This window comes from Stenotrophomonas maltophilia group sp. Smal17 (assembly GCF_030237045.1).
GTDB lineage: Bacteria > Pseudomonadota > Gammaproteobacteria > Xanthomonadales > Xanthomonadaceae > Stenotrophomonas > Stenotrophomonas forensis.
Genome location: NZ_JASJSU010000002.1, coordinates 1 through 114,786, shown reverse-complemented (window position 1 = coordinate 114,786; position 114,786 = coordinate 1). Strand labels below are relative to the sequence as shown.

The following is a 114,786-nucleotide window of genomic DNA, read 5'->3' as shown; positions in this document are numbered from 1 at the left end:
TTCCGCCTGCCTGGATGCGCTGGATCTGTGGAAGCGCCTGGGTGCGGTGCAGGTGGGTGTCGAGACCTCGGCCGACAGCCTGTACATGGATGTGAGGCCGGACATGCTGCCCAGCGGGCTGGCCCGGATCTCGGTACCGATGAAGGTGTTCCGTGGGCGGGTGCGCGGTTCGAACGAGCCTCACGCACCGGATCGCCGTTATGGTGGCGACATGCGGTATACGCCGGCGCTGGAAGCGTGGGTACTTTCGCTGCAACAGAACAGCGGGCCCGGTCCAGTGGGCCCACCATAGGAGACCACCGCTTGAACACTCCAAGCCCTGATCCTGCAACCACGCCCTCCCAGGGCAGGGCGCTGCGTCGCTGGATGCTGACACTCGCCGCGTTGTTCGGCGTGGCCCTGCTGATCTACCTGGGCAGCGCCATCCTGCCACTGGCCAGGCCCGGTGGGATATATGGCGGAATGGGGGTGATGATGATGCTGCCGATCCTGCTGGCGTGCGCGGCATTGGCGGCACTGCTGGGCAGCTCGGTGGTTGCGGCGATTGCATGGTGGGCCGGGGTGCGCCGGATCGGGTTCGTTCTGGTGATGCTGCTTGCTGCGTGCCTCAGCGCAGTCAGCTTCATTGCGGGCTTTGACTCGCCACTGGCGAGGTGATCAGCGCAGGTCCGGCGGATTCATTGATGCGTCGCGCACATGGGCATCGCCGGGCTCAGGCTGCAATCGCGCTTCGATGTCCGGCGGGAACATGGGAATCCTGCTGGTCCGCATCACCGCCCAGCGCATCATCGCGTGCAGGTGGTTGAACGGCAGCATGGTCAACCACATCACCGCAGGCATCTGCGCGTCAGCGGCGAAGATGCGTTCCTTGCAGAATGCAAGGCTCTCGCGCTTGCCGTCCACCGGCATGCAGTACTGCACCGCATCCAGCACCGCCGCCGGCCCTTCCTCCATGTAGCGCTGCAGGAATTCCCAGTGCGCATGCGCATTCTTGATGCGGGAGGTGGCGATGCAGAAGGCGAATGCTTCCCTGACCGTCGCGCCGTCCGCGTCCAGGATCAGGCCGCGGACATCCCAGTTGCGCCAGCCGAAGGTTCCGGTTCCGCGGCCCAAGGTGAAATAGATCTGGTCCAATCCCGCGCTGAGGATCGTCCCGTCCAACCGGAACACATGAACCTGGCGATGCTTGCGGTCGAACACGATGGGGTAGTAGGTCCAGCGGAACAGTTCGCGGCACGCTACCCACGCACTTGCTGCAGTGAACACCGCAAGCATCGCGATGCTGATGAACACGGCTGCCCAGAGGCCATTCTCGTTGGGCAGCTTCTCCACGACCAGCAGCCACAGCAGCATCGACATGCCGCCAACTCCGAACGCCACGCCTATCGCACCCAGCAGGGCGACAAAGCCTCGGGGGCCGTACCACCGATCCACTGAGACCAGGCAGTTCGAGTTCATCTTCACGACGCAGCGCTGGGCCAGCAGAGGCACGTCGAGACGCGTCTTCTGCCGCAGCCGATGCTCTCGATCGAACGCGGCGAGGGGACGGTTGCTCGGAAACCTCGAGGTGAAGCCGGTGAAGTCCATGGTCGCTCCTTGCTGCGTGGATTCTAACCAGTTCATCAGCGCGGCCGGAAAGCGAAGCGCAGTCCTCTTCCAGCGGCTTGCGTTGAAGGGCGTATCCCGGGAGACTCAGTGCGTTGGCGTTCCCGAATCGATAACAAGGATGCTGTCATGGCGCTTCAGCAGGAACTTCGCGACCTGATCAACCTGTCTCATGCGTTGGCCTGGAAGGGCGCGGGAGACTCGCCCAGCGCATCCAACATTCCCGACGAACCCGGGCTGGTTTCGGCGTTTCTCGATGAATCCATACAGAATCAGCTCGAAGCCAGCCTTCAGGGCGCGCTCGGCAGCAGCGCAAGCGTACAGGTCAACAGCATTTTTACCCACAAGACCCCATTGGTGACGCCTGAAGGCCGCAGTGCGGTGGAGATCGGCGATCTGCTGCTGGTGCGGCAGCACTTCGTTACGACAACCGACTCCGTCGAGGGGCGGGCGCTGCTCCTGCAGGCCAAGAGGAACAAGCATCCGGACAGCGGCGACATCTCGGAAGGCAAGCCGCAGATCCAGTATCTCCTGTACAAGGACTGGCCGCGTTTTCACGGTGACGGTCGCCTCGGCCACTGTCCGGACCCGACGCCGACGGGGGGCGTGGAGCAACCCTGGGACTTCAGTCTTTCCAATCCACTGGGCAGGTTTGGCCAGTATGTGGCCATCTTTGATGGCCAGGCCCACCCGCATCCGGCGGTATTACCGCTTGCTGCGCCCACGGCAGCTTTTGATGCATCACGTTATCCGCCTGATGGCGGGAAGGGGACGCCGAGGACAACATGGGCATGCGGACAGGTCCAGCCGACCCCACCGGTCACGAACATTGCCTGCAACGAGGACTTTGCCGAGGTACTGGAGCATTTCTTCCTTGGCACCGTGGGTGAACACTTCACGCCCGGCACGGTGAGTGGCGACGACCATTGGTCGCGCTTTGTAACCACCATGCTGGGGGCGGCCACGCAATCCAGCTACACATTCCTGTCCTCCCGTACGAACGTGCTGAAACCCATTTCGCGCGGTGCGAAGATAAGTACGCTTCTGGGTATCCAGCCCCTGCTCAAACTGGCGATCATGAAGGAGATTGATCGCCACTTTCGCAGTGCGGCGTTCACTGCATCGTTTGACTACGACCACGAGCCGCACTTCTTCCACCGGGCGATTGAGCGTTCGGCATTCGTCAATCATCTCGCCCAGATCCAGCAGAGGCTGCGCCGGGAGCTCGATATCGAGTATGGCGGGTGGTTGCCGCCGGACGATATGCCCGGGCCGGACAAGAGTGGGGGAGGTCATGTTCCGATCCTCTCGATCGCCAGCAGTGGACCGAAACCGCTTCTGCCTGAGCCAAGAGAGCCCCGCTTCCGGGGCGAATAGCATCGGTGCCAGTGCGCTGGCGGGGCACACTCTGGCCCCGCCCGGTCAGGGTCGCCCCGGATCATGCATCCCGCGCAGCTTTTTTTTGTTGATCTTGCCCACGCTGGTACGCTCGATGGACTGCACGAAGCTGACGCGTTCCGGAATCGCATAGCGCGAGATGTCGCCCGAGCGGCTGCGCGCGGCGACGAGGTCAATGATCTCCGCTTCCGTGACGTCGCTGCCGACCTTCCTGACCACCAGCGGCAGCGGCCGCTCGCCCCATTTGGTGTCTGCGATCCCGATCACGGCCACTTCGCTGACCGCGGGGTGCAGGGCGATGATGTCCTCCAGGGCAAGCGACGAGATCCACTCGCCGCCGGTCTTGATCACGTCCTTGATGCGGTCGGTCACGCGCAGGTAGCCGCCTCCGTCGATGTTGCCGATGTCCCCGGTATGCAGGTAGCCGCCCGCCCACAGCGCCTCGGACGCCGCCGGATCGTGCAGGTAGCCTTCGGTAAGCCAGGGGGCGCGTACCACCACCTCGCCGGTGGCGATGCCATCGTGGGCAACGTCGTTCATGTCCGGGTCGACGATGCGCAGCTCGACCAGCGGCACCGGTATGCCGGCCTTGGTGCGCAGCGAGAGAACCTCATCCGCGTCGGTCACGGCCTCGGCATCGATCTGGGCGATGGTCAGCAGCGGACAGGTCTCCGACATGCCATAGCCACCGAAGATGTCGATGCCGCGTGCCAGTGCCCGTTGCGCCAGTGCACGCGGCAGTGCGGCCCCACCGATGATCACCTTCCAGTGGGCCAGATCGGTGTCCGCCGCAGCGGGATGCTCCAGCAGCATGTGGAGGATGGTCGGTACGCAGTGCGAGAAGGTCACCTTCTCGCGCGCGATCAGTGCCAGCAGGTTGGCAGGCAGGTAGCGCCCCGGGTACACCTGCTTGATGCCCAGCAGTGTGGCCACGTAGGGCAGGCCCCAGGCATGCACATGGAACATTGGAGTAATCGGCATGTAGACATCACCGCGATGCAGGCGCCCCTGGGTGGCTGCGCTGCCCAGCGCGGCCATGCCGGTCAGCGAATGCAGGACCAGTTGCCGGTGGCTGAAATGGACGCCCTTGGGCAGGCCGGTGGTCCCGGTGGTGTAGAACATCGTGGCACGGGTGTTCTCATCGAAGTCCGGGAACTGCGTGACTGCAGAGGCGGCGCGCAGGCCAGCCTCGTATTCGGTCACGAAACCCTCCGGCAATGGGCCGACGGCATCCTCCAGCAGGATGCGCGTGCGCAGATCCGGCAGCTGCTCGTCGATGCCGCCCAGTATCGGCAGGAATTCGCGATGGGCGAGCAGCACCCGCGCGCCACTGTGGTTGAGCGTGTAGGCAATCTGTTCGGGGGCCAGGCGCACGTTCACCATCATCAGCACCGCGCCGATCATCGGCACGGCGAAGTAGGCCTCCAGGTAGCGGTTGCTGTCCCAGTCCATCACCGCCACGGTATCGCCGTGCCTGACCCCGAGCGAAGTCAACAGCCCGGCCAGCTGGCCGATGCGCGCCTGCAGCGTCCGGTAGTCGAAGCGGACCGAATCGCCATAGACAATCTCCTGGCTTGGGTTCACCGCCAGCGGCGTGTGCAGCAGCTGCTTGATCAGCAGCGGACAGGTGGAGGCGCCGGCAGCAGCGGGGAATGACATGGGGTGTCCTCGTGGACGACGTATCGGTGGCCGCCCTTCATACCGCCACACTAGCCGCCCGCCCACGCGGCGCCAGCGTACCTAGGTACGCCTCCCCGAGGCGGGGCGATTTGCTACTCTCGCCTGCACATGCCAACCCTGCTCATCGCCGACGATCACCCCCTGTTCCGCGCGGCGCTGCATCGTGCGGCCGAAGAGGCGGTGGCCGACCTGCAGATCAGTGAAGCCGATTCACTGGACGGCGTGCTTGACGTGCTCGAGCGCCAGCCGATCGACCTGATGCTGCTGGACCTGCACATGCCGGGCAACCACGGCCTGGCCGGACTGGCCACGCTGCGCGCCTTGCAGCCGGGGCTGGCGATCATCATCGTTTCGGCCAATGAAGAGCCGAAGGTGATCCGCCGTGCCATCGACCTCGGCGCCGCCGGCTACCTGCCCAAGAGTTCAGGCCTGAACGAGCTGCAGTGCGCGCTGCAGTCCGTGCTGGAAGGCGAACGTTGGATACCTTCACTGCTGCGCGAACCGGTGGCCCGGGTCGCAGCGTTCAGCAAGGACGCCGACCTGGCCGCGCGCCTGGCCAGCCTGTCGGCGCATCAGTACCGGGTACTGAGCCTGGTGGCCGAAGGCCTGCTCAACAAGCAGATTGCCGACCGGCTCGGGGTGCAGCTGCGCACCGTCAAGGCGCACATGACACGGATCATGGAACGGTTGGGGGTCCGCAATCGGGCGCAGGCGATCCGCGTTCTGCATGAAATGGGGCTGGCCGATCCCTCCCGGCAGATTGAAGACGCAGCAGAGCGCTGACCGCTCAGGGCGCTGCCGCTGCGGCAGAGGCCAGCAGGTGGTTGATCGCCCAGCGCAGCGCCAGTGGCCTGAAGGGCTTGCTCAGCAGTGACAGCCCAGCGCCGCGCACTGCATCACGGGTCTCGGCGCCGGTGTCCGCACTGAGGATCACCGTGGGTCGTGGCGCCTGCGCCGCGGCCAGCCGCGCGAACAGTGCCACACCGGTATCGTCGTCATCGAGGTGGTAGTCGAACAGCCACAGTGCCGCGTCGTGCGCCGACGCATCGATGCCCTCGGCGCCGCGCAGGGCGACGACATCGCAGCCCCAGGACAGCAGCAGCTGCTGCATGGCCGCCAGTGCGTCGGCATCGTTGTCGACCACCAGCACACGGGTGCCCCTGAGGGTGCTGCCGGCGTTGGCAGGCGGTTCGATCCGCGGTGCCGCCGGTGCCGCACTGCGCGCCACGCTGACCGAGAACATCGAACCGCGATTGACCACGCTGCGCAACTGCAACGGTGCGTGCAGCAGGGCCGCGATGCGTTGCGCGATGGTCAGCCCCAACCCCAGGCCCTGGCCATTGCTGCGGTCCACCCGATGGAATTCCTCGAACACCACCGCCTGCTGCTCGGCGGCGATGCCGGGCCCGGTGTCGTGCACACCGATGGACAGGCATTGGCCTTGGCGACGCACGCCCAGCAGGACGCCGCCGTGCCGGGTGTAGCGGATGGCATTGGCCAGGAAGTTCTGCAGCACGCGGCGCAGCAGCAGCGGATCGCTATGCACCCAGGCGTGGGTGCGCAGGTAGCGGAACTGCAGGCCGCGCGCCGCCGCCAGTACCGCAAATTCCTGCGCCAGCGGGTCCAGTACGGTTGAAAGTGCGAACGGGCGCGGATCGGCCACCAGACCGCCGGCTTCCAGCCGGGAGATGTCCAGCAGGCCGGACAGCAGGTCATCGGTGGAATCCAGCGCACCGCGGATCTGGTGCAGGAAACTGTCAAGGAACCCGGATTCGATGTGCTGCGACATGGCATCGGTCAGCAGCTGTGCGGCGTGCAGGGGTTGCATCAGATCGTGGCCGACGGCCGTCAGGAAGCGGGTTTTGGCCGCGTTCGCGCGCTCGGCGTCCTGTACCGCCTGCTGCAGCCGGGCGGTACGGTCCTGCACGCGGCGCTCCAGTGTTTCGTTGCTGCGCCTAAGTGCATCCTCGGCGCGACGGAACGCGGTGACATCGGTGAAGGTGGCTACGTAGCCGCCACCGGGCATCGGGTTGCCGCGGATCTCGACGATGGTGTTGTCCGGGAAGACCCGCTCGGAGAGATGCGGGGTGCCGCGCTGCATGTGCGCGACGCGACGCTGCAGGGCCTGCTGCGGAGAGTCAGCGGGGCCCTCGCCGATCTTCAGCTGCGCCAGTGCCCAGGCGGTGAGGTTGACCACCGGCTGCCCGACCTGCAGCAGTTCCGGCGGAAACCGGAACAGCGCGGCGTAACGGCTGTTCCAGGCCACCAGCTGCAGCTGCGCGTCAACCACGCTGATGCCCTGGCTCATGTTCTCCAGCGCCGCTTCCAGCAGGCGCTGGTTGAAGCGCAGCACCTGGGTCGCTTCGCCGACGGCACGGGTCACCGCGTCCAGCGGCGCGGCGCCCCCGTCGCGTGCGGCCTCGACCAGCAGGCGCGCCATACCGGCGCCGACCACGGCGGTCAGCTCACGTTCGACGGCAGTGACCCGGTCGTCATCCAGCAACTGCCCCGCATCTCCTGCCAGCAACTGGCGCGCACGCTCCTGGCCGAGGAAGCGGCTGGCGGTCTTCCGCAGCGTGGCCGCCGCCACCGCGTCGCGCCGACGTGGCAGCGAAGGGCGCACGGCCCGCGATACCAGGGCGACGGTGAGCAGGTTGACCGCCAGGCTTGCGCCCATGCTGATGGCGATGTGGCCGGGCTGCATCCGCAGCGAGACCACCGTCAGCCATCGCAGCCCCTCCGGGCTGGCGGCCGGTGCAGGGAGCACCATCGGCAGCAGTACCAGCCACAACCAGGCCAGTGAACCCAGCACGATGCCGGCGACGATGGCCGGCGAGGGCGTGCGTGGGCGGTACACCGCCAGCAGCACCGCCGGCGCCAGCTGCGAGAGCGCGGTGAAGGACATCAGGCCGAAATCGCTGAGCGCCTCGGTATCGCTCATCGCGCGGCTGTACAGCCACGACATCAGGAACACGGCGAGGATGCCGGCACGGCGGAACGCCAGCACGCGCGGACGCAGGTCGGCATGCGCCACGCCGCCCTCGAAGCCACTGATCAGGCGCGAACCGAAGCCGTGGTTGCCGAGCATGATCGACAGGGTCAGCCCGGACAGGATCATCATGCCGGTTGCCGCGCTCAGGCTTCCCAGGTAGGCCAGCAGCGCCAACAGGTGGTGGCCACCGGCCTGCGGCAAGGCCAGCACGTACAGGTCGGGCGTCACCGACGCCGGCAGCTGCGCGGCTCCGGACAGTGCCATCGGCACCGAGGGCAGGCCGATCAGCAGCAGGTAGACCGGAAACATCCAGCGTGCGGTTTTCAGGTCCGAGCTCTGGCGCAGTTCCACCACCCCGACATGGAACTGGTGGGGCAGGGTGAAGGCGGAGATCGCGCCCAACGCGACCATGGTGAGGTAGTCCGGGACGATGGCCGGTGGCGGCAGCTGCGCCATCCTGTCCAGCAGCGGTATGCCGGACCGGTGCACCGACAGTGCCGCATACAGGCCAATGGCCAGCAGCGCGGCCAGCTTCAACAGTGATTCCAGGCCCAGTGCAACCACGATGCCACGGTTCGGTTCGGTGGCCGACGCCTTGCGCGCGCCGAACAGCAGGGTGAAGGCCGCCATCGTCAACGCGAACCAGAACGACATGTCCAGGTGCGCGCCGGCCGGTGCGAAGCGATCGCCAAGCAATGCCCCCAGTCCCTGGCTGACGGCTTTCAGCTGCAGTGCGATGTAGGGAATGATGCCGAACAGTGCAACCAGGGTGATGGTGAAGCCGAGGCCGCGATCTGCGCGCAGCCGGGCCACCACCAGGTCGGCGATGGTGGCACTGTTGTGCTGCTTGGCCAGGCGCCCCAGCCGCATCAGGAAGGGCAGGCCGAAGGCGAAGATCAGCGCCATCCCGGCCAGGGTCGGTGGAATCGGAAAGCCCCATTGCAGGCCCTGCGAAGCGGCGCCGTAGTAGGTCCATGCGGTGCAGTGCACCGCCAGCGACAGCGCATAGATGGCCGGCCACGCGCGCGCCAGCCGGTGCCCCTGGCGCTCGCCCCAGAGGGCCACGCCAAACAGCAGTACGGTCCACGCAATACAGGCGAACAGGACGACAGTAGGCGTCAACATCGCTCCAGTGTAGGCAGGGAGCCGGGCAGGCGGGTGCTACGGGGCAAGCACGATCAATGACAGCTGCTCAGCAACCAGTGCCAGCTCGCCATCGTCAACGCGTTCGACGGCCTTGCGCTGGGTGAGCAGCCACTGACCCGGCTGGCGTGCATCCAGCGACACCAGCTGCGAGCGCACGCGTACGTCGGTGCCGCTGGGTACCGGCGCCAGGAAGCGGACCTTGTTCAGGCCGTAATTGAGGACATGGGCAATACCGGGAAATCCGGCCAGGGCCGCCACGTCGTCCTGCACGGTGAGCGAGAGCAGCAGGAAGCCGTGTGCAATGGTGCATCCACCGGGCAACTGCGCCTGTGCGCGCCGCGGATCGACGTGGATCCAGTTGTGGTCGCCGGTGGCGTCGGCGAAGGCGTCGATCGTTGCCTGCGTGATGCGCATGCCGGCGCCCACGCGTTCCTCCGCGGCCCACCGATGCAGGGCCTGCAGCGCACTGGGCAGCGCGTCCGCCACAGGGCCGCTGCTCACCGCACACGCTCCAGCAGGGCCAGGATCGCATCGCGTGCTTCCGGCTCGGACAACATCGGTGCATGGCCGACGTCGGGCACTTCGACCAGGCGGGCACGCTCCGATGTCGCCGCCATCTGCCGGGCAACATCGGCCGGCAGGATATCGGACAACGCACCGCGCACCACCAGCACCGGCACCCGCGCGGTCAGCCCGCGCACCGCGCGCCACAGCACGGGGCGCAGCAGCCACAACAGCCAGGGACGCGTCGTGCGGATCACCGCCGGGTCGTAGTCCAGTTCCAGCCGCCCATCGCTGCGCGGGCGGAAGGTGCGCACCGCCATCGCCCGCCAGTCTTCGGTGCTGAAGCGCGGAAACGCGGCCTTGCCGATCGACGCCACATAGGCCGTGGCCTGCTCCAGATCCATCGGCGGCACCGGCTTGCCGGCGTACTTGCCAATCCGCGCCAGCGCTTCGCGCGGCACTTTCGGGCCGGCGTCGTTCAGCACCGCTGCGGAAATCAGCTGCGGTGCGCGCGAGGCGAGGGTGATGGTCACCAGGACGCCCAGCGAGGTGCCGATGAACACCGCCTTGTCGATGTTCTGCGCGCGCAGCAGCGCCACCATGTCATCTGCGTAGGTGCGCGGGTTGTAGCTGGACGGATCATGCGCACGTTCTGATCCGGCGCGGCCACGCAGGTCAACCGCGATCACGCGCCAGCCCACGGCAGTGAGGATGCCGGCGAGCGCATCGAAATCGGCGCCATTGCGGGTCAGGCCGGGGATGCAGACCACCGTGCCGCGGGCCGCCTGCCCGGTATCCGGTGCATGGTCACGCGCGTGCAGGCGCAGGCCATCGTCGCTGTTCCAGTACAGATCTACGTAAGACTGCGTCATGCACGGGGCTTCCTGGAAATCGTATCGGATGCTCTAGAAATCGTAACGGACGCTGAGGCTATATTGGCGTGGCGGGCCGTAGAAGCCAATCAGCGTGCCGACCGCCGGGATGTTGTAGCCGGTGGTGCGGTACTCCTTGTCGGTCAGGTTGGTGCCCTGCAGCGAGAAGGTCCAGGCATCATCCAGACGCCAGATCACGCCGGCATTGACCAGCCCGTAGCCGTCCTGGCGGATCACCGGGCTCAGGTCGGTGGTCGGCCACACTTCGCTCTGGTAGCTGTAGCTCACCCGTGCCGACAGGTTGCTGCCGTTGGCCAGCTCGGTGCGGTATTCCACGTTCAACGCACCGGAGAATTCCGGCGCATTGGTGAACTTCATCTGCCGGGCCACGTTGACGCCACGGTCCAGGTACTCGTCGTACTTGGTGTCCAGCCAGGCCAGGTTGCCGGAGATCAGCCAGTGCTGGGTGGGCAGGTACTGGTATTCGACCTCGAGGCCCTTGACGGTGCCGGCGCCGGCATTTGTGAAGTCGCCGAAGAAGGAATCATCGATGCCATCGCCATTGGTATCCAGGCCGGTGAACACCGACAGCTGGATGTCCTTGTACTTGTTGTAGAAGGCCGACAGGTTCAGGAACAGGCGCTGGTCGAGGAAGGCCATCTTGCTGCCGACCTCGTAGCTGTCCACGGTCTCGTCGTCGAACGGCTCGGCCGAGCGGGGCACCGCCACCGCGTTGGCGCGGATGTTGTAGCCACCGGACTTGAAGCCGCGCGTGGCCAGGCCGTAGACCATGATGTCCGGGGTGATCTGGTAGTCCAGCGAGACCTTGGGCGAGACGTTCGTGAAGTTGGTCTTCTTGTCGAAATCCGCGGTGACCGCCACCGGCCGGCTGAAGCCCGGGTCGGCATAGAGCCGGTTGAGCACGATCGCGCGCTTGTCCTCGTCGGTGTAGCGGGCGCCCACATCCAGCTTGAGCCTGCTGGTCAGGTCGAAGGTCCAGTCCGCATACAGCGCAATGCTGTCGGTCAGCACCTTGCCCTGGTTGTCGGCGAACTGCGCGCTGAAGTAGTTGTTCTGGATCTGGCCACCGGCCTCGCCGCTGAACTGGTACAGGCCGACCACGCCGCGCACGCGGCCGCCCGCATCGTAGTTCAGCTGCACTTCGTTGCTGACCTGGTTGTCGTTGTAGGTGCCGCTGACGTCGGCCAGCTTGACCGGCGTGGTGTCGAAGTCGATGTTGGCCTCGCTGTCCGATTCGCGCTTGGCCACCACGTACTTCACTGCGATGTCCTCGTTCGGCCGCCAGTTCACCGTGGCCGAAGCGCCCTTGGTCTCCACGTTGTTGAGGTTGCGCATTCCCGATCGGATGTCGTAGCGGCTGTCCATCGGCGGGTAGGGGCGCAGGAACGGGTTCGGCGCCAGCATCTTCGAGCCACGCATGCCGGACTGGTCGTCAATCCAGTCCAGTGCGAACTGCACATCGAAGTCGTCGCCCGCATAGGCGCCAAGATTCAGGCGTGCCGCGTTGACCTGCTTGTCGCTGACCGGTTGGCCATTGATGGTGTTTTCGCCAAAGCCATCGTGATTCATGCTGGCCACCGCCACGCGCGCGCGCAGGCCGCTGTCGGCGCCGCCGATCGGGCCGCCGATGGCCGCCTTGGCATCGAGCTGGCTGTAGTTGCCCACGGTGATCTGGGCGAAGCCCTCGGTCTGGGTGGGCAGGCCGCGCGAGATGTACTTGATCGCGCCGCCGATGGTGTTCTTGCCGTACAGCGTGCCCTGCGGGCCGCGCAGCACCTCGATGCGCGAGACATCGAATACGTCCAGCAGGGCGCCCTGCGGGCGCGCGATGTAGACGTCATCCAGATAGATGCCCACGCCCGGGTCGGCGCCCCAGGTCGGGTCGGACTGGCCGATGCCGCGGATATAGGCGGTGACCGTGCTGCTGGCGCCGCGCGCGGCGTAGATGGTGAGGTTGGGCACCTGCGCATCCAGGTCGCTGATGTCCTGGACATTCATCCTGTCCAGCGCTTCGGAAGTAAAGGCGGTGACCGCCACCGGCACTTCCTGCAGGGTTTCCTCGCGCTTGCGGGCGGTGACCTTGATGCTGTCCAGGTTGGTCGGCGAGGCGGACCGGCCGGCCGGCGGCGCTTCCTGTGCCAGTACCGGCCCTGCGGCCAGCCATGCGCCGATCATGAGACTCAAACCGTTCCGCTTCATCCACTCCTCCCCCAGGCATGTCCGTATTGATGGCCCCTTGCCATCCCTGCAGCCAAGGCTAGCGGTGTCATCCGCCGCCAGCGAGTGGACCTAGGTCCAGTCGGCAGTGGCCATGGGATGCGGATACTGGGGGCGCCCCCAGCCGGGAACGCTCCCCGGTACGCCTTCATCCACGACCCACGCAGGAGGATCTGGTCATGAACTCCACAATCGATTCGATCAAGCGGGTGCTGCTGATGCTGTGCCTCTGCCTGGCAGCGGGCAGCGCTTCCGCTGCAGGCCCGGCCGGACATTGGGACATCGGCCTGTACGGCAATCTGTTCGGCGCCCGCGAGTACCAGGTCTGGGTACCTGCCGGCTACGACGACGCCCAGCCGCTTCCGCTGCTGCTGGTGCTGCACGGCTGCGTGACCGGGCCGAACCTGATGGGCGAGGCCTCGGGCTTCAACGATGTGGCCGATACCGAGGGCTTCATCGTGGTGTACCCACGACAGAACGTCACCGCCAACCCGGCGCGTTGCTGGAACTGGCAGCTGCCGATCAACCAGGCGCGCGACAGCGGCGAAGCGGCGATCCTGGCCGGCATCGTGGACAAGGTGAAGGCGGGCTACAGCGTTGATCCGCACCGCGTCTACGTCACCGGCATTTCAGCCGGCGGTGCGATGACCTCGATCATGCTGGCCTGCTACTCGGACGTGTTTGCCGCCGGTGCCATCCATTCCGGTGGCATGTTCAAGGGCGCGACCACGATTTCCGGCAGCGCCTATGCACTGCTGGCAGGCAGCATCTACTCGCCCGACAGCAACGGCAGGCTGGCCTGGCAGTGCTCCGGATCGCCGTCGCCGCGACCGCTGCCGGTGCTGGTGTTCCATGGCAGCGCCGATCTCACCGTCAACCCGGTGAACGGCCAGCAGGCCGTGCGCCAGTTCCTGCAGACCAACGATCTGGCCGATGACGGCCAGGACAATGACTCGGTGAAGTATGTGCCGACCAGCACCCATCACGGCCAGGTACCGGGTGGCCGCGCCTATACGGTGGATACCTATGCCTACGGCGGCCGCACGCTGGTCCAGCATTATGTGGTGCAGGGCATGGGCCATGCGTGGAGCGGCAGCCAGTCGGGCCTGCCGTTCACCGACCCCAAGGGGCCGGATGCCACGCTGATCACCTGGTTGTTCCTGAAGGACTACCAGCGCTGAGACTGGTCTTCAGCGCCGGGCCCGCGCAGTCGGGTGCTCCGCTCCGCCAGGAAGCGCTTGGGCGGGGCACCCACGGTCTTGCGGAACATGGTCACGAATGCGCCGGCGCTGTCGTAGCCCAGCTCATCCGCAACGGCCTGGACGGTCTTGCCGCCGGCCAGCATCGGCAACGCGACCACCACGTGCATCTGCCGGCGCCAGCGCCTGACGCTCAGGCCGGTTTCACCGGAGAACAGCCGGGACATGTTGCGCTCGCTCATGCCGATCCGGCCGGCCCAGACGTCCAGCGTTGCCCGCTCGGCGGGCGCGGCCAACATCGCACTGGCCAACCGGCGCAGCCTCGGCTCGGATGGCATCGGCAGGTGGATCCACTCCGGTGGCGCGGCAATGAGTTCGTCCAGGAGCACCGCCATCAGCCGCGCCTGTGCGCTGCCGTGCTCGTACTGTTGGGGGTGATCTGCCACGCGTTCGAGCAGAGCGTGCATGAACGGAGTGATCGCCATCGTGCAGCACTGCGTAGGCAAACCCGTTACCGCTCCGGGTTCAACGAACACGACGAATCCATGCGGTTTTCCGCTGCTGCTGGCCCGATGGGTCAGCCCGCCCGGAATCCACACCGCACCCTGCGGTGGAACCACCCAGAGGCCGGCGTGGGTCTCCAGCGTGATCAACCCACGCGTAGCGACCATGACCTGTGCCTTCCGGTGTTCATGGAAAGGCATTTCCCAGGCATCGGGAATGGGTTCCAGTCCAAGCACCATCACCGGCAGGTCGATCCGATCGGGGTAGTCCGGACCGACCTCGTCCTGCCCTGCAAGCGATATCATCACTTCGTTACCCGCCCGGTGCGCGTCGGGCCGGCCCTGTAGTGGCGTTCAGGCCTCGTCACGTGCCTGCTCCGGTTCGCGCCTGTGCCAGACGCAGATGAAGCCCATCAGGACGTGGACGATCGGCGGGTCAGCACGTGGAGTGGCGACGGCCGCGGTGGTGTCGCTCATGAGGGCATCCTCTGTGGTGGAGGATGACAAGCGTATTCGGCGGCCGGAACGGGGTCATTCGACAGTTCCGCCAGGTGATTCATCAATCCGGCCAAAGCCGTGCAGGCGCCCGGCGGGTGCATGCGTGCGCGCCAATCCGCTATGTTGTGCGCTCTTTCCGCACCCCTGAAGCGCCAACGCATGGAAGCTCCCTTGAAGACGATGCGGTACAGGCCCCGGCTGCCGGTCTTGCTGATGTCCAGCGCGCTCCTGCTGGCCGGGTGCGGAGGGCAGAAGCCCTCGGCGGATCTTCAAGCAGATATCGATGAAGTGGCGCAGACCCTGGTCGAGCAGCCCTTGCTGCACTCGGCCTCCATCGCGGTGGTACACCGGGGCAGGAGTTTCATCGGTCATCGCGGCCAGATGGTGGCCGGCAGCCCAGGCGCACCGACCGATGCAACGATCTACGAGATCGGCTCGCTGAGCAAGACGCTGGCAGGCACGCTGATGGCCGATGCGGTGCTGGACGGCCGGCTCAGCCTGGATGACGACGTCCGCACGTTCCTGCAGGGCAACTACCCGAACCTGCAATACCAGGGGGAGCCCATCCGGGTCCGCCACCTGCTGTCGCACACCAGTGGGCTGCCGAACATGCTGCCCGAGCGCGCAAACACGGTGCTGGAAGACTTCACCGATCACCGCACGCCCGCCGAGCTCAATGCGCTGTACGCGCACTACGGAAAGCCGGATTTCCTCAGGGATCTGCACGCCGTACGGATCCCGCGCGCGCCCGGCAAGGAGTACGCATACTCCAGCGCCGGGACCGAACTGACCGCGCACATCCTGGAGGTGATCCACCAGCGTGACTACCAGTCACTGCTGCGTGGCTTCTTCAGCGACGCCGCCGCGATGACCGGCCTCAGGATCAGGCTGGACGATGCCGATGCTTCGCGGCTGGCGGTCGGCTACCACAGTGACAATCCGGTACCGACCACGCCGATGCCGCCGTTGCCGTGGGGTGCCTCGGGCGGTGTGAAGGCTACTGTCCCCGAGATGGTGAAGTACCTTCAGTTCCAGCTGGCCAATGGGCCGGTGGTAAAGGAATCACATCGCGCTTTGGCCCGGTTCGACGATGAGTTCAGCGTCGGCTACTTCTGGAACATCGTCGCTGGCGATCGCCAGAAGGGCGTCTACTACGCCCACCATGGCGGCGTCCCCCGATCGCAGTGCTACATCTACATCATGCCGAAGCATGACCTGGGTATCTTCGTCATCACCAACCAGAGCGGCGACCAGACCGCGCGTGCCATGGAAGCGGCGATCGATACGCTTGTCGGAAAAGTGGTCGCACGCGAAGCGTTACCGCCTCGGGCAGGGTGAGGCAGCGCACGGCTACAGCAGCAGCAGGGCACCGATCAGTGCCGGTGGCATCACCAGCGCGCCGACGCGCAGGAAGTCGAGTGCGCTGACATGCTCGCCTTCGCGGCGCAGCGCTACCAGCCACAGCATCGTGGCCAACGAGCCGGTCACCGACAGGTTGGGGCCCAGGTCCACGCCCACCAGCAGCGCGGCCCGGGTCTGTGCCGGCAGATCGGCCATCTGGCCCAGCGACCCGGCTGCCAGCCCCACCGGCAGATTGTTGGCCACGTTGCTCAGCAGCGCGGCGGCGCCCCCGGCCAGCCAGCTGGCCTGCCCGGGCGATGCCTGTGCCAGGGCCTGCAATGCGCGGGCCGTGCTCTGGATGGCACCGGTCTGTGCCACGGCTTCCACCAGCACGAACAGGCCAGCCACCAGCGGCAGCACGCCCCACGAAACGTGGCGCAGCATCGGCAGCGGGCTGCGGCGCTGCCGGATCGCCACCACGGCGACGCTGAGCCCGCCGGCACAGAACGTGGCCAGGCCCAGCGGGCCGTTCAGCGCCGAGGTCACCAGCAGCACGCTGCCGGTGAACAGGACGCCCATCGCGCTGAGCCGGCCGCCGTTGGTCAATGGCCGATGCTCTGGTGCCGCCACCAGCGGCTGGGCGATCTCGCGCCGATGGACCCAGCGCAGCACCAGGTAGGTGGCGCCGATCGCGGCCAGCGAGGGCAGTGCGAACTGCGCCAGCCACTGCAGCAGCGGTGGCATGTGCTGGCCGTACACCACCAGATTGGCCGGATTGGAAATGGGCAGCACGAAGCTGGCCGCATTGGCGATGAACGCGCAGACGAACAGGTAGGGCAGGGGGTTGGCACGCGCCGCCCGGCAGGCGGCGTAGACCGCGGGCGTCAGCACCACGGCCGTGGCATCGTTGGACAGAAACACCGTCACCAGCGTGCCGACCAGGAACACCAGATCGAACAGGCGCCGCCCCGAGCCGCCGGCATGACGAACGGCATAGAGCGCCAGCCAGTCGAACAGGCCTTCGCGACGGGCAAGCTCGGCCAGCACCATCATCCCGACCAGGAACAGATAGACATCACGGCCCTCGGCCACCGCACCCCAGGTCATGTCCAGCGATACCGCACCCAGCAGCGGCAGCAATGCGGCAGCCCCCAGCGCCCACACGTATTCCGGAATGCGGAACGGACGGAACAGCAGGCCGACCGTGGCCACGGCCACAGCCGCCCAGATCAACAAAGGTGAGTAGGAAGCGGGCATCGGGCGGGGGATCTCGGCTGCGCCGGCACGCTACCAACAGCAGCACGCCCGCTGCACACACAGCAGTTCGGAGGGAGGCGGCATCATACCCTGCGAACGGTGTTGCAGCGGGCAACCACGCCCGGGCCGGGGTCAGGCCGAGAGTTCCTCGCGCACGATCCTCGCTCCTTCGCTGAGCGCGCGCAGCTTGCCTCGCGCGACATCACGGGCCAGCGGTGCCATGCCACAGTTGGTGCTCGGGTACAGCTTGTCGGCATCGACGAACTGCAGTGCCCTGCGCAGGGTGTTGGCCACTTCCTCGGCGGTTTCCACCGTGCTGGAGGCCACATCGATGGCGCCGACCATCACCTTCTTGCCGCGCACCAGTTCGATCAGGTCGATCGGCACGTGCGAGTTGTGGCATTCCAGCGAGATGATGTCCAGGCTGGACGTCTGCAGCTTCGGGAACGATTCCTCGTACTGGCGCCACTCCGAGCCCAGCGTCTGCTTCCAGTCGGTGTTGGCCTTGATGCCGTAGCCGTAGCAGATGTGCACGGCGGTTTCGCACTTCAGTCCTTCAACCGCCCGTTCCAGCGCGGCCACGCCCCAGTCGTTCACTTCGTCGAAGAACACATTGAAGGCCGGCTCGTCGAACTGGATGATGTCCACGCCGGCAGCCTCCAGCTCCCTCGCTTCCTCATTGAGGAGCTTCGCGAACTCCCACGCCAGCTTCTCGCGGCTCTTGTAGTGCGCGTCGTACAGCGTGTCGATCATGGTCATCGGGCCGGGCAGGGCCCACTTGATCGGCTGCGAGGTCTGCCGCCGCAGGAACTTCGCATCCTCCACGAACACCGGCTTCGGGCGGCTGACCGCGCCGACCACGGTGGGCACGCTGGCATCGTAGCGGTTGCGGATGCGCACGGTCTCGCGCTTCTCGAAATCGACGCCGCTGAGGTGCTCGATGAACGTGGTCACGAAGTGCTGCCGGGTCTGCTCACCGTCGCTGACGATATCGATGCCGGCATGCTGCTGTTCCTGCAGGGACAGGCGCAGCGCGTCCTGCTTGCCTTCGGTCAGGGCGTCGTCCTGCAGCTTCCAGGGCGACCAGAGCTTCTCGGGCTCTGCCAGCCAGGAGGGCTTGGGCAGGCTGCCGGCGGTGGAGGTGGGGAGCAGTTTCTTCGTCGACATTGCGTGTTGTTTCCTGGGGGCGAGTGGAAATCGATGGATCAGCGGGCAGCCCACTGCTCAAGCACGGCGCGGTACGGCTTGATGAAGTGCTCTTCGGTGAACCGGCCCTGCTTGACCGCCAGCTGGCTGCGCTCTTCGCGGTCGTAGACGATGCGGGTGGAGGAATAGTCCTGGTGCTTCAGGCTGGGCTGGTAGACCTTGCCGGCCACCGAGTTGGCGTTGTAGATCTCCGGGCGGTAGATCTTCTGGAACGCTTCCATGGTGCTGATGGTGCCGATCAGCTCCAGGTTCGAGTAGTCGCCCAGCAGGTCGCCGCGGAAGTAGAACGCCAGCGGCGCGACGCTGCCCGGCGGCATGAAGTAGCGCACCTGCAGCCCCATCTTGTCGAAGTACTGGTCGGTGGGGGAGAACTCGCCCTGCCGGTACTCCACGCCCAGGATCGGGTGGTGGTTCTCGGTGCGGTGATAGGTCTTGCTGCTGGACACGCTGATGCAGATCACCGGCGCCTTGCTGAAGTTGGCACGGTAGGCGTCCGACGCCAGGAAGTGCCTGAACAGCTTGCCGTGCAGGTCGCCGAAGCCGTCCGGAATGCCGAAGGTGGCCTTGCCCTCGTTGCTGGCCGGCAGCACCACGCTGAAGTCGTAATCGCGCACGTAGGACGAGAAGTTGTTGCCGACGATGCCTTCGATGCGCGTGCCGGTCTGCGCGTCAACGATGGTCGGCCGCAGCACTTCGATCAGCGGGAACGGATCACTGCCATCGCCGCCGTCGATGTGCATCTCCACCGAGATGATGTCCAATTCGACCGCGTAACGGTCGGCATTGGGGTTGTCCCAGTGGGCCAGGTCGTTGAAGCGGTTGTTGATCATGCTGATCGTGTTGCGAAGGTTCTCCTGCCGCGACGCGCCACGGGCCAGGTTGGCGAAATTGGTGGTGATGCGCGTGCCGTCAGCGGGCTGGTAGTCTTCGTTGAAGGGGATGCGCGTGATGCTGAAGGTAAAGCTGTCGGTCGTCATGGGTGGCGTTCCGGGTTGCGGGGTCACATCCGAATGCAGGATTGCGGCATTCGGCATTCAAAGGGCTGCTGCGATCTCGGCGGTGGCCGGTGCGGCGCGGTGGGACAGGGCAAGCAGGGGCATCGCCCGCTGCACCGCCAGCCGCGCCCGCTGGATCAGCGCATCGTTGTGCACGCGGCCGTCGGCGAAATCGCGGTCGGTGGCATAGACACCCAGTGGCAGCGTGCGGGCCTGGAAGAAGCTGAAGAGCGGCCGCAGCTGGTGGTCGATCACCAGCGCGTGGCGTTCGCTGCCGCCAGTGGCGGCCAGCAGGATGGGGGTATCGACCAGCGCGTCCTGGTGGATGAAGTCGAAAAAGTGCTTGAACAGCCCCGTGTAGGAGCCGCGGTAGACCGGCGTGGCCACCACCAGCACGTCGGCCTGCTCGACCGCGGCCAGCTGCCGCTCCACCGCCTCGGGCAGCTGCGATCGCCACAGCGCGCCAGCCAGCTGCGGCGCCAGCTCGCCCAGCTCGATCAGGTGCGGTTCGCAGGCAACGTCTTCGCCGATCAGGTCCAGCAGGTGCTCGGCCAGGGTTGCAGCCCGCGAGGGGCGCTGCAGTCCGCCGGAGACGGCGACGATACGGAGGGGGCGGGTCATCGGTTTGCTTTCAGCTGGGGAGGGGCTGCTTCGGGCGGTCTGCGCGGACGCAGTCCTGCGGGCCGGCGGGGTGACCGGGCGTACAGGCAACCGAAGGCATGAGCCGATGCTAGCCATGCCCTTCCATGACGTAAAATGGTATTACTTCACCAATCCATGAGCGGGATTCATCATCATGCTGGAGCGTATCCACCTCAGCATCGTGCAGCAGGTCGAGCAGCAGGGCTCGTTGACCGCCGCTGCCGGCGTCCTCAACCTGACCCAGTCGGCGCTCAGCCACAGCATGAAGAAGCTGGAGCAGCAGCTCGGTACCGATGTCTGGTTGCGCGAAGGCCGCAGCCTGCGCCTGACCCAGGCCGGGCAGTACCTGCTGGCAGTGGCCAATCGCGTGCTGCCGCAGCTGGACCTGGCCGAGGAGCGATTGGGCCAGTTCGCGCAGGGCGAGCGCGGCGCGCTGCGCATCGGCATGGAATGCCACCCCTGCTACCAGTGGCTGCTGAAGATCGTCTCGCCCTACCTGGCCGCGTGGCCGGACGTGGACGTGGACGTCAAGCAGAAGTTCCAGTTCGGCGGCATCGGCGCGCTGTTCGGCTACGAGATCGACCTGCTGGTCACGCCCGATCCGCTGCTCAAGCCCGGCCTGAAGTTCGTGCCCGTGTTCGACTACGAGCAGGTGCTGGTGGTGGCCAGCAGCCATGCCCTGGCCAGGGTCGACCACGTAAAGCCGCGCCAGCTCGGCCAGGAGGTGCTGATCAGCTACCCGGTGCCGTTCGAGCGGCTGGACATCTACAACCAGTTCCTGCTGCCGGCCGGCATCACGCCACGTCGCCACAAGACCATTGAAACCACCGACATCATGATGCAGATGGTGGCCAGCGGGCGCGGCGTCGCCGCCATGCCGCGCTGGCTGGTGGAAGAGTACGCCGCGCGCATGGACGTGGTGCCGGTGCGCCTGGGTGCGAAGGGCATACCCAAGCAGATCTACCTGGGGGCACGCGAGGCGGACACCACCATCGACTACCTGCAGGCCTTCGTCGAACTGGCCCGCAACAGCACGCCCATCGCCAGCAACGTGCGCGGGGGCGGGTGATGTCCGCACGTGCGCCTGCCCAGGCAGCGGCTTTCATCAACAGGTATTCGCTGGAGGTCAGCGCGAAGGCCCTGCCTGCGTTGCGCGCCGAAGCAGATCGCATCGCGCCGGGCACGATCATCTCCATTCCCTACCTGGCCAGCGAAGACGACAACACGCGACTGGCGGCGGCACGCGCCGTGCGTGAGCTGGGTTTAGAGCCGATGCCACATCTGTCGGCGCGCCGCATCGAGTCGCGGGCTGCGCTTGAGCGTTTCATGCAGCGTGCCGCCAGTGAGGCCGGGGTGGAGCGATGCCTGTTGATCGCCGGCGATCTGGCAGCGCCTGCCGGGCCGTTCGCCGACAGTGCCGCGATCATCGACACCGGCATTCTCGAAGGCTCCGGCATCAAGGTGGTCGCCATCGGCGGGCACCCGGAAGGCCATCCGGTGATGGGCAGTGGCGAGCGCTGGCAGGTGCTTGAACGCAAGTGCCAGGCCATCGAGGCACGGCGCATGGCGCCGCTGATCATCACCCAGTTCGCCTTTGATGCCGACATCGTTCTGGCCTGGCTGGATGACCTGCGCTCCCGCGACATCCGCGTTCCGGTGCTGGTCGGCGTGCCTGGGCCGGCCAGCATCACGCGGCTGGCGCGCTACGCCGCGATGTGTGGCGTGGGAGCCAGTGCCTCGATGCTGGCGCGCTACGGCATCTCGATCGGCCGGTTGTTGGGAACGGCCGGGCCGGAAGTGTTTGTCGACCGTCTCGTGCGGGGGCTGACCGACGCCCATGGCGCGGTCAGTCCGCACTTCTTCCCGTTTGGTGGCATCGCAGCATCGCTGGCGTGGATCGAGCGCTACCGGCGGCACGCACTGGCGTCCAGCCCTTCATAGGCCATCAGTCATGGTGGCCGGGCCGCGTTCGCGGCAGCCCGACACCGCTACACTGCGGCATCGACTCGCGAGGTAGGTAGATGCCCAGCGCCATCCTGCAGTTCTCCATGGAGTGGAAGCGGTCAGTGCTGAGGGTGGTTTCCGCAGCGGCGGGTTCGCTGGTGTTGCTGGCCGGCATCGCCGGGCAGGCGAGGGCGGCCGCTGGCCCGGCCGAGATCGCGCAGCTGGTGGACAGTTATGCAGCGAATCGTGATTTCAACGGCGTCGTGCTTGTCGCCCAGCACGGGCGCATCCTGTATCGGGGCGCCCATGGACTGGCCAACCGCGAATGGCAGGTGCCGAACGTCGAGGATGGTGTTTTCCGCATCGGCTCGCTGAGCAAGCCGATCACCGCCATCCTGGTGATGCAGCTGGTGCAGGAAAACACATTGCGGCTGGACGGCACGCTGGGCGAGTACCTGCCCGCGCTCTATGCCGGCACGCCTGCGGCTGCGGTCACGGTGGCGCAGCTGTTGAATCACACGTCCGGCATTGCCGACCTGCCACGCAGTTACGAAGACCCGTGGTGGCAGACGCAGGCCCGGCTCTCGCTGGCGCCCGATGACTTCGCCAAAGCGTGGATTCCCGGCACACTGCAGAGCGCGCCGGGGGCCGAGTGGCGCTACAACAACAATGGCTACTTCCTGCTCGGCCTGATCATCGAGAAGGCAACGGGCGCCAGCTACGAGGCCAACCTGCAGCGCCGGATCCTGGACAAGGCCGGCATGACCAACAGCGGGCTGTACCGCGCCAGCGCACTCATTCCGCGCCTGGCGACCGGCTACCAGACCCGGCCGGACTTCAGCCTGGCCCGCCCGATGCCCATCGATCCGAGCGTCTCGTTCTCGGCCGCCGGCCTGTACTCCACCGTTGACGATCTGCTGCGGCTGGACCAGGCCCTGCAGGATGACTCGCTGCTGAGCGCGCCTTCGCGGCAGGCCATGTGGACCAACCATCGCTCGGGCTATGGCTACGGCTGGGAAGTGGAGAACTGGCCCTTGCCTGCAGGTGGCAGCTACCCGGTGGAATCGCATACAGGCAGCGTTCCGGGCTACCAGACCTACTGGCTCCGCGCCGGGCAGGACCAGTCGGTGGTGATCGTGCTGGACAACTATTGGCAGGGCGAAACCGCAGCGAGCCTCGGCAAGCAACTGATGGGCGTACTGCACGGCATGCCGGTTACCCTGGCCCGGAAGAATCTGGGCACCCTGCTGGTGCCGGCCGCACTGTCAGCGGGTGTGCCGGGCATGACCCGCGCCTATGAGGCACTGGGGCCTGCGGCCAGCCAGTACGACACCTCCGAGCAGGCGCTGAACTCGCTGGGCTATCGCCTGCTGAGGATGAAGCGCGTGCCCGAGTCAGTGGCCGTGTTCCAGTGGAATGCCCGCGCGCACCCGCAATCGGCGAATGTGCATGACAGCCTGGGCGAAGCCTACCGGGCCAATGGCCAGCGCAAGCAGGCGATCAACAGCTACCGCACGGCGGCTGCGCTGGCGCCCAATGATGCGCGCCTGCGCGCCGTATTGAAGGAGCTGGAACAGGAGTAGGGCCTGGCCCTTCAGCCCGGCAGGTCGCACTTCATCCGGCCGTCCACATAGTAGGGTTTTGGCACGTTGGGGTTCTCGCTGGTCTTCTCGAACACCACTTCGAACGAGGCGGCATCGGGCGAGCCCTTGCGGTCGGTACACGCGTCCTGCAGCTTTTTCTTCACCGCCGTGATGCCGGCCTCGCGGTTGGCACCGTCGGCGCTGTTGGTCAGGTTCACGGTCTCGGCCGAGGCCAGCGGGCTCAGGGCGAGCAGGCCGCCGGTCAGCAGCAGGGTGTGCAGCTTGGTCATGGGTCGCGTCTCGTGGGTTTGCATGAAGCTCCAGCATAGGGCCGGGCCGTTAACGGCATGTGGCCGGAGCCTCTTCGAAGGCGGTTTTCACTGCGTTCGTCGTTGAACGTGGAGGTCCGGTCGCAGGCACTGACTTTGCGGGAAGTGTTCGGCTAGGCTGCTGCGACTGAACGCAACGACAAAGGTCCACATGATTCGCTGGCTGCTCCTCGCGTTCGCCGCCCTGCCATCCGTTGCCGGGGCCGTCGTGATCCGGCACGATGTGGACGATGCCCGATACCGGATCGATGGATCCGAATTTCCAGCCCTGGCCGACATGCCGGGCGAGGGGCAGGGCGTTCTGATCGCGCCGCGATGGGTGCTGACTGCAGCGCATGCCGCACCGATGGAAGGAATGGGGCAGGGGATCGCCATCAATGGAACCGACTACGGCGTGGAGCGGGTGATACTGCACCCCGGCTACAGGAAGATGCCCGATGCGCTGGGCAAGGAGGCGCTGGCGACGGGCAGCCCCGCGAAGATCCACGCGTTCCTGGCCGGATCGGATGACATTGCGTTGATCCGGCTCGCAGCGCCGGTGAACGATGTGCCACCCGTGGCGCTCTATCGCGGCAATGCCGAGGTCACGCAGGCCGCCACCCTGATAGGCAAGGGCGCCACAGGCAATGGTGCGGTTGGGCTGGTGCCGGGAGGATCGCATCGAACCGCCTTGCGGCGCGCATGCAACGCCATTACCGGCGGCAACGATCGCTATCTCTGGTATCGGTTCGATGCGCCGCCGCAGGGCCTGCCGCTCGAGGGGGTACTCGGCAACGGCGACAGCGGTGGACCGTTGCTGGTCGAGGATCATGGAACCTGGCAGTTGGTCGGCTTGGGCTCCTGGATCAGCGCCGTTCCCGAGCATGCCCTCGAGGCGGGCTTTTACGGCCAGGTGGTGCACAACGTTCGGGTGTCGCGGTATGTGGATTGGATCGAGAGCGTCCTCGTCTCATTCCGTTCCCCCAAGTAACCCTCGATGGCTGACAGCTGTCACTGGCCGCAACTGGGCTGGAAGCGAATAGTGAGCACCAAGGCGGAGACGCTCCGCCACCACTCAGCAGAGGGACGACCCATGAACATGCTCCAGCACCTTGCCTCGCAGACGCCGACCTGGGTCTGGCTGCTTCTGGCCTTCCTGGTCACGCGCGGCATTGCCGCCATGAAGCCGGGCGAAACGTCCTTGCAGAAGCTGGCCGTGGTGCCTGCGCTGTTCACCGTATGGGGTGCCTGGTCGATCAGCCACCGCTACGGGATGTCCCTGAGTACCTGGGCTGAGTGGCTGGCCGGCATCGGCTCGGGCGCGGCGCTGGGGTGGCTGCTGCTGGGCCACGTGAAGCTGACGTTCGACAGCGCCACCGGGAAGCTCTGGCGCAATGCGGACTACAGCGTGTTGCCGCTGCTGCTGGTCACGTTCCTGGTGAAGTACGGCTTCGAAGTCGCCTTTGCGATCTCGCCCGCATTGACCAACCATGCCGGCGCCAGCGCGGCGTACCTGCTGCTGTCGGGTGGATTCACCGGCCTGTTCATTGGCAAGTACTGCCGCTACCTGGCTTCGTTGCGGCTGGACGCGGCGGGCAAGGGGCTGGGGATCGCGGGCTGAGTTCCGCTCGAGCGTGACGCGTCACAGTAATAGCCCTCTGCCGACGCAACGCCGCATCTACACACCCGATGCCAGGGCGGCGCGCCGCCCTTTGCGCCCAAGCCAGGCCAGTGCCGCCGCCGCGGCCAGCAGCCACGGAATCAGCATCAGGTTCATGCGCTGCCAGCCAAGCGCATCCAACAGGCCTCCTGCACCAAACGAACAGCCCAGACCGACAACGAAGATGGTCATGTCGTTGATCGCCTGTGCCCGGGCGCGCTCGGCCTGCGTGTAGGTCGTGGTGAGCAGTGCCGTGCCTCCCACGTACATGAAGTTCCAGCCCACGCCGAGCATGACCAGTGCCGTCGCAAAGGAGCCGAATCCAGTGCCGGTGGTCGTCATCAGTACATGCCCGACGAAGATCACCGCACCGGCCAGCATGATGCGGACAGCGCCAAAACGAGCGATCAGCGATCCGGTAAGGAACGAGGGCAGGAACATGCCCAGCACATGGAGCTGGATCACCGTTGCGGCACTGCCAAGGGCGTGATGATGGTGAACCATGGCAATGGGCGTCGCCGTCATCGCCAGGATCATGATTCCATAGCCGGTCGCAGCGCCGAACAGCGCCACCAGGTACGCGGGCTGGAACACGATCTGCTGCCATGGGCGCCCAGCGGGCTCACCCGGGTCGGCTTTGGGGGTAGCCGGCATTCTCAATCCGGCCAGCACTCCGGTCGCCACCAGCGAGACCACGGCGAGGATGATGAAGGAGCCTTGATACTCCGCCTGCAGCAGCGGCCCACCCAGGCGGGCCAGCGATGGCCCGACCAGCGCCGCGATGATGCCACCGGCCATCACCAGCGAAATCGCCCGAGGGCGGAATGCTTCGTCTGCCACCTCGCTGGCGGCGAAGCGATAGAACTGCGCGAAGGCCTGGTAAGCGCCCACCAGCAGCGTGCCGGCAGCCAGCGAGGCCATCGAATGCCGGGCGATTCCCAGCGCAGCAATGCCGCCGCCGGCCAGGCCCAGCAGCGAACCGCAGATGAATCCGACCCGCCGCCCGGCCCTGGCCATCCACATGGCGGCGGGGAAGGTGGTCAATGCCGTTCCCAGAAACATGGTCGCGATGGGGAGGGTGGCCCACTGCGGGGCAGGGGCGAGGTGAGCACCCGCCAGCCCGCCGACGGTCATGACGATCACCGAGACAATCTGGAACAGCGCCTGGGCGCTGGCCAGCAGGAACACCTGCCGATGCATGGGGTTGCCGGGCATGGGGACGCTTCTTGGATAGGATGGGTGCCGTGACGCGGGTTCAGCCAGTGACTGGACTAAAATTCAATCAATATGCAGAATGTTTGAGTATGGATAAGGCAAAGTCAATCCCCCAGCCCAGGCAGGCGATCTATCACGCCCTGGCTGACGTCGCCCAGGCGATCGGGCATGTCCACCGGCTGGAGCTGCTGGAGGCGATTTCGCAGGGGCCGCGCAGCGTCGAGGCGCTGGCGGAGGCGACCGGGTTGAGCGTGGCCAATACCTCGCGACACCTTCAGTTGCTGCGGCGGGCCCGGCTGGTGGAGCCCGATCGCCAGGGCAAGCGCATCTATTACAGCCTGTCCGGCGAGGCCGAGGTCGTTGCGCTGCTGCGGGCGCTGGGCTGCTTCGGCGAGCGCAATGTTGCCGAAGTGCAGGGTGTCATGCGGGACTTCTTCGAACAGCGCGACGCCCTTGAACCCGTATCGCGCGAAGCGCTGCTGGAGCGCCTGGCGACGGATGGAGTGACCCTTCTGGATGTTCGGCCTTCGTCGGAATACGCCCTGGGCCATCTTCCCGGTGCCTTGAACGTTCCCGCCTCGGAACTGGAAGCGGCATTGATCAACCTGCCCAAGGACAGGGAGATCGTGGCCTACTGCCGAGGCCCGTATTGCGTGATGTCCTTCGAGGTCGTGGAAAAACTGAGGGCGCTGGGCTTCACCGTGCGGCGCCTGGAGGATGGCTTTCCCGAATGGAAAGCGGCCGGTTTCGAAGTGATTACCGGGCCGTAGGATGCCAGTCGCGGCGTACAGGGGCCAGCCTGGATGACGCCGATACGTAGCCGGGTGGGAGAAGGAACATCTCCATGGCCAACGTGAAGCCGTCATGAAGGCGTCACACCGCGCCCGTACCTTGCGGCGCACTTCAGGGGGCAGGGGCGACGCAGGTGGCCGAACAGGCAAGACGGCGCCTGGCGCGCATGTTCGAAGAGCACGCGCCACTATTGCAAGGCTTCTTCGTTCGACGCGGTGCGCGGCAGGACGCCGAAGACCTGGTGCAGGAAACCTATCTGCGCCTGCTGCGTGCGCATGAAGGCAAGGGCGAGCCGATCGCCAACCCCGAAGCGTACCTGTTCACCGTCGCGCAGAATCTGGCGCGCGAGCAGGCCGCGCGCCGGCGCTGGTCGACCCTGTCCATCGAAGAGATCGAAGGCCCGGGCCAAAACCTGGCCAGCGGGGAATGCGTGGAAGACGCCGCCGAACGGGAGCAGCGCCGCCAACGGCTGCAGACGTTGCTGGAGACCTTGCCCGAACACACCCGGGCAGTGCTGGTCATGCAGTACCGCGATGGTCTGAGCTACAAGCAGATCGCCGAACGCATGGGCGTGTCAGCGCATATGGTGAAGAAGCATGTGGTGCGCGGGCTTTCGGTGTGCCGCCGGGCGCTGGCCGAACCGGCAGGGAGGTCGTGAGCGTGGCCACTGAACATCCATCGGCGCTGACCCTGGCCGCCGCGCAGTGGCACGCGCTGCAGCGCGAAGGCGACCTCAGCCCTTCGCAGCAGCACGCCTTCATGCAGTGGCTGCTGGTTTCCCCCGAACACCTGCGCGAGTACATGGCCATCAGCGAGGTGGCCGGTGCACTGGCCGATGCGCTGCGCGACATGCCGGATGACGTCGATGCACTGTTGAAGGCTCCCGCGCCGACGCGCAATGATCACAACGTCGTGCGGTTGTCGCCACGCCCGTCCGCCGCACCAAGCCAGCGCCGGGCACGGCCCGCACCCGGCTTGCCGCGAATCGCGGCCGCAGCGGCGCTGATGCTCGCTGTAGGCGTAGGCGCCACCATCGCCTGGCCGCGCACCGGGCACTATGTGGCCGCACATGGCATGCCGCGGCAGGTAACGCTGCCAGACAGCACCGTCGTGCGCCTGGACGCTGAAAGCGAAATTTCGGTGCGCATGACCCTGCTGGGGCGGCGCGTCGAGCTTGAACGTGGCCAAGCCAGCTTCGTCGTGGCCAAGGACCGGCGCCCGTTCGCAGTACATGCTGCTGGCCTGCAGGTGACGGACATCGGCACCACGTTCGATGTTTCGCTGCTGCGCGAGCAGGCCCGCATCGGGGTCAGCGAAGGGCGCGTGCACGTCCGCGGCGATGGTGGCCGCGGACGCATGCTGGCCGACCTGGGCGCCGGGCAGGCCGCACAGGTCGACTACCGTGACCAGCGCGTGCGCATCCGCGAGGAGGATGCCGCCAGCATGACTGCATGGTGGACGGGGCGGGTGCTGTTCCGCGACGAGGCGCTGCGCGACGTGGCCGACCGCTTCAACCGGCGCAACGCGCTGCGCCTGCACGTGAGTGATGACGCCGGTGCGCTGCGCCTGACCGGCAACCTGCGCGCGGATGACGTGGCGTCGCTGCGCGCGTTCCTCGACCAGCAACCAACACTGGTTACGCAGGTGGCGCCGGACGGAATCCATGTGCGGTTGCGCGCTGGAGCGCCGCAGGCGCTGTAAGAAAAAATTCATCGAACAAGTGGTGCCCGATCGGCGCGCTGCGCCCTCGTAGATGGGGAATGCAGGAACACACCTGTTCCGCGACCACCGCCATTCCCTACTGGACCCTACGATGCGCCGCACCCTGTTCCTTTCCATTGCCCTTGCACTGCAGATCACCGCCACGGCCGGCGCCAACGCCGCAGAACCGGCACGCGTCGCCAGCGAAGCGATCGCCTCGCAGCCGCTGGATGGGGCGCTCAACGCGCTGTCGCGCCAGACTGGCCTGCAGTTCGTCTACAACGCGCAGAATGCGGGCAATCCGCGCACGCCGGGCGTACCGGCCGGCCTGAGCGCGGACGCAGCGCTGACCCGGCTGCTGGCCGGCACCGGCCTGCGCTACCGCTATCTCAATGCCACCACGGTCACCATCGAAGCACAGGACGCCAGCGCACCGGCAGCCACCTCCGCGCTGGCAGCACCCGCGGCGGTGGTGGGCGCAGTTGCGGCATCGGCACCGGCCGGCGCTGCGAGTTCCGGTGCGCAGGCCGCCAACCTTGAAACCATCCAGGTCACCGGCAGCTACAGCCGCAGCCTGGAGAAAGCCGTAGACATCAAGCGCGCCACGGTGGGCTTCTCAGATTCGATCGTCGCGACCGACGTGGCCGATTTTCCCGAACAGAATCTCGCTGAAGCCCTGCAGCGCATGCCGGGCGTGACCATCGAGCGCAACAAGGGGCTGGGCACCAAGGTCAATGTGCGCGGCCTGCCTTCGGAGTACACCCACGTTTCGATCAACGATCTGGCGACCGCCTCGGGCAGTGGCGGTCGCGACGTAGAGTTCGACATGTTCGCCTCGGAGATCATCCAGCAGGTGACCGTGCAGAAGTCGCCCACCGCCGCCGACGAAGAGGGCGGCATTGCCGGCTCGGTGAAGATCTCCACCGCACGCCCGTTCGACTACAACGAACGCAAGCTGGTGTTCTCCGCCGAAGGTGCGCACAACAGCATCTCGGAGGAGGTGGATCCGCGTTTTGCCTTCCTCGCCGCCGATACCTGGGGTGACTGGGGCGCGCTGGTCTCGTACTCGCAGTCCAAGCGCACCAACCGCACCGACTCCACCTCGGGCATCAACTTCCGGCCGTCCTCGCGCTTCCTCACTGCCTCGGGCACCCGCGGCACCCAGGCGCAGGCGGTGCTGCTGCGCGATGCGGGCGTCAACATCACCAATCGCAATGATGCCGAGCAGACCAACCGGGTCGTGTTCCAGGACAAGGTGGGTGACCGCGTTTATCTCAACGAGCAGGACAAGTGGGGCGCCACCGGGTCGCTGCAGTACAAGCCCAGCAACACCTTCAGCCTGACCTTCGACGCAATGGTCGGCGGCTATGACAGCACCGAGGACGAGTACGACGCGGCCGCCTATTCGGCCTCCAGCCGCAGTACGTTCGACACCATCCATGCCTACGATGCCACTACGCTGTCCGAGTACGGCATGGTGGTACTGCGTGATGTGTCCTACACCGCCACCCAGCACGAGATGCTGAGCAAGGAGCGGATCAACAAGACCGACTACAGCCAGTACAGCATGGCGATGGACTGGAAGGGCGACCGCTGGTACGTGGATGCGCTGGTGGGCTACTCCGGCGCGGAGAAGACCTCGGATTTCTCCAACCTCAAGCACGTGGCCTATGCGCCGTCGCGCACCCGCTGGACCGGCAGCAGCGGTGAGACCATCCCGACCGCCGCCGCCGGCAGCTTCGACATGTACAACGACCCGAGCCGGTACCTGTTCGAGGCCTACGAGACCACGCTGGAGAAGGTGAAGGACGACAAGTACGCCGCCCAGGTCAATGTCACCCGCCTGCTGGACATGGCCTTCCTGCCCGCGCTGCACACGGTCCGGTTCGGTGCGCGCTACACCGATCGCTCCAAGGAGCGCCAGTACGGTGAACTGAAGATCACCGGGCCGAGCGCGGGCAGCAGCGCCTGGGTCAACACCCGCACGATGGCCGACAGCCCGCTTCAGTACATCGACGACATCGTTCCCGGCGGCAGCTACTCCAACAAGGGGCTGGCCTGGCAGCAGATCTCCAACGACTACGCACGCAGCGCGTTCCGCTACGCGGGCTTCCAGACCCCGTTCGATCCTGGCCAGTTCTACCAGGTGGACGAGAAGGTGATGAGCTTCTACGCGATGGCCGACTTCGCCTTCGATATCGGCAGCGTGCCGTTCACCGTCAATGCGGGTGCGCGCTACGTGGACACGAAGGTTGATTCGTTCGGCTATCACCCGATCCAGCTGCCCAACGGCAGCACCGGCTACACCGACACTCCGGTGTCGAAGGACGGCAGCTACGACGATCTGCTGCCCAGCTTCAACATGACCGCCGAGCTGTCGCACGGCCTGCTGCTGCGCGCGGCGGCGTCCAAGGTGATGATGCGCCCGGCGCTGACCGACATCGCCTACAAGCGCACCGCCAGCTGGGGCTCCTACCGTTTCACCGACGGCAATCCTGAGCTGAAGCCCACTTATGCCAAGCAGTGGGAAATCGGCCTGGAGAAGTACCTGGACAACGGCGCGCTGTTCGCCGCCAGCTACTTCCGCAAGAACATCGATGGCGTGGTGATCAACTCGCTGACCGGCGTGGTTCAGAATGTGGCGGTATACAACGCCAACGGCAGCCTCAATGGCATCTACGATTTCGACGTCTACCAGCCGGTGAATGCCAAGGGTTCCTACCAGGTCGATGGCGTTGAACTGGTGGCACAGCTGCCGCTGAACATGTTCACGCCGTGGCTGGACGGGTTTGGCATCAATGCCAACTACACCATGCTGGACAGCTCGCTGGCCGGCGAATCCAGCCTGGGCATCCGCACCCCGATGCCGGGGCTGTCGGAGAAGTCCTGGAACCTCACCGCCTACTATGAGAATTCGCGCTTCGACGCGCGCGTGTCCTACAACCACAAGGGCGCCTACGTCGAGTCGATCGGCTACAACCTGTACCCGATCTGGCGCGATGCCTATGGCCAGATGGATGTGTCGATTGGTTACCGCATCACCGACAACATCAAGATCAGCCTGAAGGGCATCAACCTCACCAACGAGCGGACCAGCGGCTACACCATGGACCCGTCCTTCCCGACCATGGATGAGACCTCGGGCCGTCGCATCAGCCTGGGCCTGCGCGCGGACTTCTAAGCAGGCATCCACGCACCGGCAGCGTGCGGACCCGCAAGGGTCCGTGCGTCGTCCGTGCGCTTTCCAGAGGTGAATCCATGAAGAATCTTGTAATGCTGGCGCTGTTCGCAGCGGCGGCCCCGGCATTGTCCGCCCCGGCGGAGGCAGCCCCGCCAGTCGACGCTGGCCGCCAATGGCTGGCCGGCGACCACCATGTGCACAGCGAATGGAGCGTGGACTGGGACCGCCGCACCACGCCGCCCACGCCCGTGCGTGGTGGCGACTCTCCCTACAGCCGCAGCCACAACGCGGCACAGGCCAGGGCCTTCGGCCTGCGCTGGATGGTCCACACCGACCACGGTGGCCCCGGCCACTCCGCGGTCACCCGCGACCACGCTTATCCCGCGCTGCTGCAGGCGCGCACCGATGTCCCGGAGGTGATCCAGTTCAACGGCATGGAATTCGATGTGCCGGCCGGCGAGCACGCCTCGCTGATCATCGCGCCCGGCCCGCAGGAACGCGAGCAGCTGGTCATCGCCGAGCGGGACTTCAGCCGCAGCGAGCCACTGCACGGCAGCCGCGATAGCGAACAGCAGATGCAGGCAGCGCTGGCCTACCTGCGCGGGCTGGTCCCTGCGCCGCTGATGTTCATCAACCATCCTTCGCGTACCGCGACCGGCATCGGTGAGTGGGGCGAGGTAACGCCGGACGAGCTGCGCGGCTGGCATGCAGCCGCACCCCAGGTACTGGTGGGCATGGAGGGCGCCCCCGGGCACCAGGCCATCCGCAGCGAACGCGGGCTGTACCGTAACGCGGCCGCGCCGACACTGGGCGGCTACGACCAGATGACCGCACAGGTCGGCGGAATCTGGGACCAGATGCTGGCCGATGGCATCCGCTTCTGGATCACCGCCAACTCCGACTCGCATGTGAACCTGCGCGATGGCGGACGCGATTACGACCCGGGCGAGTACAGCAAGACCTATGCATGGGCGCGGCCGGAGGCCGAAGACATCCTGGATGCCCTGCGCAACGGCCGCATGTTCACCGTCACCGGCGACCTGATCGACGCCTTGCAGCTGCGGGTAGCCGCAGGCGACTCCAGCGCCGGGATGGGCGGCACGCTGGTGCTGCCGGCAGTGCAGACGATGCAGCTGGAGGTGCGGGCACGGCAGCCGGCGCGCGCCAACGCGAACGGACAGCACCCGGCGCTGAAGCGCATCGAGCTGATCGTGGGCGGCAGGGATGAGGGCGGTGCGCTGCAGATGCAGCGGCGCGGATTCGACACGGCAACCTGGCAGCGTGACGGCGACTGGATCGTGGCGCGCTGGTCAGTGCCGGTGCCGCCGCGCGGTGGCTTCGTGCGGGTGCGGGGCAACAGCACCGGTGCGGTGGATGCACTGGCGGACGCGCCCGGCGAGGATCCGTGGGCGGATCTGTGGTTCTATTCCAACCCCGTCTTCGTCAGGGTTGCCGAAGGTGCTGGCCCGTCGCGCGAGTGACGTAGCACCGGCGCGCCTTTCGCGAGGGGGGACGGGCAGGGCGGGGGAGTTCCAATTGCAAATGACTCTCACTACACTTGCAGGTCTCCACCCGTCTGTCGCCCAGTGCGGCCCATCCGCCGGCTATCCAAGTGAACGTCCCGCCCTACCTGTGCAGACCGCAGGCATATGTCCTGAGGGCGCCGTGTCCGCGCTAGGCCGGGGCACGGGCGGGGCTGCGAACCACAGCGCATCAGCAGAGGCCGGCCTGGCCGAGAGCGGCTCATCCACGGGCGGGAACCTGCTGGCCAAAGCCTATGCCCGTTGGCGGGCGCCCATCCTCCGCGGCCTTGCGCGTGTCAGAGGCGGAGACGCTGAGGACGCCCTGCACGACGGTGCAGTCAAATGGATTGCGGCAAATCCTTCGCTGGCGTCCAGCGACCAGCAGGGCGCCTACCTTCGCCGGACGGTAATGAACACCGTGGCCGATGAATACCGCGAGCGCAGCGCAGGCCGCCGCGTGCAGACCGTGCCCCTGGCAGATGCGGAGGATGCCGGCCATCCGATGGCCAGCGATGAATCACAGTGCCCGTTGCAGCTCACCGCACAGCGCCAGCGCCTGCAACGTCTGGCAGATGCGATGGCCGAACTGCCCGAGCGCCAACGCGAAGCCTTCGTGCTCTGCCGCTTCGATGGCCTGACCCAGGAAGAGGTGGCCGCCCGCATGCAGATCTCCCGGCGCATGGTGGTCAAGCACCTGTCGCGCGCGGTTGCTTACTGCCAAGTGCGGGTACGCTATGCGTCGCTGGAACAGATGCAGGAACTGCATCGGTCCAGCGGGGCAGGCGAGGAGTTGGCGCCTGCCATTGATGCCGATCTTCCCTGCCGATGACCGATCTCCCTTCTGCCGCAGGTTCTGACCCGCTTGCCCTGCACGAGGCGGCGGCCACGTGGCTGCTGCGACGGCAGGATGTGGACTGGCGCCCGGAGGACGAGGCGGCCCTGCAGCACTGGCTCGCCGAAAGCGAAGCGCACCAGCAGGCGTTCACCGACGTGGCCACGACCTGGCACGACCTCGGCCAGCTGCCGCGCCCCGCATTGGCTTCGGACACTCAGGCCGCGCGTGCGCCAGCGGCACCTGCCGCCCTGCGACCGGACGGCCTGACGCGCCGCGCGCGGTCGCGACGCCTTCCTCGCGTGGCGACCGCTGCGGCGGTGGCGCTCCTGGCCCTGGGTTGCGTCGGCTATGGGTGGTACACCACGCCCAGCTACGTACAGGACGTGAGCACCGCCGCTGGCGAGATCCGTGATCTGCAACTGCCCGACGGCTCACGGATTTCGCTCAACGCGCGCAGCACGCTGGCCGTGCATTTCTATCGCTCTCGCCGCGAAGTAGTGCTCAGCCAGGGCGAGGCGTTCTTCGAGGTCGCCCCGGCGGCCGAGCGGCCCTTCACCGTCGATGCCCAGCGCAGCCGGGTGACCGTGGTCGGCACCGCCTTCAACGTGCGTAACGGGCCGGGCGAAGTGCTGGTCAAGGTGCTGCATGGGCACGTGCGGGTACAGCCGGACCGCACCGAAGGCACCGCGCCGGTCAGCCTGTACGCCGAACAGGGCCTGGCCGTTACCACTGCCACAGCCACGTATCGTCCCATCTCTGCCAGTGCAGACAGCATCGGCGGTTGGCGCAACGGGCGCCTGGTGTTCCGGCGCACCCCGCTGGACGAAGTGGCGCAGGAAGTCGCGCAGTATCTGGGCCACCCGGTCACGCTGGGCCAGCCGGGGCTGAGATTCCTGCCGGTTTCCGGCTATGCCGCCATCGACGCCCCGGCCAGCTTCGTGGAGGCGCTGCCGGATCTGTTGCCTGTACGGGTCACCCGCACGGCGCAGGGCGGCTATCGCATCGACGAGCGGCCTGTCACGCGCTGACGCCGCAGGAAGAAATTGTTCCAGCACGGGTTCCCACCCCATCGCTGTTTTCCGTTTACCCCAGTGAGGCCAGTGGTGGCCAAGCATGATGGAGCGGTAATGGGGTACATGAAGATCAAGCGCGCGCTTGTCGCCCGCGCGTTCTCTACCGGGGTACAGGCCACGCGGCTGCCGCTGCTGGCCGTGTGCATTTCCAGCGCACTGGCTGCGCCGGCCATCGCGCAGGCGCAGCCGGCACAGCGCATGCCGTTCAATATTCCGGCCCAACCGCTGGACACAGCGCTGCGCCGCTTCTCCGAACAGTCGCGGCAGCAGGTGTTGTTCAGTGAATCGGCGGTGGCCGGCCGTCGCGCGCCGGCCGTGACAGGCAGCTACACGCCGCAGGAAGCACTGGCGCGCCTGCTGGAGGGCAGTGGGGTGCGTGTCAACGCGACCCGCCCCGGCGTGTTCACGCTGGCGCAGGACGCAGCATCACCTGCGCGCAGCAAGGATGCCCAGACCACCCTGCAGACGGTGAACGTGACCGCCAACGGCCCAGGCGATGGCTCCTACACGACACGTGAGCTGAGCCTGGGCAAGCTGGGGCAGAGCATCCGCCAGACCCCGCAATCGGTCAGCGTGATCACCCGCCAGCAGCTGGACGACCGCAACCTCACCACGCTGGACGAGGCACTGGCACAGACCACGGGCGTGACCAAGACCGCTCGCAACTTCGGCAACCACAAGTTCTCGATCCGCAGCTTCACCGTGGACGACAGCAACTATCTGGTCGATGGCGTGGCCGGCATTGTCTATGCCCCGGTGGGCTGGCTGCCGATCGACACCGCCGTGCTGGAGCGGGTTGAAGTGCTGCGCGGTGCCGGCGGCATGATGCTCGGCGCGGCCGACCCCAGCGGAGCGATCAACATGGTGCGCAAGCGCCCGCGCGACCAGGCCCATCTCGATCTGGCGGCCACGCTGGGCTCGTGGGACAACTATCGCCTCGAGGTCGACGGTGGCGGCCCGCTCAATGCCGCCGGCAGCGTGCGCGGCCGACTCGTCGCCGCCTACCAGGACCGCCACTACTTCCAGCGCGGCACCTCATCGAAGACGCCGGTGGCCTACGGCGTGATCGATGCCGACCTGGGCCAGGACACCACGCTCACCTTCGGCCTGCGACATCAGGCCAGTGACACCGACGGCTACTGGCTGTTCGGCCTGCCGCGCTACACCGATGGCGGGGCGCTGGACATCAAGCGCTCCACCTCGCTCATCCAGGACTGGAACCGCCAGGAAGGCTCCGTTGACGAAGCCTTCGCGGAAGCGGAGCACCGCATCAACGAGCGCTGGAAGGCGCGCCTGTCGGTGAACCGCACCGAGTCGGACCTGGACCAGCGCGTCGCGGTTCCGGTGGGCGGGGTGGACCGGGCCACCGGCGTCGGTTCCCGCTTCTATGACATCTATTTCAACCGATCGCGCGTGCGCAGCGATGGTATCGACCTGCACACCGCCGGCAGTTTCGACGCCTTCGGGCGCAGCCATCAGCTGCTGCTGGGGGCGATGTGGTCGCGCCAGCGCACCCGCCAAAGCTCGGCGGACCTGGCCATCGACGTGCCGATCGATGTCTACGCACCGGACCACAGCGCCATTGCACAGCCACTGCAACCCGCGTGGGACTGGTCGGAAAACGCGCGTGCGCAACAAAGCGGCCTGTACAGCAACCTGCGCCTGCAGCTGGCAGAACCGCTGCACCTCACGCTGGGTGGCCGGCTGAGCTGGGTGAAGTACCAGTCCAACGATGGCTTCACCGGCGCCAAGAGCCGCGACTACGAACAGAAGCACGAATTCACCCCGTACGCCGGCCTCGTCTACGACCTGGGCCCGCAGTGGTCGGTCTACGCCAGCTACGCCGATACCTTCCAGCCGCAGAGTTCCTACGTCACCTCATCCGGTGCGGTGCTCGATCCCGCCATCGGCGCCAACTACGAGCTGGGCGTGAAGGGCGAACTGAACGATGGGCGCCTGAACGTCTCCGCTGCGGTGTTTTCCATCCGCAAGACCGGCAACGCCGTGGTGGACGCCTCCGACCCGGGCAGCTGCCCCGGCTCGCTGGCCTCGTCCGGTTGCTACCGCAATGGTGGAAAGCTGCGCAGCAAGGGCTTTGAACTGGAAGCCAGCGGCGAACTGGCACCCGGCTGGCAGATGATGGCGGGCTATACCCACGTCACCAGCCGCGACGATGAGGGCGCCACCATCAGCGCCGAAACGCCCCGCCACCTGCTGCGCCTGTCCACGTCCTACCAGCTGCCCGGCAAGTGGAACGCGTTCTCCGTGGGCGGTGGTGTATCGGCACAGAGCAGTTATTCCTATCCGGCCTACGACGACCCGGACTGGCGCATGGGCGCAGCGGGACGCGCGGTGTGGGACCTGCGTGCCGGCTACCGGATCAATCCGCGCTGGAGCGTGGGCGTCAACGTGGCCAACCTGTTCGACACGCGCTATTACGCGATGATCAGCCAGATCCGCCGCGGCAACTTCTTTGGCGAACCCCGCAACGTGATGCTGACGCTGCGCGGCGCGCTGTGATCCTCCGCAACCGGCGAGACAAGGGCATGCCCGTCACGGGGACGGCATGAAGGCGGGCTTCCGGCAAAGCATGTCGTGGCTGCACACCTGGTGCGGCCTCACCTGCGGCTGGCTGTTGTGCGCGATCTTCCTCACCGGCACGCTCAGCGTGTTCCGCGAGCCGATCACGCGATGGATGGAGGCCGGCCCGGTGCCGGCCTCCGCACCGACGGTGGACACGGGAACGCAGGCGGCGCGAGCGCAGCAATGGCTGGCTGCAAACGCCGCCGATGCCCGGGCATGGCAGATCCGATGGCCTGCCCAGCACGGCTGGCCGCTGCAGCTCTCATGGGAGGATGACGGCGGCAGCGCGCACGAACGCTGGGTAGAGGCCGGCACCGGCATGCCACACCCTCCACCTCGCCTTCGGGAAACCGAAGGCGGGCGCCACTTCATGTCCTTCCATTACACCCTGCACGGCGGCATGGCCGGCTACTGGCTGGTCGGCTGGATCACCGCCTGCATGCTGCTGGCGCTGGTGTCCGGTGTGGTGGTGCACAAGCGCATCTTCAAGGACTTCTTCACCTTCCGCCCGGGCAAGGGGCAGCGCAGCTGGCTGGATGCGCACAACCTGAGTGCCGTTCTGACCCTGCCGTTCCTGTTCATGATCGGCTACACCGGGCTGACCTTCTTCTACAGCAGCTATCTGCCGTGGCCCGTGCAGGCCGCCTATGGCGATGCCGATGACGCCTATGCGCGCTATGAAGCCGAACTGGCACCTGCGCGACCTGTCCCGGCCGGCATCCTGGTTGCGGGCGCGCAGCTGCCGAACCTGCCGGACCTGCTTGCGCGGGCGCAGGCCATCAGCGGTCAGCCGCCGGCACTGGTGATGATCCAGGCGCCCGGCACCGTGCACAGCGTGGTGGAAGTGGAGGGCCGCAAGACAGCGGGGAACACCGGCAAGCGCCTGTTGAGCGAGGCCAGCCGGGTGACCTTCGATGCGGCCAGCGGCAGGCTCCTGCAGCAGCATGCAGCGCATCCGCAGCAACTGGGTGCCGTGCAGGTACACGAAACCATCGAAGCCCTGCACAAGGCCGATTTCGGTGGCTGGCCGATGAAGTGGCTGTACTTCATCAGCGGCCTGCTGGGCACGGCAATGATCGCCATCGGCACGCTGCTGTTCTCCATCAAGCGGCGCAAGCGCAGCGAGCACGAGTTCGGCGCCGCCACGGCAGGCATCTACCGTTGCGTGGAGGCGTTCAACGTGGCATCGCTGGCCGGGGTGGCACTGGCAAGCATCGTCTACCTGCACGGCAATCGGTTGCTGCCACTGGAAATGAGCGATCGCAGCGCGTGGGAGATACGCATTTTCCTTTTAACCTGCGCGGCCTCGGTGCTGCATGCACTGTGGCGTCCACCGCGCCTGGCCTGGATCGAGCAGTTGTGGCTGGCCGCCGCGCTGTGCCTGGCACTGCCGCTGGTGAATCTGGCAACCACCGGGCAGGGGCTGCTGATGTACCTGCAGCGGGGCGCATGGCAGCAGGCCGGCGTGGAGCTGGTCGCACTGGCCTTCGGGCTGGTGCTGGCAAGAATGGCCCTGATGCTGCAGCGCCGCTGGCCACAGACGCACGAGGCCGCGCGCAGTGCCAAGCCCGCACCCGGGCAGGGCGCGGCCCATCGCTGGCAGGTAGCGAGCCGGGTGCTGGCTGCCTCGGTGGGGGGCTACGTGTTCACCGCGCTTACCGCCACGGCACTGGCGCTGTTGCTGCCCTCGCTGGTGAATGTACGCACGTCCGTTTCGGTCCTGACCAGTTCGCTGCTGGGGTTCGTGCTGTTGATCGCCGTTGCAGTGGGCATCTTCAGCGCCCGTAGCGTGGGGAAGGTGTGGCGGGTCGTGGCAGCAGGCAGCGCCCTGATGGCTGTGTTGGTGGTGATGCTGCGGCCGGGGTGAGGGCAGGGGGCACGGCTCGCCCATCACCCACATTCACCCCGCAGCAGCGAAAATGCATCCCTGGGCGCGCCCTGAAGCGCGCCGCTCACTGCCTGCAGGATCGTAACGATGTCCAACACCCCCTTTGGCGAGTCGTCATGCGCTGCCGCCGCCAGCGGTTGCGTCGAGGTGCGCGGCGCGCGCGAGCACAACCTCAAGAATGTCGATGTTTCCATCCCGCGCAATGCACTGGTGGTGTTCTCCGGGGTCTCGGGTTCGGGCAAGTCATCGCTGGCCTTCGGAACCGTGTTCGCCGAAGCGCAGCGGCGCTACTTCGAGTCGGTGGCGCCGTATGCACGGCGCCTGATCGACCAGGTGGGCGTGCCCGATGTGGATGCCATCGACGGCCTGCCGCCGGCAGTGGCCCTGCAGCAGCAACGCGGTGCCAGCAATGCGCGTTCATCGGTGGGCAGCGTGACCACGCTGTCCAGCCTGGTGCGCATGATGTTCTCGCGCGCCGGGGCCTACCCGGCCCATCAGCCCATGCTGTACGCCGAAGACTTCTCGCCCAACATGCCGCAGGGCGCCTGCAGCACCTGCCACGGCCTGGGGCATGTCTACGAAGTGACCGAAGCGCTGATGGTGCCGGACCCGTCGCTGACGATCCGTGAGCGCGCCATCGCGTCCTGGCCGCCGGCCTGGCATGGCCAGAACCTGCGCGACATCCTGGTCACGCTGGGCTACGACATCGACGTGCCGTGGAAGAAGCTGCCGAAAAAGGACCGCGACTGGATACTGTTCACCGAGGAAACGCCCAGCGTGCCGGTCTACGCCGGGTTCACCCCTGCAGAGACCCGCGCCGCGCGCAAGCGCAAGCTCGAACCCAGCTACATGGGCACCTATACCGGCGCGCGCCGCTACGTGCTGCACACCTTTGCCAACACCCAGAGCGCGCTGATGCGCAAACGCGTTTCGCGCTACATGGAAGGCAAGCTGTGCCCGGCCTGCCACGGAAAGCGCCTGAAGCCGGAGGCGCTGTCGGTCACCTTTGCCGGCGTGGATATCGGTGAGTTCATGCGGCTGCCACTGGACCAGCTGGCGGAGCTGCTGGAGCCGGTGGCGCAAGGTGATTTCAGCGCGCACAGCAAGGGCGCTCGCACCCGCAGGAGTGCGACACCCCGGGATCGCGCGCGTCGGGCCGCGAGTGGCCAAGCGACGCACACCGGCGCCCCCGACGTGCGGCTGACCTCGGCCCTGTCCGAAGAGAAACGCCTTGCAGCCCAGCGGCTGGCAGGCGGGGTGATGGCGCGGGTACGCCAGCTGCGTGAACTGGGCCTGGGCTATCTCTCGCTGGATCGCGCCACGCCCACGCTGTCGGCCGGCGAACTGCAGCGCCTGCGGCTGGCCACGCAGCTCAGCTCGTTGCTGTTCGGCGTGCTGTACGTGCTCGACGAGCCCTCGGCCGGCCTGCATCCTGCCGACAGCCAGGCGCTGTACGACGCGCTGGACCGGCTGCGCGACGGCGGCAACTCGGTGTTCGTGGTTGAACACGACCTGGAACTGATGCGCCGCGCGCAGTGGCTGGTGGATGTGGGCCCGGAGGCGGGAGAGCACGGCGGGCGCGTTCTCTACAGTGGCGAGCCGGATGGCCTGCGCCGCGTCCAGGACTCGCGCACGGCGCGATATCTTTTCGACCAGGTGCCTGCGCCCGCCAGCCGCCAGCGCAGCGCCGGCAACTGGCTGGAGCTGCAAGGCATCCATCGGCACAACCTGCAGGGCGTGGACGCACAGGTGCCACTGGGGTTGCTGACCGCCGTCACCGGCATTTCCGGCTCGGGCAAGTCCAGCCTGATGGCACAGGCGCTGCCGGAGTTGATGCTGGCGCACCTGGGGCACGAGCCGATGGACGAGGGCGCGGACGCCGAGCCCACCGACGGGCCCAGCGTGATCGAAGCAACGCGAGGCCGGTTGGCCGGCGATGTAGATGCCATCCAACGCGTCGTGCAGGTCGACCAGAAGCCGATCGGGCGCACACCACGCTCCAATCTGGCTACCTATACCGGCCTGTTCGATCACGTGCGCAAGCTGTTCGCCGCAACACCGGCCGCGCGCCGCCGCCGTTTCGACGCCGGTCGTTTCTCGTTCAACGTGGCCAAGGGCCGATGCGAAACCTGCGAAGGCGAAGGGTTTGTCAGTGTCGAACTGCTGTTCATGCCCAGCGTCTATGCGCCATGCCCGACCTGCCATGGCGCCCGCTACAACGAAGCCACGCTGAAGGTGCAGTGGAATGACCGCAACATCGCCGAAGTGCTGCAGATGACGGTGGACCAGGCGCGTGCGTTCTTCAGCGAAGAGGATGCCATTGCCCGCCCACTGCAGTTGCTGCAGGAAATCGGCCTGGGCTACCTGAGGCTGGGCCAGCCGGCCACCGAGCTTTCAGGCGGCGAGGCCCAGCGCATCAAGCTGGCCACCGAGCTGCAGCGCAGCCAGCGCGGGCGCACGCTGTACGTGCTGGACGAACCCACCACCGGCCTGCATGCCTCCGACGCGGACCGGCTGCTGGTGCAGCTGCAGCGGCTGGTGGACGCCGGCAATACCGTGGTGATGATCGAGCACGACATGCGCGCGGTCGCGCAGGCGGACTGGGTGATTGATGTAGGCCCCGGCGCTGGCGGGGCAGGGGGCACCATCGTGGCGAAGGGAACACCGCAGCAGGTGGCGCGGGCCAAGGGCAGCAGAACGGCGCCATTCCTTGCGCGCGAGCTGGCTCTTCTGTAGAGCCGAGCCATGCTCGGCTGACCCTCGAGCCAGTCGCTTCCCATGGAAGCAGCGCCTCCTGCAGCAAAGCCGGTTGCTGGAGCGGGGAGGGGCGGGAAAACAAGAACGCCTGGCGAAGCGTGTAATGGCGAATCCTCTGGTGACGCTCCAGCCAGAAGCATCCACTTTGATGTTGCAGCGCACACAGAAAAGCACGGCCCAGCTAGTCCCATCCGGCTATAGGACGCCAGCACGACTCGACGCACACTTCGCCCCGTAAAGGCCGACGGGAGGGCGTGACATGAGTCTGCATGTGGGGAAGCTGCGTGGGTTGGCGGTGCTTCTGTTCCTGCTGAATCCCTTGCTTGCCGGTGCGGTGCCGGCAGCGCCGCCTGCATCGGCACCCGAGGTGATTCCGCTGTGGCCGCAGGACCACTGGCAGCAACGCGCGCGTGGCCCGGAACGGGTCGGCGCCGAAGGCAGCGCGAAGGGCGCGGTCTCGGGAATCAGTAACGCGCGCATGGAGATCTACCGACCGCTGAAACCGAACGGAACAGCCGTGGTGATTTTCGGCGGTGGCGGCTACTTCCGCATCCAGATTGGCAGCGCCGCCAAGCCGACGGCGCAGTGGCTGCAATCGCTGGGCGTCACGGCCGCCGTGGTGTACTACCGGCTGCCTGCCGATGGGTGGGCGCCGGTTTCGCCCTTCCAGGATGGCCAGCGCGCCATGCGGCTGCTGCGCGCGCAGGCCGCAAGCCTGGGGGTCGATCCGGAGCGCATCGGCGCATTGGGCTTTTCCGCCGGCGGCAATCTGGCCGGTATCGTCGCCACGCGCTTCGATGCCCCGTTGTATCCGTCGGTGGATGCAGCCGACCAGCTGTCAGCGCGCCCCGACTTCCTTGGCATGATCTATCCGGTCGTTTCAATGCGCCCGCCGCTGGACCACACCCGGTCGAAGCGGGAACTGGCCAGCCAGAACGACGCACAGCAGGCCTATTCGGTCGAACAACACGTCCGCAAGGACATGCCGCCGGTGTTCCTGGCCCAGGCCGTGGACGATCGCACCGTGGATGTCGGCCACAGCGTGGCGATGTACCAGGCCACGCATGCGGCAGGCATTCCGGTGGAGCTGCATCTGTTCGAAGCCGGAGGCCACAGCTGGGGGTTGGGCAAGCCCGGGACATTGGTGGCGCAGTGGCCGCGGCTTTTCGCCAACTGGGCACGCAGCCACGGCTACCTCGGGCCGCCGCCTGCGCGGCTGCCGCCGCACGATGCCAGCGCGATACCCGCCGCCGCTGCTCAGCCACCGCGCTCGCTGGACGATGATGGCGCGGGCGACTGAGCCGCACACTGTATTTCATTCGGGAGAACTGCATGAATTCACTGAAGCGTGCCGCGCTTGGCGCGGCTGCCGGCGGCTGCCTGTTGCTGGCTTCCCCCTCTGTGCTGGCCGCGGCTGGCGATACCGAAGCCGGATTGCGTGCGCAGGTGCAGCTGCAGGCAAAGCAACTGCGCGATCAGGCATCCCTGCTGGAGCAGCTGAGCGCACGACTGGCTGCACTGGAGGGGGCCTCTCAAAGTACCAGCGTGGCACCCGGCAGCGATGCGGGCCTCGATGCACAGGTGGCTGCGGCCATCGCTGACACCCGCCAGGACGACATGGCCATTCTGCAGGCGCAGGTGGCACAGCTCGCCGCAACCGGGGGAGGCGGTGACGGCAATCTGCGCTGGCGCAAGGGTGGACCTGAGTTCCGCAGCAGTGATGGCCAGTTCACCTTCCACCCCCGCGGCCGGGTGATGGTCGATTTCAGCAGTACCCACGGTTCCGCATTCGACGCACGCAACATCACCGGCACCGACCTGGCCAGCGGCCGCCTCGGTGCCGAAGGTCGGATGGGACCACTGGGCTACAAGATCGATGCGGACTTTGCGGGCAACGATGTCTCGCTGAAGGATACCTATCTGTCCTGGGACACGCGGCTGGGTGGCCTGCCAACGGAAATCTACGTGGGCAACAAGCTCAAGGACCGTGGGATCGATGGTGGCACCAGCGGCGTCAATACACCTTTCATGCAGCGCAATGCGGTGGCGTCGGTCGGTGCCCAGCAGAGCGGGTACTACGGGCTGGGCGTCACCACCAAGGTGATCGGTGATGGCTGGCACGCCAGCGTGGCGGTGACCGGTGACGATATCGGCAATGACAGCACGGCCAGCGACACCATTGCGTATCTGCTGCGCGCGCACTGGAACCCATTGCGTGGCCAGGCAGGCTTCGTGCATCTGGGAGGCTGGTACTGGTACGAGGATCTCGGCCAGGATGTCGGCAGCATCAACAAGACCTCTCCGATCGCGCTGGGCTGGAACGGCAACGTGCGCGTGTCGGCCAGCTCCATCGCCAACGTCACCGACAACCGCGCCTGGGGGCTTGAGATGGGCGGAGTGTACGGCCCGGTCTGGGCCTTCGCCGAACACACCACCCGCACCATCGAGTCACGCACGGTCGACTCGGTCGACCAGCGGGCAACATCGGTCTACGCAGGCTGGCTGGTCACCGGCGAGCGCCCCGGATTCAGCAGCCGCTCTGGGGTCTGGGGTACCACGCGCGTATTGCGTCCGGTACAGGAGGGTGGCGTTGGCGCCTTCGAGCTGGCCGCGCGCTATGACCGCTACGACTTTCTCGATGCGGCCCGGGGCGGCGAGGGCACGGCATGGACGCTCGGGGTGAACTGGTACCTCAACAACTGGTCGCGCCTGATGCTGAACTACGTTCACTGGAAGACCGACAACAAGGTTGGCAACGCCCAGGGGCCTGACTCCGGCAATACCGTGGGCGTGCGAGCGCAGGTTTCGTTCTGACCCGGGGTGGCGCTGGTGCATCCAGCGCATCTGTAGAGTCGATCCATGCTCGACTAACGCATGCCACATCGCGTACCTGCGCCAGGCGAGGAAACCGGCCAGCGAGCAGTGGGTGTCAGCCAGGGCGATGCGTCGGCCGGACATCAGGTGGCGCTCTGGCCAAGGTTGGCCATCGGAGGTGGCGCCCGACCCGATGCTGCGCAGCAGGGCAGTGCGGGCGTTCCGGTCCAGAGCGGGGCCGTTCGCGGGCACTTCCAGGATCGGTTGCGGGGCAGGGGAGTAGCGCTTGGTCGTGGCGGCGCTGCTTGCGGGCAGGCAGAAGCCGCCACCGATAAAGGTCGCGGGCGGTGCAAGGCTCGAAATCCGGTGTGCAATCATCCCGGCGCGGCGGTTTACAAGTAGAGAACCACCGCGTGAAGGCCCAGAAAGAAATCAAGGAGCTGACTTCGACTTCCTCACATGAGCATTGGTTAGTCGTGGGTGCCACGTCAGATCCGACTCAGCCTTAGCCGCACCTGCCGCGCGTCCCATTTCCTTGCGATAGCTTTCCACGCTATGAGACTTGGCCCCAGACACGAGAAAAGCCGCCCAACGAACGAAACCGCCAAACAAACCACTAAAGTGATCTGGTTCTGAATATGCGCTGCCGTCGGTACTGATCTGCCGGAGATGGTCCGCGTAGCCGAGAAACTTTGGCGGTACGGTAGGCACTCCATCGCCAGCACGACGAACCTGCATCGGCAGTTGCCGATAGCCTGAAGCAAGCGCAGACAGATTGCAGTACCGCGGCGCTCCCATGAGACAGACCGCCGATCTTGGCCATTTAAGGATCAAAGCGCTGATAGCGGCGACAGCACCACCTAGCGAGTGACCACTAAAGACGACATTGTCAAACGAACCTCTCCCCATTTCGAAGAGCTTCCCATCAATCTGTTGGGATATCCAGATGGCTTCCATCGCAAAGCCTTCATGAAACCGATCACTCCGCCCGGCCCATCGAGATAGACTTACCCTGGATGAGCGCAGGTTGATTGACCAATCGAACAGAAATTGTGTGCCGCGAAAGCCCAAGAACAGCGTTCGATGAACGCGCACTCCGACTACGATGACCCCGGGGCTGGTCACGATGAACGTATCCGACTCGGGGATTTCTACTTGGTTGACCAACTTCAGCACGTTCGGTCGGCTTCCCGACTGCACCAGATCCTGGTAACTCTCGCAAGGGATCAGAAGGGCGCGCTTCCTGTCATCGAGCTCCGCTTCCGGAACGTGGTAGTACGCGAGTTCGGCAAAGAGCGCGCCCAGGTAGCGTACGACTGGATCCTCAACTCGAACTTGACCCTGTAGTCTTGATAGCAGGGCACTGACCTCACTGAGTGCACACATCGCAGCTCCCGATTGAATCATTCAATGGCGCAGAGAGAATTTTTACTGTTCAAGCGCCGCGCTAGCGGAAGCCCACATCAACCACAACGGTAGCGGGCGATGGAATATTACCCCGCAACCGTCAGCGCGTAGAAGCAGGAGGAGATCTGGACCGCCCATCGGGGTTCGGCGGGCAATCACGATGATCTTCGCAAGTGATCTCACAGGCTTGGTGCCCCGCTGATCGCTCGCGGCACCGTTGCGCCCAATCTCGCTGTCCTGCATCCACGACATTTGAACGACACGCGCCGGCCATCCTCGTCGCTGACGCTTCACCATGCCGGTGAGGAGCGCCCGGTGTCGGCCTGACCGCTCAACGGGCAGGCTCGAGGACGCCCAGCCATGAAACGCAACCGATTCGCCCTCGCAACGGGGCTGTGTTTGGCCGCAGCAACTGTTGCCACCGCCTGGGTGCGCATTGCCGAGGACGATGCAGCGCCCGTCCCTGCGCCTGCCCCCGTAATCTCCGTGCATCTGGTGCGGCCGCTGCACACTCCGCTGCAAGTACACGCGCCAGCTACTGGCAGCGTTGCTGCGTGGGAAGAAGCCAGCATTGGTGCAGAGGCTAACGGGTTGCGCCTTACCGATGTGAAGGTGAATGTCGGCGACACAGTACAACGCGGCCAGCTACTGGCGAGCTTCAATCCTGGCCTGATTGAGGCCGAGCTGGGCGAGGCGGCTGCAGCGGTAGCACTGGCTGCAGCAGAGTCGAGCCAGGCTGCCGCCAACCTGCAGCGGGCTCAAGTGCTGGATGCCTCCGGCGCTATTGCCCGGCAGCAGCTTAATCAGTACCAGGCCACGGCGCTCACTACACGCGCGCGCCTGGATTCAGCGCGGGCGGTAGTGCAGAGGGCCCGCCTACGGCTACTGCAGACTCGGGTACTGGCACCCAGCGACGGGATCATCAGTGCCCGCACAGCCACCGTGGGCGCGGTGGTGCCAGCAGGTCAGGAACTGTTCCGCTTGATCCGGGATGGGCGCCTGGAGTGGCGTGCAGTGGTGGCATCGGAAGATCTGCTCGCCATGCGGCCCGGCCAGACGGTGAACATCAGCATACCGGGAGCCGGATCTCTGGAAGGGCGCGTACGTGCGCTCGGGCCGGTGATTGACGTCGCCACGCGCAGCGGGCTGGTCTACGTGGATCTTCCTGCCGGCGCGCCATTGCGTGCGGGCGCATTCGTGCAGGGATACATCGCGGTCGGCGAGGAGGGCATGTTCACACTTCCCCAAGCTGCGGTGCTGCTCCGCGATGGCTTCAATTACGTAATGCAGGTAGGGCAGGACGGCAGGGTACTCACTCGCCGTGTTGAGGTGGGCCGCCGCAGCGCGGACCGGGTGGAAGTTGTATCAGGCCTTGAACCGTCTGATGCGGTGGTGGCCTCTGGTCTTGGTTTCCTCAATGACGGCGACTTCGTGCGGGTTATCAGCGTACCTGCTTCAGGTAAGGCCTCGCACTCATGAACCTCAACGTGTCTGGCTGGTCGATCCGCAATCCGGTGGCAGTGACGCTGCTGTTCGTTGCGCTTGCGTTGGTCGGTGCCTTCGGCTTTGCGGCGATGAAGGTACAGAATTTCCCGGATATCGACTTTCCCATCATCACCATCACCGCAACGCTACCTGGCGCCTCACCAGCACAACTGGAAAACGACGTTGCACGCAGGATCGAGGATGCTCTGGCCAATCGGCAGGGCATAAAGCACATCAAGACGACGCTGGCCGACAGCGTGGCCACCATCAGCGCTGAGTTCCACATCGGCAAACCAGTACAAGAGGCAATGGATGACGTACGCGACGCGGTGGCCGGTGTCCGCGCGGATCTGCCCGCCGAACTTCGAGACCCGGTTATCCAGAAGGCGGAACTGGCCAGCCAGCCGGTGGTGACCTATGCGCTGAGCTCGACCACATTGGACATGCAGGCGCTGTCCTGGTTCGTGGACAACCAGGTAAGCAAGCGGCTGCTAGGCAAGGCGGGCGTAGGTGCAGTATCGCGCGTTGGCGGCGTGGACCGCGAAATTCGGGTGGCGTTGAGCCCCGGCCGACTGCTGGCGTTGAATGCCACCGCTGCCGATGTTTCCCATCAGTTGCGTCAGCTGCAGCTGGAGGCCTCCGGTGGGCGGGTGGCTCTCGGGCGTGCAGAGATGTCAGTTCGCACTGTCGCCACCGTGGATTCCGCCGAGCGCATCGCCGACATGAATCTCACCCTGACCGACGGCCGCCGCATACGGCTGGGCGAGGTGGCGGAGGTAAGCGATACCGTGGCCGAGCCTCGTACGGCTGCGTTGATGGATGGCCGCCCGGCCGTTTCGTTCAATGTGCTGCGCTCGCGCGGCGCGAGCGAGCTGGAGGTGGCCAGAGCAGCGCAGTCCGTTATTGCCGACCTGCAGGAGAGCTACCCGCAGATTCACTTCGAACAGGCGGTGGACTACGCCGGGCCCGTGGCGGAGAACTACCGCGGCTCGATGATGCTGCTGCTGGAAGGTGCGGTGCTGGCGGTGGTGGTGGTGCTCAGCTTCCTGCGCAACTGGCGTGCGACCTTCATTGCCGCGATTGCCTTGCCACTATCGGCCGTTCCGACGTTCGCGGTGATGCATCTGATGGGCTTCTCGCTCAACACGGTGTCATTGCTGTCGCTGTCACTTGTCGTCGGCGTGCTGGTGGATGATGCGATCGTGGAGATCGAGAACATCGAGCGCCACCTCCTGATGGGCAAGACGCCCCTGCGCGCAGCCGGCGAAGCCGCCAACGAGATCGGCATGGCGGTGATCGCCACCACCCTCACGCTGGTGGCGGTCTTCCTGCCTACCTCGTTGATGGGGGGCGTCGTCGGCCAGTACTTCCTGCAGTTTGGATGGACCGCAGCGGTAGCGGTCCTGTTCTCCCTGCTGGTGGCGCGGATGCTCACCCCGACCATGGCCGCCTTCCTGCTCAGGGCGCCGGCGAAGCGGCACAAGGAGCCGCGCTGGGTACTGCGCTATCTGCAGTGGGTACGAGCCTGCATGCATCGGCCGGTGTTGACCCTGGCCAGTGCGGTGGCGATGGTTGCGCTGGGCATGCTGGTGGCCGCGCAGCTGCCGGGCGAGTTCATGCCGCCAGATGACGGCAACCAGGTACAGATCAGCCTGGCCCTGCCCCCGGGAAGCGCCCTGGCAGACACCCTTGGGCTGGCCGAGAGCGCCCGCGAGATCGCCGTGCGCAGCCCGATGGTGGCCTCGGTGCACACCTCAATAGGCGGGGGGAGCGGCGGCTCCGGAGACCCGGGCGAAACTGCACCCACGGCAAGCGTAGCCACGGCCGTACTCACCGCCAACCTGGTGGCGCGCAGTGAGCGCAATGGCCTTACCCGTTCAATCATCGAAGGGCAGCTACGCACGGAACTGCAGCAACTGGCGGGCGCGCGCGTCAGCGTGGGCAGCGACAGCGAAGGACTGGAACTGGTTCTGAGCGCCGACGACGGCGATCGGTTGGCCGATCATGCGCGCCTCGTTGAGCGGGAACTGCGAGGCATACCCGGCATCGGTGCCGTGGTGTCTTCCGCTGCACTGGTGCGGCCGGAACTGGTGGTGCGTCCCGACTTCGCACGCGCTGCCGACCTGGGAGTCACCTCTCGCGCGATCGCCGATACCCTGCGCGTGGCAACGCTGGGTGACTATGTCCAGGACCTGGCCAAACTGAACCTCAGCGAGCGGCAGGTTCCGGTGCTAGTGAGGCTGGCCGACAGCGGCCGCAACGACCTGGAAACGCTGCGCCGATTGCCTGTCCCCGGGGTCCGCGGTCCGGTGCCCTTGGAGAGCGTGGCGGACCTGGCGCTGCTGTCCGGCCCCGCCGAGCTGACCCGTTACGACCGGCAGAGAAACATCAGCCTGAAAGTCGCGCTCAATGGACTGCCGCTGGGCGATGTGGAACGTGCGGCAATGGCATTGCCGAGCCTGTCGCGGCTGCCGCACGGCATCACGATGGCGCCCGCGGGTGATGCCGAAGCCATGAGCGAACTGCTGGCGGGCTTCGGAATGGCAATGGCTGCCGGGGTAATGTGCGTTTACATGGTGCTGGTACTGCTGCTGAAGGACTTTGCGCAGCCGCTGACGGTACTTGTAGCGCTGTGCCTGTCAATACCAGGAGCGTTCGTGGCGCTGTTGCTGACTGGGCAGAGCCTGTCGATGCCTTCGATGATCGGCTTGATCATGCTGATGGGCATCACCACCAAGAACGCGATCCTGCTGGTGGACTACATCGTGATCGCGCGCCGCGAGTTGGGCATGAATCGCCGCCGCGCAGTGGTGGATGCCTGCCGCAAGCGCGTGCGACCGATCGTGATGACCACCATTGCGATGGGCGCGGGCATGTTGCCGGTGGCGCTGGGCCTTGGGGCTGATCCGAGTTTCCGCGCACCGATGGCGATTGTGGTGATCGGCGGCCTGCTGACATCGACGGTGCTGTGCCTGTTGATCATCCCGGTGGCCTACTGCGCGATGGACGACCTGGTCGGAGGTCTGCGCAGGCGAACGCGTCCTGTCGCCGCTGGTACAGCTGGTTCGTTGGGAGTATCAGCATGATTGTCATGATGATCGTGATGGCCGGAATGTTGATCTACATCTCGGTGTGCATCCTGTATGTCTACCGCTTCCGTGGACAGCAGCGATACCAGGGGTTTTCGCAGTACCTGCGCAAAAGCTGGCCAGTGTTCGCACCGCTCAACTGCCTGCTGTACATGGCCACGGCACGCGAGGCGCGGCAACCGGTACTGAAACCGCATTACATTGAGGGCATCGAGCGGCTGCGCCGCAACTGGCGAAGGATCCGCGACGAAGCAATGGAACTGCATGCGTCCGGCGCGTTCGAAGCGGCGTCGGCACCGGGGTCGGCCGGGCATCATGATCTTGGTTTCCGTACGTTCTACAAGCGCGGCTGGCGCAAGTTCTATCTCAAGTGGTACGCCGATCCACACCGGTCGGCAGAGCGCCTGTGCCCGGCCACGGTGCGGCTGCTGGAGGGCATACCAGGGATTCGTGCCGCGATGTTCTCGGTGCTGCCTGCGGGCGCGGAGCTGAGCATGCATTCCGATCCACTTGCCTGCTCCCTGCGTTATCACCTGGGACTGGATACGCCAGGCACGGCGGACTGCTACATCTGCGTGGACGGCCACTTCATAACCTGGCGCAATGGCGGAGACTTTGTTTTCGACGAGACCTACCCGCACTTCGCACGCAACGACAGCACCACGAATCGGGTGATCCTGATGTGTGATGTGGAGCGTCCGATGAACCTGCTGGGGCGTGCCTTCAACCGCCTCTATGCCAGACTCGCCTGGGCGATGACGGTGCCCAATACACCCGAAGACCGGCAGGGGCCGATCAGCTGGCTGTTCGCCCGTCTGGCGCCCCTCCGCGAGGTCGGGGTGGCGCTCAAGCATCGGCATCGCCTGGTGTATACGCTATTGAAGTACCTGCTCAACGCCAGCCTGCTGCTGCTTCTCTTCGCAGCGATCATTGGCGTGATAGGGTTTCTCTTGAGGCTGTTCGGCCTACTGGGGATGTCATGAACAGGGAATCGCTGTCCATCCTGATAATCGAAGACAACGCGCAGCTTGCGGCGAACCTTTACGATTTCCTGGAAGCCTGCGGACACACCCTGGACGCCGCACCCGACGGTCTTTCTGGCCTGCACCTGGCCTCGTCCAAGGACTATGACGCGATTGTCCTGGACTGGAATCTGCCCTGCCTGGACGGGCTGACCGTGTTGCGGCGCCTGCGCGGCGAGGCAAAGAAACACGTACCGGTGATCATGCTGACCGCCCGCGACCAGGTGGCTGACAAGATTGATGGATTCGAGGCAGGGCTGGACGACTACCTTGTGAAACCGGTGGCGCTACCGGAGATCGAGGTCCGGCTGCGTTCGCTGGTGGCGCGGCGCCGCCATGCCGGCGCCACCGACAACGTGCTGCGGGTGGGCGATCTGGCCTTCGACCTTGGCACCCTGCAGGCGCACCGGGCCGGCAGGAAGATCACCCTGACCCGTACCGGCCGCCGTCTTCTGGAGCTGTTGATGCGCGAGAGCCCGCAGGTGGTAACCCGGGCAAAGCTGGAGCGCGTGGCCTGGGGCGAGGTCGCGCCAGGGACCGATCTTCTGCGCTCACATATGTACGTGTTGCGCCGCGCCCTTGAACAGAATGAAGAAGCACCGTTGCTGCATACCGTAGCCGGGTCGGGCTACAGGTTGAGCCCAGGTGAATAGTCCGCCGCGCCTGCGTGGGGTTCACTGGTGGACCAGCGTTGCTCTGATCCTGCTCGGCCTGCTGGTATTGTTCGCCATCGCAGTACAGAGCTTCAGCGGCCAACTGTTGATGGAAGGTCGCTACTGGGAAGATCTGACCGGCGCGATCTCCGACGACCATGCAGAACGGGTCCGCAGCGGCCACGAAGACGCACTGCCCAGCGAAGGACTGGTGCGCTCCTGGTACCTGCGCGACGGCGTCGTTCCGTCCGGCTTGCCACGCCAGCTGGCCCACCTGCCGCCGGGCATCTACACCTCCGAAGCGTCGCTCTTTGGCGATGCGGTGAACCTGGATAGTGGGGAGACCTACCATGCCGTGGTGGCTGGCCTGCCACATGGCAGGCTGGTAACCGTAGTGAACATCGAGCCGCTTGAGCAGCAGCAGAATCATTACGCGCGCCTCAGCCTGCTTTGGATCCTGTGCTTTGCTGCGGTCATTGGTGGCTTCATCGTCTGGCTGCATGCCAACCTCGTGCGCCCGGTGCGCGACCTCGCTGCCCGCATGCAGGCCATCGATCCCAGCGATGCCAGCGCACGCCTGCCCACAGACTATCCGCGAGAAGAAATACAGGTGATCGCGCAGGCCAGCAATGCCCACCTGGAACGCGTGGCTCAATTCATACAACGTGAGCGCAGCCTGTTGGACCAGGCCAGTCACGAATTCCGCACTCCCATTGCGGTGATTGCCGGGGCGGCTGATGTCCTGCGGCAGCTTCCACTGCCAGCTGCCTCGCAGCCAGCGCTGGCACGCATCGAGTACGCGGTGGAGGACCTGTCTGAAACGATGGTCGCGTTGCTCTACCTGGCCCGTGAGGCCGGACCGGGCGTTGAAGACGCGGAGATAACCGCACTGCATGACTTCCTGCCACGCCTGGTGCTCGATCATGAATACCTGCTTCGCGGCAAGGACGCCCAGCTCCGCCTTGGCGCGCTGGAGCCAACCTTCGTCGCGGCGCCAGAGGCGATGGTGCGCATTGCGGTAAGCAACCTGATCCGCAACGCAATCGAGAACACCGATGTGGGATTCGTAGAGATCGTGCTTTCGCAGGGCAGGGTGGCTGTGATCGATTCGGGCAGTGGCTTCGACCCGGTGGAAGCTGCGCGACGCTACCGGGACAGTCTTCGTCAACCGGCTCCGATGCGGGGCCAGGGACTGGGACTGTTCCTGATTGGGCGCATCTGCGAGCGCTTCCGCTGGACATTGGGAATCGACTCAGGCGCACGCGGTACCCGCGCGACCCTGGATATGTCAGCCAGTGTAGTCGAGGTGCCCTGATCGTACAGCGGCTATTAATGCGCTGAGCTCCACCCACGACATTGTGGCGACATCGCCACTTCATTCTCACCTGGAACCGGCCGCGTGCATTCAGCGCGGCCTCTCCCGCAGCAGCGGGCTCTCTTCCTGGTGAGGTCTGGCGTCCCATGATCAAGTTTCTCTGTCCCGTATTGGCCTGCAGTCTGTCGTTCGCGGCGTTGGCGCAGGAGGGCCCCGGCGGCGGTCCCGATGACCAAGGCCCCCCACGCTGGGGGCTGGGCCTGGCAGCCGTGGTAACAGACAGCCCCTATGCCGGTGAAGGCACCCGCGTGATGCCGATCCCGCTGGTGAGCTACCACGGCGAGCGGTTCTACTTCGAAGGGCTGGGCGCCGGCTGGGTGTTCCTCAAGAACGATTCTTTTGAACTGGCCGCTGTAGCCAAAGGGCGCATGGATGGGTTTGATGTAAAGGACCTGGGCCGCAGCGAGCTGGCACGCAACGGGGTGGACTACCGCTTGCTGGACGATCGCGACATGGGCCTGGACCTGGGTGCCAAGGTCAAGTGGTCCGGCCGTGGCGGCGAACTTGAGGCCGAACTGCTGGCCGATGCCACCGACACCAGCGGCGGTCAGGAGTTCTCGCTGCAGTACGGCTACGGCTTTGATGTGGGCAAGGCCCGGCTCACCCCGAATGCGGGCGTTACGTGGCAGTCCAAGGACATGGCCAACTATTACTACGGCACATTGAAGGAAGAGGTGGCGCGCGGCGTGGTCGACTACAAGCCCGGCGCGGTAACCATCCCGCACGTGGGCGTGAGCTACTTCAGGCCGCTGGGCGAGAAATGGATGCTGATGGGCTTTGCGCAGTACAAATTCCTGCCGGACAAGATCACCGACAGCCCCTTGATCGAACGCGATACCAGCGGGAGTGCAACGCTGTTCATCGGGTTCTCCCGCGGGTTCTGAGCGCCGAGCGTGCCATGCTGGCAGGGGCGTCGCGATGGCATTCGCAAGTCCCCAGCTGTCGGATTCCGGGCCGCGGACTTGGGATGTCTATCGGCCCAGGGCAAACCCGATCTTGGGCGATAGCGGACATTGGCAGGTGAATGGGGCAGGGAAGCAGTCCAGCTCTAGGATCAGGGATGTTTATCGGGGGTAGGGCGAGTGTCCGCTTCTGCCCGGAGGCGGACATCGCCCTTCCGCGTTGGACCACGCCCTAGAACTTCATCCTCACGCCGCCGTTCACCACAAATCCCTCCAGCGGCGCCCATGCATCCACGGTCCACTGGCCATCATCGGCGCGACGAGGCCGCAGCATCCGGTTGTAGTCGGTCTGGCGGACGTTGAGGATGTTTTCCAGGTTGAGGAACAGGCTGATTCTTCCCAGAACAATCTCTCCCAATGCACCCACTTCCAGATACGGCCGGCTGCGCCGACGCCAGGGGTTGTCATCCAGCGCCTGGATGCCGGTGTAGTAGGCTTCGAGCCCCACGCGGCCACGATCATGCTGCTCCCACATGGCAACCAGTCCTGCGCTGTGCCGGGGCGTGAGCGAGACCGGGCGGCGGCCAGCGCCTTCCGCACCGGGTTCGCGCGCGTCGGTGTAGACATAGCTGCCGGTCACCGTGACGTCCTGCCAGCGGTAGCGCAGCAGCAGTTCACTGCCACGCGTGCGGGTGACACCCGCCACATTGATCAGCTGCACACGTTCACCCGGGGCGGTCGCAGACTCCACCAGGCGTACCGCATGGTCGATGTCGGATGCGAACACGCTGAGATTCAATTCCCACGGGCCCTGCACGTAGCCTGCATCGATGGACCCGGTGGTAGCGATCTCCGTGCGAAGGCCACTCAGCGGCTCCAGCCGTGACAGGCCAGCGGCCTCGATCTGCTCGACAAAGGGGGTAGGCGCGTAGAAGCCTCTGCCGATCGAGGCGCGCAGAGTCCACGCATCAGGGCGGAACAACAGTGATACGCGGGGGCTGAAGTGCCCGCCATAGGCACTATGCTGATCCCAGCGCGCACTACCGGACAGCGTGAGGTCATCGCGCAGCGCCTGCTCGGCCTGTACGAACAGGGCGGGCACCGTGTAGCGGTAATCAAACTGCGGGTATCGCGCGGAACGGAACCGGTCCTGCTGCGCGGCAATGCCCGCCAGCCAGCTGGTGGCGCCTGCGCCGGACGCATAGCTCACTTCGGCAAATCCGGTCTGATGGGTGTCGTTGTCCTGCTCAGGGCCATATCCGTGGTCGTGATCGGTGGACATGGCCGATGCGCGCAGCTGCAGGTGGTCGCTCTCGCGCACCGGAACATCGACCACGGCACCCGCGTCAACGCGCTTCGTGCGCTGTGTGAGAGCGAAGGGCTGCCCATCGGGCGCCCGTTGACCGGGCAGCGTCCCGCCCAGCCGACTCTCGCGCATTGCGCCTGCCGTCAGCAGCGCACGCGCTCCATCGTCCGATTCCCAGAACAGACGCGGCCGGACCGTGGCTCGCTCGTAGCCGGGGATGTCAGCCCAGCCGTCTCCGTCCAGGTCCTGGCGGTCCTGGCGATGGTAGCCACCCACCACCGACAGGCCCCAGTGCTCGGCCAGCGGCCCGGCTGCGTAGCCAGTCACGTCCTGGCCGCCGCGGCTGGTGGCATTGAGCAGCATTTCAGCCTCGGCGGTCTCCTTGGGCCGACGCGATATCAGGTTCACCACGCCGCCCAACGCTGCCGGGCCGTACAACGCCGATGCGCTGCCCTTGATGATCTCGACACTGCCCAGGTCCGTCGGGGGAATCTGCAGCAGGCCGATGGACGATGACTGACCGCCGTACAGCGGCAGGCCATCGGCCAGCAGCTGGGTATACCGGCCGCGCATGCCCTGGATGCGGATATTCGACGCCCCCATGCCCGGCGAGGTGTTCTGCACCCGCACGCCCGCCGTCTCGGCCACAAGCATGGAGACGTTGCCCGGCGACATCAGCAGCTTTTCCTCGATCTCCTCCTGCGATACGACATCTACCCGGATCGGTTCGTCGGAAACGCGACGCCCTGACCGGGTGGACTGCACCACCACCGCATCCAGCTCCACGGCGTCATCGTGGTGGTCGTCGTGCGCGGCGGGTGGTTCATGCGCACTTGCCGAGGCAGCGGCGGACAGCAGGGCGGCGCTCAACGCCAGGGCAAGCGGATGGGGAAACAGGGTCATGGGTCGTCAGGGCGGGCAGGCCGCGCGGTGGCGAAGTGGCCCGGTCTTGTAAACCTTGATGCAGCTACAAGGTCAAGCGGCGGCCTTCGGCTGAAGTGCTTCCAGCACCCTGCAATCGGCTACGCGCCCGCCCGGGCAATTGCCGATCATCCGCTGCAGTTCGCCCTGCAGCGCCTGCAGGTCGCGGATCCGGCGCGCGATGTCGGCGATATGCGCCTTCACCACGTCGTCCACCGAGCTGCATTCGTGTTCGCGCTGCTCGCCAAAGGCGATCAGCTCGCGGATCTGCTCGATGGAAAAGCCCAGCTCACGGGCCCGGCGCACGAATGACAGCCGCCGCTGGTCCTGTGCGCTGTAGTAACGGTAATTGCCGTCCGACCGCAGCGGCGGCTGAAGCAGGCCGATCTTTTCGTAATAGCGGATGGTCTCGGCCTTGGTGCCGGTCTGGCGGGCCAACTGGCCGATGGTGAGGTGAGCGGACATGGGCTTGACCTTGTAGGGACTACAGGGTTGATAACGGCTGCCTCACCTCTTTTCAAGCCCAGGCCAGGCCTGGCCGGAGATACCCATGGATCACTGCTGTGGCCACAAGCGCCAGGAACTGGAAGCGCTGGCACTCCACAGTGCGCAACGGCGCGTGCTGGTGGCGGTACTGATCATCAACCTGGCGATGTTCCTCATCGAATTCGGCGCAGGCATCGTGGCGCGCTCCAGCGCGCTGCAGGCCGACGCTGTCGACATGCTGGGCGACGCCATCGTGTACGGCCTGAGCCTGTGGGCGGTGAACCGGGGTGCGCGCTGGGAAGCCGGTGCAGCCCTGGCCAAGGGGGCGCTGATCCTGGGCTTCTTTGTGTTCATCGTGCTGGAGGTCATCGCCAAGCTGGCAAACGGCGTACCCCCTTCCAGCGGCGTGATGCTCGGCTTCGGCGCCATCGCGCTGGCGGCCAATCTGGTGTGCCTGGCGTTGCTGTGGCGGTTCCGCACGCTCAACATCAACATGAAAAGCACCTTTGCGTGCTCGCGCAACGACGTCGCCGCCAATATCGGCGTACTGGTGGCTGCCGGTGGCGTCGCGCTCACCGGTCGTGGCTGGCCGGATATCGTGGTAGGTGTGGTCATCGCGCTGCTGTTCCTGAAGTCCGCGGTTGGCGTCATCAGCGAAGCGTGGCCCGCATGGCGCGCGGCTGCGAAAGCGTGAGGTGAGGCAAGGGGCTCCGGCGGCATGCCGGAGCCCGCGGGACTCACTTTTCCTGCAGGAACGTCAGCAGGTCCTGGTTGACGCGATCCTTGTGCGTGTCGGTCAGGCCATGCGGCGCGCCCGGGTACACGATCAGCCGGGCGTTCCTGATCAGCTTTGCCGACTGGCGGCCGGAGATGTCGATCGGCACGATCTGGTCGTCATCGCCGTGGATGACCAGCGTCGGCACATCGAACTTCTTCAGGTCGGCGCGGAAATCGGTTGCCGAGAACGCAGCGATCGAATCGTAGGTGTTCTTGTGGCCGCCCTGCATGCCCTGCGCCCACCACGCATCGATCAAGCCCTGAGACACCTTCGCGCCCGGGCGGTTGAAGCCGTAGAACGGGCCCGACGGGATGTCCTTGTACAGCTGCGCGCGGTTGTCCATCTGCGCCTTGCGGATGCCGTCGAACACTTCAATCGGCAGGCCGTTGGGGTTGTCGGCGGTCTTCAGCATGAACGGCGGCACCGAGCTGATCAGCACCGCCTTCTTCACCCGGCCGGTGCCATGGCGGCCGATGTAGCGCGCCACTTCGCCGCCACCGGTTGAGAAGCCCACCAACGTCACGTCATGCAGGTCGAGCGTGTTGATCACCGTGGCCAGGTCATCGGCGTAGTGATCCATGTCATTGCCTTCCCACGGCTGGCTGGAGCGTCCGTGGCCACGACGGTCATGCGCAATGACGCGGTAGCCGTGGTTGGCCAGGAAGATCATCTGCGATTCCCAGCTGTCCGAGTTCAGCGGCCAGCCGTGGCTGAAGGTGACGACCGGGCCGTCCTTCGGGCCCCAGTCCTTGTAGTAGAGCTGCACGCCATCGGCGGTGGTGATGTAGCTGGCGGTACGCGCGACGCTGGTGATCGGCGCCGGCTTGGCAGGTTCGGCGGCCTGCGCGGACAGGCCGGCCTGGACCGAGAGGGCGAGGGTGGCAACGGCCAGGGTGCGGGCGAAAGTGTTCATGCGGGAACTCTCATGGGTGGGTGGTGAGGCGTACTTTGCGCCTGCAATCAGGCGCCTGGGTGATGCAATGTCCGGATTTCTTGATAGATCGTCTTGCACGGATGTGCGCACCCGAGACGCTGCCCATCGCGCCTTGACAAGGTAGAACGATCGTTCTACCTTATGGCCATGCACAAGACCGGCACCGACACCGCGCAGAAGATCCTCGCCACCGCCGAGGCGCTGATCTACCAGAACGGAATCCATGCCACCGGCATGGACTTGCTGGTGAAGACCTCCGGCGTAGCACGCAAAAGCATCTACCGGCACTTTGAAAACAAGGACCAGGTAGCCGCGGCGGCATTGAACGCGCGTGACGTGCGCTGGCTGACCTGGTTCCAGCAGGAGTGCGACAAGGCCGACAGCCCGGAAGCGCGCATCCTCGGCATGTTCACCGTGCTCAAGGGCTGGTTCGAGTCCGAGGGCTATCGCGGCTGCGCCTTCATCAATACCGCGGGCGAGGTGGGCGACCCCGACGATCCGATTCGCCACATCGCAAAACACCACAAGCAGAAGCTGCTGGATTACACGCTGGAACTCACCACGCAGCTGGATATCGAGCAGCCGGACGTACTGGCGCGGCAGCTGCTGGTTCTCATGGAAGGCGCCATCACCGTCTCGCGCGTGATGGGCGACAACAACGCCGCAGACACTGCCAGGGATGTTGCAGAAGTGCTGTTGGAGCAGGCCAGGCGCTGACGCCTGAGCCATCAAAACCCGTCGAAGCACCCCGTTCATCCACTTGATTGGAGGCCCCACCGTGTCCACTGAAGCACCCCGTCCGCCGCTGCCGCCGTTCACCCTTGAATCGGCCATCGAGAAGGTTCGTCTTGCCGAGGATGGCTGGAACTCCCGCGATGCCGACAAGGTCGCGCTGGCCTATTCGCTCGACACCCGCTGGCGCAACCGCGCCGAGTTCACCCACGGCCGCGAGGAAGCGCGGCAGTTCCTGGCCCGCAAATGGAAGAAGGAACTCGACTACCGTTTGATCAAGGAACTGTGGGCCTTCAGCGGCAACCGAATTGCCGTGCGCTACGCCTATGAATGGCACGACGACTCCGGCAACTGGTTCCGTTCCTATGGAAACGAGAACTGGGAATTCGGAGCGGATGGGTTGATGGAGCATCGGTTCTCGAGCATCAACGACATGCCGATCAAGGAGAGCGAGCGCAAGTTCCATTGGCCGCTGGGGCGTCGCCCGGATGATCACCCGGGGCTGTCTGACCTGGGCATGTGAGCACGGCCGGCCGACGTTCGCTTCACCCTCCATTGCGTAACCTGCACGCCACAGCACGTCATGCCTCACGGTGAGGCATGACGCGCACCAAGGCTGGAATCGAGTGCTTTCACTCGCAGAACAGGAGGCAGGACGCGACCGTGAAGGCAGTTCCCATCATCATCGCCGCAGCACTGGCCGCGCCCTCGCTTGATGCACGCGCGGCCAGCGAAGACCGCAACACAGCGCCTCATTTCGATCTCGGTGGCGCCGTTCGATTCAACTATGGTTGGCTCGATTACGGGCCCACCAGCCGCCTGCAGCTGGAGCTGCTTCGCGCCGACATCGACGCCGGCAGCGGGCCTTTCTCCTTCTCCGCGCAGTACCGCTGGTACGACGGCTTCGATGCAGTCCATCATGCCTACGCGGGATGGCAGTTCACCGACGCCACGCAGCTGAAGGCCGGCATCCAGCAGGTGCCGTTCGGGCTGCTGCCCACGGTCTCGCAGAGTTTCTGGTTCGGGTCCGGCTACTACCTGGGCATCGAGGACGACTACGACCCGGGCGTGGTGGTGATCCACCAGGCCGGCAATACCACCTGGCACCTCGGCTGGTTCTCGGGTGACGAGTACGGAACCGGGGCGCGCTACGACCGCTATTCCTTCGATGTGGCACAGACCGATGCGTTGCCGTATCGCGAACGGCAGCGGTTCAATGTGCGCGTCGAGCAATCCCGCGACTGGGCCGGCGGCGAGCTGCTGGTTGGCGCATCGGCCTTCGCAGGCAAGGTGCAGAACACCCGCAGCCGCCGCCATCACGACCACCAGGCCGCCGCCGTGCATGCGCAGTGGAAGCGCGATGGCTGGACTACCCAATTGCAATGGGCGCGCTACCGCTACAGCGTGCCCGGCGAACGCATTGCGCTGTCGGCGTTCCAGGCCCCGTTTGAAATCGCGGCCGAGGCCGATGTGCCCAGTGCGAACGTCGCCTATTCCTTTGGCCAGCGCGGCTGGCTGGACGATGTGACCTGCTACAACAACCTCAGCATGACGCGCCCGGTGGGGCACAGCAGCGGGGTGCGCGACTCCTGGCAGAACGTCACCGGCTGCAGCCTGCAGAAGGGCGTGATGCTCACCTATGTCGACTGGATTGCCGGCCGCAACATGTGGTTTGCCGGCGGCGATGGCATCGGCATCAACAACGGCGGACCTTCGCGCTGGCATTCGCGGCTGAACCTCAATATCGGGTTCTATTTCTGAAAGCTGCCGCGCCGCCGTAGCCAGTGCCCCTGTAGAGTCGAGCCATGCTCGACTACGGCATGCCACATCGCACCCCATCAGGCACCTCGCCAGCCAACATCTGCAACGCCCGATCCATCAGAACAGGCTCCGGCACGCCCGCCAGCACTTGCTCCAGATAGTCCACGGGTTGCAACTGCCATTGAAGCAGCGCACGCAACGGCAGAACGGCGGGCGCCCGCTGATTCGCATCCAGTGAGACCTGCAACAGCACATGCTGCGGCCGCTTCTCCAGCCACAACACCGGCACGCCCCTGCAATGAATCTGGAAAGAGGCGTCTTCATGCCGTTCCACAAACTGGAAACCGTGCCCTGGCCGAACTTCCACGAACTGGATCGCTTGCCGGCGCAGCTGTGAGAAGTGATCGTTGGAGATACGGTGAAACGCGATAGGCGAGGGGACGGGTGGCTCAAACCGCTGCGCCCCTGCGGCAGTCACGGCCCCAACGCACAGGGCCGTGGCCGCCCAACTGCACCAGGCCACTCAACCCTCCGGGCGCACTCGCGTGCTGGCGTGCGCGGTGAGCCCCAGCCCGGCCATGATCAGCCCCTCCATGATGCGCGGGCCGACGTCTTGCTCCAGCTCGCCGTTCTCTCGGGCGCGCTGCGCGGCCAGCAGGATCTCCATCACCACGCGAAGGCCCGCCAGCGAGCAGTCGGTGTCGGCCAGGGCGATGCGCCGGCCCGGCATCAGGTGGCGCTCTGGCCAGGGCTGGCCATCGGACGTGGCGCCCGAACCGATGCTGTGCAGCAGGGCAATGAGGGTGTTCCGGTCCAGTACGGGGCCGTTCGCGGGCTCCTCCTGGATCGGTTGCGGGGCAGGGGAGTAGCGCTTGGTCATGGCAGTGCTCCTTGCGGGCAGGCAGAAGCCGCCACCGATAAAGGTGGCGGACGGTGCGAGGTTCGAAACCCGGTCTACGCTAAACCGGCAGGCACGAGGCCTCCACGCACCGCCCGCCATAGCCGGCCGACGGATTGCCAGCCGGCACCACCTGACGGGTGATGCCGGCTGGCAAGCGTTTACTTCAGCGTAGAACCGGGGTTTCGAAGCCCGACCACCGGTACTCGGTGGCATGGAGAGGAATACGCCCGGTTGTGCGCGATGCCAATGCAGTAAGGCCGATCCCGTCACCACATTCAACATTTTCAGAATCGTTGTATATGTCGCAAAGTGGCAGAAGCCTTGAGCTGCAAGGCTATTTGCCCAATCGTAGGCGCAATCCCGTGTGCTGTCGGCTTTCGCCAAGTTGAACCAAGAGCGAGGCGGATGCGACAAGCACGGCAAGACCACCAGCCGTCAGGAACCCTTCATTGCTGCCTTGGCCCGCTCAAGCCAAGCGGCATTGTGGGGGCGCGCATGGCGCGAGCAGTGCCGGGCCGAATAGCGGGGATGGGAAGGGTGGGATGAGCTAGCAGGCGCTCTGGCGTGAGCGGATGGCGCGCCCCGCGGAATACATGGTTGCCAGTACGGGGAGTCCGATTCCAATACGGGGCATGTGTGCCGCCTCATCCGTGTGGGGGTTGGCATTAAAGTGGGCGAGGGCTGGCCGCCCGTGATGCGTCACATAAATTGGGGTCAAATCTGCAGAGTGCTCCGCTACGCACCGCTTGTTTCAGTGGTGGAGAACTTGCTGTCTAGGTACTGAAAGACGGTCCTTGCAGCATTGATGGCAAGGATGGCTTCATCTCTATCTAACAGAGCATCATTCGCATGAGCCAAGCTGCCATGGTTTCGAGCCGGATTAAGGCAGTCGATTACATTGCTCAGCGACCTAAGAACATTGTTCATCGCGTCAGATTGGCACCCTAAGTCACGTAGGCCGGGGTGCTCTGTCCGAAGAAGCTTGAACAAGTTGGTGATTGTGGCGTTCGGAGCCACTTCGATGCCTTGGGTCTGACAGATGGCCTTAAGATATGCGTGAAGTGCGGTGTGGATTCGATCCACTGCGTGAGTTGGCCCCGCACTTTGAATAAGCGTATTGACGTCAGCCAGGGCGCGCTTCAGGACGTTGCTGGTGATAGCTGGACTGCTAGCCTGAACAGAAAGCCCATCCGCACAGCGCTTAGCCATCTGCAAAAGCTGTCGGTACGCTTGGGGGGTCCGAAAATGCTCTGTGCCTTGCGGGTACTTCCGCGCGATACCCCGGAGGATGGCCGCCTGCTGGAACGCTTCAGTGCCCGAAAGCACCGAAATGAAGCGCTCCCGAATGGTGCTGCCGGCGAACTGATCTACTTCAATGTCCAAGTCGCAGAACGCGGGGTAGAACTCCCGATGGGTTCGATGTGTGAAATCGCCAAGAAATCCACCTTCGACGCCCAGGTACTGATGGACAACCCAGTGAATCTCACTGCTTCGCAACTCGCCCACAGACCCCCCCAATCGGCTGGAACACGCGTTATATTGGGCGCATTATAGACACAGGCTTTCAGGGGGATGCTTGGAGACTTCGCTCAGGCAGACCCCATTCAGGGGATAGTCGATGGATCAGACGGCAGCGGCAAAGGCGAGCGAAGCATCTTCTTCGCTTCGAGGGACGGGCAGCTTAAGGGATAAGGTCGAGAAGGCTCGCTTGGAGCTTTTGGACTTGTCCACCCGAAATCGACTACTGCATACCCCGCGCGGTGGCCGAGCCAAGACTGTCGAGGTCGTTCATGAGTTGGCTAAGGCGATGTACCAGACCTTGGTCATTGATGGTAAGCGATTCACCTTTGTGGCGGGCAAAGAAGACCCAAAGCAAGGCAGCCCACTACTTGATCTTGAAGATGAGGAAGAGATAGTCCTGCTCGACGAGGTGCCGGAAGATCTGGAACTCATCGCGCAGCCAGACTTCGAGCTGGATGAAAACGGACGCGTCAAAGCGCACTGGGATGCCCAACTAACTACCCGTCTGACGCCAACCGGATTGCAGAAGCGTCTGCTGGATCTCTACACCGATGCTCGCACTCTTCAAGAAGAGCAGGGCGTCAACGTTCTCTATCTGGCGGCTGGCTATCTACGCTGGCGTGCCACTTCTACCCCGCAAACCGATCGCTTCGCTCCATTAGTGTTGATCCCCGTTCAACTGGAGCGAAGCACAGCGGGAGAGAAATTCCACCTCAAGTGGACCGGCGACGAGATCCAAGCCAATTTGTCGCTGCAACTATTCTTGCAGCGCGAGTTCGGACTCCGCCTACCCAACATCGACGAGTTCGAGACGTTGGATATTGAGGCCTATATGGCTTCGGTTGAAGCGATGTTGGACGGAAAAGAGACTTGGGGCGTACTTCGCGATGACGCCATTCTTGGCCTGTTCTCGTTTGCCAAGTTCATGATGTATCGAGATCTCGACCCACAAAGCTGGGAAGGGATTGGCGGGATGGAGGCTATTCCGATGCTTCGCGGCGTCATGCAGGATGGCTTTCCTGGCGCAAGCCTGACCGATGAGTCCAGTGATCTCGACCGCATCGTGCCACCCAGCAAAATGCGTCATGTCGTTGACTGCGATTCATCGCAAGCCCTCGTTGTGCACGATGTACTCCAAGGTAGCAGCATCTTGGTTCAGGGGCCGCCCGGCACGGGAAAATCCCAGACCATCGCCAACATCATTTCCGCTGCAGTAGCTGAGGGAAAGCGCGTTCTATTTGTGGCTGAAAAGATGGCTGCGCTTGAAGTCGTGAAGCGCCGCTTGGACCACGTAGGTGTCGGTGTGGCTTGTTTGGAGCTTCATAGCAACAAGGCCAACAAGCGTTCTCTCCTAGAAGAGCTCCGGCAAACGTTGAGCCTCGGCGACCCTAAACGAAACAGCACTGCGCCTATCATCGAGCAGCTCACGGAGCGGCGGGATACCCTCAATGCCCATGCGGAGCGTCTTCATCAGCCGCATGCGCCCTCGGCACTAACTGCATATCAAGTATTTGGACAGCTAGTTCGCTAGCGACGCCAAGGCTATACGACACAGAGCTTAACCTTGGAAGCGCCAACCACCTGGGCGCCGCATGAGAAAGACGCTCGCGACGCAGTGCTTCGCGAGCTGATCGAGCGTATTGAAGAGATCGGCGTGCCGAATGAGCACGCCTGGAGTGGCGTCCAGAACGATGGACTATTGCCGAACGAGCGCGACCGATTCTTGAACTTGGTTGAAGACCTCTCTGGCCGATTAAGCGCTTGGGAGTCATCGGCTACCGAGCTTCATGCGACGCTGGAACTTCCTCCCCCCGCTCGTTTTTCCGACGCCAATCTAGCTGTCCAGCGGATCAAAGCGCTGCTTGAAGCACCCAACATCGGCTCGGACGCTCTTAAAAGCCCTGTCTGGGAGGACCAAGGGCGTGCGGCGGCTGCTATTAACGCGCTAGAAAGCGCCCAGAAAGCTAAGGCGGCGATTAAGGCGAAGATTAATGTGGAGGCATTGGCGGATAGTTGGGAAGCCACCAAGGTCACGCTGAACGCCTTGCCAAGTAACTTCTTCCTGGCAAAGGAGCTTGTAACGCTGGCAGCTGCACACGGTGCCACGACCCGGGTTCTTCCTGACTTGAAACGGTTGACGCAACTTCTCGCTGAGGAGTCAACGCTGACGCTGGAACTATCCCTTCGACTAGTCGCCATTGCTGAGCGTGCAACAAGCATCCCGGAACTTGACAGGGACGCCTTGGTGGCTCACATATGGGAGCGGGGCGTTGATGCAGTCGAGGAAATCTTGGCAGCCGTTGAAACGGTTCAGCAAGCCAAATCAAACCTATCCTCGACCTTTCGCGACACAGCTTGGAGCAAAGACAGCACGGAGCTTGAGGCGGCGCGCGCGCAACTTGCCATGCGCGGAACTGGCTTGTTCCGTTTTCTCAGCGGTGACTGGCGTCGCGCCAATCGGACAGTTCGCACACTGCTAACGAATCCTAAGCTCCCGGCTCCAGATATGCTTGTGGCACTCGATGTGCTGCTAGACGCTAGGAACGCTCAGAAGAGTATCCTTGAGCATGATGCTCAAGGACGAGAGGCATTTGGATCCAATTGGCAGCGCGAGCGCTCCAATTCATCGTTCCTGCGGGGAGTTGTGGCCTGGATGCGCACGCTACGCCCCTTGGGGAGCGGAGTGCGCGAACGATTGGCCAACATTGGCGACCGGCAACTGGCAACCGAAATTGCCATGCGAGTGAAGCCTGTCTTAGAGGAACTGACTCGTAGCCTTTCACCGGTGCACGAAGCACTACTTGCTGCAGAGTGCAATCCATGGGGAGGTGAGACCTCCCTGAAACGCGTGGCCCTGTCGGAAGTGATGGACAAATCCGCTGTTTGGCAAGCGGCAATGGAGCAGGCTGCGCTCCTCGTCAACGCGACGGAAATCACGATTGAGCAGGCTCTCGCTGTGATTGAGGAGATTCAGCTATCGCAAGCCGCTACTGTCGCTTACGAAACTTTGGCTGACGACGGAGCCTCGGCCTTTGGGCCATTGTGGTTAGCGCTTGATAGCGGACCCAGTGAGCTTCGTCAGGTCGTGGCCTGGATTGAGCGCAGCCCAGAGCTTCGCCTCTTGGCAGCCGGCATTGAGGATCCCCAGTCAGTGCTCGACCAGGCTCAGCGAAGATTATCGTCTGCCGGCGTCTTGATAGGGGAGGTCACAGATCTCTTGGTTGGCTTGCGATTTGACGGCAATGCAGAAATTACCCGCGATCCGAGCCATGCTTCTTTGGATGCACTCAAAGCTCAACTGCGAAGGTGGCAAGCTGACCCAGAAGGGCTTCGGGCCTGGGTGGCATATTTGGCCATTGCCAATGATGCCGAGCGCAAGGGGCTTGGCAGCTTGGTCGGTGCGATTGCCAAGGGCGACTTAGCAGCTTCTGATGCATGGGGCGTTTTTGAACTTTCTTACTATGAAGCCGTACTTCAGGCGCTAGTGCAGCGAGACCCTGCGATCGCAAGCTTTGACGGACAGCGCCAATCTCAGGTGGTGGCAAGCTTTGCGAGCCTTGATCAGGAGCGCATGCTACTGGCTCGGTATGAGGTGATCAAAGCACATCACAGTAAAATCCCGCGTCAAGGTGGCGCCACCGGACCGACTGCCATCTTGATTGGAGAAATGGCTAGAAAGAAGGGTCATCTACCAATCCGGCAGCTGATGCAACGCTGCGCCCCAGCGATCCAAGCGCTTAAACCCGTCTTCATGATGAGTCCGCTATCGGTGGCACAATTTTTGCCGGCAGGCGCCTTGGACTTTGACATGCTCGTCATCGACGAAGCCAGCCAAGTCCAGCCGATCGATGCTCTAGGTGCGATTGCGCGCGCGAAGCAATTGGTGATCGTCGGTGACGAACGCCAATTGCCGCCCACACGCTTTTTCTCCAAGGCGCTTGGCGATGAAGGAGATCGAGACGACGACGAGGGTGGAGCGCAGGCATCAGATGTTGAGAGCATCTTGGGCCTTTGCCGCGCGCGAGGTTTGCCTGAGCGTATGCTCAGGTGGCACTACCGAAGTCGTCATCAGTCACTAATCGCCGTTTCCAATCAGCAGTTTTACGATGGCAAGCTTTTCATCGTTCCAAGCCCCTACACCAGTGAGGCAGGTGTTGGCTTGCGGATGCACCATCTGCCAGAAGCCATCTATGACCGGGGCAATACGCGCGCGAACCCAAAGGAGGCTAAGGCCGTAGCTCTCGCGGTGCTGGCGCATGCGCAGAACACGCCTCAACTCACGCTCGGCGTGGCAACCTTCTCCACGGCGCAGCGCCGCGCCATTTTCGACGAGCTCGAGCTGTTGCGCCGCCAGCACCCGGAAACTGAGGGGTTCTTTGCTGATCATCCAGCCGAACCCTTCTTCGTGAAGAGCTTGGAGAACATTCAAGGGGACGAGCGTGACGTCATCCTCATCTCAGTCGGCTATGGGCGCGATACCCAAGGCCACATGACGATGAATTTTGGGCCCGTAAGCAATGATGGTGGCGAGCGACGTTTGAATGTACTTATCAGTCGCGCCAAGTCGCGCTGCGAAGTCTTTACATCAATTACCGATGAGGATATTGATACAGACAGGGCGAAGGGTAAGGGTACCTATGCCTTAAAGCTCTTCTTGAACTACGCAAGGACAGGCCGCCTCACGTTGACCAATGTGACGCGCGACGCCAAGCAAAGCGTGTTTGAGCAGGAGGTTGCTCAAGCACTTCGTGCACGAGGCTACAGCTTGCACACGGATGTTGGCTTGGCCGGATTCTTCGTCGATATCGCGGTTGCCAACCCGAACGAACCGGGGCGATACGTTCTTGGCATTGAGTGCGACGGACAGTCTTACCGAGATGCCAAGAGCGCTCGGGATCGGGATCGCCTGCGAGAGAGCGTGCTGCGTGACAAGGGGTGGCAGGTCTACCGCATCTGGAGTTCGGATTGGTTCCATCGACCCGACGCTGAGCTCGAGAAACTCGTCACGGCCATTGAACGCGCGATGGCCGATTCGCTCAACTTGGAGCTAGATCCCAAGTGTTCCCACCGTGCGGTGCCCGTTGATGTTCTGACCGTTGAACGCGGTGAATTAGCCGAAATTGGGCTCGTTCAGGCACAGAATCCGTCAGGCATCGAGAACTACGTAGAAGCCAACTTCGCCGTGCCGAGCAGTCAGTGGGAACTGCACCTGGTTCCAATCGGACAACTGGCGAATATTGTTTGCCAGATTGTTGAGGTGGAAGGCCCAATTCATCGGAGCGAGATTGTCACGCGCGCTCGAGGGCTTTGGGGCTTGCAGCGCGCTGGTTCTCGCATACAGCAAGCGATAGAGAGTTCGATCGCTGCAGCGCTGTCGCTAGGCGCGATTCAGATCGTTGATCAGGACTTCTTGGTCATTCCGGGTAACGCTGTCCAAGTGCGAGATCGCTCGATGGTCGAGTCGTTAACTCTGCGTCGGCCTGAATTCCTACCCCCTTCCGAGATAGATTCGGCTTTGATCAAGGTTGCGAATGATAATCTCGGCGCGACGCCTGAGGAGCTGGTGACGACTGTCTCGCGCCGACTTGGCTACAAGAGCACAAGCCCTCAGCTTCGTCGGATCATTCTTGATCGCTGCGAGGCATTAGTAGGGGCAGGGCGATTGAAGGAGAAAGCCGATCTACTGGTGACTGCATGATCTTTGGCTTTCACTTAATATTGAGCACCGCACGTCGGTTAGTCAGTCGCGTGAGTGCCGTCAGCGACCTCTGAATTCAGGAGCCTTCAGCGGTGCGCACTCCGCAACCAGCCCGCGCACCACCCGCCATCGCGGGCAGACGGATTGCCAGTCGGCACCAAATAAATGGTGCCGGACGACAAGTGCAAACTACAGGCGTGCTTCTGGGATTTCGATCCACAACCACCGGCTCATCTCTGTGGCACCACAAGGGAAACATCGGAATGATGTCCCATGGATGTCGATTCGTGCGACTGCCGTTTGCCCCAGGACAGACAAATAAACCCATATGAACAACAAGAGCGCGGCGATCGTCAGCTTCATGTCCAACTTGATGCCACTCTATTTCGGCGAGCGCGATAGAAACTCCTGGTGTGCGCGAGATCTACGGGACGGCACACTTATCATGCCTTTCAGCAAGGAAGAGGATATGGAGAACGAGGGATGGATTAGAGTCTGCTGGCAAGGTGATCCGCAAAGACAAACCGAGGTGTTGGGCCAGCAGATCGCAACGCTTGCACTTGAGCGCTATGTTCGACTGCATGGCATAGGAGTCGATGAAGAAGCGATTGCTGCCGAGCTCTATTTCCTCGCGCGACACTTCACTTTCAAAACCGGCTGCAGTATCTGTCTCCCTCAGCTGAAGGCGCCTCCGCACCCTGCTGTGCGGGTAGTTCAGCGGATGGGAGAGGGCGTTCTCATCAACTTGCTAAGCAAGCTAACGGGCGCCTGACGGCACCAGCAGGTGATTGAGTGCGTCCAATGCCATTCCGACGCAATGTTGCTGATCAGGGACCACTAGGTCATGTCGCCGCGTTCAACCTGATGGCCTTCGGCTGTGACCAGAGACGCCTACGTTAGGAAAGCGAATCCAGCCCAACGCCCGGTCAGGCCCAGTCAGGTCCAGTTGATGGAGCACGTATTCCTGTTACCTCGAAGTCTTTGCATTTCAACAGTCTACAGGGGCAGATCTCCCATCCCTAACAATCTGAATAGGCGGGCACCTAAGGGTATATGTGTTACTTCTCCGCTGGCTACAGGTATTTCTGTTACTAGTTCAGCGCGGAGTCTGACGGGGCTCGAGGATCGGTTGCGCCCCCAGCCATTCGGGAGTAGCGTCCAGAGCCTGTCAGCGACGTTCCCTGACGCTGCTCTCGACAGCGACTCAGAGTCATGTTGACCATGACGCACCACCGAGCCCGAATGCATCTCTGCAGGTGCCCAGACCGCTGCCCGCGCGGATAGGTCTATTTGGAGCGCACGAATGAGTGTCACGACCAAGGCCAGGCAACGCCGACTAGGTGTGCGGCAAGCTCGGACAAGCAACTCGGCAAACCTCTGGACGCTGCAGTCTCCTACAGCTGAGTGCCCGGTGACGCTGAGTGGTGACCTGAGGATGAAGCTTTTCTTTTACTGCGAAGGCGACGCAAGCGTACGTGACGCAGAGTATCGCGAGTCATTGATACAGGTACATCTAGACAGCGGCTCAATCTGCCTTGATGCGCTGACTACGCTGATGGATGGCTCTATTCAGGCGCGGATGATCGATGATGGATCGGACAGGGCTAGGCGAGATATCGAAACACTGAGCGCGGATTGTGTCTATTCAGTCTCCGCTTTCAGCACGCGCGAATTGGGTCAGGCGAAGATGAGGATCCGCAACTGGCAAGCGGCAATCTCTGCTTTTCACCGGTGCCGCGGCTCGGACCTTACTTCCCTGGCAGAGGAGGTTGAATCGGTAGTTCGGCGATGCGGCAAGGTGACCTTAGGAGAGGTCATACGAGCCCTTAACCAAGTGCACCCAGCGGTGGTGATAGGAGCTGCGGTTCTTGCGCTGCGCGCTAGATCCATTGGCTCGGATATGGATGCAAATCCATGGTCTGTGCACACAAGGTTGCTCAGGAGTGAACATGACCGCTCAAATTAAGTTCAACCGGAGAACACTTCCGGCAGATCTTGCCAACTATCATGAGTGGCCGCCCTGTGAAACCAGTCTGTTAGACTCAGGTGATCTGGCGCTATTTGAGCAAAGACGGAAAGCCCTGGTCGCATACTTAGGTGGCCTCCGAACTGCCGAGATTGCCTCGCAGTTCGGGATCGAGCGTACTGAGGTCCTGCGGTACCTCAATCGATGCGTCGCGGTCTTGGGCGATGGCCGCATTGCGGGTTGGGCAGGCCTCATCAAGGGATTTCGCACGCAAGCGCCAACGCGATTCAAGCCCGTAAGCGCGATGCCAAGCCAGTCATTCGGCGGATATACGGGCGCTCTGTCAGCATTGCTTGATTCGCAGCCCGATGTGCAGCTCGCCTTGGACAAATACCTCGCCACTGGCATCACTCCAGGCGGGGCGAAGCGAGGGCGTATCAGCTACAAGGAGGCACATCAGATCTTTCTTGAGCTCTGTCGTGGCACCGGCCTGGGCAAGAATGAATGGCCGTTCTGTGTCGGCCGGTATGGCAGAGAGGCAATCCGGGTATACGTGAAGCAATTCTTCACTGCGAACCACGAGAAGGTTGCATCTCTGCAGTACGGCGAAGAGTGCAGGCAGCGCTCAAGGAGGCCTGGCGGAAAATCCGAAGGGCCCATTGCCCTGGCCCCATTTGAGATAGTAGAGGCTGACGAGCATACGGCCGACATCATCTTTGCCGTGGGCGTGAGTACTCCAAAGGGAGTCAAGTACGTTCCCAGCCGTCGTATGACGCTTATCGTCATCGCTGATAGGTTCACCAACTTCATTCTGGGCTGGGACATCGTTGTCCGCCGGACAATTTCTAGCTCCGACTTCCTCAGGTGCATCGATCATGCGTCCGCTGGACAGTGTCTCTCGAACGAACTGCAACGTGCACTTGAAGCCACTCTCTCAATAGAGGCCGACGCTCCAGAATTGCGCCTTGGATTTGGCAGCCTCTTTGTCGACAACGCGCTCGCGCACCTATCAGACACGGTAGCCGACAGGGTCAGGGCGGAGACTGGCGCTGCAATCTCCTTCGGGGCGATTAGGCGACCGAAACGCCGATCGCTTGTCGAGCGGGTGTTTGGTTGGATGGCATGGAATGTTTTTCATCAGTCACCATCGACCACGGGAAACAGCCCGACGGACACCAGGCGCAACCAGCCGGAACGTCAAGCGGTCAGGCATCAGGTGACCCTTGAAAAGCTGATGGAAGAAACGTCCAAGGCCGTTGCCCGCTGGAACTCAACGCCTACAGAAGCCAATTACGGCAGCAGTCCCACTGACCAAATACTTGAGTACTACTCACCTGGTTCCGGGTGTCTGGCTCCACTAGGCCCCCCTCGTCCCACCCTGACACCTCCGCTTCGAGTGGAGGTGGCTCCCGCTCCCGTTCGCGGGTCTCAGAAGAAAGGCAGACTCCCTCGCGTTAGCTACGCAAGCGTGGAGTACGGCTCGCCGATTCTGGCCACGCGCTGGGATCTGATCGGGCAGTCGGTCACGCTCCATGCAGATCCCTACGACATCTCCCACGTTCAAGCATACACACGCGATGGAAGGGAGCTTGGTGAGCTCGTACCAGTGAGTTCGCGGTGGCAGCATGAGCACTCCCTGGAGATCCGAAGACTGCTCAGATCCAAGATCGAAGGCACTCGGGACGAGCCCATTGGCGACATCGTTGGCTCGGAGCTTCAAGCACTGGCTCAGAAAGCCTTGGATGCTTGCGCAAGAGCCCCACGAACCACGCACGCTGCAACTGTCCTGGCCGAGGAGGGGAGGAAGGGGTACGCGCCGGAGATGTCATCTAGAAGCGCAGGGAAGCGTATCGATACGCAGACACTGGCATCCCGTGTTCGCAAGTCTAGAAACATTGACTTTTCCATCATCGGAAAATGATGAGGTCGACAATGGAGATCCACGAGAGCATTGCCGCAATCCAAGCGACCTACCCATCTTTACGGGACCGGCATCCATTGCTCATGGCGTCGGCCGTACTTCCCACCGCCCCAATCAAAGAGGCGGCCCGCCTGGTCTTTGACCGGGCACAGCGATTTCGCTCCTCAATCGCGTTCTGGGCGCATCCCTTGTGCGGGAAGTCTTCATGCATCTACGCGCTGCAGATGCTGGCGCCTGTCCAGTACCCAGGATCGGCGTTCGTTATCTATGAGCCCTCTTCAAAGGACGTGGCGGCGGAAGGCGCATTGATCGAAGACCTTCTCTCCGTGATCGACTACGAGCCCCGCGTACTTCGCTCCCTTGCAGGAAAGCGCGACCAACTGATGCGGGCTCTCTATGCACTCTCAGTTGCCGGAAGGCACCTCTTCCTGGTGGTTGACGAAGCGCAGAACTTGCACGCCAAGGATCTAGGCTGGTTGAAGCGTATAGTCAACTGGCTAAACACGCATGAGGTCAAAGTAACGGTTGTCCTGTTCGGTCAAAGCCAGCTTTGCACGATGCACCAACAGTTCATGGCCGAGATGCCAGATCTGACCATTAGGTTCATGGCGGAGCTGGTTGAGTTCAGAAGCCTGCAAGATCCGGCCGACCTGCGCGTCGTTCTCAAGTCGTGTGACGATGAGACCGAGTACCCTCGCGGTTCAGGCTGGTCGTATACGCAGTACCTGTGGCCAAACGCCCATGCCGCTGGGTTTCGCTTAGCCAATTGCGCTACAGATCTGTACGACGCATTTCGGTCTCAGTCTGAGGGTGCGGTTGATCGCGAGGGCGTCAGCATGCAGTGGGTAGCCGAAGCACTGATGTTGGTCGGCCAGGACGGGGAAGAAAGTGATACTGAAGGGATGACGATTCCGCAGGAAGTCTGGGAGCGAGCGATCCTTGATTCCGGCTACCGGTCTAGGACCCCTGCAGCGCTGGCCGCGACAGCGATGGGGAGGCGTCGCACACAGAGGTCGCCATGATCGCATGGAGCCGAAGCCTGATCGATGCCTACTGTTCGTCTTGGACCATCATCCAAACATTGGAGTGGTTCAACTGCATTGAGCTGAAGTGGATGCCAGTGCGCCGAGACTGGCGAGTGGCGCTCGCGAGATCGATAGCACATCTCGCAGAACGCGACGCAAACGACGGTGAACTCGTCGATGAGGCAGAGCAGCTTGTTGCTGTTCAGTCAGCTCTGACTAAAAGGTGCCGATGGTTGAAAGATGAAGAACTTCGTTACTGCCCAGCCTGCGTTCAATCTGGGCGCCACTATCAGTACCAACAGGATAAAAGATTTGTGCGTTGCGTCCTGCATCTCGCGCGCTTGCAGACGGGCTGTCCTCACTGTTCAGTGGCACTGGACACAAAAGGATCTCTAGTGCATGGATTCACATGCGATGCCTGTGGCGAGACACTGCTGAAGTATCCTATACCGGGATCCTTGAAGACCAGCGCGAGTGTCTCCTATGCGCGCACACTCGATGAACTGCATCAATGGCTAAAAGATGCCAACGCATCACTCCTCAGATACCAACGAGCATGCAGCGGGCACACATCGATATGCTGGGACGGCGATCAAGCCGATAGCCATGCTGGCACGTATTGGTACGCACTCATTCAACTCCCGAAGTCCATAGTGCGGAACGCGCTGGCACCGACGCCTGCCTCCTTCAGGGCGTTTCGGGCAACCCCTCTAGTGCAGGCACTTCCAGCTAATGACGGTAAAGCGGCGATCAAGCCCTACCAAGACCTGCTCAGATGCGTCGCACGTCAGATAAGGCGCACCTATCTTAAGGGACACTCTCGCTGCCGCATTCATGCAATGAGGTCTATGGGCGGGGGGCGCGCCCGGATCAACTCCTGGTCTCCCGTTACACTCAAACCGCATTTGTGCTGCGCTGGACAGGCGTACGCACTATGGCTGCTCCAGCGGCGCGAAGAGCTGCTAGTTGTCTCCCAAGCAGTGGTAATGAAGGTGTATCCAGGCTCTGAGAATCCTATGCGGCTGCCCGACCTCCACGCGGCGGCAGCTAGTTTCATCAGCTCTTTTGAGGCATGGGTGGCAAATCTTGCACGGATACAGTCGCGGGTTCATCGCTCCAACCGACAGCCTATGCTGTGCGACCCTTTCAGTTACTCCTCACACTGGGCACTGCATCAGCCCGGTGCGACCTGGAGCTGCCCCACACACCTGCGTCTGGGCCACTGGGAAGATCTTGGCCTCTGCGATAAGGGGCTCGTTCAAAAGGAAGATCACGAACTGGTCATAGCCATGGGGCAAGACAGGCGGCGGAGTCTTGCCAGGCTCGCTAAGCCACGGCGACGCCGCGGTCCCGCTACCCCCGACATCCCGCTTTGAAAGTGCTGCGCAACCCATAACCCGAATAATGAACCGCTACCTTGACGGACGCTGCTTCTGCACGGCATTACGACAACGTCGAGAGACTGTCAGGATGGAAGAAGCACCAAACTCGGACATGGCGCTCAACTCTGTCGTAGGCCAGGGCATGCAGGGTAACCCGCGGCAGCAACGGACGCTCGGCCGACATCGCGCACTGTCCAATCTGAATGGCCCGACGTCACCCGATGGCACAGATGATCGACCGCAGCGTCCCTGGTTCCATCTGTTGCTTGTCTCATCGATAAGCGTGCGTTATCGGGGGAAGGCAGGCGCCCGTCCCTTAGTCGAGAGCGTACGCCAGACAGCGAAAGGAATCGGATCAGATAGGTGGGCGCGAAGGCGGCACGACCCTATGTCGATCGGCAGGGCAGTTGGGAACCAGAGGAGTCTTCAAGGGGGTTGCTCCCCCCGACTGGTGTAATGAAAGCAAGTGCGCTCTCCACACTCTAGATACGGTGTACTCACGGCTGCCGACAATGGCGCACGACACACTACTGGCTCCATCCAACTCAGGAGGTGCCACATGGCCACCTGTGATGTCTGCGGCAACAATTACGACAAGAGCTTCACCCTGCAGCAGGGCGGACGCAGCGGAACGTTCGATTCGTTCGAGTGCGCGATCCATGCATTCGCGCCGCGCTGCGCACATTGCGACTGCGCAGTTATCGGGCATGGTGTTGAAGGAAAGGGCCAGATCTTTTGCTGTGCACATTGCGCCGGTCATGCCGGTGTACAGGGTGTAGCGGACCGGGCCTGAGCTGCCTCCGTTCGATCTTGCCGATTACGCAGAGACCAGCGACGAAAGTCGAGAGACCCGGGCTGCGCCGGAGTCCGCCAGCACTGCCAGTGCACGCCGTTTCTGGGAGGGCATCGCCGCCACAGCTTCCAATGCAACCACAACCTCAAACTCCCTCGCGTTGGCGTCCAGCGCCGTGGCAAGGACACACGAGTCGGCCGTCATGCCAGTGAGCCAAAGACGGCGCACTCCCAGCTTGGCCAGCAGAATCGGCAAGGGACTGGCTAGGAACGCCGAGTGCTTGGGCTTGAGCACGAAATAGTGGCCGGGCCGGGGGGAAAGGGCTGTGGCAATTCGCGCAGCCGCCCCCCCGTCCCGCTGGCACTGCTCCACTTGCTGGCGGAAATCCCGCTTCCAGTCAGAAAAGTTGTCATTGGCATAGATGACTGGCCACTTCCGGTCATCGAAGTGATCCCTCAGGCGCCGAATCTGGCGGGCCGCCTTCTCTGCCGCTGGCGCCAGCTCGTCTGCACCCGGGAAGTCGAAGCGACTGAACATGTCGATGATCAGCAGGGCGGTAGAAGGGGGACGTACCATGCCTCAATCTCCTGTCTGGGCATGCGGCGCTTCGACCGGCTTGGACTGTGGCGAATCCTTCTGGCGCAGGAAGATGGTCAGCACAACCAGAGACAGCACGGCCAGAAACTCACTTTGCCAGTTCTGCATCGATTCGAACCAGAACGTGCTGCTGGCCAGGTGCTCGAGAAAGCCCGGCACTGGCAGGCCCTGCAGCTGCTGCTCGGCCTGTTCGGCGCGCCAGCTTCCCAATGCATGCAGCGTAAAGCTGGTCAGGAACAACAGGCCGAAGGCGATGGCAAGCGAATGGCCATAGATGATCTTCCATGCGCCACCACGCCTGACGGGCCAGGGCGTGGGCCCCGGCTCGACGCGATTCTGTTCCTGCGCAGGGTCCAAGGGCCGCGATTCGGCCGAACCGCGCTGGCGCAGGCTCACTGTCAGAAGAACATACATCCCCATCTGCAGGAATTCGCTCTCCCAGTTCTCGAATGTGGCGCTGACAAAATGCCCGGTCGCCAGGTAGTGCCAGAGATCGATCGGCGTGCGTCCGTGCTGCACCAGCTCCTGGTTGTGCACGTGATGTCCCGCAACTGCCTGCCCACCAATGAATACGACGGTGAGCACGAGCAGCACCAGCGAGAGACCGTTGCGTTTCCACATGCAACACCTCGTTCAGGCTGTTTCAATGGCCGTGATGAAGCTTGCGCCGCCAGCGGGCCATGAGCTGTGAATCCGGCGCATCCAGTATGTGAGGCGGACTCAACGCTTTCCTGTTGGATCGGGATCAGGACGCTCGTAGTCCTCGGGTACAGCCTTTGGGCCATCGCCATCGTCGGGCATGTCGTGCTCCTTCCATTTGGCTCGATCATTGCGCCGCTTGTCGGGCGTATGTGCCTTCGACTGATCATCCACGTCCGTGGTCGGATTGAAGGGAAGCTTGTCGGTCATGGGTCGCTCCTGCAGCAGGAGGTTGAAGCGTGCGACCCGTCCGGTTAACGCGGTGACGTCGCGAAATGAACACCATGCACACCGGGATGTCACCGCAGGGGGAGGGGGGTGTTGCGATGCTGGAACCCCCTCTTGCTGGAGAAGCACGATGCAGGCATTGACCTACCACGGCCGCAAGGATGTACGCGTCGAGACCGTGCCCGACCCGGTACTGGCGGCTGATGACGACCTGATCCTGCGTGTCACCGCCACCGCCATCTGCGGCTCGGACCTGCATCTGTACCGGGGCAAGATTCCCGATCTGCACGACGGCGATGTGCTGGGCCACGAATTCATGGGCGTCGTGGAAGAAGTCGGCAGCGGCGTTACCCAGGTCAAGCCGGGGGATCGGGTGGTGATTCCCTTCGTGATCGCCTGTGGTGAGTGCTTCCACTGTCGGCTGGCCGAGTATGCCGCCTGCGAAACCACCAATACCGGCAAGGGCGCCGCGCTGAATCAGAAGGGCCTTCTGCCGCCGGCCGCGCTGTTCGGATACAGCCATCTGTATGGCGGGGTTGCCGGTGGCCAGGCGGAGTTCGTACGCGTGCCCAAGGCGAATGTGGGCCCGCTACGTATTCCGGACGGCGTGGCCGACGAGCAGGTCCTGTTCCTGTCCGATATCCTCCCCACCGGCTACCAGGCCGCGCTGAACGCAGGGGTGAAGCCGGGCTCAACGGTGGCCATCTTCGGTGCGGGCCCGGTCGGGCTGATGAGCGCGGCCTGCTGCCGCCTGCTGGGGGCCGAGACCATCTTCATGATCGATCATCTTCGGTACCGCCTTGATTATGCGCGCCGCGCCTACGGGGTGACCCCCATTGATTTCAACGAGATCGAAGACCCGGCCGATTTCATCCTCGCCCAGACCAGTGGGCGGGGCGTCGACGCCTGCATCGAGGCGGTAGGCTTCGAGGCCGAGGGCAGTGCGCTGGAGTCAGCATTGACCGCCGTGAAACTGGAAGGCAGCAGCGGCGTGGCGATCCGGCAGTGCATCGCGGCAGCACGCCGCGGCGGGGTGATCAGCATCCCAGGCGTCTACGCCGGCTTCATCCATGGTTTCCTGCTGGGTGACGCGTTCGACAAGGGGCTGACGTTCAAGATGGGGCAGACCCATGTTCAGGGGCTGATGCCGGAACTGCTCGACGCAATCATTGAAGGAAAGCTGGACGCGGGCGACATCATCTCGCACAGGATGCGACTTGCCGATGCGGCGCAGGGCTACGCGATGTTTGACGCCAAGGACGACGACTGCCGCAAGATCGTATTGACACCCTGAGCATGCCGCCATGAGCGCGATCGTCATGGCATGTGTCTATGCGCTCTGGTTGGCCGCCGGTTGGCTCGACTTCCACTTGCACCGGCGTACCGACCTGCCGCACACCTCTGCGTTGCGGGAAAGCGCATTGCACGGGCTGCAGCTACTGCTGATTGGCAGTGGCGTGGTGGCATGGCTCCTGCTGGAGAATACTCGGTCACTCGTCGCGCTCCTGGCGCTTCTGGTCATCGCACACGCGATCGCCGGCTATTTCGACACCGTCAACGCGGACGGTCGCCGGCGTGTCAGTCCAGCGGAGCAGCACGTGCACAGCGTGCTCGATGCCGCGCCTTGGGTTCTGCTGGGCTGGGTTGGCTGGCACGCGCAGCCCCGGTGGTCGCTGAGGGTGGATCCTGCGGCGCTGGAGGCCTGGTGGCTCGTTCTGTTGCCGGCGCTGGTACTGGTGGTGCTGCCATGGCTGTGGGAATTGCGGCAATGCCTGCGCGTGAGGCAGCAACGGCGTGGGACAGGTGCGTGAGGATCACTGCGCAGGGCATTCATGTGCCCGCCACGCCTCCAAGACAGTGATGTGACCGCCTGCCGCCTAGGTTCATGACATGCCTTCATTGCAGAAGCCCTCATGCAGGATGTGACGCCGCCATCATCGTTGATCAACCGCGCCCGCCAGGTACTCGTCCAGCAGCCTGAACTGCCATTACCGGGATGCGGGCAGACACTGGATCGTTGGAGGGCGCTTGCGGCGTTGGGAGGTGAAGATCTCTGCCTGGCCAAGGTGCTGGAGGCGCACTACGACGCGCAGGCGATCATGGCCGAATTGAAGGCACCGTCGGCTGCTGAAGGCCAACTGTGGGCGGTGTGGGCCGCAGAGGGCCCGGCGAGCACACTTCGCATCGACGCCGAGGGCAGGCTGCGCGGGGACAAGCCCTGGTGTTCGGGCAGCGCCTGGGTAGACGCCGCGTTGGTCACGGTTCGCAGTGCTCAGGGGGTGTGGCTGTGCCAGGTCGCAGCGGAGCACTGGGGGACGCTGTCGGGTGAACCATGGCCCGCCGTAGGCATGGCCGGGATCCCGTCAACCACCGTGCGCTTTGATGCCGCGCCGATGGTGATACTGGGCGCGCGCGATGACTATCTGCAGCGACCTGGCTTCTGGCATGGAGGCGCGGGTATTGCGGCGGTCTGGTTTGGCGCAGCGGTCTCGTTGGCCGAGCGCATGCGATCCGCCTGCGCCGAGGGAAATCGCGCACGTCTACTGGGTGAAGTGGACCTCGCGTTGGCGCCGGCTGCGGCGCTGCTTCGCGAACAGGCGACACGCATCGATGCCGAGCCCGAATCGGCGCACCGCGAGGACGTGGTGCGGGTACGTTGCGTGGTCGAGCGTGCAGCTACGCGCGTGCTGGATCTGGCGGGTCGGGCCCTGGGCCCGGCCCCCATGTGCCTGGAAGACGCCCATGCCCACCGCTGCGCGGACCTGACCGTGTTCCTTCGCCAGAACCACGCCGACCGCGATTGGGAGTGGTTGGGTGGGCAGCGGGCGGCCCAGGAGGCGACATGGGCGCTGTAGTTAAAGCACCGCTGCAAGGCGAAGGAACCCAGGAGCAGGCATGGCTGCGCTGCAACTGGCTCTGGCAACAGCCGATCACACCGGCAAGCGCGCTGTGCACCGGGCATGACCGCCTGGTGGTGGTCGCGCCGCACCCGGACGACGAGATCCTCGGCTGTGGCGGACTGCTCCAACACGCAGTGGGGCAGGGCATGGAGGTGAGCGTCGTTGCAGTGACGGACGGCGAAGCATGCTATCCGGGCGAGCGGTGGTGGACGCCTGGGCGCTTGCGGTCGGCACGACGGGCGGAGCTTGCTGCGGCCCTTGGCGAACTCGGCATAGCGGCCGGTTCCATATTTCACCTGGGTATCGCCGACGGCGCGGTCAGCACGCACGAACAGGGCCTGGAAGGCTGGCTGCAACAGCATCTGCAGCCCCGCGACCTGGTCCTGGCGCCATGGCGGTTTGATGGCCACCCCGACCATGAAGCGGCAGGGCGAGCTGCCTGCCGCGCCGCCCGAGCGGTGGGGTGCCGTCGCCTGGAGTACCCGGTATGGGGATGGCACTGGCTGGATCCGGCCTGTGCACATATGGCGTGGGAAGTGCCCAGACTGGTCGACATTTCAGCAGTAGCGGCCGCGAAACGAAACGCGATCGCGCATTTCCGGACGCAGACGGGCGACGTGCCGGGCTTGAACAGCCCTCCAGTGCTGCCCGCGCATGTACTGACCCGATTCTTTCGAAACTACGAGGTATTCCTGGCATGAGCGCGCAACCGTACTTCGATGACCTGCATGAGCAGGAAGACCCGTTCGGCTACCGAAGCCGATGGTATGAAGAACGCAAGCGTGCACTGCTGCTGGCAAGCCTGAGCCAGCGTCATTTCACTCGCGGGTGGGAGCTGGGTTGTTCCAATGGCGTGCTGACCGAGACCCTGGCCGCCCGCTGCGAGCGCCTTCTGGCAACCGACATCAGCCCGCGTGCTGCGTTCCAGGCGCGCCGCAACCTGGCCCACCTGCCTCACGTGCAGGTCCACTGCGCCAGCCATCCCGAGCAATGGCCGCCGGGCCGCTTCGATCGTCTGCGGGGAAATGGGCTACTACCTGGGAGCCGGCGCACTGCGTGAGCTGCGCGCCGGTATCGGGGAAGCGCTCCGCGATGACGGGTTGCTGGTGGCCTGCCACTGGCTGCCCCCGTTCCCGGGGCGCGCGAGCCGCACCGAGGTCGTGCATCGATGCCTAGGTGAAGGCCTGCAGGAGGCCTTCCACTATCGCGACGCGGACTTCGTACTGCAGGGGTGGACGCGCGGCGCGATGTCGTTGGCCCGTCTGGAGGGCCTGCGGTGATAGGCGTGCTGGTTCCGGCCCACAACGAGGCAGCCAGCATGGAGCGGTGCCTGCAGTCGATCAGGAGGGCGGCACTGAATCCCGGGCTGGGCGGCGAAGCGGTGGAGGTGATTGTTGCGCTGGACGATTGTTCGGACGCCACGGAATCCATTTGCGCCCAGCAACGGGTTAATACGCTGCGGTTGGATGCACGCTGCGTCGGCATCGCCCGGGCCACGGCGGCCACCGAGCTGCTGGGCCGGGGTGCAAGATGGCTGGCGAGCACGGACGCGGACAGCGAGGTACCTCCTGAGTGGCTGGTCGCACAGCTTGAGGGACGCCGGGACGTCTTCTGCGGGCTGGTGGACATCGCAACTACCTGCAGTGCCGAGGAGCGCCTGCGCAAGGCGTTTCGGAGGCGGCAGCAATGGGGGGACGATCATGGGCGTATCCACGGTGCAAACCTAGGTGTTTCCGCCCAGGCTTATCTTGCCGCCGGGGGCTTTGCGCCACTGCACTGCGGGGAGGACGTCCAGCTGGTGAGGACATTGCAGCGTCTCGGCGCTGATGTGCGGTGGGCGGGTGCCCCGCTCGTCATGACCAGTGCCCGCTTGGCAGGACGCGCGACAGGGGGATTTTCAGCCTATCTGGCGGAGATTGGAGGGGCGGGCGTCGCTTCGGCCGCGGGCGAGCCGATCCTGTTGGCTTGAAAATCAGGCATTTCGGCGTGCCATGGCGGGAAATACCGAAAATACTGCGAAAAACCCGGGTTCGCCGGGCAATATGTGACCAATTCACGTTTGGCGTTTACGGTCTCTCAACGACACCGGCCTTAGATTGAGCGGCCGGGAGAGTAGGAGTGTCATCATGCCGAACAGAGCGATTGTCTACGTCAGCGAAGCCGTACCTGGATTCACGTCCGAGCGCTTGAAAACACTGATGGAAGATGCGGCGCGCTTCAACCGATCAGCGGGCGTGACCGGCGTTCTGTTGTTTGACGGCCGGCACTTCCTGCAATACATGGAGGGCCCCGCCGATGGGCTGGACGTGGCCTTTTCCCGCGTCAGCGGCGCCGCTAGCCACACCGCCCTCATGGAACTTGCTCGCGGGCGTGTCGGGCAGCGGCGGCTACCGTTCTGGCCAATGCGCTGCCTGCCAGTCAGTGCGGATGAGCTGCGGATGATCGCCCTTGCTGACTGGACCAGTTTCATCCAGCGGGCGGCGACGAACCAGGCGGGAGCTACCGCGATGGAAAAACTCCTCTCGATCGTCGAGCCCTATGCTAAAGCGGCCTGATTGGTCGATGCGCCTGCTGTAGGCCGACCTTCCCGAATTTCGCAAGGCGGCGCAGGACAAGTGAAATGGGTTTTCCCTTGCTGACACCCCACTGAGTTGGCTGCGAAGCAGGATCAGTGCGTGGTTAAGGGCGTGCAGGCGTCCCCCACCACGCGTTGGACGGCCTGCTGCAACTGGGCGATGTGGAACGGTTTGGCTACGAAGGCCGCGCTTCGGTGGCGCTGCGGCACCAGTTGGTCATAGACCGCAGAGACAAACAGGAAGGGGATACCGAGCTCGGCCAAGCGATCGGCGACCGGAAAGACCACGCCGTCACGAAGCTCCACATCCAGCACGGCGCCATCGAACGTCTGCTTCTCCAACAGACCCATTGCATCAAACACGCTGTACGCATGGGTTACCTGGCCCCCTCCGTTTTCGAGCGCCTGCTCCATGAGTGCAGCCAGATCGAACTGATCTTCCACCAGCAGCAGGTTGCACCTGCGCCGGCTCATATCGGGTTGCATGGGCGCATGCCTGTATTGCCTCGGGAACTGCAGTGTGTGCTGTGCTGCATCAACGCTGCGACTGTGGAATGTCAGCCCGGTGCGAAGCTGGGGCGGGTGTTGCCAATGCTGTCGAGGCGGCGTGGAAAGTGCGCGGCGTTTGTTGACGGCATTTTGGCAGCGGCCATGGATTACTGCCGCCATCTTCGACACTGGAGCTTCCGCCATGCATCGACCTGCAACCGATCCTGCTTCGCCCCGCATGCTGCGTGTCGAGAGCCTGTCCCTGGACTGCGGTGGCACCGCCGTTGTTCTAGAGCTTGACCGGACACCCGAACGGGCGTGGACGAAGTCACTGAAGCGAGCCGTTCAGGCCGACACCGCCCTGGAGGGGGCGCAGGCCAAGTTCGATGGCCGCTTTGTGTATATCGTGGGCATGGAGGAGAGCGGGCATCGGGTCCAGCATCGCGTGGTGCAGGCCGTCATGACGATGGAAGGCGGGCGGGCCAGGAATGCCAACCGCGAGCACCTCCCGGTTTCAGCGCTATCCGGCTCGATGACCCTCTGAGTGAGGCCCAGGGGCCGAACGCAGCCGCTGGATGTTATCGCCGCATCAGCAGGCCGTGGAGCACTCACGTGCGGAGGTTCACGTGGTCCGACAAGGCGGTGATTACCCGCCCTCCACCATGGTCTCGGGAGGCATGCCGCCCCGCACCGGAGATCGAGATGGCACAAAGGAACAGCGTCCGAAGCGAGCGCCTGCTGAAATGGCTGCAGGATGCCTATGCCATGGAACAGGAAGCGGAGACCATGATGAAGGCCATGGCTTCGCGGATCGAGAACTATCCTCACCTCGCCGCGCGCATAGGCCAGCACGTCCAGGAGACGCAACAGCAAGCAGCGTCCCTGCGTGAGTGCATTGAAGCGCTCGGCGGAAGCGTACCCACCGCGAAAGGCCTGTTCGCCAGCATGACCGCAGCGATCCATGCAGCAGGCAACAGCCTGATGGAAGACGAGGTGGTCAAGAGCATCGGTATTTCCTTCGGCTTCGAGAATACCGAGATCGCCACGTACCGGGCGCTGGTGATCGCCGCAGAGCGAGCCGGCGCCCACGATATCGCGGCCGTCTGCGGCCAGATCCTGCAGGAGGAAGTCGCGATGGCGCGCTGGCTGGAAGACAACCAGGATGGCCTGGTCGGCGCGTTCCTCAATCGCGACGAAACGCCGGGCGCGCAAGCCAAGCGCTGACCCCGAAGCCAGCACAGCCAGCCATTGGAGAAACCCCATGTTCTTTCATCACAAGAAGCTGATGTACACCGTGCGCGTGCGCGAATCCAATCCGCAGCTCGCCAGCCTCATGCTTGAACAGTTCGGCGGCCCGCAGGGCGAGCTTGCTGCCGCCATGCGCTACTTCACCCAGGGACTCGGCGAATGCGATCCAGGCCGCAAGGACCTGCTGATGGATATCGCCACCGAAGAGATCAGCCATCTGGAGATCATCGGCACCATCATTGCCATGCTCAACCGCGGGCCGAAGGCCATTCAGTCCGAAGGGCTTGCCGAGGCCGAGGATATGCGGCTGCTGGGGCAGAACAGCACCAGCCATACCGAGCAGATCCTCTACGGTGGCGGGCCGGCGCTGGTCAATTCCAGCGGGGTGCCGTGGACAGCGGCCTATATCGACTCGATCGGGGAACCTACCGCCGATCTGCGCTCGAACATCGCTGCCGAAGCGCGCGCCAAGCTGGTGTATGAGCGCCTGATCAACGTCACCGACGACCCCGGCATCAAGGATGCGCTGCGCTTCCTGATGACGCGCGAGATCGCGCACATGAAGTCATTCGAGAAGGCGCTGCACAGCATCCAGCCCAACTTCCCGCCGGGCAAGCTGCCGGGGGACCCTGCGTTCACCGATCTGTACATGGACATGTCGCAGGGCGACGGCGCCGACGACCTGCAGGGCAGCTGGAACAGCGGAGAGCTATGGGAGCGGCTCAGCGACCGCGAGGCACAGACCGCTGTGGATGGTGGCGACGGCGGCGGCACGGTGGACCTGGACGCGCGCGAACAAGCGGCGGTGCAGGCCATGACCCTGCGTACACTCTCCGACCCGGAAGCGCGGCCGACCACCGGGGCCGAGCTGGGGGCCGGACCGGGCGCGGGAGCACTGGACCTGCCGCCACGCGAGCCGTGAAAGAGCTGGGGCTCCCATCTGCGGCGCCCCAGTGGCGAAGCCCTTGATCAGCGTCAAGGCGTACGAAAGTGGGCGGACATCACGTCCGCCCACGAAGACGTGCATCCGGCTTCAGGCGCGATCAGCGCTGCTGGCCACCGCGGTTGTTGCCACCGCCGCGCTCCTGCTGTTGCTGCCTGCCGCCCTGGTTACCGCCCTGGTTTCCACCCTGGCTTACCGCTTCGCCGCCCTTGCGGCCGGCTTCGCGTGCTTCTTCCGAGCTGAACTCATGGGCGTTGCCTGATTCGTGCGCGGCACGTCCACCCTTGGCGGCGATCTCGCGCTGCTTGTCCTCGTCCATCGAAGCGAAACCGCGGTTGCTGTTGCCCTGGTTCTGGTTCTGGTTGGCCATGGAAAGCCTCCTTGGAGTGGGCCGCCCGATTGACGGCAGCGACCATCTTCCAGATCCGCCGCTAGACGGCGGTGGCACCACCGCCAACGTGGTGTCATGCGCAGGCACGCGCTTCCTCATGCATTCTCCACGAAAGCAAATCCATCAGGATGGCGACACGGCATGCCGGTGGTGGTGCTCGAGCCGGGTGTCAACGCAGCGCAGCGTTGGCACGTACATGTTCAACGCCGCCTCCACGCTGGTGTCACCGCGCGTTTGATCCGCAGCGCTAAGGTAGAGCCATCTGCAACAACCCGGTGCAGTCATGCCTCTTCTTGCCATTGCATATGTAAGTGAAGCCACCCGAAACCTGACTGCAGAGCGGCTGCAGCAGCTTGTCACGGACGCGATGCTGTTCAACGAGTCCGTTGATGTGACCGGCGTCCTCCTGTTCGACGGCACGCGCTTCCTGCAATACCTCGAAGGTCCGGAGGCTGGCGTCAGCGCGGCGTACACCCGCATCCTGGCGGCCGGCAGCCACAACGGTCTGGTCGAACTCAACCGGGGCAGGGTGGGGCGGCGGCAGTTCCCGCACTGGCGCATGCACAGCGTGCGCGTGGATGAGCTGGCGCTGGGAAAGATCGCGATCTCCGACTGGACCGGCTTCGTGCGCAGCGCCTCAGCGCTCGCTCCTGGCACCAGTGCGCTTGATCGACTGCAATCGGTGGCGCAGGCGCCGCCAGGCGCCGGCGACGGCCGGTTGCCGGAACCGGACGGACCGGTGGCACGATGAGCGCAGCCGACGCCCCGGACACGCCAGGACAGGTGCGCATCGGCTGCGCAGGCTGGTCGCTGTCGCGGGCGGCCCAGGCGGCGTTCGGCGCAGGCGACAGCGTGCTGCAGCGCTATGCCACCCGCCTGCCGATGGTTGAGATCAATTCCTCGTTCTACCGCCCGCACCAGGCGGCGACCTACGCCCGTTGGGCGGCCAGCGTTCCTGCGGGTTTCCGCTTCGCGGTGAAACTGCCGCGCGTGATCAGCCATGAACGCCGGCTGCGCGACACGATGCAGCCGCTGGCGCTGTTCCTTGATGGCGTGATGGCGCTGGGGGACAGGCTGGGGCCGCTGCTGCTCCAGCTGCCGCCCAGCCTGGCGTACGAGCCGGCGACCGTGACGGCATTTCTGCACGGACTGCGCGCACGCACCTCGGTTGATGTCGCCTGCGAACCGCGCCATCCCAGTTGGTTCACTGCGGACGTCGATACGCTGCTGAGCGACCATGGCATCGCGCGGGTCGCGACTGACCCGGCCCGGGTACCCGCAGCAGCTGCCCCAGGCGGTGACCGTACGTGGAGCTACTGGCGCTGGCACGGGCAGCCGGAGATCTATCGCAGCGCCTACAGCGAACAGGCGCTGGCGGGGCTGGCCCAGCACCTGCAGCGCGAAGCCGCCGCGCAGCGCCGTGCCTGGTGCGTTCTGGACAACACCGCGCTGGGTCACGCTACCGGCAATGCGCTGCACCTGCAGGCATTGCTGCAGGAGAACGCGCATGCCTGAGGGCCCGTCCATTGTCCTGCTGCGCGAAGCCGCCAGCCACTTCAAGGGTCACGTCGTGCGCGGCGTTTCCGGCAACAGCCGCATTGACCTGTCACCGCTGCAGGGACGCAGGGTCAAGGCGGTACGCAGCTGGGGCAAGCACTTCCTGCTGGAGTTCAGCCACCACACGCTCCGCATTCATCTGATGATGTTCGGCAGCTGGCGCATCGACGATCGGAAGCCAACCGTGCCGCGTGTGTCCCTGCTGTTCGACAATGGCGAGTTGAACTTCTATGCGTGTTCCGTGCGGCTGATCGACGAGCCGTTGGACGACGTCTACGACTGGCGGGCGGACGTGATGAACGATGCCTGGGATCCGAAGCTGGCCCGGCGCAAGCTGAAAGCGATGCCGGACGTCATGGTCTGTGATGCGCTTCTGGACCAGACGGTGTTTGCCGGCGTGGGCAACATCATCAAGAACGAGGTGCTGTTCCGTATAGGCGTGCACCCCGCCACGCGGCTGGGCGACCTGCCACCGCGCAAGCTCACCGCGCTGATCACGCAAGCCCGCGCCTACAGCTTTGATTTCCTGCATTGGAAGCGCCGTTTCGAGTTGAAAAAGCACTGGCAGGTACACACACGCAGGATCTGCCCAGCATGCGGCGGCCCGATCAGCAAGCTGTACATGGGCACCACCCGGCGGCGCACGTTCTTCTGCCCGAACGACCAGGTGATGTACGAACCCTGAGGCCGCCGTCCATGGCGGCCGGCTTCGGGGCGCGTCGATCAGGCGGCTTGCGCCGCCTTGGCATTGCCGCCGCCCTTGGCCAGCAGGGTAAGCTTCTCGTCGGTGGCCTTCTCTTCCTCAAGAGTCTCCAGCAGCAGCGGCAGGGCATCCTTGTAGCCCAGCTGCTTGGCCAGCGCGGCGATGGTGCCGTAGGACGCGATCTCGTAATGCTCGACCTTCTGTGCGCCACCGATCAGGGCGGCATCGCGCACAGGGCCCTTGTCGATGCTGTCGATCACTTCCTTGCCTTCCTCCACAAGTCCCTCCATCGCCGCGCACTTGATGCGCTTCAGCCGGATGCCAAGCACCTCCACTACCTGGTCGATGCGCTCGATCTGGCCCTGGGTTTCTTCCAGGTGCGTTTCGAACGCCGCAGCCAGATCCGGATTCTCGGCCGCACGGGCCAAGCGCGGGAGTGCCTTGGTCAGCTGCTTCTCGGCGCTGTAGATGTCCGAGAGTTCGTGGATGAACAGGTCTTCCGCCGTCTTGATAGCCATGATCAGCTCCGCAGTGAGTGAGCAATGAGAGTATGAGCGGTCCAGTTTGGATCAGGCAGTGCCACAGTGAAGGAGGCATGTGCACACCGGCAGAAAGCCGCGCACTACCTTCACGGACGCGACGAGAGCAGGTACGTTTCCGATACTCACGCGCTTCCGTCCCGGCTCTTTTCTGGGAGGGATGGGTCTCCGCCTCCAGGCCGTACGCGATGCCAGAGGTGTGCTGTGTGGCGCCGCTCTCGGCTTAGTTCCAACGCCGGCGCGAGCAGGCGACAGCCGCGGCCTTGTACTGCTCATCGCCCTGCGCGCAGTTTCGGGGGCTGCGGTGCGCAGCCCCAATCTCGTGCGACGTGACATGAGCAATGGCTTTCATGCACAGGGCGATCTTGTAGTAGTACCGTGCGTTTGGGGCTCCGACGTCAATGATGCGTCTGTCGGGCACACATGGTGTCATGCTTCCGATGCCATATGGAAAAGCTGCGTACTCTGTGGCGAGGTGAGCGCAGTCAAGGTGTTGCGGCGCCTGCGACGTCATTGGCGCTCGCGGGAGACTCGCAGGGGATGCACCTGTCCTTTTTGTTCTTGAGGTTCGCTGCGGTTTTGGCAAGGCTCTCGTACCGCGAGCGAACCTCCTCGAGTTGTTCCTGATCCATCTCTTCCAAGTTAAGTAGCTCATTGTTCGCCTCCTTGGTGGCCCGAATGAGCTCGTCGAGCTTGATTTGGATCGCTGCCGTATCAGCGTTCTGCGTGTGCTGAATTAGGAAAACCATGAGGAACGTCACGATCGTAGTGCCGGTATTGATGACCAGTTGCCAGGTGTTGTTGAAATGAAAAACCGGTCCGCTCGCTGCCCAAGCGATGATCACGCCAAGCGCGGCGACGAAAGCTCCTAAACTGCCTGAAAGGCGAGCGGTAACAGCCGCTACTCGGCGGAAAGTCTCCCGGATCATTCGGTGTCCTCCCGCCCCTCCTCATCTTCGTGATCGTCGTTTTTGCGCTGGCTGGTTCTGCGGCTCTTTCGCTCTATGACTTCTTCCGGTGAGGGAGCCGCGACAAAAGGGGAAATAGGATCGCTTGCGGGGAAGGTCTCTATAAGAGCTTCCTCGTGGTTTTCGGCGGTCTTCTTCTTCGCTTCTTCTTCGCCGAGGGGCTCAGCTGGCTCGCCTTCGTCCGGATGCGGAAGGTCTTTCTGATCACGCTGCATGGTTACTCCTCCGTGGCTACCCCCTGTGGTTGGCGGGCACGTTCAAAGGTAGGCAACCCAGCGTACTGGCGCGCATCAACGGGACGGGAACGCAGTGTAAAGAATTAAGGCAAGGGGAGTTAACAATTGATACGGGCCACCTAGATGAACCAGTCAGCAAGAAAGTCTCATTTTTAGGCTCCGTAGCCCTTGCAGACATGGCACTCCACAAGGAATAGACATTTGACGCTGGTGCCAACGCTATGCTTCGTTGCCGACGTGCCGGGGGGACCGTGTTAGGAGGGAAGATGCCCATTAGAGCCGTTGTATACGTAAGCGAGGCGAGCCCAGTAGTTGCTGGGTGTGGTGCAGGGACGGGAAACACGAAGCTCGACGCCTTGATTGACGATGCGGCGCGCTTCAACCGTGATGCAGGTGTGTCTGGCGTCCTGCTTTTCGACGGCGAGCGCTTTCTGCAGTACATGGAAGGCCCGCAGGATGGCCTTTCCGTTGCGTTTTCCCGTGTGCTTGGATCGACAAGCCACAGCTCACTTGTGGAGATGCAGCGAGGCAGGGTGGGGCAGCGACGTCTTCCTTTCTGGCCCATGCGATGGTTGCCGGTCCCGCCTGACCAACTAAAGGCATTGGCGCTGGCAGATTGGACTGGGTTCGCACAACGCGGGGATGCAGATCCACTGAATCCATCTGCCATGGATCTGTTGGTGGGGCTCGTCGAGCCCTACGCACTGGCTGCGTAAGAATGATTGGACTCTGCGCCAATCTGCTCAGTGAAAACAGTCAAGGATCGCAGATCAGTGTCAGTGGCGCACGCCTGCCAGAGACGGCGTTGAAGATGACCGGTCACTAGGCTCGGCCGATGATGCCGGCGTGTCTCCTACCGGCTTCACGAATCTGTACCACGCAGACGGGCATAGTGCCCCTTGGGTAGTCTGAGCGCGTCCATCCAGCCACGGGGTTTCCCCGAACGCCAGGAGGTCACTGTGCCAAGTTGGGACGAAGGAATGAAGTTGACGCGTCGCCAGGTGATCGCCGGCGGCGCCACGACCATGGCGATGTCCGCCGCACCGGGGGCGTCATCGCTCGCCGCCGAACTGGCGGCGTCCCCGCCGCCCAGGCCGCCGGTCATCAGCACGGTGGCGTTGACGGTCAACGGCACGCATCGTGAGCTCGAGCTGGACACGCGGACCACGCTGCTCGACGCCCTGCGCGAACATCTGAAGCTGACCGGGACCAAGAAGGGCTGCGACCACGGTCAGTGCGGCGCCTGTACCGTTCTGGTCAACGGTGAACGCATCAATGCCTGCCTCAGCCTGGCGGTGCAGCACCAGGGCGATGCCATCACTACCATCGAAGGCCTCGGAACCCCGGATGACCTGCATCCGATGCAGGCCGCCTTCATCAAGCATGACGGTTACCAGTGCGGGTACTGCACGCCGGGGCAGATCTGTTCGGCGGTGGCGGTACTGGACGAGATCAAGCGCGGTGTCCCCAGCCATGCGCAGGCCGATGTCAGCGCACGGCCCCAGGCCACCAACATGGAAATGCGTGAACGCATGAGCGGCAACTTGTGCCGCTGCGGCGCGTATTCCAACATTGCCGAGGCGATGCAAGAGGTCGCTGGCGCGACCTCTGGAAGGGGGCGCTCATGAAGGTCTTCAGTTACGAGCGCGCGAAGTCACCGGCCGAGGCCGCCAAGGCCGTCGCCGGCACCGAAGGCGCGAAGTTCCTGGCGGGAGGAACCAACCTGCTCGACCTGATGAAGCTGGAGGTCGAGACGCCCGCGCACCTGGTCGACGTGCAGGACATCTGCCTGGACAGGATCGAACCTACAGACGACGGCGGCCTGCGCATCGGCACGCTGGTCACCAATACCGCTCTGGCCTCGCATGAGCACGTGCGCCGCGACTACGGTGTGCTGACCCGCGCGATCGTGGCAGGCGCGTCCGGGCAGCTGCGCAACAAAGCCACCACCGGCGGCAACCTGCTGCAGCGCACCCGCTGCCCGTACTTCTACGACCCCCATCTGCCCTGCAACAAGCGCCTGCCCGGATCAGGCTGCGGCGCGCTCGAAGGGTTCTCCCGGCAGATGGGCGTGATCGGCACCTCGGACAGCTGCATCGCGACCTATCCGGGCGATATGGCGGTGGCGCTGCGCGTGCTGGACGCCTCGATCCAGACCGTCAAGGGCGATGGCAGCACGCGCAGCATTCCGATTGCCGAGTTCCATCGTTCCCCGGGCGACACGCCACAGCAGGACAACGTGCTGCAGCGCGGTGAGCTGATCACCCACGTCACGCTGCCGGAACCGCTGGGCGGCCGGCACGTGTACCACAAGGTACGTGACCGCGCGTCCTATGCGTTCGCACTGGTGTCGGTCGCCGCGGTCGTACAGCGTGACGGCTCGGCGCGGTTCGCGTTCGGCGGGGTCGCACCGAAGCCGTGGCGCATCGAAGCAGCCGAACCCCTGCTGCGCGACAGCGTCAAGGCCGCGACCCGGCAGGTGTTCGCCGGTGCCCGTCCAACGCAGGGGAACACGTTCAAGATCGCGCTCGCCGAACGCACCCTCGCAGCGGTGCTGGCGGAAGGAGAGCGCTGATGGCCCTTGAATTCAACGCCCCCGCCGGTGACAACCTGTTCGACAAGGCCAAGGTGGTCGGCAAGTCGACGCCGCGCATCGATGGCCCACGCAAGACCACCGGCACCGCCCCGTATGCCTACGAGCGCCATGACGTGGCGCCGAACCAGGTCTACGGCTACATCGTCGGCGCGGGCATCGGCAAGGGGCGCATCATTTCGATGGATGCCTCCCGCGCACGTGCCGCCCCCGGCGTACTGGCGGTGATCACCGCACCGGAGACCAAACCGGTCGGCACATCCAACTGGAACAATGCGCCACTGTTCGGCGGGCCCGAGGTCGCCCATTACCACCAGGCCATTGCCTGCGTGGTGGCCGAGACCTTCGAGCAGGCCCGTGCCGCTGCGGCGTTACTCCGCACCCGTTACGAGCGCGGCAAGGGGCGCTTCGATTTCCCAGCGCTGGCGCCGTCCGCGCCGCTGGCAAAGGGGCGCGGTGGCAAGCCCGACCGGCAGACGCTGGGTGATTTTGACACCGCCTACGCAGGCGCCGCGGTCAAGCTCGACGAGACCTACCACACAGCCGACGAAAGTCATTCGATGATGGAGCCGCACGCCACCATCGCCGCCTGGGAAGGCGACACGCTCACCCTGTGGACCTCGAACCAGATGATCGACTGGGCCAGGCAGGGCATCGCCGCGATCCTCGGTATCGATGCTGGCAATGTGCGCGTGGACTCGCCCTATATCGGCGGCGGCTTCGGCGGCAAGCTGTTCATCCGCGCCGATGCGGTGCTGGCTGCACTGGCCGCCAAGCAGGTCGGGCGGCCGGTGAGGATCGCGTTGCAGCGTCCATTGATGCCCAACAACACCACGCACCGGCACGCGACCATCCAACGCGTCCGGATCGGTTGCGCGAAGGACGGCAGGATCTCCGCCATCGCCCATGAGAACTGGTCGGGCAACATCAACGGCGAGGACGGCGAGAACGGCACCCTGCAGACGCCCAAGCTCTATGCAGGCGCCAACCGCCTGGTGGCCAACTACATCGCCACGCTCGACATGCCCGAAGGCAATGCAATGCGCGCGCCGGGCGAAGCGCCGGGCCACATGGCGCTGGAAGTGGCGATGGACGAAATGGCCGAGAAGCTGGGCCTCGACCCGATCGCGTTCCGCATCCTCAACGAGCCCGAGGTCGTACCCGGCGATCCGTCCAAGAAGTTCTCCGACCGCAACCTGGTGCGCTGCCTGCGCGAGGGCGCGGAGCGCTTCAACTGGAACAAGCGCAACGCCAAGCCTGCGCAGGTCAGGGAAGGGCACTGGCTGGTCGGCATGGGTGTGTCCGCGGGCTATCGCGGCGCACCGACGATGAAGTCGGCGGCGCGGGTCCGGCTTGACGGTCAGGGCGGGGTGATCGTGGAAACCGACATGACCGACATCGGCACGGGCTCCTACACGATCATCGCGCAGACGGCGGCCGAGACGATGGGCGTGCCGCTGGACCGGGTCCAGGTGACCCTCGGCGACTCGCGCCATCCCGCCTCCGCCGGTTCCGGTGGCCAGTGGGGCGCGGCAAGCTCCACCGCAGGCGTGTACGCGGCGTGCGTCAGCCTGCGCCGCAAGGTGGGCGAGAAGCTCGGGTTCGACGGCGATACCGCAGACTTCGCCAATGGCCGTATCCAGGCGGGTGGGCGGACCACCGACCTGGCCGAAGCGGGCACACTTTCGGCAGAGGACGGCATTGCCTTCGGCAACTTCAAGCAGGGCTACGACGTCGGCACCTATGCAGCGCATTTCTGCGAGGTCGCCGTGCATGCCTACACGGGAGAGACGCGCATCCGCAGGATGCTTGCCGTATGCGATGGCGGCCGGATCCTCAACCCGCTGTCCGCACGCAGCCAGGTCATCGGCGGGATGGTGATGGGTGCTGGCGCGACCCTGATGGAGGAACTGGTGGTCGACAAGCGGCTTGGCTTGTTCATCAACCACGACCTTGCAGGCTATGAGGTTCCCGTGCACGCCGACATTCCGTACCAGGAAGTGGTCTTCCTCGACACGCTGGATCCGGTGATCTCGCCGATAAAAGCCAAGGGTGTCGGTGAGCTGGGCATCTGTGGGGTCGGGGCCGCGATCGCCAATGCGGTCTACAACGCAACCGGCGTGCGCGTGCGCAACTATCCCATCACCCTGGACAAGCTGTTGCCCGGCTTGCCCGACGTGGGCTGACCGTTGCGCATGGACCGACCCGTGGCCTCACCCGTCCTGGAGGCCTCTGCGGCAGAGGGAGTGGAGCCCAGGGATCCTGCCGTGCACCTGTCCGCAGCGCAGGGCTTCCTCGCCGAAGGCAGCCCGCGTAGCGTGCTCGAGGCGGCCTTGACGCGCGTGCGCGCAGGGGAGCACGCCGTGCTCGCGCTGGTGCTGGAAACCGATGGCTCTACCTACGCCGGTGCCGGCGACATGGTGCTGTTCTGCAACGGCAGCCAGGTCGGCTGGCTCAGCGGCGGATGCCTGGAGCCCGAGCTCGCGCGACGCGCGGAGCAGGTGAGCGCGGCAGGGCAGGTCGACTGGATCGAGATCGACACCCGCAGTGACGACGACCTGTTGAGTGGGTCCGCGCTCGGCTGCCGCGGCCGGCTTCGGATTGCGCTTCTGCCATTGCGTGCCATGTCCGGCATCGACGACGTGATCGAGGCTTGGTTGCGCGACGGCGTGTCACTCCAGCGCGACCTTCGCACGTCGGGGCAGATCGCTTTCCGCGCCGGCAATTGCGAGCAGGCATGGCAGCTGCATCCGATGGACGGGGCGCAGCCCTTTGGCGAGGGCGCATGGCGTTTGCCGTTGCCCCGGCTTCCACGGGCTTTGGTGCTGGGTGGCGGTCCAGAAACGCCCTTCCTGGTTCCGTTGCTGCGGGGCCTGGGGTGGCGGGTCAGCGTGGCCGAACGACGAGCGCGCTGGTCCTCAGCGGGGCAGGGCGCGGATGCACAGCTCCAGGTGAGCCCAGCCGAGGCCCTCCATGCCGACCCGTGCGACGCAGTACTGGTGATGCACCACGACTTCGAGCTGGACCGCGAGGCGCTGGTGGCCCTGGCCGATACCCAGGTTGCCTTCATTGGACTTCTGGGTCCGCGGCGAAGGCGTGAGGATCTGTTCAAGCTGCTGACACCGGATCAGCGCCACCGCCTGTCCCCGAGACTTCGATCGCCGGTCGGCCTCAACATCGGCGGCCGAGGGCCGGAGGCGATTTCGCTCAGCATCGCCGCGCAGCTGCAGCAATGGCGAAGCACCGCCGGCACATGACGGCCGCGCATGCAGTCGTCGTGCTTGCTGCGGGCGGGAGCACTCGACTCGGCCAGCCCAAGCAGCTTCTGACCCGGCAGGGCGAGAGCCTTGTACATCGCGTAGTGCGGTTGTCCTTGGAGCTCGCGCCATCGCAGGTGTTGGTGGTGGTGGGCGCGAACGCACAGGCCGTGACATCCAGCATTTCCGGACTGGATGCGACTCCGGTAACCAACCACCACTGGGAAAGCGGTCTGGCCAGCAGCCTGCAGGTTGCAGGCACACACCTACTGCCCGCGGTGACCGCCGTGATGGTCGTGGCATGCGACCAGCCCGCGATCGAACACTCCCATCTGCAGGCGTTGCTTTTGGGTGCCCGCGCCTCGGCGTCAGGGTGCGCTGGCACCCGTCATGGAGAAGCGCTCGGCATTCCCGCAGTAGTGCCGCATGCATGGTTCAACGCTGCGAGTGCAACCGGTGACCGCGGCTTCGGAGCCCGCCTGAGGCAACTTCCTGTCGATACGGTGCATGTCCTTCAGGCACCGGAACTGGGCCTGGATGTTGACACGCCAGAAGATCTCGCGCGTGCGCGCGATGCGGGCTGGATCGATACCGAGTGAGTCGCACGCTCACCTGCCGGGAATCCGCGAATGGGATTCACCGCGAAGCAAATGGCCACCTGTACGTGGACCCCGATTCCGATATAGGTCATACGTGCTGCCTCATCCTTGTAAGTGGGTGAGGGGTGGGGCGCCAACGGGACGGCGCCAATCGCCCTTGATCCGTCACGTTAATCGAACTGAATCCTCTGGGGTGACGCGTCGCATGTTGCTACATGGCTTGGTTGCACCGATGGTGGAGAAAGCGTGGGACGTAGCCGATGCAGTCGCGACATGGGATGTTTATCGAGGGTAGAGAAGGGCAGGCTCGGGCCCAAAACGGAAATCTTGCCGGGGGCGCGCTAGCGGCCAGCGCGGCGTCCGGGAACTCCTCGGACGAGATTCGCGTATGGCGCGCATCTGGATCCAAGCTCTACCGTTTGAAGGAAGCCAGCTTGGAAGGAGCTATGTCGTAACTAAAGCTCACCTCATCAACGGCGTCGCCGTGGCCTCTGGACTTGAGCGCATCGATACGGGTCGCGAGGTAGTAGCCGGCCGTGTTGCGCCAGACGACGATCTCGCCCAGATGGGGGGAGCGCACTCTTGACGACGTATCGTAGATCCCTGCATCCTGAATTTCGGAGACTTCCTTCACTCCGGCAGCCAGCGCAATGGTGCGAACACTAGGTCTGTCGGAGACTGCATGAATCGACTGGTTGCTTGCACGGGACCATGCCGTCTCAAACGCCATATCGCCGGAACCGACTACATAGCGCCCATCGTTATTCGAGTAGTCAAACGTGACTGATCCAGACAGCGCTGGGGATGCATAGCGCTCCGAACTGAAGGCGATCTTGGGCGTTGTCTCAACGTACGATTCATTGAACGGGTTGCTACCCAGAGGCGGGCGCGGCTTGATCTTTTGGCCGTGGATGTCCCGGATCAGCTCAGCATACTTAGACTCGTATTTTGAGTCGTCGCGAAAGTCGATGTAGAGCTTCGATGCAAGGAAAGTTGGGGTGGCGTCGGTGAGGTTGTTTCGGATTACTGGAATGACCTTGTCGTCCGAGATGCTTCGCATCAGGCTTGCCGTAAGAATCATCTTCTCGTAGCCGACACCGCCAACGCCCTTGTTGGCCTTGGTCACGTAGGGATCGCTGCAGATGGCCAGCACGCGCTGCACGCTTGTGAGGCCTGCCTCCATGAACTGAGGCAGGTCGCTACCCAGAGCCAGATCCCACTGATCCAGCACGACGTCAACGCCATTGGCAAGCAGGCGCGTTGCGAGCGTCAGGACCCAGTCCTTATGCTCTTGGCTATCGTGAGAGTAGGAGATGAAGACACGAGGTGCGAGTTCAGACATCGGGCGTCCTGCCAGGGTGGATAGTGAGCTGCGATGAGCAATCTTTCGCCCGCTCGATCAGTACCGGTGGGACCAGTGGCCGTTGTTGCGAATTCCTGCAGCCGATCTTAGGTTCGCCCGTACTCCCGAGCAAGCGGCCGGCGAAGCGCATAGTGGCCGGGAAGCCCCCGCCAGATTGCAGCCGCCTAACAACCCTCCTGGTAGGCACCCGCCACATCGTTGTCGTGGTACTCCGAGAGGGAAGAATCTCCCCCCAGATGACATCACACGTCTGCCAGTGTTCGTTTCACTCACGGCGGCTAGTGCAAGCAAATCATCCAATTCGAGCCGCTTTCCAGGTCGCCTTGACACAAGCCCGGGTTGATGTGCGCTGGCCGGACGGGGAGAAGGCGCAGAGCGTGGATTAGCTCGATCTATCGAGGGTAGGGAAGGGCGGTCTCCGACCCAAACCGGTCGTTGCTCGGTCAAGGCAGCGGACGTATGTGAAATGCGTTAGATTGTCGAGAAGAATAGGTGCTCATGACGACTCATGCTCGTAGGGGAAAGCATGTTTGGGCGAATTGAATCCATCTCTCAAGCGGCAGTCTGGGACGGCTACGACGGGCGAACGAGCGCAGCACCAGACTTCGCGCGTTACAACCTGATCTATGGCTGGAATGCTTCCGGCAAGACGACCCTTTCCCGTGTCTTCGGGCTATTGAACGGGCCGACCATAAGCGGGCTGCCGGCCGGCGCACATGTGCGTGTCAGCGTGGGACAGGGCGTGCTGGATAGTCGGAAAGAGCAAGATCGGGGGCAGGTTCCCGTACGCATCTTCAACCGGGACTTCATCGACGCAAACCTGCAGCAGGCAGACTACACGCACGCGCCTGCCTTGTTCATCGTGGGCGAAGACAACATCCGGCTGAGTAACCGCATTGTGTCGCTGTCCCGACGACGGGACCGTGTGGCGGCAATGTATCGCTCGGTCCAAACAAAGCAGAATGAGACCAGTACCGCCAGGGAGAAAGCGGCCACGGACTTGGCTAGGGAATGCGGAACGGTGCTAGGTGTCCGCGACTTTCGTGCACCCAATCTGAAAGGTATCCATCAACGGCTGACCGCACCAGCTAACCACCTTCTCGACGCCGCCACGTTGCAAGCAATGGTCAGCCAGGCGCGCGACCAAAGTGAGTTCGCTCCCATTCGCAACCTGCCAGAGGTGGTGCCTCCGCTCCCGCCCGGGGTAGATGACGTCGCGAAGTTGTTGAAGGAGACACCAAAGCAGAACACGATCAAACGCTTGTCTGACGCCCCCGCGCTGAGCGACTGGGTACGCACTGGTCTGCGCTTTCATGAGCACAGTACGACCTGTGCCTTCTGTGGAAACGATGCAGCGCAAGCGCTGGAAGCCTACGCGAACCACTTCTCCGACGAGTATCGCCACCAGCACGCAGCCATCACGGCGGCAATCGGACGGTTGGAACAGCGCAGGCCGGCGCACACCTTCCCGCATGAGAAGGAGTGGGTCCCCGATGTCCGGGCCAAGGTCAAGGCCGCACTGGGTCGGCTCACGGTTTGGGAAGCTCGGGAAGGCGAGATCCGTAGGGGTTGGGCTGGCCTGCTGAACGAGAAGCTTGCCAACATGGAGACGGCCTACACCCTGGAGGCAGTCGAAGATCGAGCTCCCGAGTTGACGGCCATCTTTGCGGAGCTTCACCAGGCAAAAGATGACCACAACCGCGCGTGTGACGAACTTGCCGCCAGACGCCGAGGCGCAGCCGAGAAAGTGAAGGAGCACTTCGCAGCCCGATTTGTGCTCGACCCCGGAGCGGCGGAAGCGGTCGCGTTCTTGAGCCAGGCTGAAGCGGAGCTTGGACGCATCAAGACCGTCGGGCAGAAAATTGCAGCGCAAGCGGCGGCGGTAAATTCCGAGCTACAACGTAGCTCGGTGGCCGCAAGTCAGATCAATGGACTGCTGAAGCGCCTGCTTGGGCCGCGCATCTCCGTCGAGCAGGCTCAGGACAATCGGATCCAGTTCATCCGCGAAGGTCAACCCGCCATCAATATGAGCGACGGTGAGCGGACCGCGATCTCGTTGGCTTACTTCCTGGTTAGCTTGGGGCAGAACGGTCAGCGGCTTGAGGATTTGGTCGTTTTCGTGGATGACCCGATCTGTAGCCTAGATGCCAACCACATCTATGACGTGGCTTACCTACTCATTACGAGTCTAAAGGTGTGTCGGCAGCTATTCATTTCGACGCATAACTCGGAGTTCTTCAACACGGTTAAGCAAGATTGGGCTGACCGTGCAGGAAAGTTTCACAAGGATCATGAGGCGTATCTTGTCCATCGTGAGAACGACGGTGCTAGCCAGTTGATGGGGCTTCCAGCCCACTTGGCGAAGTTCCGATCAGACTATCATCACGTCTTCTTCTGCCTTCGCCAGTTCCAAGCGAGCACAAGACCCGATGTGGAAGCATACCTAGGTTGCCCAAACCTTCTTCGGCGTTTCTTGGAGATGTATCTTGGGTTCAAGCGTCCTACGCCGAAGAATTATCTCTCCAAGTTGGACATTTTATTCGATGACGAAGTGGAGAGAAACGCAGTCGCAAGATACGTGGACGAGGGGTCGCACAGCGCATCAACGCTCCGTCTGCTCGAGTTTTCCGACTTCCCCGGAATGTCGCGGGGAATGGTCGAGCGCGTGATGCGGGCAATGGAGCGTGTGGACCCAGATCACTATTCAGTGTTGATGGCGGAAACTGCCTAAATATTTATGTCCGCTTCTGGCCGGAAGCGGACATCGGCGGGGCAGGGGATTAGGAAGATTTATCGAGGGTAGAGGAAGCAATGCTACTTCTATCCACGGCGGTCCGCGTCTGTCCAACCAAACGAAAACACGCGCTCTACCAAGAGCTCATGCGGCCACCCTTCTGGGCGTTGGCTCTAACGACGGTCAGCTTGGTGGGTGGGAACCGCTTTTCTAGAATATAATCTGCAACTGCTGCAGACACACTGATTGTTCAGTCAATGCATGCTGCCGCTCTTGCCGGAGCGCCCCCGACTCAACTTAACCTAGGCTCAAGCCGAATGATCACTCTAAGTTTCGATAGAAGTCTAATTCGTCTTAGTTCTTGGGATGAGCTCTATGAGACACCTGGCTATGTCAAAGTGCTTGACGCTAAGTCAGTCCAGCTTAGGGAGATCATTGGCGTCTACTCATTTCAAACGAGAGAAGCGTGTGGTCTCAAGAACTGCAAACAGCCCCACGGCAATGGATACGTAGTAACTACTACTAGCGGAAGCGTCACAAACATTGGAAGCATTTGCGGTAAGCGGGCGTTCTCAATTACGTTTACAAACTTGCGAAGAGCGTTCGACAGAGACCTTAAGGCTAAGGAGAGAAGGGAAAGGCTGGAGGCACTTCAAAATAGGCTGCCGGCGGTCCTGGAGCAGTTTCGCTCCATGCGGGACCACGCGAAACCACTTTACAGAGCTACTATGGGCCTGAGGGGATCAGGTGTTCCGCGGCAGATAGCCGATGCGGTACGGAATATGATGCGTATCGGAGACGGTGCGATAACCAAGAATAGAAAGGCGACCCCGCAAGAGCGAGAATTTGCCATTGAGTCGGGGCTGGCTAGGCGGGACATGCCGTACTATGTCAGTGAGATTGTTGGACGCATCAGTAGCGTGAGTGCACTAAACGAGGCGGAGGCGCTTAGGGAACTGCTCAACGAGCTCGACCCGACGCTCAATAGACTGGCAGAGTGCGATCTAAGCACAATTTCAGACAAAGAAGCTCGCCATCTTGATAAAGCGACCAGCGGCATCGATTCTAGGCTTGATCAAATCGGCCGCACGATTACGTCGCTGCGTGCATTTGCTACCCAGGACAACATTGGCCAACTTGCTATGATCTTGGAATCACCGACTGATAGGAGGCTCTTCGATGGATTCTTGCATTCATTGCCTGCGCCCGGATTGGTTCGGTAAAGGCGTCTGCCTGAAGACCCTCGGCTGAAGCGAAACGATCGCAAGCGACCAGTTCCTAGAATGGTATGTCGAACGTTCCGACCTCTATCCCACCCTTGTACCGAGCTCTTTTTTCAAAGATGCTTGCAAACTCCCTTCGAAGCTCAGCGTCACTGTTCAGCTTATCAGCATCACTCTCAGAAAAATCCATCGACACCTCGATTCCCCGCTTGTTAGTGCTAAGGATGACTTCCCCACTTGGCATGGAAATTCTCAGTCTCGAAGCCGCCTTGCTCAGATAGTGCCTGAGCATATAGCCCATTTCTTCCTTGAAGTAACTGCGCACTTCAGATGAAGTCGCAATGGCCTCAAAGCTCTTGCCGACCTCATTTGAGAAGAACTTAACATTATGCGAATGAAGCAAGTCGATATCGCCAATCCATTGCTTCAGTGCGGAAGATTGCACGAAGTGCACGGACGCAGCCGTGTCTTTCCTTCTCACCATATATCGAACGAAGCAAGTGATGCGATCGACCTCGCGCACTTGCTTCCTGTCTTCATTGAATTGAACTTCCACCATTTGAGCATCAAAGACAGCATGCAGTGAGTAGCTGTAGATCCTCTTCCTTCGCGCCATATCGCCCCCAGCCCGCTTCCCGAGTTCGTGATCGAGAGCCTTGATTAGGCTAGTAAAAGAGTCGTAGTAAGGCTTGTCATTGTTAGCCTGCCCCTCATTGCCCACCATCTGAAATGCAAAAACGTCCCGAGCCGCCACTAGCATCGCCCTAACTGCGGGGCTCATCGACGAAAAATAGCGATCTTTCCAGTTCGAGCTGGAGAGATGGGCCTTCATCGGCTGCAGTCTCGTGGCCTGTGGCGCAGGCTCCCAGTCAGCATTTGGGTCCTTGGCTGGGCGCTTGCGCGAAAGAAAGGCTGCAGCATCCTTTGCGATTTTTTTGCAGCTGATCAGAGCGCAAGTGAGTACGTGTATATCGTCCATTTTTGTTATCTTGTAGGCGATAACATCGAGCTCTCGAGCCTGATTGCTTACGTCATCGATGTAATAGCTTCCATTGATAGTCTTCCAGCCTGCCTTCTGTAGCGCTGTCACCACCTCGTGTTCAAGAACAAACCCAGTTTTCGTGACCGCTTCGAGGACTTTCGCATTAGTTGGCACGAGTAAATCCTTATAATTTTGCGTGGGCAGACATCATTGCTCGGCTGGGTTGCCGGCGCAGTTCAATTGTCCGACCAAACGGCAAGTCGGGGAAAGATCTTTGTTTGATCGGGTCAGCGGACGGTGACTGCGCGACCTCAGTCCACGAAAGAATTTCGGCGATGGATAGTCATTCCTTCGACGCGCCCTTGTCGTCCTCCAAAAGTCGCGCCGCTGGATTGGCTGTGGCTCCGCCGGCTTGGAAGTATCCCACCACGCTCGACACCGAACGGTGCTCGGTCAGCTGCATGATCGCCGGCAGCGCCACGCCTTGGCGGCTGGCCTCGGTCACAAACCCTGACCGCAGGCTATGCCCGCCAAAATCCCCCTCCAGCCCCGCCAGGCGTGCCCGCCGCTGCACGATTTCACCCACGGCGGCGGGGGACAGGGCAGGGCCGACCCGCTGCTTCCACAGCCGCCGGAAGATAGCCCCCTCGGTGAGGCTTGAGGCATCCAGCCAGTCCTGAAGGGCGAGGGCGGCCCGATCGAGCACCGGCTTATCCGGGGTCGAGGTGGCCGTAACCCCGGCCTGCTGGGTCTTGCTGTGCTCCAGCCGGTAGATATAGCCCGCCTCGCCAATCCGGCGCAGGTCGCGCAGGTCGGCAGCGGCGATCTCGCTACGCCGGCGGCCGCCACTGGCAAACCCGAAGCAAAGTAGGGCGCGATCCCGAATGCCTTCCAGGCTATCGTCGCAGGTGGCCAGCATGGCCTCCAGCTCGGCCAAGGTGATGGCAGTCTTCTTGCGTGGGCGCTCACCGCGTTTGACGGCCGCCCGCGCTGCACGACTAAGCACGGTGCGTATTGCCGGCTGCTCGCAGGGATTGGCCACTTGCTTCAGGCGGTGCGCGGTGGAAAGCACGGCAACGCGATGGCGCACGGTGGCCAGCGTCCAGGGGCCAAGTTTGGCTTTCAGGCCGGCCGCCACCAAGGCCTGATCGACGGCCGTTGGCAGCTCCCAAGCCAATTCGCCCTCAGCCGACCGGCGCTGCACATGGTCGACCACGAACTGCAGCACGGTGGCTTCGGGTACCGGCAAGGCCAACTCGATGCCGTAGCGCGCCGCATGCCAGCCAGCCCAGTAGCGCAGGGCGCTGGTGTAGCTGCGGGTGGTGTTCTCGGCCGCGGCTTCGGCCAGCAGCTCGCGGACCGCATCGGCAGCCTGTTGGGCGAGCTGTTCCGGCAAGACCAGGCTGGCAGCCGTCGCAACCAGGACGGGAATTGTAGAATTCTCTTTCATAATATGTAATGTACGCTACAACAAATAGCTACTACCCACGATAATCCTCACTTATCGTGAGTACGTTATCAGCAGAGTAGGGTGCCAGTACAGGAGACTTCGCATGGCCCGCGGCATCACCGAAACTGACGTCCATACCGCCGCCGACGAGTTGGTCGCCAAGGGCGAACGCCCAACCGTAGAGCGGATCCGGGCTCACCTGGGCACAGGCTCGCCGAACACGGTGACCCGCTGGCTGGAAACATGGTGGAACCGACTTGGCACGCGCCTGCAGCCAGTGCGTCCGGACTTGGAAGATGCGCCAGCGGTGTTGGTAGAACTCGCCGGGCAATGGTGGGAGTTGGCGCTGAAGCATGCCCAGGAAGCCGCCCGTCGAGAGCTTGCATCGTCCGAGCGGGCCCTGGCTGCCGAGCGTGATGCGCTGGAGGCCAGTTCCCGACTTGCGGCTGAAGAGCTGGCGCAAATGCGTGCAGAGCGTGACGTTGCAATCACCGGGGAAAGAATTGCAACGACCCAAGCCTCAGAGCTGCAGCACCTGGTCGACCAGCTTCAGCTACAGATCTCTGAACTTGCAGAGCAGCGCGACCTCGAGCGTCGAAGAGCCGACCGAACCGAGACAGCGAGACAGCAACTCGACGTCCGGCTTCACGAGGCCCGAGAGACGGCGAAATCTGAGCGGGAGGACTGGACCGAGTACGTCAGATCTGTCGAGAATCGAGCGCTCAGCGATGTGGATCGAGCCCGCCAGGAGGTGAAGGAACTCCAGGTGCAGCAAAGCAAGGCATCCGAACAACACAGGGCCCTTGAGAAGCAGCTGCGTCAGGACATCCAGGCCGCCCAATCAGCGGCCGCCACGGCCAGTCAGTCTGCCGATATCCTGCGCGGCAAATGTGACGCGCTTGAGGGGCAACTTTCAGGGCTTCGAGATTTGCCAGCTCAGCTGGAAGTGGCGCTCAAGCGATCCAAAGAAGTTCGTCCGCCTGCGGCTCGCAGACGCCCAAAACAATAGCGCTGTGCCGCGCTCCTAATAGCTGACACGGGTGCCAACTTCCAGGGCACACGAAAGAAAGGGCCGGCTTCATTTGCGCCGGAGGCCAGTCCGCTGACTCCGCGCAAGTCGCGTTCTGCGAGCTAGCCAGGCAGCCCAACAGACGAATGAGACCGCAAATCCGACGATTACCATGGCAACCAGCATGATCTCTCGATCAGTGTCGTTCATTGAGGGAGTCTCGGGAGTTGAGCCTTAGCGTCTATGCCATGGTACCTGACGCTTCGGAGTGCAAGTGCGGGCGCGATGGCTGCATTTGAAGTTCTTTCGAAAGAATCCTTAGCCTGAGCCCGTCCAAGCGCGGGCAGCATGGCTGCATCTTGGCTTGAAGCACTCGGCATGCCAGGTCGGAATAGGATCGTAGGATGATGAGCAAAGGCTCACGTTCCGACGGCGCCGTGTTCGAACGCGTAACACTTTTACTTGGCGCTTGGTAACAGATTTACCTGCTTCGTCACCAGCCATTGCCACGCGGAGCCGACGAAGGACGACCAGCGCTGACCGAAGCGCCTGACACCATTTCGCATAATGTATATTATGTTCTCTGTTCCGTGGCTGGCTGGCGCACTTCTTGCGTCGGCCACGGTTCCTTCTCTGGCATGGAGCCTGATCGTGCGTGATCGGAACCTGACCGGCCCTTGGGCCGGTTTTTCGTTTAAGGCCGGCCGACTGGTCACCCCCGAAGGCCGCGAACTGGAGCCGCAGGATCTGGCCTGGCTGTCGCTCACCGCTGCCCAGGCACAGGAATGGCGTCGGCTGATGGAGGGCGCGAGATCCTCTTTACCTGGACAGAAAGCGCGGAAACCCTTGTCCTACAAGGGTTCTGAAATCGTAGATCTCCAGCTAGTTGTGCGTAGACGCAACGAAGTGCGTTTGCCCAGGGTGATGGCTGGCCCTGACGCCGAGCCACCGACTGCGGTCCTGCCGGTACCGGGGCCGAGGCGCCGCCAGCGCGTGTGAGGCGATTCCGTAGGGGCGCCGCCCCTACACCCCCGGCGAAATCTGAAAGAGTGTCAGGTGTCGGAGAACCAAGAATGCGTAAGGAACCCGAGGGGCACGCGTATCGGCCATCGCGCGTACAGACCGGCAAACCAGCCCACTGCAAAGCAGCCACCTGACTGGCGAAACATATCACGCCCGGCCACGACCTGGCTTTAGCCTTGGCGTTGACGCCGGAAGGCCCGATCCATCCATCGGGCAATCCAGTAATGCAAATCGAAGTAGCGGCGCAGGTTCATGGCGCGAGTATAAGCGCGACCAGCCCGAGGCACGCCAGATGACCCACGTAGTAGCCGTAGAATGCCCAACGGCCGCGCTGGATGGGCCATGACACGCCCGACAGGCCCACCGCCACAGGAATCGCAGCCAGCGCCCATAGGTTACTGTTGAAGGCACATAGGGGCGCGAACGCAGCCAGTGTGAGTAGCGGCCGGCCGGTTCGGAACCCCAGCCACGCCAGCAGGACGAAGACCACGCCGGACCACTGGTAGTCCACGAATGCCGGCAGCACCGCCGCGGCGAATGCCAGGACCACCCAACGACGCTGGCTGGCAGCGTAGACGGCAGCGGCACACAGCGCGAACGTCAGCAGGATGTTGAGCGGCAACCAGTAGCCGAAGACCAGTGCATGCACCGGCTGGGCGATGATTCCCCACATCGAAAGCCTGCGAACGGACTTGACCACATCGGCGCCGGGCTGAGCAAGGTTGTAGGCCATCACCAGCGCGAACAGCGGGAACGCCGTGCGCCCCGCTTCGCTCAGGCCTGGCACATAGCCGCCATAGATCACTTTGGCGACGTGATCCCCGGTCATCAGGATGACCGCGAGCCACTTCAACACTTCACGTGCGCTGCTGGTCATCAAATATCCCTCGTTGTAGGCGGCAGTACTGAGCCGCTGGGGTATTGCGGCGACTCAGGGAAGGTTCCAAGCGCCCTCGCCTCCTTGTTGATCGTTGCGCCCCCGGCCTCACTACGAATCCGCCGCGACTCTTCCTGATAGTGGGCTGACTGCTGGAAATCGTTCATGCGCCGCGCCTCTGCCTGATTGGTGTCAAGGAACGGTTCGTACTGGCCGTTGACCGCGACCATGCGGCACTGCTCTTGATCCATCACGTACGTGGTGCCCTGCTCCGTCTTGCAGCTGCACCGGCCGATCTGATGTTCGCCATTCGCGTCCAGGCCATCGCCCGACGCCATGCAGTACACCCGGGGAGGCTGATTCGTCGGAATCGAGAGGCTGTCATAAGCCGGTGCCGTCCACGGCTGGCCCGCGACGCGCGGCGTCACCCAAGCCAGATAGTCGTTGCTGCGGGTAATGGCAGGGGGTGCGGCTTGCGGCGCGGCTGCGACCGTCGCTCCCGCTCCGTTCTCCGCCGCTTGCGGCGCCTTGACCTCTGCTTGTCCTGTCTCAAGCTCTCCGGATAGCTGGGCATGCACGCGATTCACGGACCACCATGCGCCACCGATCACCGCCAACAACAACGCTGCCGCTGCTGGGTAGTACCAGGGAATGGCCTTCTCGCTGGTGTCCATCACCGTGGACTCGTACAGCCCCATGGGGCGCTTAGGCAGTTTGACCCGCTTCAAGATCAGGGGATGACCTTTCTCAGGCTTGTCCTCGAAGCGATCAAAAATGCGAAGGTGAGCAAACGGAAGCATGAATCGCCTACGCACATGCACATGACGCTCAATCAGATCGTGAACGAACTCATCTACCTGTTTCTTAGGCGACTGACTGACGAAGATGAAGTCCAAGCCACGATGGCGGTGCTTCGCCAGTTGCTCAACGTGGTTAGGGACAGAAGAGCCCGGCCGCCGCTTAGGAAGCATGCCATGCTCGTAAGCCTCATCAACCAAGCACACCGAGCCGTCAGGCAAGAAATTGGTCCAGTCGCAGAACTGCTCCGGAGTCATCGGAAGCATGCGCGCCTCATCATGCTTAAAGCCGCGCACATTGCACACGTACACCAAGCGACCTTCATCACGGAAGGTCATTGCGTGATCAATAGCGTGCAGCGTCTTGCCGTGTCCAGGCTGACCCGTGTACCAGTAGATCATTCCTTGGTCACTCCCAACTGTTGAGCACGCGTGGTGGACATGGGAATGACCTTGAACATGAATCGCACAGACAGTGCCGACAGGATCATAGTCATGAACTGATCAAAGCCGATGGCGCCGAGAAAATTGCTGGCGTCCTGAGGCAACGAGCCGACATACGTCGCAATCGTGGTCTTTAGCACTGGCAGTAGCTGGTTGATCGACACAAGCGTGATGCCCGCAGTCGATAGCGCCTTGGTCACGATGCGACCGATGCCGCCAAACAGCACGGTCCAAACAAGGTTCACGCCGCGCGTGATCCATTCCCATATCGAACTCATCACGAATCCCCAAAGACGATGCGGAAGGAAATGAACATGCCCATCAGGAGCATCACGGTCTTGATGGCTGCGACCAACTGGCACCACCACGTAGTGCCATCGAGAGAAACGGAGCCAAACCGCCCAAGATCAATGGACCCGAACTGAGGGCAGGAACCACCGCCAAAGCCGCTCGTGTCGATCAAGTCTTTGTCGAACTTCCATGACCACTTGCCGGGGCCATCCACGTCCTCAGCGCCCTCATGGGGGTTGCCGCCGTTGCCCTCCCCTGCGCCGGGACCACTGCCACAGCGCTGCGCACGCATTGCGCGAAGCTGATGGGCTTCAACGGTATCGCCCTCAACGCTGAAGGCAGATTGGCAATCGCCCACGTCGCCGGTCACCTTGGCTGAATTACCTGCCTCAGTAGCGCACCGCGTCGCCCAGGCCTGTGTTGCGATCATGCCCAAGGCAGCATCACCAGTAACAATGGGCGGGGACTTGCAATCGCCGCCGCCGCTCGCACTGTTGCCGTTACCCTCGCCCTGCTCGCCGTTGCCGTTACTACCGCCCACGCCGGGACCAGAGCCATCCCCTGGCGTAGGCTGATTGCCGTTTGGCTGGCCCTGATTGTTGTAGGTGTTGGTGTTGGTGGTGTTGCCGGTGTTGTTGTTCGTGATGTTCGTGGTGTTGCCGCTGGGCTGCCAGTTCTCGCCGGGGCGGTTGCTAGGCGGGTTCGCCGGGGTGTTTGGCGCGCTGATGCTGGCGCCCTCCGTACGCGGATTGTTGGTCGCGGTGTGCCCTTTCTGATTGGCCGTGTCGCTCGCACAAGTCCGGAAACCGCTCGCCGTGCTAATGCACGTCCTGTCCTTCGACTTGCACACGTTGTAGGCGCCGGATTGATGGCAATACTCATCTTTCTTTTCCGGCTTAGGCGGAGCATCCGCAAAGCAGGTTTCGCCGCTGGCCTTCCACGTGCCTGACCGGATTGCGATGGCGTTCGGGTTGCCGCTTTCGCGCAAGCTGAAATCGACCCCCGGATCAAGGTTTGGCTGCACCTTGCAGCCGTTGTCGCAGACGCCGCCCGAATACATGGTGCCGTTGATCATCCCGGCCTGGCCGTCAACGCGGTTCTTGCAGCTGTTGGCCGTGATGTAGATGAAGGTGCCGTGCTTGATGTAGTTGCCCCAGTTGCCAACGCCATCGACGTACTCATTTCGACCTTCATATACCGTATTCGTGCCCTGCACCTTCGAAGGGCAGGACGGGTTGCGCACGCCGCTGCGACTGTTCACATAGTTGGTGATGTACTCCATGCACGCCTTGTAGGCGGCGCCCTGATCGGGGTAGGTCTGCGCGGAGGCTGCGGACGTAGCGAGCATCGCAGCCAGCAGAAAGACCAGCGCGCACGCCCACCGGGCGCAGCAGTTCACGAGTCGAAGGCGAGCCATAGCGCCCCCAGCACAGCCACGATCACGAAATAGCCCATAAGACCCCCAAAAAGTAGGGGCGACGTGCGCCCCTACTTGGCCTGCTTGATGTTCCCCCACAGCAGAAACAGCCCCTTCACCGCTGCGAGAACCGAGAGAATCCCCGCGATGACCTGGGCGGCCGTCGCGAGGAACTCCATAACCGCTACTACGACGGGCACGACACCCGCTCCCGGTTACTTGGCGCGCTTGATCATCGACCACAGCAGGAACAGGCCCAGCACACCGGCCAGCACGACCAGAATGCCGCTGACACTGGACTTGCCGTTGGTGATTTCGGCGGTGATGGCCTCGGCCGGCCCGCCACTGGCGAGCGCGGCACCGCTGGCGATCATGGCGGTGGCACCGGCAGCAACCTTGCCAGCAGCGGAACGACCGAAACGACGTGCAACGTTCATGTACTTCATGGGATGTACTCTCTTGGTTGGGTTAGAACCGCTCACGGGACACACGGGCGAACTGTCTGAAAACGACGCCCAGTGCCCAGCAGGCCGCGATAGCGAATGCGACTTGCGTACCCTCAGCCAGTGTGAGCGGTGGTAAGACTGGCTGAGGTTTCTCGATCCAGACCGGCACAGCACAGACGCCATCAGCACCGATGTTCTGGGCCGTGCACGACTGGATGTAGACCGGCTCTGGCATGGGTTAGGCCTTGGCGACTGGCTTGGCCGACAGCGGAACGAGGTCCACGTAGCGCTTCAGGATCAGGTCCCCGTACTGGCTCAGCGCGAAGGACTGCGGGTCAATGTCGTACTCGCCCGGCGGGTACGGCGGGCGCGAGCCGAGGCCGACACGGAACGGCAGCTCGAAGCCGTTGCCGAAATCGAGGCCGACCATCTGGGAGCGGATGATGGAGTTGGTCTTACTGTTGTGCCGTTCTTCAACGGCGGCGGACTTCACGCGGCAGATAGGCATAGTTCTTCTCTCACATAGCGATGGAGTGGTTCACCCTTGGAAATGCCGCGAAAACGTCCGGGGTGACCGTCACGGACGACGCGGGCCAGCAGGAAGTCGGTGAACGAATCACCGAACGCTCCATGCAGAACACTGAGAGCCGGGCCTACCTGACGCTCCATCCAGAGCACCATGGCCTCGGCAGAAACTTCGACCTGCTTGCGGATCGTGCGCAGCCGTGTGCACACACCCTTGATGAGGTCCTGCAGCGCGCTGTACGAACCGCGCAGGTACGCGCCCGGGTTCAACAGCACATCCAGCGGGATTTCCATGTGCTTGCCGTACAGGCGCACTTCCGCGCGCACCCAGCGCGAGGACGGCAGGCCCTCGGCCTTGCCCTTTTCATAGACGCACAGTTCCTTGTGGCCTTTGCCACCGACGTACAGCGTGCAGCCGGTGTTGTGACCTTCATCGGAAATGAAGCGGTGACGCGGCGGGCAACCGCCTTCGGTAAAGCCGCCTTTCGCGGCGACCTCGCGGAGCGCATGCACGTCCAGGCGTTCGCCTTCGTAGTCGTCGTGAGCGCAATCAACGCGGGTGATCTTGGCGTCGAGCATTGAGCCCTGCTTGTAGACCTGCGCCCAGTTGCGGACCCACTTGCAACCCATGCCGGTCAGGCTCAGGCACACGGTGCTCTTCTTGCCACCGATACCGACACGGCCAACAACCTCGTTTTCCCGGTCGATCAACACCGCAGACTGCTCGTAGAAGTTCCAGTTCTTCTCACGAATCGCGCCGGCAACAACTTCGCCACGGAAACCGAAGATGCGGAACAGCAGGAGGTCGAGCTTCTTGCAGTTCACCTCTTCAAGGGCGGAGAGCGGGACCACAATGGTCAGGTAGTCGATGATTGCGTCTTGCTGACCCTTTTGGCCCGTGTTACTCCCCGGGCCAATCTTCGCCGCCGCCCGCTGTCCCTTTTCACCGGGCGAAAGCGGGGAAAAGCCCCCTGCCCCGCCCTCTGCGGCCATACGGAAGCGAGCGCGATCAACGGCCATGAGACCCCCCGGCGGCAAGCGCCATGCGATGATTCGTGTCCAGGCAAACGGAGACGCCCATGCGCACACCCATGAAGTTCAGCGGCAAGCCGCAGTCGTACGTAAAGCAGCTGGAAGCCCGAATCGCTGCACTTGAATCAGCGGTTACGGCGCTGGTGATGATCAACAGATCACCGGAATTCGCGAGGGCGCTGGGCGCGTCCGCAGACTGGAGCGAGGGATTCATGAGCGCTCCCGAAACACGCGCAACACCGGAGTTTGTGCGCGACTGGCGCACTGCATTGATGCACGTGCTGACTGAGCCACCGGCAGCAGAGGCCCACTCACCTGACGCCAATCGCGGCGAATCCGACGATCCGCAGGAGCGTTCGACAGACTGACGTCTTTCCGGAGGCCGTCACGCATGGCGCACCTCCAGCAGATGCTTCAGGAAGACGCCCTGCTGGCCGCGAAAGGCTTGGAACGAAGCTTCGTCTTCAGCGGTCCAGCCCGTGGCGGCCAATTCGGCGCGCGCCTGAGCAATGGAACAGGCCGCGTAGACCTGCTGAAGAAGAACGCGGGTCTGCTCTTGCTCGTGCCGGGCGATCACCCATGAGCCGATGCGGACGATGCCGACGCCGATGCACGCGACGGCGAGAACGATGATGAGAAGCGCGTTATCCATGCCCTACC

At 63.7% G+C, this 114,786-nt stretch carries 103 protein-coding genes and 2 pseudogenes (1 of these 105 only partly in view); 63 read left to right on the top strand and 42 right to left on the bottom strand.

Annotated elements, in window-relative coordinates:
• Both QRO93_RS01765 and QRO93_RS01760 read left to right on the top strand, forming a co-directional pair.
• Positions 1-292 carry the 3' portion of a hypothetical protein gene (locus tag QRO93_RS01765; RefSeq protein ID WP_180878433.1) on the top strand. The gene continues 1,196 nt to the left of window position 1, outside the view, so 292 of the gene's 1,488 nt are visible here — the last part of the coding sequence; its start codon lies beyond the left edge, outside the window; the stop codon is at positions 290-292.
• An 11-nt stretch (positions 293-303) separates the two neighbouring features.
• The gene (locus QRO93_RS01760) at positions 304-657 is read left to right on the top strand and encodes a hypothetical protein (RefSeq protein WP_148564971.1); all 354 of its coding nucleotides are present in this window, start codon (positions 304-306) and stop codon (positions 655-657) included.
• Here the strand turns inward: QRO93_RS01760 and QRO93_RS01755 are convergent, their stop codons facing one another.
• Positions 658-1,587 carry a DUF6708 domain-containing protein gene (locus tag QRO93_RS01755; protein WP_180878432.1) on the bottom strand — a complete coding sequence of 310 codons (930 nt, stop codon included), beginning with the start codon at positions 1,585-1,587 and terminating at the stop codon, positions 658-660.
• 147 nt (positions 1,588-1,734) lie between these two features.
• Between QRO93_RS01755 and QRO93_RS01750 the strand changes: the two genes are divergently transcribed.
• Positions 1,735-2,982, top strand: a complete 1,248-nt coding sequence (locus tag QRO93_RS01750; protein ID WP_180878431.1) for a hypothetical protein — start codon at positions 1,735-1,737, stop codon at positions 2,980-2,982.
• Positions 2,983-3,027: 45 nt separating this feature from the next.
• Here the strand turns inward: QRO93_RS01750 and QRO93_RS01745 are convergent, their stop codons facing one another.
• Positions 3,028-4,662, bottom strand: a complete 1,635-nt coding sequence (locus QRO93_RS01745; protein ID WP_180878430.1) for a fatty acid--CoA ligase — start codon at positions 4,660-4,662, stop codon at positions 3,028-3,030.
• Positions 4,663-4,791: 129 nt separating this feature from the next.
• On the opposite strand from QRO93_RS01745, the gene QRO93_RS01740 reads away from it, so the two are divergent.
• On the top strand, positions 4,792-5,466 hold the full coding sequence (locus QRO93_RS01740; protein WP_180878429.1) for a response regulator transcription factor: 675 nt from the start codon (positions 4,792-4,794) through the stop codon (positions 5,464-5,466).
• 4 nt (positions 5,467-5,470) lie between these two features.
• Here QRO93_RS01740 and QRO93_RS01735 read toward each other — a convergent pair whose 3' ends face one another.
• From QRO93_RS01735 to QRO93_RS01720, 4 genes are read right to left on the bottom strand one after another with little or no spacing between them, the layout of a single operon-like run.
• Entirely contained in the window at positions 5,471-8,800 is a 3,330-nt protein-coding gene (locus tag QRO93_RS01735; RefSeq protein WP_180878428.1) for a PAS-domain containing protein, read from the bottom strand.
• Positions 8,801-8,836: 36 nt separating this feature from the next.
• A complete protein-coding gene (locus QRO93_RS01730) occupies positions 8,837-9,322 on the bottom strand; it encodes a MaoC family dehydratase (protein ID WP_285303925.1) in 486 nt (161 codons plus the stop codon).
• On the bottom strand, positions 9,319-10,197 hold the full coding sequence (locus QRO93_RS01725; RefSeq protein WP_180878427.1) for an alpha/beta fold hydrolase: 879 nt from the start codon (positions 10,195-10,197) through the stop codon (positions 9,319-9,321). The genes QRO93_RS01730 and QRO93_RS01725 overlap by 4 nt, the downstream gene beginning before the upstream one ends.
• 33 nt (positions 10,198-10,230) lie before the next feature.
• The gene (locus QRO93_RS01720) at positions 10,231-12,393 is read right to left on the bottom strand and encodes a TonB-dependent receptor (RefSeq protein ID WP_180878447.1); all 2,163 of its coding nucleotides are present in this window, start codon (positions 12,391-12,393) and stop codon (positions 10,231-10,233) included.
• A 221-nt stretch (positions 12,394-12,614) separates the two neighbouring features.
• Here QRO93_RS01720 and QRO93_RS01715 point away from each other — a divergent pair, with 221 nt between their 5' ends.
• Positions 12,615-13,616 (top strand): PHB depolymerase family esterase, encoded by a 1,002-nt coding sequence (locus QRO93_RS01715; protein WP_285303924.1) that lies wholly within the window; start codon positions 12,615-12,617, stop codon positions 13,614-13,616.
• Here QRO93_RS01715 and QRO93_RS01710 read toward each other — a convergent pair.
• Both QRO93_RS01710 and QRO93_RS01705 read right to left on the bottom strand, forming a co-directional pair.
• Positions 13,604-14,443: a helix-turn-helix domain-containing protein gene (locus QRO93_RS01710; RefSeq protein ID WP_219626089.1), complete on the bottom strand. Its 840-nt coding sequence runs from the start codon at positions 14,441-14,443 to the stop codon at positions 13,604-13,606. The two genes, QRO93_RS01715 and QRO93_RS01710, sit on opposite strands and share 13 nt — an antisense overlap.
• Positions 14,444-14,491: 48 nt before the next feature.
• Positions 14,492-14,614: a hypothetical protein gene (locus QRO93_RS01705; protein WP_258010859.1), complete on the bottom strand. Its 123-nt coding sequence runs from the start codon at positions 14,612-14,614 to the stop codon at positions 14,492-14,494.
• A 120-nt stretch (positions 14,615-14,734) separates the two neighbouring features.
• Between QRO93_RS01705 and QRO93_RS01700 the strand changes: the two genes are divergently transcribed.
• Positions 14,735-15,973, top strand: a complete 1,239-nt coding sequence (locus tag QRO93_RS01700) for a serine hydrolase domain-containing protein (RefSeq protein WP_285303923.1) — start codon at positions 14,735-14,737, stop codon at positions 15,971-15,973.
• 12 nt (positions 15,974-15,985) lie between these two features.
• Here QRO93_RS01700 and QRO93_RS01695 read toward each other — a convergent pair whose 3' ends face one another.
• The 4 genes from QRO93_RS01695 to msuE all read right to left on the bottom strand — a co-directional run bounded on the left by QRO93_RS01695 (position 15,986) and on the right by msuE (position 20,055).
• Positions 15,986-17,233 (bottom strand): arsenic transporter, encoded by a 1,248-nt coding sequence (locus QRO93_RS01695; protein WP_180878424.1) that lies wholly within the window; start codon positions 17,231-17,233, stop codon positions 15,986-15,988.
• Between the two features lie 132 nt (positions 17,234-17,365).
• Positions 17,366-18,400, bottom strand: a complete 1,035-nt coding sequence (locus tag QRO93_RS01690; protein ID WP_180878423.1) for a methionine synthase — start codon at positions 18,398-18,400, stop codon at positions 17,366-17,368.
• 38 nt (positions 18,401-18,438) lie between these two features.
• Positions 18,439-19,416 carry a DUF1852 domain-containing protein gene (locus QRO93_RS01685; RefSeq protein WP_180878422.1) on the bottom strand — a complete coding sequence of 326 codons (978 nt, stop codon included), beginning with the start codon at positions 19,414-19,416 and terminating at the stop codon, positions 18,439-18,441.
• A gap of 57 nt (positions 19,417-19,473) precedes the next feature.
• Positions 19,474-20,055 (bottom strand): FMN reductase, encoded by a 582-nt coding sequence (msuE, locus tag QRO93_RS01680; protein ID WP_180878421.1) that lies wholly within the window; start codon positions 20,053-20,055, stop codon positions 19,474-19,476.
• Positions 20,056-20,230: 175 nt separating this feature from the next.
• Between msuE and QRO93_RS01675 the strand changes: the two genes are divergently transcribed.
• From QRO93_RS01675 to QRO93_RS01665, 3 genes are all read left to right on the top strand, one after another.
• A complete protein-coding gene (locus QRO93_RS01675) occupies positions 20,231-21,145 on the top strand; it encodes a LysR family transcriptional regulator (protein ID WP_053449798.1) in 915 nt (304 codons plus the stop codon).
• A complete protein-coding gene (locus QRO93_RS01670) occupies positions 21,145-22,017 on the top strand; it encodes a methylenetetrahydrofolate reductase (RefSeq protein WP_180878420.1) in 873 nt (290 codons plus the stop codon). The genes QRO93_RS01675 and QRO93_RS01670 overlap by 1 nt, the downstream gene beginning before the upstream one ends.
• 80 nt (positions 22,018-22,097) lie before the next feature.
• Positions 22,098-23,603, top strand: coding sequence for a serine hydrolase (locus QRO93_RS01665; RefSeq protein WP_180878419.1), 1,506 nt, complete (start codon positions 22,098-22,100; stop codon positions 23,601-23,603).
• Positions 23,604-23,614: 11 nt separating this feature from the next.
• On the opposite strand, the gene QRO93_RS01660 is transcribed toward QRO93_RS01665, so the two are convergent.
• Entirely contained in the window at positions 23,615-23,893 is a 279-nt protein-coding gene (locus QRO93_RS01660; protein WP_180878418.1) for a hypothetical protein, read from the bottom strand.
• 190 nt (positions 23,894-24,083) lie between these two features.
• On the opposite strand from QRO93_RS01660, the gene QRO93_RS01655 reads away from it, so the two are divergent.
• A complete protein-coding gene (locus QRO93_RS01655; protein WP_180878417.1) occupies positions 24,084-24,902 on the top strand; it encodes a trypsin-like serine protease in 819 nt (272 codons plus the stop codon).
• A gap of 102 nt (positions 24,903-25,004) precedes the next feature.
• A complete protein-coding gene (locus tag QRO93_RS01650; protein ID WP_180878445.1) occupies positions 25,005-25,532 on the top strand; it encodes a DUF6622 family protein in 528 nt (175 codons plus the stop codon).
• Positions 25,533-25,589: 57 nt separating this feature from the next.
• Here the strand turns inward: QRO93_RS01650 and QRO93_RS01645 are convergent, their stop codons facing one another.
• Positions 25,590-26,759 carry an MFS transporter gene (locus tag QRO93_RS01645; protein WP_285303922.1) on the bottom strand — a complete coding sequence of 390 codons (1,170 nt, stop codon included), beginning with the start codon at positions 26,757-26,759 and terminating at the stop codon, positions 25,590-25,592.
• Between the two features lie 116 nt (positions 26,760-26,875).
• On the opposite strand from QRO93_RS01645, the gene QRO93_RS01640 reads away from it, so the two are divergent.
• From QRO93_RS01640 to QRO93_RS01585, 12 genes are all read left to right on the top strand, one after another.
• Entirely contained in the window at positions 26,876-27,556 is a 681-nt protein-coding gene (locus tag QRO93_RS01640; protein WP_164087496.1) for a metalloregulator ArsR/SmtB family transcription factor, read from the top strand.
• A gap of 188 nt (positions 27,557-27,744) precedes the next feature.
• Entirely contained in the window at positions 27,745-28,236 is a 492-nt protein-coding gene (locus QRO93_RS01635) for an RNA polymerase sigma factor (RefSeq protein ID WP_219626088.1), read from the top strand.
• Positions 28,233-29,279 carry a FecR family protein gene (locus QRO93_RS01630; protein WP_404830593.1) on the top strand — a complete coding sequence of 349 codons (1,047 nt, stop codon included), beginning with the start codon at positions 28,233-28,235 and terminating at the stop codon, positions 29,277-29,279. The genes QRO93_RS01635 and QRO93_RS01630 overlap by 4 nt, the downstream gene beginning before the upstream one ends.
• Before the next feature lie 112 nt (positions 29,280-29,391).
• Positions 29,392-32,460, top strand: a complete 3,069-nt coding sequence (locus tag QRO93_RS01625) for a TonB-dependent receptor (RefSeq protein ID WP_180878413.1) — start codon at positions 29,392-29,394, stop codon at positions 32,458-32,460.
• Positions 32,461-32,537: 77 nt separating this feature from the next.
• On the top strand, positions 32,538-33,941 hold the full coding sequence (locus tag QRO93_RS01620; RefSeq protein WP_258010857.1) for a hypothetical protein: 1,404 nt from the start codon (positions 32,538-32,540) through the stop codon (positions 33,939-33,941).
• A gap of 184 nt (positions 33,942-34,125) precedes the next feature.
• Positions 34,126-34,812 carry an RNA polymerase sigma factor gene (locus QRO93_RS01615; RefSeq protein ID WP_180878412.1) on the top strand — a complete coding sequence of 229 codons (687 nt, stop codon included), beginning with the start codon at positions 34,126-34,128 and terminating at the stop codon, positions 34,810-34,812.
• Entirely contained in the window at positions 34,809-35,846 is a 1,038-nt protein-coding gene (locus QRO93_RS01610) for a FecR domain-containing protein (protein WP_180878411.1), read from the top strand. The genes QRO93_RS01615 and QRO93_RS01610 overlap by 4 nt, the downstream gene beginning before the upstream one ends.
• 108 nt (positions 35,847-35,954) lie before the next feature.
• Positions 35,955-38,411: a TonB-dependent siderophore receptor gene (locus tag QRO93_RS01605; RefSeq protein ID WP_285303921.1), complete on the top strand. Its 2,457-nt coding sequence runs from the start codon at positions 35,955-35,957 to the stop codon at positions 38,409-38,411.
• 46 nt (positions 38,412-38,457) lie between these two features.
• Entirely contained in the window at positions 38,458-40,341 is a 1,884-nt protein-coding gene (locus QRO93_RS01600) for a PepSY-associated TM helix domain-containing protein (protein WP_180878409.1), read from the top strand.
• Positions 40,342-40,449: 108 nt separating this feature from the next.
• Positions 40,450-43,098, top strand: a complete 2,649-nt coding sequence (locus QRO93_RS01595; RefSeq protein WP_180878408.1) for an excinuclease ABC subunit UvrA — start codon at positions 40,450-40,452, stop codon at positions 43,096-43,098.
• 280 nt (positions 43,099-43,378) lie between these two features.
• The gene (locus QRO93_RS01590; protein ID WP_180878407.1) at positions 43,379-44,419 is read left to right on the top strand and encodes an alpha/beta hydrolase; all 1,041 of its coding nucleotides are present in this window, start codon (positions 43,379-43,381) and stop codon (positions 44,417-44,419) included.
• A gap of 32 nt (positions 44,420-44,451) precedes the next feature.
• On the top strand, positions 44,452-45,933 hold the full coding sequence (locus tag QRO93_RS01585; RefSeq protein WP_180878406.1) for an OprO/OprP family phosphate-selective porin: 1,482 nt from the start codon (positions 44,452-44,454) through the stop codon (positions 45,931-45,933).
• A 93-nt stretch (positions 45,934-46,026) separates the two neighbouring features.
• Here QRO93_RS01585 and QRO93_RS01580 read toward each other — a convergent pair.
• Both QRO93_RS01580 and QRO93_RS01575 read right to left on the bottom strand, forming a co-directional pair.
• Positions 46,027-46,248 (bottom strand): annotated as a pseudogene (locus QRO93_RS01580) (hypothetical protein); the annotation flags it as partial.
• 117 nt (positions 46,249-46,365) lie between these two features.
• Positions 46,366-47,319, bottom strand: a complete 954-nt coding sequence (locus QRO93_RS01575; protein ID WP_180878405.1) for a lipase family protein — start codon at positions 47,317-47,319, stop codon at positions 46,366-46,368.
• Between the two features lie 381 nt (positions 47,320-47,700).
• Here QRO93_RS01575 and QRO93_RS01570 point away from each other — a divergent pair, with 381 nt between their 5' ends.
• The 6 genes from QRO93_RS01570 to QRO93_RS01545 all read left to right on the top strand — a co-directional run bounded on the left by QRO93_RS01570 (position 47,701) and on the right by QRO93_RS01545 (position 55,848).
• A complete protein-coding gene (locus tag QRO93_RS01570) occupies positions 47,701-48,819 on the top strand; it encodes an efflux RND transporter periplasmic adaptor subunit (protein WP_180878404.1) in 1,119 nt (372 codons plus the stop codon).
• Complete coding sequence (locus QRO93_RS01565) at positions 48,816-51,911, top strand: efflux RND transporter permease subunit (RefSeq protein ID WP_285303920.1); 3,096 nt, start codon at positions 48,816-48,818, stop codon at positions 51,909-51,911. The genes QRO93_RS01570 and QRO93_RS01565 overlap by 4 nt, the downstream gene beginning before the upstream one ends.
• Complete coding sequence (locus QRO93_RS01560; RefSeq protein ID WP_180878403.1) at positions 51,908-52,897, top strand: aspartyl/asparaginyl beta-hydroxylase domain-containing protein; 990 nt, start codon at positions 51,908-51,910, stop codon at positions 52,895-52,897. The genes QRO93_RS01565 and QRO93_RS01560 overlap by 4 nt, the downstream gene beginning before the upstream one ends.
• Positions 52,898-52,908: 11 nt before the next feature.
• Entirely contained in the window at positions 52,909-53,589 is a 681-nt protein-coding gene (locus QRO93_RS01555; protein ID WP_285303929.1) for a response regulator transcription factor, read from the top strand.
• Positions 53,582-54,904, top strand: coding sequence for a HAMP domain-containing sensor histidine kinase (locus QRO93_RS01550; protein WP_164085752.1), 1,323 nt, complete (start codon positions 53,582-53,584; stop codon positions 54,902-54,904). The genes QRO93_RS01555 and QRO93_RS01550 overlap by 8 nt, the downstream gene beginning before the upstream one ends.
• A gap of 146 nt (positions 54,905-55,050) precedes the next feature.
• Positions 55,051-55,848: a MipA/OmpV family protein gene (locus tag QRO93_RS01545; protein ID WP_180878401.1), complete on the top strand. Its 798-nt coding sequence runs from the start codon at positions 55,051-55,053 to the stop codon at positions 55,846-55,848.
• 250 nt (positions 55,849-56,098) lie between these two features.
• Here QRO93_RS01545 and QRO93_RS01540 read toward each other — a convergent pair whose 3' ends face one another.
• Entirely contained in the window at positions 56,099-58,075 is a 1,977-nt protein-coding gene (locus QRO93_RS01540) for a TonB-dependent siderophore receptor (RefSeq protein WP_180878400.1), read from the bottom strand.
• Between the two features lie 72 nt (positions 58,076-58,147).
• The gene (locus tag QRO93_RS01535; protein WP_180878399.1) at positions 58,148-58,558 is read right to left on the bottom strand and encodes a helix-turn-helix domain-containing protein; all 411 of its coding nucleotides are present in this window, start codon (positions 58,556-58,558) and stop codon (positions 58,148-58,150) included.
• Positions 58,559-58,643: 85 nt separating this feature from the next.
• On the opposite strand from QRO93_RS01535, the gene QRO93_RS01530 reads away from it, so the two are divergent.
• Entirely contained in the window at positions 58,644-59,273 is a 630-nt protein-coding gene (locus QRO93_RS01530) for a cation transporter (protein ID WP_180878398.1), read from the top strand.
• Between the two features lie 43 nt (positions 59,274-59,316).
• Here the strand turns inward: QRO93_RS01530 and QRO93_RS01525 are convergent, their stop codons facing one another.
• On the bottom strand, positions 59,317-60,270 hold the full coding sequence (locus tag QRO93_RS01525; RefSeq protein ID WP_180878397.1) for an alpha/beta fold hydrolase: 954 nt from the start codon (positions 60,268-60,270) through the stop codon (positions 59,317-59,319).
• Positions 60,271-60,438: 168 nt separating this feature from the next.
• Between QRO93_RS01525 and QRO93_RS01520 the strand changes: the two genes are divergently transcribed.
• The 3 genes from QRO93_RS01520 (at position 60,439) to QRO93_RS01510 (ending at position 62,784) form a co-directional block, all read left to right on the top strand.
• On the top strand, positions 60,439-61,008 hold the full coding sequence (locus QRO93_RS01520) for a TetR/AcrR family transcriptional regulator (protein WP_180878443.1): 570 nt from the start codon (positions 60,439-60,441) through the stop codon (positions 61,006-61,008).
• Positions 61,009-61,069: 61 nt separating this feature from the next.
• Positions 61,070-61,546: a nuclear transport factor 2 family protein gene (locus tag QRO93_RS01515; RefSeq protein WP_049458548.1), complete on the top strand. Its 477-nt coding sequence runs from the start codon at positions 61,070-61,072 to the stop codon at positions 61,544-61,546.
• 140 nt (positions 61,547-61,686) lie between these two features.
• Positions 61,687-62,784 (top strand): hypothetical protein, encoded by a 1,098-nt coding sequence (locus QRO93_RS01510; protein WP_053449770.1) that lies wholly within the window; start codon positions 61,687-61,689, stop codon positions 62,782-62,784.
• Between the two features lie 52 nt (positions 62,785-62,836).
• Here the strand turns inward: QRO93_RS01510 and QRO93_RS01505 are convergent, their stop codons facing one another.
• From QRO93_RS01505 to QRO93_RS01495, 3 genes are all read right to left on the bottom strand, one after another.
• Entirely contained in the window at positions 62,837-63,307 is a 471-nt protein-coding gene (locus tag QRO93_RS01505; protein ID WP_180878396.1) for a hypothetical protein, read from the bottom strand.
• Positions 63,308-63,664, bottom strand: a complete 357-nt coding sequence (locus QRO93_RS01500) for a hypothetical protein (RefSeq protein ID WP_180878395.1) — start codon at positions 63,662-63,664, stop codon at positions 63,308-63,310.
• 756 nt (positions 63,665-64,420) lie between these two features.
• Positions 64,421-65,191, bottom strand: coding sequence for an abortive infection family protein (locus QRO93_RS01495; protein ID WP_180878394.1), 771 nt, complete (start codon positions 65,189-65,191; stop codon positions 64,421-64,423).
• A gap of 112 nt (positions 65,192-65,303) precedes the next feature.
• Between QRO93_RS01495 and QRO93_RS01490 the strand changes: the two genes are divergently transcribed.
• From QRO93_RS01490 to QRO93_RS01465, 6 genes are all read left to right on the top strand, one after another.
• Complete coding sequence (locus tag QRO93_RS01490; protein ID WP_285303919.1) at positions 65,304-66,737, top strand: DUF4011 domain-containing protein; 1,434 nt, start codon at positions 65,304-65,306, stop codon at positions 66,735-66,737.
• Positions 66,738-66,770: 33 nt separating this feature from the next.
• Positions 66,771-70,904: a DUF3320 domain-containing protein gene (locus QRO93_RS01485; protein ID WP_285303918.1), complete on the top strand. Its 4,134-nt coding sequence runs from the start codon at positions 66,771-66,773 to the stop codon at positions 70,902-70,904.
• A gap of 328 nt (positions 70,905-71,232) precedes the next feature.
• The gene (locus tag QRO93_RS01480) at positions 71,233-71,676 is read left to right on the top strand and encodes a hypothetical protein (RefSeq protein WP_180878392.1); all 444 of its coding nucleotides are present in this window, start codon (positions 71,233-71,235) and stop codon (positions 71,674-71,676) included.
• A 1,177-nt stretch (positions 71,677-72,853) separates the two neighbouring features.
• A complete protein-coding gene (locus QRO93_RS01475) occupies positions 72,854-74,791 on the top strand; it encodes a Mu transposase C-terminal domain-containing protein (protein WP_180878391.1) in 1,938 nt (645 codons plus the stop codon).
• 11 nt (positions 74,792-74,802) lie between these two features.
• Positions 74,803-75,813 carry an ATP-binding protein gene (locus QRO93_RS01470; RefSeq protein ID WP_180878390.1) on the top strand — a complete coding sequence of 337 codons (1,011 nt, stop codon included), beginning with the start codon at positions 74,803-74,805 and terminating at the stop codon, positions 75,811-75,813.
• A gap of 1,944 nt (positions 75,814-77,757) precedes the next feature.
• On the top strand, positions 77,758-77,991 hold the full coding sequence (locus QRO93_RS01465; RefSeq protein WP_049422290.1) for a hypothetical protein: 234 nt from the start codon (positions 77,758-77,760) through the stop codon (positions 77,989-77,991).
• A 24-nt stretch (positions 77,992-78,015) separates the two neighbouring features.
• Here QRO93_RS01465 and QRO93_RS01460 read toward each other — a convergent pair whose 3' ends face one another.
• The 3 genes from QRO93_RS01460 to QRO93_RS01450 form a co-directional block, all read right to left on the bottom strand.
• Positions 78,016-78,567, bottom strand: coding sequence for a cysteine hydrolase family protein (locus QRO93_RS01460; RefSeq protein ID WP_180878389.1), 552 nt, complete (start codon positions 78,565-78,567; stop codon positions 78,016-78,018).
• A 3-nt stretch (positions 78,568-78,570) separates the two neighbouring features.
• Positions 78,571-79,209 (bottom strand): DUF6766 family protein, encoded by a 639-nt coding sequence (locus QRO93_RS01455; protein ID WP_180878388.1) that lies wholly within the window; start codon positions 79,207-79,209, stop codon positions 78,571-78,573.
• Between the two features lie 99 nt (positions 79,210-79,308).
• Complete coding sequence (locus QRO93_RS01450) at positions 79,309-79,497, bottom strand: hypothetical protein (RefSeq protein WP_081352294.1); 189 nt, start codon at positions 79,495-79,497, stop codon at positions 79,309-79,311.
• 148 nt (positions 79,498-79,645) lie between these two features.
• On the opposite strand from QRO93_RS01450, the gene QRO93_RS01445 reads away from it, so the two are divergent.
• The 7 genes and pseudogenes from QRO93_RS01445 to QRO93_RS01415 all read left to right on the top strand — a co-directional run bounded on the left by QRO93_RS01445 (position 79,646) and on the right by QRO93_RS01415 (position 84,970).
• A complete protein-coding gene (locus tag QRO93_RS01445) occupies positions 79,646-80,809 on the top strand; it encodes a zinc-dependent alcohol dehydrogenase (protein WP_180878442.1) in 1,164 nt (387 codons plus the stop codon).
• A 10-nt stretch (positions 80,810-80,819) separates the two neighbouring features.
• On the top strand, positions 80,820-81,326 hold the full coding sequence (locus QRO93_RS01440) for a hypothetical protein (protein ID WP_180878387.1): 507 nt from the start codon (positions 80,820-80,822) through the stop codon (positions 81,324-81,326).
• Between the two features lie 102 nt (positions 81,327-81,428).
• Positions 81,429-82,370: an acyl-CoA dehydrogenase gene (locus QRO93_RS01435; RefSeq protein ID WP_180878386.1), complete on the top strand. Its 942-nt coding sequence runs from the start codon at positions 81,429-81,431 to the stop codon at positions 82,368-82,370.
• Positions 82,358-83,116 (top strand): PIG-L deacetylase family protein, encoded by a 759-nt coding sequence (locus QRO93_RS01430; RefSeq protein WP_180878385.1) that lies wholly within the window; start codon positions 82,358-82,360, stop codon positions 83,114-83,116. The genes QRO93_RS01435 and QRO93_RS01430 overlap by 13 nt, the downstream gene beginning before the upstream one ends.
• Positions 83,113-83,695: pseudogene (locus QRO93_RS01425) on the top strand (SAM-dependent methyltransferase). Before QRO93_RS01430 ends, QRO93_RS01425 begins: the two are co-directional and overlap by 4 nt.
• Positions 83,692-84,384, top strand: a complete 693-nt coding sequence (locus QRO93_RS01420) for a glycosyltransferase family 2 protein (protein ID WP_180878384.1) — start codon at positions 83,692-83,694, stop codon at positions 84,382-84,384. Before QRO93_RS01425 ends, QRO93_RS01420 begins: the two are co-directional and overlap by 4 nt.
• 157 nt (positions 84,385-84,541) lie before the next feature.
• Positions 84,542-84,970, top strand: coding sequence for a BLUF domain-containing protein (locus tag QRO93_RS01415; RefSeq protein ID WP_180878383.1), 429 nt, complete (start codon positions 84,542-84,544; stop codon positions 84,968-84,970).
• A gap of 113 nt (positions 84,971-85,083) precedes the next feature.
• On the opposite strand, the gene QRO93_RS01410 is transcribed toward QRO93_RS01415, so the two are convergent.
• Positions 85,084-85,476: a response regulator gene (locus tag QRO93_RS01410; RefSeq protein ID WP_180878441.1), complete on the bottom strand. Its 393-nt coding sequence runs from the start codon at positions 85,474-85,476 to the stop codon at positions 85,084-85,086.
• A gap of 205 nt (positions 85,477-85,681) precedes the next feature.
• Between QRO93_RS01410 and QRO93_RS01405 the strand changes: the two genes are divergently transcribed.
• From QRO93_RS01405 to QRO93_RS01395, 3 genes are all read left to right on the top strand, one after another.
• Positions 85,682-86,023: a hypothetical protein gene (locus QRO93_RS01405; protein WP_258010854.1), complete on the top strand. Its 342-nt coding sequence runs from the start codon at positions 85,682-85,684 to the stop codon at positions 86,021-86,023.
• Between the two features lie 158 nt (positions 86,024-86,181).
• The gene (locus tag QRO93_RS01400) at positions 86,182-86,703 is read left to right on the top strand and encodes a ferritin-like domain-containing protein (protein ID WP_180878382.1); all 522 of its coding nucleotides are present in this window, start codon (positions 86,182-86,184) and stop codon (positions 86,701-86,703) included.
• 37 nt (positions 86,704-86,740) lie between these two features.
• The gene (locus tag QRO93_RS01395; RefSeq protein WP_180878439.1) at positions 86,741-87,649 is read left to right on the top strand and encodes a manganese catalase family protein; all 909 of its coding nucleotides are present in this window, start codon (positions 86,741-86,743) and stop codon (positions 87,647-87,649) included.
• 121 nt (positions 87,650-87,770) lie between these two features.
• Here the strand turns inward: QRO93_RS01395 and QRO93_RS01390 are convergent, their stop codons facing one another.
• Positions 87,771-88,040, bottom strand: a complete 270-nt coding sequence (locus QRO93_RS01390) for a KGG domain-containing protein (protein WP_180878381.1) — start codon at positions 88,038-88,040, stop codon at positions 87,771-87,773.
• Between the two features lie 304 nt (positions 88,041-88,344).
• Between QRO93_RS01390 and QRO93_RS01385 the strand changes: the two genes are divergently transcribed.
• Genes QRO93_RS01385 through QRO93_RS01375 form a run of 3 tightly spaced genes read left to right on the top strand, consistent with a single transcriptional unit; the run spans position 88,345 to position 90,303 of the window.
• The gene (locus QRO93_RS01385; RefSeq protein WP_180878380.1) at positions 88,345-88,812 is read left to right on the top strand and encodes a BLUF domain-containing protein; all 468 of its coding nucleotides are present in this window, start codon (positions 88,345-88,347) and stop codon (positions 88,810-88,812) included.
• Positions 88,809-89,576, top strand: coding sequence for a DUF72 domain-containing protein (locus QRO93_RS01380; protein ID WP_180878379.1), 768 nt, complete (start codon positions 88,809-88,811; stop codon positions 89,574-89,576). The genes QRO93_RS01385 and QRO93_RS01380 overlap by 4 nt, the downstream gene beginning before the upstream one ends.
• Positions 89,569-90,303: a DNA-formamidopyrimidine glycosylase family protein gene (locus QRO93_RS01375; RefSeq protein ID WP_180878378.1), complete on the top strand. Its 735-nt coding sequence runs from the start codon at positions 89,569-89,571 to the stop codon at positions 90,301-90,303. The genes QRO93_RS01380 and QRO93_RS01375 overlap by 8 nt, the downstream gene beginning before the upstream one ends.
• A 38-nt stretch (positions 90,304-90,341) precedes the next feature.
• Here the strand turns inward: QRO93_RS01375 and QRO93_RS01370 are convergent, their stop codons facing one another.
• From QRO93_RS01370 to QRO93_RS01360, 3 genes are all read right to left on the bottom strand, one after another.
• Complete coding sequence (locus QRO93_RS01370; RefSeq protein ID WP_005416567.1) at positions 90,342-90,839, bottom strand: ferritin-like domain-containing protein; 498 nt, start codon at positions 90,837-90,839, stop codon at positions 90,342-90,344.
• Positions 90,840-91,345: 506 nt separating this feature from the next.
• The gene (locus tag QRO93_RS01365; protein WP_180878377.1) at positions 91,346-91,789 is read right to left on the bottom strand and encodes a low affinity iron permease family protein; all 444 of its coding nucleotides are present in this window, start codon (positions 91,787-91,789) and stop codon (positions 91,346-91,348) included.
• Entirely contained in the window at positions 91,786-92,043 is a 258-nt protein-coding gene (locus tag QRO93_RS01360) for a hypothetical protein (protein ID WP_180878376.1), read from the bottom strand. Before QRO93_RS01360 ends, QRO93_RS01365 begins: the two co-directional genes overlap by 4 nt.
• Before the next feature lie 287 nt (positions 92,044-92,330).
• Between QRO93_RS01360 and QRO93_RS01355 the strand changes: the two genes are divergently transcribed.
• From QRO93_RS01355 to QRO93_RS01330, 6 genes are all read left to right on the top strand, one after another.
• Positions 92,331-92,780 (top strand): BLUF domain-containing protein, encoded by a 450-nt coding sequence (locus tag QRO93_RS01355; protein ID WP_180878375.1) that lies wholly within the window; start codon positions 92,331-92,333, stop codon positions 92,778-92,780.
• Between the two features lie 264 nt (positions 92,781-93,044).
• Positions 93,045-93,692, top strand: a complete 648-nt coding sequence (gene paoA, locus QRO93_RS01350) for an aldehyde dehydrogenase iron-sulfur subunit PaoA (protein WP_180878374.1) — start codon at positions 93,045-93,047, stop codon at positions 93,690-93,692.
• Positions 93,689-94,639 carry a xanthine dehydrogenase family protein subunit M gene (locus QRO93_RS01345; RefSeq protein WP_180878373.1) on the top strand — a complete coding sequence of 317 codons (951 nt, stop codon included), beginning with the start codon at positions 93,689-93,691 and terminating at the stop codon, positions 94,637-94,639. Before paoA ends, QRO93_RS01345 begins: the two co-directional genes overlap by 4 nt.
• Positions 94,639-96,843, top strand: coding sequence for an aldehyde oxidoreductase molybdenum-binding subunit PaoC (paoC, locus tag QRO93_RS01340; RefSeq protein WP_180878372.1), 2,205 nt, complete (start codon positions 94,639-94,641; stop codon positions 96,841-96,843). Before QRO93_RS01345 ends, paoC begins: the two co-directional genes overlap by 1 nt.
• 9 nt (positions 96,844-96,852) lie before the next feature.
• Positions 96,853-97,914: an XdhC family protein gene (locus QRO93_RS01335; RefSeq protein ID WP_180878371.1), complete on the top strand. Its 1,062-nt coding sequence runs from the start codon at positions 96,853-96,855 to the stop codon at positions 97,912-97,914.
• On the top strand, positions 97,890-98,513 hold the full coding sequence (locus QRO93_RS01330) for an NTP transferase domain-containing protein (protein WP_180878370.1): 624 nt from the start codon (positions 97,890-97,892) through the stop codon (positions 98,511-98,513). The genes QRO93_RS01335 and QRO93_RS01330 overlap by 25 nt, the downstream gene beginning before the upstream one ends.
• Positions 98,514-98,925: 412 nt before the next feature.
• On the opposite strand, the gene QRO93_RS01325 is transcribed toward QRO93_RS01330, so the two are convergent.
• On the bottom strand, positions 98,926-99,855 hold the full coding sequence (locus QRO93_RS01325) for a toll/interleukin-1 receptor domain-containing protein (protein WP_180878369.1): 930 nt from the start codon (positions 99,853-99,855) through the stop codon (positions 98,926-98,928).
• Between the two features lie 529 nt (positions 99,856-100,384).
• Here QRO93_RS01325 and QRO93_RS01320 point away from each other — a divergent pair.
• The gene (locus tag QRO93_RS01320; RefSeq protein ID WP_285303917.1) at positions 100,385-102,607 is read left to right on the top strand and encodes an AAA family ATPase; all 2,223 of its coding nucleotides are present in this window, start codon (positions 100,385-100,387) and stop codon (positions 102,605-102,607) included.
• Between the two features lie 401 nt (positions 102,608-103,008).
• Positions 103,009-103,833: a hypothetical protein gene (locus tag QRO93_RS01315; protein WP_180878367.1), complete on the top strand. Its 825-nt coding sequence runs from the start codon at positions 103,009-103,011 to the stop codon at positions 103,831-103,833.
• A gap of 55 nt (positions 103,834-103,888) precedes the next feature.
• On the opposite strand, the gene QRO93_RS01310 is transcribed toward QRO93_RS01315, so the two are convergent.
• Positions 103,889-104,989 carry a hypothetical protein gene (locus QRO93_RS01310; protein WP_180878366.1) on the bottom strand — a complete coding sequence of 367 codons (1,101 nt, stop codon included), beginning with the start codon at positions 104,987-104,989 and terminating at the stop codon, positions 103,889-103,891.
• Positions 104,990-105,158: 169 nt separating this feature from the next.
• On the bottom strand, positions 105,159-106,265 hold the full coding sequence (locus tag QRO93_RS01305; protein ID WP_180878365.1) for a site-specific integrase: 1,107 nt from the start codon (positions 106,263-106,265) through the stop codon (positions 105,159-105,161).
• Between the two features lie 103 nt (positions 106,266-106,368).
• On the opposite strand from QRO93_RS01305, the gene QRO93_RS01300 reads away from it, so the two are divergent.
• Both QRO93_RS01300 and QRO93_RS01295 read left to right on the top strand, forming a co-directional pair.
• On the top strand, positions 106,369-107,274 hold the full coding sequence (locus QRO93_RS01300) for a DNA-binding protein (protein ID WP_033835817.1): 906 nt from the start codon (positions 106,369-106,371) through the stop codon (positions 107,272-107,274).
• Positions 107,275-107,841: 567 nt separating this feature from the next.
• Entirely contained in the window at positions 107,842-108,273 is a 432-nt protein-coding gene (locus QRO93_RS01295; protein ID WP_285303916.1) for a DUF3653 domain-containing protein, read from the top strand.
• 274 nt (positions 108,274-108,547) lie between these two features.
• Here the strand turns inward: QRO93_RS01295 and QRO93_RS01290 are convergent, their stop codons facing one another.
• The 8 genes from QRO93_RS01290 to QRO93_RS01255 all read right to left on the bottom strand — a co-directional run bounded on the left by QRO93_RS01290 (position 108,548) and on the right by QRO93_RS01255 (position 114,114).
• A complete protein-coding gene (locus tag QRO93_RS01290) occupies positions 108,548-109,174 on the bottom strand; it encodes a TraX family protein (RefSeq protein WP_285303915.1) in 627 nt (208 codons plus the stop codon).
• On the bottom strand, positions 109,174-110,373 hold the full coding sequence (locus QRO93_RS01285) for a zonular occludens toxin domain-containing protein (RefSeq protein WP_285303914.1): 1,200 nt from the start codon (positions 110,371-110,373) through the stop codon (positions 109,174-109,176). The genes QRO93_RS01290 and QRO93_RS01285 overlap by 1 nt, the downstream gene beginning before the upstream one ends.
• On the bottom strand, positions 110,370-110,693 hold the full coding sequence (locus QRO93_RS01280; RefSeq protein ID WP_285303913.1) for a DUF2523 family protein: 324 nt from the start codon (positions 110,691-110,693) through the stop codon (positions 110,370-110,372). The genes QRO93_RS01285 and QRO93_RS01280 overlap by 4 nt, the downstream gene beginning before the upstream one ends.
• A complete protein-coding gene (locus QRO93_RS01275) occupies positions 110,693-112,054 on the bottom strand; it encodes a hypothetical protein (protein ID WP_285303912.1) in 1,362 nt (453 codons plus the stop codon). The genes QRO93_RS01280 and QRO93_RS01275 overlap by 1 nt, the downstream gene beginning before the upstream one ends.
• 140 nt (positions 112,055-112,194) lie before the next feature.
• The gene (locus QRO93_RS01270; protein ID WP_285303911.1) at positions 112,195-112,323 is read right to left on the bottom strand and encodes a hypothetical protein; all 129 of its coding nucleotides are present in this window, start codon (positions 112,321-112,323) and stop codon (positions 112,195-112,197) included.
• Positions 112,324-112,338: 15 nt separating this feature from the next.
• Positions 112,339-112,569 carry a hypothetical protein gene (locus tag QRO93_RS01265; protein WP_285303910.1) on the bottom strand — a complete coding sequence of 77 codons (231 nt, stop codon included), beginning with the start codon at positions 112,567-112,569 and terminating at the stop codon, positions 112,339-112,341.
• Positions 112,570-112,807: 238 nt separating this feature from the next.
• Positions 112,808-113,077, bottom strand: a complete 270-nt coding sequence (locus QRO93_RS01260; RefSeq protein ID WP_262088957.1) for a G5P family DNA-binding protein — start codon at positions 113,075-113,077, stop codon at positions 112,808-112,810.
• Positions 113,059-114,114: a replication initiation factor domain-containing protein gene (locus QRO93_RS01255; protein WP_285303909.1), complete on the bottom strand. Its 1,056-nt coding sequence runs from the start codon at positions 114,112-114,114 to the stop codon at positions 113,059-113,061. Before QRO93_RS01255 ends, QRO93_RS01260 begins: the two co-directional genes overlap by 19 nt.
• 59 nt (positions 114,115-114,173) lie before the next feature.
• Here QRO93_RS01255 and QRO93_RS01250 point away from each other — a divergent pair, with 59 nt between their 5' ends.
• Positions 114,174-114,494, top strand: coding sequence for a hypothetical protein (locus tag QRO93_RS01250; protein ID WP_285303908.1), 321 nt, complete (start codon positions 114,174-114,176; stop codon positions 114,492-114,494).
• Positions 114,495-114,511: 17 nt separating this feature from the next.
• Here QRO93_RS01250 and QRO93_RS01245 read toward each other — a convergent pair whose 3' ends face one another.
• On the bottom strand, positions 114,512-114,778 hold the full coding sequence (locus tag QRO93_RS01245; protein ID WP_285303907.1) for a hypothetical protein: 267 nt from the start codon (positions 114,776-114,778) through the stop codon (positions 114,512-114,514).
• Between the last annotated feature and the right edge of the window lie 8 nt (positions 114,779-114,786).

Bases quoted from the DNA above. Each gene is read 5' to 3' on its own strand.
- QRO93_RS01755 (WP_180878432.1), bottom strand. From the start codon at position 1,587: ATGGACTTCACCGGCTTCACCTCGAGGTTTCCGAGCAACCGTCCCCTC.
- QRO93_RS01750 (WP_180878431.1), top strand. From the start codon at position 1,735: ATGGCGCTTCAGCAGGAACTTCGCGACCTGATCAACCTGTCTCATGCG.
- QRO93_RS01745 (WP_180878430.1), bottom strand. From the start codon at position 4,662: ATGTCATTCCCCGCTGCTGCCGGCGCCTCCACCTGTCCGCTGCTGATC.
- QRO93_RS01740 (WP_180878429.1), top strand. From the start codon at position 4,792: ATGCCAACCCTGCTCATCGCCGACGATCACCCCCTGTTCCGCGCGGCG.
- QRO93_RS01735 (WP_180878428.1), bottom strand. From the start codon at position 8,800: ATGTTGACGCCTACTGTCGTCCTGTTCGCCTGTATTGCGTGGACCGTA.
- QRO93_RS01725 (WP_180878427.1), bottom strand. From the start codon at position 10,197: ATGACGCAGTCTTACGTAGATCTGTACTGGAACAGCGACGATGGCCTG.
- QRO93_RS01720 (WP_180878447.1), bottom strand. From the start codon at position 12,393: ATGATCGGCGCATGGCTGGCCGCAGGGCCGGTACTGGCACAGGAAGCG.
- QRO93_RS01715 (WP_285303924.1), top strand. From the start codon at position 12,615: ATGAACTCCACAATCGATTCGATCAAGCGGGTGCTGCTGATGCTGTGC.
- QRO93_RS01710 (WP_219626089.1), bottom strand. From the start codon at position 14,443: ATGATATCGCTTGCAGGGCAGGACGAGGTCGGTCCGGACTACCCCGAT.
- QRO93_RS01705 (WP_258010859.1), bottom strand. From the start codon at position 14,614: ATGAGCGACACCACCGCGGCCGTCGCCACTCCACGTGCTGACCCGCCG.
- QRO93_RS01700 (WP_285303923.1), top strand. From the start codon at position 14,735: ATGCGTGCGCGCCAATCCGCTATGTTGTGCGCTCTTTCCGCACCCCTG.
- QRO93_RS01695 (WP_180878424.1), bottom strand. From the start codon at position 17,233: ATGCCCGCTTCCTACTCACCTTTGTTGATCTGGGCGGCTGTGGCCGTG.
- QRO93_RS01690 (WP_180878423.1), bottom strand. From the start codon at position 18,400: ATGTCGACGAAGAAACTGCTCCCCACCTCCACCGCCGGCAGCCTGCCC.
- QRO93_RS01685 (WP_180878422.1), bottom strand. From the start codon at position 19,416: ATGACGACCGACAGCTTTACCTTCAGCATCACGCGCATCCCCTTCAAC.
- msuE (WP_180878421.1), bottom strand. From the start codon at position 20,055: ATGACCCGCCCCCTCCGTATCGTCGCCGTCTCCGGCGGACTGCAGCGC.
- QRO93_RS01675 (WP_053449798.1), top strand. From the start codon at position 20,231: ATGCTGGAGCGTATCCACCTCAGCATCGTGCAGCAGGTCGAGCAGCAG.
- QRO93_RS01670 (WP_180878420.1), top strand. From the start codon at position 21,145: ATGTCCGCACGTGCGCCTGCCCAGGCAGCGGCTTTCATCAACAGGTAT.
- QRO93_RS01665 (WP_180878419.1), top strand. From the start codon at position 22,098: ATGCCCAGCGCCATCCTGCAGTTCTCCATGGAGTGGAAGCGGTCAGTG.
- QRO93_RS01660 (WP_180878418.1), bottom strand. From the start codon at position 23,893: ATGACCAAGCTGCACACCCTGCTGCTGACCGGCGGCCTGCTCGCCCTG.
- QRO93_RS01655 (WP_180878417.1), top strand. From the start codon at position 24,084: ATGATTCGCTGGCTGCTCCTCGCGTTCGCCGCCCTGCCATCCGTTGCC.
- QRO93_RS01650 (WP_180878445.1), top strand. From the start codon at position 25,005: ATGAACATGCTCCAGCACCTTGCCTCGCAGACGCCGACCTGGGTCTGG.
- QRO93_RS01640 (WP_164087496.1), top strand. From the start codon at position 26,876: ATGGATAAGGCAAAGTCAATCCCCCAGCCCAGGCAGGCGATCTATCAC.
- QRO93_RS01635 (WP_219626088.1), top strand. From the start codon at position 27,745: ATGTTCGAAGAGCACGCGCCACTATTGCAAGGCTTCTTCGTTCGACGC.
- QRO93_RS01625 (WP_180878413.1), top strand. From the start codon at position 29,392: ATGCGCCGCACCCTGTTCCTTTCCATTGCCCTTGCACTGCAGATCACC.
- QRO93_RS01620 (WP_258010857.1), top strand. From the start codon at position 32,538: ATGAAGAATCTTGTAATGCTGGCGCTGTTCGCAGCGGCGGCCCCGGCA.
- QRO93_RS01610 (WP_180878411.1), top strand. From the start codon at position 34,809: ATGACCGATCTCCCTTCTGCCGCAGGTTCTGACCCGCTTGCCCTGCAC.
- QRO93_RS01605 (WP_285303921.1), top strand. From the start codon at position 35,955: ATGAAGATCAAGCGCGCGCTTGTCGCCCGCGCGTTCTCTACCGGGGTA.
- QRO93_RS01600 (WP_180878409.1), top strand. From the start codon at position 38,458: ATGAAGGCGGGCTTCCGGCAAAGCATGTCGTGGCTGCACACCTGGTGC.
- QRO93_RS01595 (WP_180878408.1), top strand. From the start codon at position 40,450: ATGTCCAACACCCCCTTTGGCGAGTCGTCATGCGCTGCCGCCGCCAGC.
- QRO93_RS01590 (WP_180878407.1), top strand. From the start codon at position 43,379: ATGAGTCTGCATGTGGGGAAGCTGCGTGGGTTGGCGGTGCTTCTGTTC.
- QRO93_RS01585 (WP_180878406.1), top strand. From the start codon at position 44,452: ATGAATTCACTGAAGCGTGCCGCGCTTGGCGCGGCTGCCGGCGGCTGC.
- QRO93_RS01575 (WP_180878405.1), bottom strand. From the start codon at position 47,319: ATGTGTGCACTCAGTGAGGTCAGTGCCCTGCTATCAAGACTACAGGGT.
- QRO93_RS01570 (WP_180878404.1), top strand. From the start codon at position 47,701: ATGAAACGCAACCGATTCGCCCTCGCAACGGGGCTGTGTTTGGCCGCA.
- QRO93_RS01565 (WP_285303920.1), top strand. From the start codon at position 48,816: ATGAACCTCAACGTGTCTGGCTGGTCGATCCGCAATCCGGTGGCAGTG.
- QRO93_RS01560 (WP_180878403.1), top strand. From the start codon at position 51,908: ATGATTGTCATGATGATCGTGATGGCCGGAATGTTGATCTACATCTCG.
- QRO93_RS01545 (WP_180878401.1), top strand. From the start codon at position 55,051: ATGATCAAGTTTCTCTGTCCCGTATTGGCCTGCAGTCTGTCGTTCGCG.
- QRO93_RS01540 (WP_180878400.1), bottom strand. From the start codon at position 58,075: ATGACCCTGTTTCCCCATCCGCTTGCCCTGGCGTTGAGCGCCGCCCTG.
- QRO93_RS01535 (WP_180878399.1), bottom strand. From the start codon at position 58,558: ATGTCCGCTCACCTCACCATCGGCCAGTTGGCCCGCCAGACCGGCACC.
- QRO93_RS01530 (WP_180878398.1), top strand. From the start codon at position 58,644: ATGGATCACTGCTGTGGCCACAAGCGCCAGGAACTGGAAGCGCTGGCA.
- QRO93_RS01525 (WP_180878397.1), bottom strand. From the start codon at position 60,270: ATGAACACTTTCGCCCGCACCCTGGCCGTTGCCACCCTCGCCCTCTCG.
- QRO93_RS01520 (WP_180878443.1), top strand. From the start codon at position 60,439: ATGCACAAGACCGGCACCGACACCGCGCAGAAGATCCTCGCCACCGCC.
- QRO93_RS01500 (WP_180878395.1), bottom strand. From the start codon at position 63,664: ATGACCAAGCGCTACTCCCCTGCCCCGCAACCGATCCAGGAGGAGCCC.
- QRO93_RS01490 (WP_285303919.1), top strand. From the start codon at position 65,304: ATGGATCAGACGGCAGCGGCAAAGGCGAGCGAAGCATCTTCTTCGCTT.
- QRO93_RS01480 (WP_180878392.1), top strand. From the start codon at position 71,233: ATGAACAACAAGAGCGCGGCGATCGTCAGCTTCATGTCCAACTTGATG.
- QRO93_RS01475 (WP_180878391.1), top strand. From the start codon at position 72,854: ATGACCGCTCAAATTAAGTTCAACCGGAGAACACTTCCGGCAGATCTT.
- QRO93_RS01470 (WP_180878390.1), top strand. From the start codon at position 74,803: ATGGAGATCCACGAGAGCATTGCCGCAATCCAAGCGACCTACCCATCT.
- QRO93_RS01465 (WP_049422290.1), top strand. From the start codon at position 77,758: ATGGCCACCTGTGATGTCTGCGGCAACAATTACGACAAGAGCTTCACC.
- QRO93_RS01460 (WP_180878389.1), bottom strand. From the start codon at position 78,567: ATGGTACGTCCCCCTTCTACCGCCCTGCTGATCATCGACATGTTCAGT.
- QRO93_RS01455 (WP_180878388.1), bottom strand. From the start codon at position 79,209: ATGTGGAAACGCAACGGTCTCTCGCTGGTGCTGCTCGTGCTCACCGTC.
- QRO93_RS01450 (WP_081352294.1), bottom strand. From the start codon at position 79,497: ATGACCGACAAGCTTCCCTTCAATCCGACCACGGACGTGGATGATCAG.
- QRO93_RS01445 (WP_180878442.1), top strand. From the start codon at position 79,646: ATGCAGGCATTGACCTACCACGGCCGCAAGGATGTACGCGTCGAGACC.
- QRO93_RS01440 (WP_180878387.1), top strand. From the start codon at position 80,820: ATGAGCGCGATCGTCATGGCATGTGTCTATGCGCTCTGGTTGGCCGCC.
- QRO93_RS01435 (WP_180878386.1), top strand. From the start codon at position 81,429: ATGCAGGATGTGACGCCGCCATCATCGTTGATCAACCGCGCCCGCCAG.
- QRO93_RS01430 (WP_180878385.1), top strand. From the start codon at position 82,358: ATGGGCGCTGTAGTTAAAGCACCGCTGCAAGGCGAAGGAACCCAGGAG.
- QRO93_RS01415 (WP_180878383.1), top strand. From the start codon at position 84,542: ATGCCGAACAGAGCGATTGTCTACGTCAGCGAAGCCGTACCTGGATTC.
- QRO93_RS01410 (WP_180878441.1), bottom strand. From the start codon at position 85,476: ATGCAACCCGATATGAGCCGGCGCAGGTGCAACCTGCTGCTGGTGGAA.
- QRO93_RS01405 (WP_258010854.1), top strand. From the start codon at position 85,682: ATGCATCGACCTGCAACCGATCCTGCTTCGCCCCGCATGCTGCGTGTC.
- QRO93_RS01400 (WP_180878382.1), top strand. From the start codon at position 86,182: ATGGCACAAAGGAACAGCGTCCGAAGCGAGCGCCTGCTGAAATGGCTG.
- QRO93_RS01395 (WP_180878439.1), top strand. From the start codon at position 86,741: ATGTTCTTTCATCACAAGAAGCTGATGTACACCGTGCGCGTGCGCGAA.
- QRO93_RS01390 (WP_180878381.1), bottom strand. From the start codon at position 88,040: ATGGCCAACCAGAACCAGAACCAGGGCAACAGCAACCGCGGTTTCGCT.
- QRO93_RS01385 (WP_180878380.1), top strand. From the start codon at position 88,345: ATGCCTCTTCTTGCCATTGCATATGTAAGTGAAGCCACCCGAAACCTG.
- QRO93_RS01380 (WP_180878379.1), top strand. From the start codon at position 88,809: ATGAGCGCAGCCGACGCCCCGGACACGCCAGGACAGGTGCGCATCGGC.
- QRO93_RS01375 (WP_180878378.1), top strand. From the start codon at position 89,569: ATGCCTGAGGGCCCGTCCATTGTCCTGCTGCGCGAAGCCGCCAGCCAC.
- QRO93_RS01370 (WP_005416567.1), bottom strand. From the start codon at position 90,839: ATGGCTATCAAGACGGCGGAAGACCTGTTCATCCACGAACTCTCGGAC.
- QRO93_RS01365 (WP_180878377.1), bottom strand. From the start codon at position 91,789: ATGATCCGGGAGACTTTCCGCCGAGTAGCGGCTGTTACCGCTCGCCTT.
- QRO93_RS01360 (WP_180878376.1), bottom strand. From the start codon at position 92,043: ATGCAGCGTGATCAGAAAGACCTTCCGCATCCGGACGAAGGCGAGCCA.
- QRO93_RS01355 (WP_180878375.1), top strand. From the start codon at position 92,331: ATGCCCATTAGAGCCGTTGTATACGTAAGCGAGGCGAGCCCAGTAGTT.
- paoA (WP_180878374.1), top strand. From the start codon at position 93,045: ATGAAGTTGACGCGTCGCCAGGTGATCGCCGGCGGCGCCACGACCATG.
- QRO93_RS01345 (WP_180878373.1), top strand. From the start codon at position 93,689: ATGAAGGTCTTCAGTTACGAGCGCGCGAAGTCACCGGCCGAGGCCGCC.
- paoC (WP_180878372.1), top strand. From the start codon at position 94,639: ATGGCCCTTGAATTCAACGCCCCCGCCGGTGACAACCTGTTCGACAAG.
- QRO93_RS01335 (WP_180878371.1), top strand. From the start codon at position 96,853: ATGGACCGACCCGTGGCCTCACCCGTCCTGGAGGCCTCTGCGGCAGAG.
- QRO93_RS01330 (WP_180878370.1), top strand. From the start codon at position 97,890: ATGGCGAAGCACCGCCGGCACATGACGGCCGCGCATGCAGTCGTCGTG.
- QRO93_RS01325 (WP_180878369.1), bottom strand. From the start codon at position 99,855: ATGTCTGAACTCGCACCTCGTGTCTTCATCTCCTACTCTCACGATAGC.
- QRO93_RS01320 (WP_285303917.1), top strand. From the start codon at position 100,385: ATGCTCGTAGGGGAAAGCATGTTTGGGCGAATTGAATCCATCTCTCAA.
- QRO93_RS01305 (WP_180878365.1), bottom strand. From the start codon at position 106,265: ATGAAAGAGAATTCTACAATTCCCGTCCTGGTTGCGACGGCTGCCAGC.
- QRO93_RS01300 (WP_033835817.1), top strand. From the start codon at position 106,369: ATGGCCCGCGGCATCACCGAAACTGACGTCCATACCGCCGCCGACGAG.
- QRO93_RS01295 (WP_285303916.1), top strand. From the start codon at position 107,842: ATGTATATTATGTTCTCTGTTCCGTGGCTGGCTGGCGCACTTCTTGCG.
- QRO93_RS01290 (WP_285303915.1), bottom strand. From the start codon at position 109,174: ATGACCAGCAGCGCACGTGAAGTGTTGAAGTGGCTCGCGGTCATCCTG.
- QRO93_RS01285 (WP_285303914.1), bottom strand. From the start codon at position 110,373: ATGATCTACTGGTACACGGGTCAGCCTGGACACGGCAAGACGCTGCAC.
- QRO93_RS01280 (WP_285303913.1), bottom strand. From the start codon at position 110,693: ATGAGTTCGATATGGGAATGGATCACGCGCGGCGTGAACCTTGTTTGG.
- QRO93_RS01275 (WP_285303912.1), bottom strand. From the start codon at position 112,054: ATGCTCGCTACGTCCGCAGCCTCCGCGCAGACCTACCCCGATCAGGGC.
- QRO93_RS01265 (WP_285303910.1), bottom strand. From the start codon at position 112,569: ATGAAGTACATGAACGTTGCACGTCGTTTCGGTCGTTCCGCTGCTGGC.
- QRO93_RS01260 (WP_262088957.1), bottom strand. From the start codon at position 113,077: ATGCCTATCTGCCGCGTGAAGTCCGCCGCCGTTGAAGAACGGCACAAC.
- QRO93_RS01255 (WP_285303909.1), bottom strand. From the start codon at position 114,114: ATGGCCGTTGATCGCGCTCGCTTCCGTATGGCCGCAGAGGGCGGGGCA.
- QRO93_RS01250 (WP_285303908.1), top strand. From the start codon at position 114,174: ATGCGCACACCCATGAAGTTCAGCGGCAAGCCGCAGTCGTACGTAAAG.
- QRO93_RS01245 (WP_285303907.1), bottom strand. From the start codon at position 114,778: ATGGATAACGCGCTTCTCATCATCGTTCTCGCCGTCGCGTGCATCGGC.